99 protein-coding genes and 1 pseudogene (2 of these 100 cut by a window edge) are annotated in these 115,082 nt (G+C 65.6%); 38 read left to right on the plus strand and 62 right to left on the minus strand.

Annotation, left to right across the window (positions count from 1 at the left end; all coding sequences use genetic code 11):
- The 5 genes from JOD97_RS04945 to JOD97_RS04965 form a co-directional block, all read right to left on the minus strand.
- Positions 1–1,177 carry the 5' portion of a serine hydrolase gene (locus tag JOD97_RS04945; protein WP_209713851.1) on the minus strand. Its footprint begins 812 nt before the window's first position, so the window shows 1,177 of its 1,989 coding nt (coding positions 1–1,177); the start codon lies at positions 1,175–1,177; its stop codon lies beyond the left edge, outside the window.
- A 20-nt stretch (positions 1,178–1,197) separates the two neighbouring features.
- Positions 1,198–3,165: a serine hydrolase gene (locus tag JOD97_RS04950; protein WP_209713853.1), complete on the minus strand. Its 1,968-nt coding sequence runs from the start codon at positions 3,163–3,165 to the stop codon at positions 1,198–1,200.
- Entirely contained in the window at positions 3,165–5,363 is a 2,199-nt protein-coding gene (locus tag JOD97_RS04955) for a TonB-dependent receptor (protein WP_209713855.1), read from the minus strand. Before JOD97_RS04955 ends, JOD97_RS04950 begins: the two co-directional genes overlap by 1 nt.
- Positions 5,364–5,618: 255 nt before the next feature.
- The gene (locus JOD97_RS04960) at positions 5,619–7,007 is read right to left on the minus strand and encodes a glycoside hydrolase family 43 protein (RefSeq protein ID WP_209713857.1); all 1,389 of its coding nucleotides are present in this window, start codon (positions 7,005–7,007) and stop codon (positions 5,619–5,621) included.
- A gap of 12 nt (positions 7,008–7,019) precedes the next feature.
- Positions 7,020–9,962 (minus strand): TonB-dependent siderophore receptor, encoded by a 2,943-nt coding sequence (locus JOD97_RS04965; protein WP_229264183.1) that lies wholly within the window; start codon positions 9,960–9,962, stop codon positions 7,020–7,022.
- Between the two features lie 362 nt (positions 9,963–10,324).
- Between JOD97_RS04965 and JOD97_RS04970 the strand changes: the two genes are divergently transcribed.
- Complete coding sequence (locus tag JOD97_RS04970; protein WP_229264184.1) at positions 10,325–11,341, plus strand: glycoside hydrolase family 43 protein; 1,017 nt, start codon at positions 10,325–10,327, stop codon at positions 11,339–11,341.
- Here JOD97_RS04970 and JOD97_RS04975 read toward each other — a convergent pair.
- From JOD97_RS04975 to JOD97_RS04985, 3 genes are all read right to left on the minus strand, one after another.
- Positions 11,338–12,033, minus strand: a complete 696-nt coding sequence (locus tag JOD97_RS04975) for a GntR family transcriptional regulator (RefSeq protein ID WP_209713859.1) — start codon at positions 12,031–12,033, stop codon at positions 11,338–11,340. The genes JOD97_RS04970 and JOD97_RS04975 overlap by 4 nt on opposite strands.
- A gap of 8 nt (positions 12,034–12,041) precedes the next feature.
- Complete coding sequence (locus JOD97_RS04980; RefSeq protein ID WP_209713861.1) at positions 12,042–12,986, minus strand: dihydrodipicolinate synthase family protein; 945 nt, start codon at positions 12,984–12,986, stop codon at positions 12,042–12,044.
- A gap of 267 nt (positions 12,987–13,253) precedes the next feature.
- A complete protein-coding gene (locus tag JOD97_RS04985) occupies positions 13,254–14,543 on the minus strand; it encodes a sugar MFS transporter (protein ID WP_373999786.1) in 1,290 nt (429 codons plus the stop codon).
- A gap of 220 nt (positions 14,544–14,763) precedes the next feature.
- Here JOD97_RS04985 and JOD97_RS04990 point away from each other — a divergent pair, with 220 nt between their 5' ends.
- The 4 genes from JOD97_RS04990 to JOD97_RS05005 all read left to right on the plus strand — a co-directional run bounded on the left by JOD97_RS04990 (position 14,764) and on the right by JOD97_RS05005 (position 19,331).
- Complete coding sequence (locus JOD97_RS04990) at positions 14,764–16,191, plus strand: sensor histidine kinase (protein WP_209713865.1); 1,428 nt, start codon at positions 14,764–14,766, stop codon at positions 16,189–16,191.
- Positions 16,188–17,492, plus strand: coding sequence for an ABC transporter substrate-binding protein (locus JOD97_RS04995; RefSeq protein WP_373999787.1), 1,305 nt, complete (start codon positions 16,188–16,190; stop codon positions 17,490–17,492). The genes JOD97_RS04990 and JOD97_RS04995 overlap by 4 nt, the downstream gene beginning before the upstream one ends.
- 98 nt (positions 17,493–17,590) lie before the next feature.
- On the plus strand, positions 17,591–18,157 hold the full coding sequence (locus JOD97_RS05000) for a carboxymuconolactone decarboxylase family protein (RefSeq protein ID WP_209713866.1): 567 nt from the start codon (positions 17,591–17,593) through the stop codon (positions 18,155–18,157).
- On the plus strand, positions 18,150–19,331 hold the full coding sequence (locus JOD97_RS05005) for a patatin-like phospholipase family protein (protein ID WP_209713868.1): 1,182 nt from the start codon (positions 18,150–18,152) through the stop codon (positions 19,329–19,331). Before JOD97_RS05000 ends, JOD97_RS05005 begins: the two co-directional genes overlap by 8 nt.
- Here JOD97_RS05005 and JOD97_RS05010 read toward each other — a convergent pair.
- Positions 19,324–20,439: an NADH:flavin oxidoreductase gene (locus JOD97_RS05010; protein WP_209713870.1), complete on the minus strand. Its 1,116-nt coding sequence runs from the start codon at positions 20,437–20,439 to the stop codon at positions 19,324–19,326. The two genes, JOD97_RS05005 and JOD97_RS05010, sit on opposite strands and share 8 nt — an antisense overlap.
- Positions 20,440–20,540: 101 nt before the next feature.
- Here JOD97_RS05010 and JOD97_RS05015 point away from each other — a divergent pair, with 101 nt between their 5' ends.
- Positions 20,541–20,939: a helix-turn-helix domain-containing protein gene (locus JOD97_RS05015; RefSeq protein ID WP_209713872.1), complete on the plus strand. Its 399-nt coding sequence runs from the start codon at positions 20,541–20,543 to the stop codon at positions 20,937–20,939.
- On the opposite strand, the gene JOD97_RS05020 is transcribed toward JOD97_RS05015, so the two are convergent.
- The 4 genes from JOD97_RS05020 to JOD97_RS05035 all read right to left on the minus strand — a co-directional run bounded on the left by JOD97_RS05020 (position 20,926) and on the right by JOD97_RS05035 (position 26,098).
- Positions 20,926–23,028, minus strand: coding sequence for a putative Ig domain-containing protein (locus JOD97_RS05020; RefSeq protein ID WP_209713874.1), 2,103 nt, complete (start codon positions 23,026–23,028; stop codon positions 20,926–20,928). The genes JOD97_RS05015 and JOD97_RS05020 overlap by 14 nt on opposite strands.
- Positions 23,029–23,187: 159 nt before the next feature.
- A complete protein-coding gene (locus JOD97_RS05025; protein WP_209713876.1) occupies positions 23,188–24,093 on the minus strand; it encodes a LysR family transcriptional regulator in 906 nt (301 codons plus the stop codon).
- A 73-nt stretch (positions 24,094–24,166) separates the two neighbouring features.
- Positions 24,167–25,513 carry an alpha-L-fucosidase gene (locus JOD97_RS05030; RefSeq protein WP_209713878.1) on the minus strand — a complete coding sequence of 449 codons (1,347 nt, stop codon included), beginning with the start codon at positions 25,511–25,513 and terminating at the stop codon, positions 24,167–24,169.
- A gap of 84 nt (positions 25,514–25,597) precedes the next feature.
- Positions 25,598–26,098 carry a MarR family winged helix-turn-helix transcriptional regulator gene (locus JOD97_RS05035; RefSeq protein WP_209713880.1) on the minus strand — a complete coding sequence of 167 codons (501 nt, stop codon included), beginning with the start codon at positions 26,096–26,098 and terminating at the stop codon, positions 25,598–25,600.
- 120 nt (positions 26,099–26,218) lie between these two features.
- Here JOD97_RS05035 and JOD97_RS05040 point away from each other — a divergent pair, with 120 nt between their 5' ends.
- From JOD97_RS05040 to JOD97_RS05055, 4 genes are all read left to right on the plus strand, one after another.
- Entirely contained in the window at positions 26,219–27,574 is a 1,356-nt protein-coding gene (locus JOD97_RS05040; RefSeq protein ID WP_209713883.1) for a chloride channel protein, read from the plus strand.
- Between the two features lie 292 nt (positions 27,575–27,866).
- Positions 27,867–28,973, plus strand: coding sequence for an efflux RND transporter periplasmic adaptor subunit (locus tag JOD97_RS05045; protein ID WP_209713885.1), 1,107 nt, complete (start codon positions 27,867–27,869; stop codon positions 28,971–28,973).
- The gene (locus JOD97_RS05050; protein WP_209713887.1) at positions 28,970–32,038 is read left to right on the plus strand and encodes an efflux RND transporter permease subunit; all 3,069 of its coding nucleotides are present in this window, start codon (positions 28,970–28,972) and stop codon (positions 32,036–32,038) included. Before JOD97_RS05045 ends, JOD97_RS05050 begins: the two co-directional genes overlap by 4 nt.
- Positions 32,039–32,071: 33 nt before the next feature.
- Positions 32,072–32,878 carry an oxidoreductase gene (locus tag JOD97_RS05055; protein ID WP_209713889.1) on the plus strand — a complete coding sequence of 269 codons (807 nt, stop codon included), beginning with the start codon at positions 32,072–32,074 and terminating at the stop codon, positions 32,876–32,878.
- A gap of 25 nt (positions 32,879–32,903) precedes the next feature.
- On the opposite strand, the gene JOD97_RS05060 is transcribed toward JOD97_RS05055, so the two are convergent.
- From JOD97_RS05060 to JOD97_RS05070, 3 genes are all read right to left on the minus strand, one after another.
- Positions 32,904–34,409, minus strand: coding sequence for a pilus assembly protein TadG-related protein (locus JOD97_RS05060; protein WP_229264185.1), 1,506 nt, complete (start codon positions 34,407–34,409; stop codon positions 32,904–32,906).
- 148 nt (positions 34,410–34,557) lie between these two features.
- The gene (locus tag JOD97_RS05065; RefSeq protein WP_209713891.1) at positions 34,558–35,199 is read right to left on the minus strand and encodes an NrsF family protein; all 642 of its coding nucleotides are present in this window, start codon (positions 35,197–35,199) and stop codon (positions 34,558–34,560) included.
- Positions 35,196–35,780, minus strand: a complete 585-nt coding sequence (locus JOD97_RS05070) for a sigma-70 family RNA polymerase sigma factor (RefSeq protein WP_209713893.1) — start codon at positions 35,778–35,780, stop codon at positions 35,196–35,198. The genes JOD97_RS05065 and JOD97_RS05070 overlap by 4 nt, the downstream gene beginning before the upstream one ends.
- 116 nt (positions 35,781–35,896) lie before the next feature.
- Between JOD97_RS05070 and JOD97_RS05075 the strand changes: the two genes are divergently transcribed.
- From JOD97_RS05075 to JOD97_RS05085, 3 genes are all read left to right on the plus strand, one after another.
- The gene (locus tag JOD97_RS05075) at positions 35,897–36,496 is read left to right on the plus strand and encodes a cytochrome b/b6 domain-containing protein (protein WP_209713895.1); all 600 of its coding nucleotides are present in this window, start codon (positions 35,897–35,899) and stop codon (positions 36,494–36,496) included.
- A gap of 72 nt (positions 36,497–36,568) precedes the next feature.
- Positions 36,569–37,300: a molybdopterin-dependent oxidoreductase gene (locus JOD97_RS05080; protein ID WP_229264342.1), complete on the plus strand. Its 732-nt coding sequence runs from the start codon at positions 36,569–36,571 to the stop codon at positions 37,298–37,300.
- A 51-nt stretch (positions 37,301–37,351) separates the two neighbouring features.
- Positions 37,352–37,627: a pentapeptide MXKDX repeat protein gene (locus JOD97_RS05085; protein WP_209713899.1), complete on the plus strand. Its 276-nt coding sequence runs from the start codon at positions 37,352–37,354 to the stop codon at positions 37,625–37,627.
- Positions 37,628–37,653: 26 nt separating this feature from the next.
- On the opposite strand, the gene JOD97_RS05090 is transcribed toward JOD97_RS05085, so the two are convergent.
- Together JOD97_RS05090 and JOD97_RS05095 are read right to left on the minus strand one after the other, a co-directional pair.
- Positions 37,654–38,184 carry a cytochrome b gene (locus JOD97_RS05090; protein ID WP_209713901.1) on the minus strand — a complete coding sequence of 177 codons (531 nt, stop codon included), beginning with the start codon at positions 38,182–38,184 and terminating at the stop codon, positions 37,654–37,656.
- Complete coding sequence (locus tag JOD97_RS05095; protein ID WP_209713903.1) at positions 38,181–39,260, minus strand: catalase family peroxidase; 1,080 nt, start codon at positions 39,258–39,260, stop codon at positions 38,181–38,183. Before JOD97_RS05095 ends, JOD97_RS05090 begins: the two co-directional genes overlap by 4 nt.
- A 223-nt stretch (positions 39,261–39,483) precedes the next feature.
- Between JOD97_RS05095 and JOD97_RS05100 the strand changes: the two genes are divergently transcribed.
- The 3 genes from JOD97_RS05100 to JOD97_RS05110 are packed head-to-tail and all read left to right on the plus strand — an operon-like array spanning position 39,484 to position 42,952.
- The gene (locus JOD97_RS05100; RefSeq protein WP_209713905.1) at positions 39,484–39,873 is read left to right on the plus strand and encodes a phosphonate transporter; all 390 of its coding nucleotides are present in this window, start codon (positions 39,484–39,486) and stop codon (positions 39,871–39,873) included.
- Positions 39,870–41,207 carry a sensor domain-containing diguanylate cyclase gene (locus tag JOD97_RS05105; RefSeq protein ID WP_209713907.1) on the plus strand — a complete coding sequence of 446 codons (1,338 nt, stop codon included), beginning with the start codon at positions 39,870–39,872 and terminating at the stop codon, positions 41,205–41,207. Before JOD97_RS05100 ends, JOD97_RS05105 begins: the two co-directional genes overlap by 4 nt.
- On the plus strand, positions 41,204–42,952 hold the full coding sequence (locus JOD97_RS05110; RefSeq protein ID WP_209713909.1) for a bifunctional diguanylate cyclase/phosphodiesterase: 1,749 nt from the start codon (positions 41,204–41,206) through the stop codon (positions 42,950–42,952). The genes JOD97_RS05105 and JOD97_RS05110 overlap by 4 nt, the downstream gene beginning before the upstream one ends.
- Before the next feature lie 477 nt (positions 42,953–43,429).
- On the opposite strand, the gene JOD97_RS05115 is transcribed toward JOD97_RS05110, so the two are convergent.
- Positions 43,430–44,065, minus strand: coding sequence for a hypothetical protein (locus JOD97_RS05115; protein ID WP_209713911.1), 636 nt, complete (start codon positions 44,063–44,065; stop codon positions 43,430–43,432).
- Between the two features lie 265 nt (positions 44,066–44,330).
- Between JOD97_RS05115 and JOD97_RS05120 the strand changes: the two genes are divergently transcribed.
- Positions 44,331–46,787: a discoidin domain-containing protein gene (locus JOD97_RS05120; protein ID WP_209713913.1), complete on the plus strand. Its 2,457-nt coding sequence runs from the start codon at positions 44,331–44,333 to the stop codon at positions 46,785–46,787.
- A gap of 181 nt (positions 46,788–46,968) precedes the next feature.
- Here the strand turns inward: JOD97_RS05120 and JOD97_RS05125 are convergent, their stop codons facing one another.
- Both JOD97_RS05125 and JOD97_RS05130 read right to left on the minus strand, forming a co-directional pair.
- Positions 46,969–47,754: an SDR family oxidoreductase gene (locus JOD97_RS05125; RefSeq protein ID WP_209713915.1), complete on the minus strand. Its 786-nt coding sequence runs from the start codon at positions 47,752–47,754 to the stop codon at positions 46,969–46,971.
- A 212-nt stretch (positions 47,755–47,966) separates the two neighbouring features.
- Entirely contained in the window at positions 47,967–48,857 is an 891-nt protein-coding gene (locus JOD97_RS05130) for a PhzF family phenazine biosynthesis protein (RefSeq protein ID WP_209713917.1), read from the minus strand.
- A gap of 101 nt (positions 48,858–48,958) precedes the next feature.
- Here JOD97_RS05130 and JOD97_RS05135 point away from each other — a divergent pair, with 101 nt between their 5' ends.
- The gene (locus tag JOD97_RS05135; RefSeq protein WP_209713919.1) at positions 48,959–50,302 is read left to right on the plus strand and encodes a PLP-dependent aminotransferase family protein; all 1,344 of its coding nucleotides are present in this window, start codon (positions 48,959–48,961) and stop codon (positions 50,300–50,302) included.
- A 21-nt stretch (positions 50,303–50,323) separates the two neighbouring features.
- Here the strand turns inward: JOD97_RS05135 and JOD97_RS05140 are convergent, their stop codons facing one another.
- From JOD97_RS05140 to JOD97_RS05170, 7 genes and pseudogenes are all read right to left on the minus strand, one after another.
- Positions 50,324–50,761 carry a hypothetical protein gene (locus JOD97_RS05140; RefSeq protein WP_209713921.1) on the minus strand — a complete coding sequence of 146 codons (438 nt, stop codon included), beginning with the start codon at positions 50,759–50,761 and terminating at the stop codon, positions 50,324–50,326.
- A gap of 36 nt (positions 50,762–50,797) precedes the next feature.
- Positions 50,798–51,145: pseudogene (locus JOD97_RS05145) on the minus strand (FAD-dependent oxidoreductase); the annotation flags it as partial.
- Complete coding sequence (locus tag JOD97_RS05150; RefSeq protein ID WP_209713926.1) at positions 51,142–52,167, minus strand: alcohol dehydrogenase; 1,026 nt, start codon at positions 52,165–52,167, stop codon at positions 51,142–51,144. The gene JOD97_RS05150 and the pseudogene JOD97_RS05145, both read right to left, overlap by 4 nt.
- A gap of 34 nt (positions 52,168–52,201) precedes the next feature.
- On the minus strand, positions 52,202–53,332 hold the full coding sequence (locus tag JOD97_RS05155) for an FAD-dependent oxidoreductase (RefSeq protein WP_209713928.1): 1,131 nt from the start codon (positions 53,330–53,332) through the stop codon (positions 52,202–52,204).
- 2 nt (positions 53,333–53,334) lie between these two features.
- Positions 53,335–54,003 carry a cupin domain-containing protein gene (locus JOD97_RS05160; protein ID WP_209713930.1) on the minus strand — a complete coding sequence of 223 codons (669 nt, stop codon included), beginning with the start codon at positions 54,001–54,003 and terminating at the stop codon, positions 53,335–53,337.
- Between the two features lie 81 nt (positions 54,004–54,084).
- The gene (locus JOD97_RS05165; protein ID WP_209713932.1) at positions 54,085–54,429 is read right to left on the minus strand and encodes a carboxymuconolactone decarboxylase family protein; all 345 of its coding nucleotides are present in this window, start codon (positions 54,427–54,429) and stop codon (positions 54,085–54,087) included.
- Positions 54,430–54,499: 70 nt separating this feature from the next.
- The gene (locus JOD97_RS05170) at positions 54,500–55,273 is read right to left on the minus strand and encodes an SDR family NAD(P)-dependent oxidoreductase (protein ID WP_209713934.1); all 774 of its coding nucleotides are present in this window, start codon (positions 55,271–55,273) and stop codon (positions 54,500–54,502) included.
- Positions 55,274–55,479: 206 nt separating this feature from the next.
- On the opposite strand from JOD97_RS05170, the gene gcvA reads away from it, so the two are divergent.
- A complete protein-coding gene (gcvA, locus tag JOD97_RS05175; RefSeq protein WP_209713936.1) occupies positions 55,480–56,391 on the plus strand; it encodes a transcriptional regulator GcvA in 912 nt (303 codons plus the stop codon).
- A 40-nt stretch (positions 56,392–56,431) separates the two neighbouring features.
- Here gcvA and JOD97_RS05180 read toward each other — a convergent pair whose 3' ends face one another.
- The 4 genes from JOD97_RS05180 to JOD97_RS05190 all read right to left on the minus strand — a co-directional run bounded on the left by JOD97_RS05180 (position 56,432) and on the right by JOD97_RS05190 (position 60,633).
- Positions 56,432–57,022, minus strand: a complete 591-nt coding sequence (locus tag JOD97_RS05180; RefSeq protein WP_209713938.1) for a PEP-CTERM sorting domain-containing protein — start codon at positions 57,020–57,022, stop codon at positions 56,432–56,434.
- A 67-nt stretch (positions 57,023–57,089) separates the two neighbouring features.
- Positions 57,090–59,333, minus strand: coding sequence for a phosphocholine-specific phospholipase C (locus tag JOD97_RS05185; RefSeq protein ID WP_209713940.1), 2,244 nt, complete (start codon positions 59,331–59,333; stop codon positions 57,090–57,092).
- 271 nt (positions 59,334–59,604) lie between these two features.
- Positions 59,605–59,727, minus strand: a complete 123-nt coding sequence (locus tag JOD97_RS32975; RefSeq protein ID WP_255585095.1) for a hypothetical protein — start codon at positions 59,725–59,727, stop codon at positions 59,605–59,607.
- Positions 59,728–59,739: 12 nt separating this feature from the next.
- Positions 59,740–60,633, minus strand: a complete 894-nt coding sequence (locus JOD97_RS05190) for an NAD(P)/FAD-dependent oxidoreductase (RefSeq protein WP_209713942.1) — start codon at positions 60,631–60,633, stop codon at positions 59,740–59,742.
- A 134-nt stretch (positions 60,634–60,767) separates the two neighbouring features.
- On the opposite strand from JOD97_RS05190, the gene JOD97_RS05195 reads away from it, so the two are divergent.
- Positions 60,768–61,415 carry a TetR/AcrR family transcriptional regulator gene (locus JOD97_RS05195; RefSeq protein ID WP_209713944.1) on the plus strand — a complete coding sequence of 216 codons (648 nt, stop codon included), beginning with the start codon at positions 60,768–60,770 and terminating at the stop codon, positions 61,413–61,415.
- A 136-nt stretch (positions 61,416–61,551) separates the two neighbouring features.
- Here JOD97_RS05195 and JOD97_RS05200 read toward each other — a convergent pair whose 3' ends face one another.
- The 5 genes from JOD97_RS05200 to JOD97_RS05220 form a co-directional block, all read right to left on the minus strand.
- Complete coding sequence (locus JOD97_RS05200) at positions 61,552–63,234, minus strand: glycoside hydrolase family 43 protein (RefSeq protein WP_209713946.1); 1,683 nt, start codon at positions 63,232–63,234, stop codon at positions 61,552–61,554.
- 73 nt (positions 63,235–63,307) lie between these two features.
- Positions 63,308–65,626 carry a dockerin gene (locus JOD97_RS05205; RefSeq protein ID WP_209713947.1) on the minus strand — a complete coding sequence of 773 codons (2,319 nt, stop codon included), beginning with the start codon at positions 65,624–65,626 and terminating at the stop codon, positions 63,308–63,310.
- A gap of 438 nt (positions 65,627–66,064) precedes the next feature.
- Positions 66,065–67,279 carry an AraC family transcriptional regulator gene (locus JOD97_RS05210; RefSeq protein ID WP_209713949.1) on the minus strand — a complete coding sequence of 405 codons (1,215 nt, stop codon included), beginning with the start codon at positions 67,277–67,279 and terminating at the stop codon, positions 66,065–66,067.
- Between the two features lie 75 nt (positions 67,280–67,354).
- Positions 67,355–68,794: a polysaccharide deacetylase family protein gene (locus tag JOD97_RS05215; protein ID WP_209713951.1), complete on the minus strand. Its 1,440-nt coding sequence runs from the start codon at positions 68,792–68,794 to the stop codon at positions 67,355–67,357.
- Between the two features lie 103 nt (positions 68,795–68,897).
- Entirely contained in the window at positions 68,898–70,133 is a 1,236-nt protein-coding gene (locus JOD97_RS05220) for an AraC family transcriptional regulator (RefSeq protein WP_209713953.1), read from the minus strand.
- A gap of 901 nt (positions 70,134–71,034) precedes the next feature.
- Here JOD97_RS05220 and JOD97_RS05225 point away from each other — a divergent pair.
- Positions 71,035–71,667: a hypothetical protein gene (locus JOD97_RS05225; protein WP_209713955.1), complete on the plus strand. Its 633-nt coding sequence runs from the start codon at positions 71,035–71,037 to the stop codon at positions 71,665–71,667.
- 226 nt (positions 71,668–71,893) lie between these two features.
- Here JOD97_RS05225 and JOD97_RS05230 read toward each other — a convergent pair whose 3' ends face one another.
- From JOD97_RS05230 to guaB, 4 genes are all read right to left on the minus strand, one after another.
- Positions 71,894–72,235 (minus strand): type II toxin-antitoxin system HicB family antitoxin, encoded by a 342-nt coding sequence (locus tag JOD97_RS05230; RefSeq protein ID WP_209713957.1) that lies wholly within the window; start codon positions 72,233–72,235, stop codon positions 71,894–71,896.
- Entirely contained in the window at positions 72,232–72,486 is a 255-nt protein-coding gene (locus JOD97_RS05235) for a type II toxin-antitoxin system HicA family toxin (RefSeq protein ID WP_209713959.1), read from the minus strand. Before JOD97_RS05235 ends, JOD97_RS05230 begins: the two co-directional genes overlap by 4 nt.
- A gap of 212 nt (positions 72,487–72,698) precedes the next feature.
- Positions 72,699–74,309 carry a glutamine-hydrolyzing GMP synthase gene (gene guaA, locus JOD97_RS05240; RefSeq protein ID WP_209713961.1) on the minus strand — a complete coding sequence of 537 codons (1,611 nt, stop codon included), beginning with the start codon at positions 74,307–74,309 and terminating at the stop codon, positions 72,699–72,701.
- A 66-nt stretch (positions 74,310–74,375) separates the two neighbouring features.
- On the minus strand, positions 74,376–75,848 hold the full coding sequence (gene guaB / locus JOD97_RS05245) for an IMP dehydrogenase (RefSeq protein ID WP_209713964.1): 1,473 nt from the start codon (positions 75,846–75,848) through the stop codon (positions 74,376–74,378).
- A gap of 245 nt (positions 75,849–76,093) precedes the next feature.
- Between guaB and JOD97_RS05250 the strand changes: the two genes are divergently transcribed.
- The 7 genes from JOD97_RS05250 to JOD97_RS05280 all read left to right on the plus strand — a co-directional run bounded on the left by JOD97_RS05250 (position 76,094) and on the right by JOD97_RS05280 (position 85,566).
- On the plus strand, positions 76,094–76,810 hold the full coding sequence (locus JOD97_RS05250; protein WP_209713966.1) for a hypothetical protein: 717 nt from the start codon (positions 76,094–76,096) through the stop codon (positions 76,808–76,810).
- Positions 76,811–76,942: 132 nt separating this feature from the next.
- Positions 76,943–77,515 carry a DUF4124 domain-containing protein gene (locus tag JOD97_RS05255; protein WP_229264186.1) on the plus strand — a complete coding sequence of 191 codons (573 nt, stop codon included), beginning with the start codon at positions 76,943–76,945 and terminating at the stop codon, positions 77,513–77,515.
- A 73-nt stretch (positions 77,516–77,588) separates the two neighbouring features.
- Positions 77,589–78,617 carry a LacI family DNA-binding transcriptional regulator gene (locus JOD97_RS05260; protein WP_209713968.1) on the plus strand — a complete coding sequence of 343 codons (1,029 nt, stop codon included), beginning with the start codon at positions 77,589–77,591 and terminating at the stop codon, positions 78,615–78,617.
- A 116-nt stretch (positions 78,618–78,733) separates the two neighbouring features.
- Entirely contained in the window at positions 78,734–79,270 is a 537-nt protein-coding gene (locus JOD97_RS05265; protein WP_229264187.1) for a gluconokinase, read from the plus strand.
- A gap of 238 nt (positions 79,271–79,508) precedes the next feature.
- Positions 79,509–80,852 carry an MFS transporter gene (locus JOD97_RS05270; RefSeq protein ID WP_209713970.1) on the plus strand — a complete coding sequence of 448 codons (1,344 nt, stop codon included), beginning with the start codon at positions 79,509–79,511 and terminating at the stop codon, positions 80,850–80,852.
- Positions 80,853–80,886: 34 nt separating this feature from the next.
- Positions 80,887–83,274, plus strand: coding sequence for a GH36-type glycosyl hydrolase domain-containing protein (locus tag JOD97_RS05275; RefSeq protein WP_209713972.1), 2,388 nt, complete (start codon positions 80,887–80,889; stop codon positions 83,272–83,274).
- A gap of 72 nt (positions 83,275–83,346) precedes the next feature.
- The gene (locus JOD97_RS05280) at positions 83,347–85,566 is read left to right on the plus strand and encodes a glycoside hydrolase family 3 C-terminal domain-containing protein (protein WP_229264188.1); all 2,220 of its coding nucleotides are present in this window, start codon (positions 83,347–83,349) and stop codon (positions 85,564–85,566) included.
- Between the two features lie 43 nt (positions 85,567–85,609).
- Here JOD97_RS05280 and JOD97_RS05285 read toward each other — a convergent pair whose 3' ends face one another.
- The 5 genes from JOD97_RS05285 to JOD97_RS05305 form a co-directional block, all read right to left on the minus strand.
- On the minus strand, positions 85,610–86,278 hold the full coding sequence (locus tag JOD97_RS05285; RefSeq protein WP_209713976.1) for a hypothetical protein: 669 nt from the start codon (positions 86,276–86,278) through the stop codon (positions 85,610–85,612).
- Positions 86,279–86,383: 105 nt separating this feature from the next.
- Entirely contained in the window at positions 86,384–86,713 is a 330-nt protein-coding gene (locus JOD97_RS05290; RefSeq protein WP_209713979.1) for a DNA-binding transcriptional regulator, read from the minus strand.
- A 38-nt stretch (positions 86,714–86,751) separates the two neighbouring features.
- Positions 86,752–87,141 carry a hypothetical protein gene (locus JOD97_RS05295; RefSeq protein ID WP_209713981.1) on the minus strand — a complete coding sequence of 130 codons (390 nt, stop codon included), beginning with the start codon at positions 87,139–87,141 and terminating at the stop codon, positions 86,752–86,754.
- A gap of 85 nt (positions 87,142–87,226) precedes the next feature.
- Positions 87,227–87,514 (minus strand): RnfH family protein, encoded by a 288-nt coding sequence (locus JOD97_RS05300; protein ID WP_209713983.1) that lies wholly within the window; start codon positions 87,512–87,514, stop codon positions 87,227–87,229.
- Positions 87,504–87,938: a type II toxin-antitoxin system RatA family toxin gene (locus tag JOD97_RS05305; RefSeq protein ID WP_209713985.1), complete on the minus strand. Its 435-nt coding sequence runs from the start codon at positions 87,936–87,938 to the stop codon at positions 87,504–87,506. Before JOD97_RS05305 ends, JOD97_RS05300 begins: the two co-directional genes overlap by 11 nt.
- Positions 87,939–88,036: 98 nt before the next feature.
- Between JOD97_RS05305 and smpB the strand changes: the two genes are divergently transcribed.
- From smpB to JOD97_RS05320, 3 genes are all read left to right on the plus strand, one after another.
- Entirely contained in the window at positions 88,037–88,486 is a 450-nt protein-coding gene (gene smpB / locus JOD97_RS05310) for an SsrA-binding protein SmpB (RefSeq protein WP_209713987.1), read from the plus strand.
- Positions 88,487–88,676: 190 nt separating this feature from the next.
- The gene (locus JOD97_RS05315; protein ID WP_229264189.1) at positions 88,677–89,348 is read left to right on the plus strand and encodes a hypothetical protein; all 672 of its coding nucleotides are present in this window, start codon (positions 88,677–88,679) and stop codon (positions 89,346–89,348) included.
- Positions 89,349–89,903 (plus strand): FlgO family outer membrane protein, encoded by a 555-nt coding sequence (locus tag JOD97_RS05320; protein ID WP_209713992.1) that lies wholly within the window; start codon positions 89,349–89,351, stop codon positions 89,901–89,903.
- A gap of 99 nt (positions 89,904–90,002) precedes the next feature.
- Here JOD97_RS05320 and JOD97_RS05325 read toward each other — a convergent pair whose 3' ends face one another.
- A complete protein-coding gene (locus JOD97_RS05325) occupies positions 90,003–90,830 on the minus strand; it encodes an NAD-dependent protein deacetylase (protein ID WP_209713994.1) in 828 nt (275 codons plus the stop codon).
- Positions 90,831–90,965: 135 nt separating this feature from the next.
- Here JOD97_RS05325 and JOD97_RS05330 point away from each other — a divergent pair, with 135 nt between their 5' ends.
- Genes JOD97_RS05330 through JOD97_RS05345 form a run of 4 tightly spaced genes read left to right on the plus strand, consistent with a single transcriptional unit; the run spans position 90,966 to position 94,418 of the window.
- A complete protein-coding gene (locus JOD97_RS05330; protein WP_209713996.1) occupies positions 90,966–91,550 on the plus strand; it encodes an RNA polymerase sigma factor in 585 nt (194 codons plus the stop codon).
- On the plus strand, positions 91,547–92,290 hold the full coding sequence (locus tag JOD97_RS05335; protein WP_209713998.1) for a zf-HC2 domain-containing protein: 744 nt from the start codon (positions 91,547–91,549) through the stop codon (positions 92,288–92,290). The genes JOD97_RS05330 and JOD97_RS05335 overlap by 4 nt, the downstream gene beginning before the upstream one ends.
- Positions 92,287–93,720 carry a S8 family serine peptidase gene (locus JOD97_RS05340; RefSeq protein ID WP_373999788.1) on the plus strand — a complete coding sequence of 478 codons (1,434 nt, stop codon included), beginning with the start codon at positions 92,287–92,289 and terminating at the stop codon, positions 93,718–93,720. The genes JOD97_RS05335 and JOD97_RS05340 overlap by 4 nt, the downstream gene beginning before the upstream one ends.
- Positions 93,717–94,418 carry a TorF family putative porin gene (locus JOD97_RS05345; RefSeq protein WP_373999789.1) on the plus strand — a complete coding sequence of 234 codons (702 nt, stop codon included), beginning with the start codon at positions 93,717–93,719 and terminating at the stop codon, positions 94,416–94,418. The genes JOD97_RS05340 and JOD97_RS05345 overlap by 4 nt, the downstream gene beginning before the upstream one ends.
- Here JOD97_RS05345 and JOD97_RS05350 read toward each other — a convergent pair.
- From JOD97_RS05350 to ppsA, 4 genes are all read right to left on the minus strand, one after another.
- Positions 94,415–94,837, minus strand: a complete 423-nt coding sequence (locus JOD97_RS05350) for a DUF4259 domain-containing protein (protein ID WP_209714002.1) — start codon at positions 94,835–94,837, stop codon at positions 94,415–94,417. The genes JOD97_RS05345 and JOD97_RS05350 overlap by 4 nt on opposite strands.
- Before the next feature lie 10 nt (positions 94,838–94,847).
- Positions 94,848–95,798, minus strand: coding sequence for an SPFH domain-containing protein (locus tag JOD97_RS05355; protein ID WP_209714004.1), 951 nt, complete (start codon positions 95,796–95,798; stop codon positions 94,848–94,850).
- A gap of 23 nt (positions 95,799–95,821) precedes the next feature.
- Positions 95,822–96,253, minus strand: a complete 432-nt coding sequence (locus tag JOD97_RS05360; protein ID WP_209714006.1) for an NfeD family protein — start codon at positions 96,251–96,253, stop codon at positions 95,822–95,824.
- 163 nt (positions 96,254–96,416) lie between these two features.
- Positions 96,417–98,846 (minus strand): phosphoenolpyruvate synthase, encoded by a 2,430-nt coding sequence (gene ppsA / locus JOD97_RS05365; protein WP_209714008.1) that lies wholly within the window; start codon positions 98,844–98,846, stop codon positions 96,417–96,419.
- A 159-nt stretch (positions 98,847–99,005) separates the two neighbouring features.
- On the opposite strand from ppsA, the gene JOD97_RS05370 reads away from it, so the two are divergent.
- From JOD97_RS05370 to JOD97_RS05380, 3 genes are all read left to right on the plus strand, one after another.
- Entirely contained in the window at positions 99,006–99,854 is an 849-nt protein-coding gene (locus JOD97_RS05370; RefSeq protein WP_209714010.1) for a pyruvate, water dikinase regulatory protein, read from the plus strand.
- A gap of 1 nt (position 99,855) precedes the next feature.
- On the plus strand, positions 99,856–100,917 hold the full coding sequence (locus JOD97_RS05375) for an endo-1,4-beta-xylanase (RefSeq protein WP_209714012.1): 1,062 nt from the start codon (positions 99,856–99,858) through the stop codon (positions 100,915–100,917).
- 123 nt (positions 100,918–101,040) lie between these two features.
- Positions 101,041–104,019, plus strand: coding sequence for a diguanylate cyclase (locus JOD97_RS05380; protein WP_209714014.1), 2,979 nt, complete (start codon positions 101,041–101,043; stop codon positions 104,017–104,019).
- 11 nt (positions 104,020–104,030) lie between these two features.
- Here the strand turns inward: JOD97_RS05380 and JOD97_RS05385 are convergent, their stop codons facing one another.
- The 11 genes in view from JOD97_RS05385 to ispC are tightly spaced (at most 55 nt apart) and all read right to left on the minus strand, a layout consistent with a single transcriptional unit that may run on beyond the window.
- Entirely contained in the window at positions 104,031–105,230 is a 1,200-nt protein-coding gene (locus tag JOD97_RS05385; protein ID WP_209714016.1) for an EAL domain-containing protein, read from the minus strand.
- A 20-nt stretch (positions 105,231–105,250) separates the two neighbouring features.
- Entirely contained in the window at positions 105,251–106,036 is a 786-nt protein-coding gene (locus JOD97_RS05390; RefSeq protein ID WP_209714017.1) for an RNA methyltransferase, read from the minus strand.
- On the minus strand, positions 106,033–106,755 hold the full coding sequence (gene rnhB / locus JOD97_RS05395; RefSeq protein WP_209714019.1) for a ribonuclease HII: 723 nt from the start codon (positions 106,753–106,755) through the stop codon (positions 106,033–106,035). Before rnhB ends, JOD97_RS05390 begins: the two co-directional genes overlap by 4 nt.
- Before the next feature lie 9 nt (positions 106,756–106,764).
- Entirely contained in the window at positions 106,765–107,943 is a 1,179-nt protein-coding gene (gene lpxB / locus JOD97_RS05400; protein ID WP_373999790.1) for a lipid-A-disaccharide synthase, read from the minus strand.
- A complete protein-coding gene (gene lpxA / locus JOD97_RS05405) occupies positions 107,927–108,715 on the minus strand; it encodes an acyl-ACP--UDP-N-acetylglucosamine O-acyltransferase (RefSeq protein ID WP_209714020.1) in 789 nt (262 codons plus the stop codon). The genes lpxB and lpxA overlap by 17 nt, the downstream gene beginning before the upstream one ends.
- 2 nt (positions 108,716–108,717) lie before the next feature.
- A complete protein-coding gene (gene fabZ, locus JOD97_RS05410; RefSeq protein ID WP_209714021.1) occupies positions 108,718–109,227 on the minus strand; it encodes a 3-hydroxyacyl-ACP dehydratase FabZ in 510 nt (169 codons plus the stop codon).
- Positions 109,228–109,230: 3 nt separating this feature from the next.
- Positions 109,231–110,286 carry a UDP-3-O-(3-hydroxymyristoyl)glucosamine N-acyltransferase gene (gene lpxD / locus JOD97_RS05415; RefSeq protein ID WP_209714023.1) on the minus strand — a complete coding sequence of 352 codons (1,056 nt, stop codon included), beginning with the start codon at positions 110,284–110,286 and terminating at the stop codon, positions 109,231–109,233.
- A 23-nt stretch (positions 110,287–110,309) separates the two neighbouring features.
- Positions 110,310–110,834 (minus strand): OmpH family outer membrane protein, encoded by a 525-nt coding sequence (locus JOD97_RS05420; protein ID WP_090313863.1) that lies wholly within the window; start codon positions 110,832–110,834, stop codon positions 110,310–110,312.
- A 55-nt stretch (positions 110,835–110,889) separates the two neighbouring features.
- The gene (bamA, locus tag JOD97_RS05425) at positions 110,890–113,226 is read right to left on the minus strand and encodes an outer membrane protein assembly factor BamA (RefSeq protein WP_209714025.1); all 2,337 of its coding nucleotides are present in this window, start codon (positions 113,224–113,226) and stop codon (positions 110,890–110,892) included.
- Positions 113,227–113,260: 34 nt separating this feature from the next.
- Complete coding sequence (gene rseP / locus JOD97_RS05430; RefSeq protein WP_209714027.1) at positions 113,261–114,700, minus strand: RIP metalloprotease RseP; 1,440 nt, start codon at positions 114,698–114,700, stop codon at positions 113,261–113,263.
- Positions 114,697–115,082, minus strand: partial view of a 1-deoxy-D-xylulose-5-phosphate reductoisomerase gene (gene ispC, locus JOD97_RS05435; RefSeq protein WP_209714029.1) — the 3' portion only. It continues 796 nt past the right edge of the window; 386 of the gene's 1,182 nt are visible here — the last part of the coding sequence; its start codon lies off the right edge, out of view — the gene reads right to left on this strand; the stop codon is at positions 114,697–114,699. The genes rseP and ispC overlap by 4 nt, the downstream gene beginning before the upstream one ends.

Genomic DNA, 115,082 nt, shown 5'->3' on the forward strand with positions numbered 1-115,082 from the left:
CGAACAGTTCCTTGCGCGCGCCGTAGACGGCGCCGTCCTTGCCGCGGCTGTTGAAGGAGAAGAAGATGCCCACGCCCTCGCCCGGCAACAGGTCCAGCTCGGTGTGGTGGACGATGGTGTCGCCGCCGTGGCCGATCACCTCGCGGCCGTTTTGCGTGGCGCGGAAGAACCCATGGGCCATGACGCCGAACCCCGGCCGCGCCGGTTCGCTGGGGCTGTGCATGCGGGCGACGGTGGCCGCGTCGAGTATCCGGTTGCCGTCCAGCCCGCCCTGCTGCAGGTGCGCGAGCATGAAGCGGCCCATGTCGGCGGCGGTCGTCGTCAGCGCGCCGGCCGGCGCCGTGATCACCAGCTCGAAGGCCGACGGCGGCTCGCCCGTGGTGCGGTAGCCCTTGGACAGTTGGCCCGGAAAATCCTTGGGCAGCGGTTGCACGAACGTCGAGTGCGACATGCCCAGCGGACGGAAAATGTGGCGCTCGACATAGTTCTCGAACGACTCGCCCGAGACGCGCTGCACGATGTAGCCGGCCAGCGCGACGCCGTAGTTCGAATAGGCCGGCACGGCGCCGGGGGCGAACAGCATCGGGCGCGGATGCTCCTTCAGGTAGCGTTCGGTGGTCTGCGCCTGCGCCGGATCGTAGCCGAGCAAATCCTTGATGCCCTCCTCGAAACCGGCGCGGTGGTTCATCAGGTGGCGCATCGTCACCGGCTCGTACGATTCGTCGATCTTGAAGTCCAGGTAGTCGTTGACGCTGCGGTCGAGGTCGATCTTACCCTGCTGCACCAGTTGCATGACCGCCGTCCACGTGAACAGCTTGGACGTCGAGCCGGGGCGCACCAGCGAGTTGGCCGGGTCCATCGGGATCGCGGCCTCGACGTCGGCCATGCCGTAGCCCTTCTGCAGCAATACTTTGCCGTCCTTGACCACGCTGATCACCAGGCCGGCGATCTCGCCGCTCTTGAGCGCGTACGGCACCCGGCCGTCGAGCCAGGCGGCGAGATCGGCGGCGTCCAGCGCGTGGACCGCGCCCACGGCCGCGCCGTCGTCGCCGGCCGGCAGCGGCGCCGGCGGCACTTGCGGATCGATGGGCGGTTGCGGAGCCGGCGCGCCGAGCGACGGCGCCGCCAACGCCAGCCAGAGCATGGCGGCCGCGAGGAAAACACTGGGTTGTTTCATCGGATAGTCCTTCGCGCGTATCAATAGTTGGGATTAAAGCTCAACAGGTGGTGAGAGAAGCCGACCACCACCAGCACCGCGAACGACAGCACCCACACGCCGGCCAGCGCCCGCGCGCCGTTGCCGCCGGCGCCGGCGCCGGTCCGGCCCAGGCCGCGCGCATGCCACAGCGCCGCCAGCAAACCGCCGACGAAGGCCAGCCAGGTGGTCGCCTGCGCCAAAGTCAGCATCAGGGCGGGATCGGTTTCCTCGGTCATGGCGACGGTGGCGAACCACAACGCCACGCTCAGCAGCACCAGGCAGCTCGCCACCCGCACCCACATCGCCGGGCGCGCCGGCGCGGCCACGCCGTGGCGCCGGCGCAGCAGCGCCGCCACCGGCCACACCAGCACCGTCAGCGCCGCCACGCCTAGCGCGGCCAGCAGCAGCACCAGCACCGTGGTGCCGGCCATGAACGGCACCGGCTCGAACACGAAGGCGAACACGTACGGCTCCAGCCCCCAGCGCGCGACCTTGCCGTTCTCGACGATCGCCTGCAGGCGCCGCTTGCCGTGCTCCTCCTGCCACAGGAACGGGCGCACCTCGCGGAATACGCTACGGGTGCCGCCGATGGTGATCGCCACGCGGCCGTCCTCGATGGCGTGCACACGCAACGGGCTTAGCAGCTGCAACAACGACAGGAAGGTCGAATCCTCGCGCCGCGTGTTGCGGTAGGCGCCGGCCAGCAGGCGCGCGTGCGCCTCGGCCGTGGCGCGGCCGACACCCGGGCCGGGGGCCGGCCGCGCGTCCGGCAGGTAGCGGTCGGCGAAACCCCGGTACAGATGGTCGCGCAGCCATTTGCCCTGGTCGTGGCGGCCGGGTGAGTTGACCGACACATACAGCCCGATGCCGTCGTCGGGCAGCAGGATCAGGTCGGAGTGGAACATATTGGTGTCGCCGCCGTGGCCGACGGCGCGGTGGCCGTTCATATCCTGCTGATAAAAACCCAGCCCGATGCCGTTCAGGTCCGGCATGCCGCGCGTGATGTGGGTGTGCATCAGCTCGACGGTCTCCGGGCGCAGGATGCGCTTGCCGTCGAGCTCACCCCGCCCCAGGTAGGCCAGCATGAAGCGCCCCATGTCGGCGCCGGTCGCCGCCAGGCTGCCGGCCGGCGGCAGGCTGACGATCTCGTAGCCTTGCGGCGCCTCGTCCGCGCTGGGATAGCCGAGCGACATGGCGCCCCGCAGCGCCTCGGGCAGCGGCTGGCGGAAGGTCGAATGGCGCATGCCGAGCGGCGCGAAGACGTGCCGCTCGATGTAGTCGTCGAAGGTCTGGCCGCTGACGCGCGCGACGATGTAGCCGGCCAGCGCCGTCGCCCAGTTCGAATAGCCCTGCGTGGTGCCGGGATCGTACAGATACGGTGGCATGTAGCCCTTGAGCACCTGGCCGTTGTCGGGCGTCGACGCGCCGTAGACGATCAGCCCGCGTCCCGTCTCCTCCAGGCCGGTGGTGTGCGTCATCACATGGCGCAAGGTGAGCGCCTTGCCGTTGCGTCCGGGCACCTGGAAGTCGAGGTAGCGGTTGAGGTCGGCGTCCAGATCGAGCTTGCCTTGCTCGACCAGCTGCATCACTGCCGTCCAGGTGAACAGCTTGGAGATCGAGCCGGGCCGGAACAAGGTGGCGCCGGGATCGACCGCCACCGAGCGGTCGCGGTCGGCGTAGCCATAGCCTTTTTGCAGCAGCGGCTTGCCATCCTTGACCAGCACCACCACCGCGCCGGGCACGCCGGCGATGCGCAGCGCGCTGGGCATCATGCCGTCCAGCCAGGTTTCCGCGTCGGCCGCCGTCAATATCGGCGCGGGGGTCTTGGTCGAAGCCGGCGCCGGGGCGCCGACTGTCGACAGCGGCGGCGTCAGGGGCGGCGCCGGGACTGTTTGCGCTTGCGCCGCCGCCCAGCAAACGCCGAGCGCTATCGCGGCCAGCCACGTGGCAATCGTCGGGCGGCCCATCAGAAGGCCCGCGCCAGGTTCATGCCGAAGGTGCGCGGCTGCACCGGCGTGACGCGCAGCGGGCCGCCGAACGCGGTCAAGGCCGTGTCGGCGCCGCTGAGCGCGCGTTTGTCGGCCAGGTTGCGCACGTAGGCGCCAAGCTCCCAGCCGTTGATATCGACGCCCGCCTGCAGGTCGACCAGCGTGTAGCCCGGCATGCGGAAGTTCGGGATCGACGTCGTCGGCGAATCGAAGCCGGCGTTGCGCGCCCCCACCTGCCGCACCGTCACGCCGAGGTAGGCCGGCTTGCCGGCCAGCTCGTAGCTGTAGCGCCCGCCCAGCATCGTCGACAGCCTGGCCGAATTCGGCAGCCGCGCGCCCGACGCGCCGAGCGCCGGGGCATCCTCCTTGAGCTTGGCGTCGGTGTAGGCCAGGCTGCCGTCAAGGCTAAAATGGTCGTCCAGCTGGTAGCGCAGCGCCAGCTCCGCGCCGCGCGAACCGGCCTTGCCGGCGTTGCCGGTCAGCGTGGTGGCACCGACGGCGATCGGCTGCTGCAGCTTGTCCCAGCGGATGTCGAACAGCGCCAGTTCGACGAACAGGCGCTTGTCGAGCAGGTCGGCCTTGTAACCGACCTCGTAGCTCCACAAGGTGTCGGCCGCGAACGACAGCGGCGCGCCCGGCACCACGTTGCCGTTCTGGTCGAGCGCCGGCGGATTCGGGCCGCCGGGACGGTAACCGCTGGCGGCGCGCAGGTACACGCTGCTGAATTTATCGAGCGAATAGCGCGCGGTCGCCAGATAGGTCTTGGAACTGTCCTTGCCGGGCGACTCGAAGTCCTTGACGCCGTTGGTCACCGTGCCGTACACCTGGCGGTTGCGCGCGGCGCGCGCGCCGACCGTGAACGACCAGGCCCGGGCCGGGTTCCAGGTCAGGTCGCCGTAGACGGCGTTCTCGGTAAAGCTCGACGGCTGTCCGGAGGTCACCAGCGTCGACTCCGACAGGTCGGACAGCTGCGCCCACAGGCGCTGCTCGCGGTTGCCCTTCTCCTTGTTGTGAAAGTAGCCGAGCAGCCATTCGAGCGGGCCGCGTGCCGACGTCAGGCGCACTTCGGCGGTGCGCTTGCGCAGCGCGATGACGTTGTCGAGCGCCACGAAGTTCATGCCCTCGCCGCCGAAGATCTCGGTCGCGTCCAGCGCGGTGTCGCCATCGAAGCGCTGGTGCGACCCGATCACGTTGAGCCGGGCCCAGCCGAGGTCGTACTCGATGTCGCCGGAGAGCAGCCCGGTCTTGATGGTGTACGGTTCGGCGCGGTAGAGCTTGTGGGTCAGGTCGCCGTACAGCGGCTGGCCGGTGGCGGCGTCGTACTGGACGATGCTGGTGCCGTCGCGCTCGATATTCTGGCGGGTGGCGGTCAGCCGCACGCGCAGCTTGCGGCTCGGATCGAACAGCACCGACACGCGGGCGCCGCGCGTGTCGCCGTCGTTGACGTGCTTGCCCGACACGGCGCCGGCGGCGTCGATGTAGCCGCCGTCGCGCTGGTTGAAGGCGGCCACGCGCATCGCCGCCACGCCCCCGCCCAATGGAATGTTGAGCACAGCGTTCTCGGTGTGGCCCAGGCCGCCGCCCTTGCTTTCGCGCAGCGCCAGGCCGGCCTTGCCGGAAAAGCCGGTGGCGTCGGGCTCGTTGGTCACGTACTTGAGCAGGCCGCCCATGGCGCCGGCGCCGTACAGCGTGCCCTGGGGACCGCGCAGCAATTCGACATGGTGCAGGTCCAGCAGCGACAGGTCCAGCGCCGACACCGCCTCGCCGACGAAACTGGTGCTCGATCCGAAGGCGACCTCGTCGACATAAATGCCGACGGTCGGCGCGCTCATGCTGCCCACCGAGACGCCGCGGATGTTGACCTGCCCCCGTCCGGGACCGCCGTCGCTGGCGACGTGCACGCCGGGCAGCGAGCCCACATAGTCGGTCAGCGAGGCGGCGCCCGAACGCTCGAGCGCCTCGGTGGCGAGCGTCTCGACGCGCAGCGGCACATCGCGGACCGGCTCGCGGCGGCGGGTGGCGGTGACGGTGACGACATCCATCCTGGCGCTGCCGGCCGGCGCGGCCTGGACGGTGTCCCCTGTTGCGTCGGCCGGCGCGGCCTGCGAGGAATCGGTGGCGCCGGCCTGGGCGCCCGCTTGCGCGCACGCCAGCGAAAAGACCGAGGCCAGCGCCATGGAGAGCGCCCTTCGTCGCGGCGGACAATCAACGGCGGATTGCCCTTGCGCAACGTCATGTGGGATGAACTGGGCCTGCTTCGATACGCGTCGGTACATGATGCACTCCTGGTGAGGGGACCTCGGGCAATCCGTTTTCCAAATATACATTATTTTCCACAAATTGAACAAATGGAAAATAATATAAAATATTTTCTGTGTTGGAAAACTTGTACACGGTCCCCGCACCAGCGGCTTGAGTCGGCCTTCGCCGTTCTAACGCGCCTGGAACTGCCAATAGTCGAAGTTGAACAGCGGCGCCCGCCCCTTCCCTTTGAAAACGAAGAACAGATCGTGCACGCCGGTGGCGGCGCCGACCGGCGTGTCGATGGTGCGCCAGCTCTGCCAGCCGCCGGTGTCCGGCACCGCCAGGGTCCCCAGCAGCGGGCCTTGCACGTTGCCGAGCCGGATCTCGATTTGCCCGCCCTTGGCGCCGCTGGCCACGCTGGCGGCAAAGCGCGACGGCCCGCCCGCGCCGAAATCGACGCCGGCCACCTTGATGTAGGTGCGATCGACGATGTCGGCCACGTGCATGCCGGCGCCCGGCCCCCTGGCGGTGTGCACGCCCGGGGCCCAGTCGAACGGACGATCCCAATCGTGCTTGATGCGCGAGGTCCAGGCGATGGTCTCCGCCTCCACCCGGCGATACGGGTCGAGGTGGCCGAGCTGCTCGACGCCGATGCCGTCCCACCATGGCAGCGTTGGAATGGAGCCGTCGGCGTTGTAGTCGAACCTGGCCACGGTGACCGAGCGCCGCTCGCGGTGCACCGGCGTCTGCGCGAAATTCAGCTGGTAGTTGAATCCGAAGACGTAGGAGTGCCCCTTGTAATCGATGATGCCGGGATGGTTGCCGCTCGACGCCGCATTCGACTCCATGATTTGTCCCTTGTACCGCCACGGCCCCAGCGGCGATTCGCTCATCGCGTAGCCGATGCCTTCCGGGCAGCAGGTGGACGCGTAGGCCATGTAGTAATGCCGGCCGCGCTTGTAGAACCACGGGCCTTCCTGGTAGTTGGCCGGCTTGCTGTCGCTTTTCACGATGGGGCCCGAGTACGACACCATGTCCTCGTTGAGCTTGACGTACCAGAGGTTGGGATTGCCCCAATACAGATAGGCCTGGCCGTCGTCGTCGATGGCGACGGTGGGATCGATGTAGCCCTCCGCCTTGTCGATCAACGGCTTGCCCAGCGCATCCTTGAACGGGCCGGCGGGATGGTCGGCCACCGCCACGCCGATGACGTTCTTGGGCCAGCCGGCCACGCTGACCGGCGCGTACAGATAGAACTTGCCGTTACGCGCGACCACCTGCGGCGCCCAGGCATCGTTGCTCTGCACCGCCCACGGGAACGTGGCCAGCGAGGCGACCACGCCGTGGTCGGTCCAGTTGACCATGTCGGTGGACGAGTACAACATCCAGTCGAGCATTTTGAAGTCGGCGGCGTCGTCCTCGTCGTGGCTGGTGTACAGGTAGACCACACCGTCCTGCACCAGCGGCGCCGGATCGGCGGTGAATTTGGTCTGGACGATCGGGTTGGCGGCGATGGCCGGCGCCACCGTCAGCGCCGCCACCACGACCGCCAGCGGTACGGAAAACAGATTCCACACGGCTGGCTCCTTTTAGAACGTCATGCGCAGGCCGGCGCGGTAGGTGCGCCCCACCACGTCGTAGATGCTCGGGTTGATGCCCATGCTCAGGTTGGTCTGCGGCAGCAGCACCGGCGCGCGGTCGGCCAGGTTGTCGACCTTGGCGTAGCCGGTGATCTGGGGCGTGAACTTGTAGGTCGCGCCCAGATCGAAGTAGGTCGCGCCCGCGATCTGGTTGTCGTAGATGGTCGGATGCGCCGCCGTCGGCAACGGGCAATTGGTCTGGCACTCGATGTACTCGTTGTTGTACACGCCGGCGCTGATCCAGCGCTCCGACAAGGTCACGCCGAGCTTGCCGTAATCCCACGATTGCGACAACAGCGCCTTCCATTTCGGGGTGGTGCCGAACATATTGCCGGCACCCTCGCTCGGCGTCGTGCCCGGCAGGCCGGGGTCGGAGATCGAGTGGATCATGCGGCTGGCCAGCCCGCGCAGGGTGACGACGCCGGGCACGCCGTAGTCGTTCAGGTTGGCGCGGTAGGCGGCCTCGATGTCGACGCCGCGCGTGTGCAGCGACGCGAAGTTGAAGCTTTGCGCCTGCACGAAGTTGGTGCCGGCCGGCCCGTTGATCGAGACCGCCGCGCACACCTGCTGGAAGCCGGCGTAGCACAGGTCGACCTCCTGCTGCGCGCCCAGCGAGTTGATGACGTTCTTGACCTTGATGTCGTAGTAGTCGACCGACAGGTTGAAGTTGCGCGCCCAGCTCGGCTGGCTCAACACCACGCCGAACGAGTTGTTGCGGGCGCTCTCCGGCTTCAGGTCGGGGTTGCCGACGTTGCGCTGCTGGATCTGGATCGACGAGCCCTGGGAATTGTTGACCGCCTGGTTGGTGACCGTGGTGGCGGCGAACAGTTCGCTCAGGTTGGGCGCGCGCACGTCGGCCGAACTGACCGCCCGCAGGCGCAGGCCGTCGACCGGGGTTTGCCAGGTGGCGCCCAGCTTCCAGGCGCGCGCCTTGCCGGCCGTGCTGTACTTCTCCTCGCGGTCGGCGACGTTGAGGTTGGCTTCGCCCCAGGTGGCCGACTTCAGGAACGGGATGTTGAGCTCGACATAGGCTTCCTTGACGTTGAACGCGCCCTGGCCGTTGTGGTAGTTGCCGGCGAACCAGTTGTCGCCGGTGGCCGACAAGGTCGGGTCCTGCGGATAGCTGGCGTCGTACGGCGACTGGTAGGCCACGCCGGCGCCGTACGGGTCGCCGTAGACCGCATATTTCTCGCGCCGCCACTCGGCGCCGAACGCCACCGAGATCGGACCGGCCCAGCCCTCGGTCAGCGTGCCGTTGATGTTAGCGCTAACAACATTTTGACTAGAATCGGTATGCTGCCGTGGACCGTTGCCCGGGGCGACGTAGTTCCAGGTGGCCGGGTCGACCGCGTTGTTGCCGAAGATGTTCATCGGCAGACAGCCGGCCGCCCGCGCCGCCGCGCTGCGGCAAACGATCTGGCCGCTGGCCGGGTCGCGGACCGCGTCGATGGCGAAGTTGTAGCGCGGATTGAGCGTGATGTCATGCACTTGCAGCACGGTGGTGTTCTCGCCGTGCTCGGCGTACGCGTCGTACGACCACTCCTTGCCGAACAGGCCGAACTTGCCGTTGGCGCCGACCACGAAGCGGCGCTGGGTGCGGGTCGGGTGCACGTTGATCAGCTCGGGGAACTGGGCATTGGCGGTGCCGACCGGCATCGTGCCGCCCGGGTAGCCGGAGGTGCAACCTGCCGCCACCGATGCCGGCAGGAAGGCGTTGTCGCACTTGATGGCCAGGTTGCCCTGCTTGGCCGCGCCCGGGCTCGGCGAGAATACCGACGTTACCTGCGCCCAGTTGCCGGTGACATAGATTTCGTTGTCGGCGTCGAGGTCCCACGACACGCGGCTGTAGGCCACCTCGCGCTTGAAGTTCATCGCCAGGTTGGTGCCGGCGCCGACGCTGCCGGACAAATCGCCGCCGACGCAGAAGTTGCCGACGCAATTGCTGCCGTACTGGAAAGGATAAGGCGAGCCGTCCGGGGCGAACGCCGTGCCCTTCAACGCGCCGCCGGTGATCAGGCCGTATTTGGCGTACTGCACGTGCTGGGCGTGCAGGATGCTGGTGTAGCGCGGCAGGCCGGCGGCCTGCATGGCCTTGGTCGATTCCTGCAGCGCCGGGTTTTTATACCAGTCGCGCCCGTTCGAGCCGACCTCGCCGAAGCCAGGCGAATCGACGCCGCCCTGCTTGGTGAACTCGCCGCTGACGGTCACGTGCAGGCGGTCGTCGGCGAAGCCCTTGCCCCACGCGGCCTGCAGGGTGCCGCTCTTGTCGTCGCCATAGGTGGTCATGCCGCCGCCGACGTGGGCCTTGAAGCCGGTGAATTTCTTGTCGGTGATGAAGTTGACCACGCCGCCGACCGCGTCCGAACCGTAGGACGCCGAGGCGCCGCCGGTGACCACGTCGACCCGCTTGACCAGCAGTTGCGGGAACTGGCTGACGTCGGTCACGCCGGTGACGTTGGCGCCGACCACGCGCTGGCCGTCGAGCAAGGTCAGCGTGCGGTTCGGGCCGAGGCCGCGCAGCGACAACGAAGACAGGCCCTGCAGGCCGCTCGAGGTGCTGAAGGTGTTGACCGTGCGGCCGGTGCTGCCCTGCAGAGCCGGCAATTCGGTCAGCGTTTCGAAGATGTTCGGTTTGGCCGCCTTGTCGAGGTCGGCGGTGGTCAGGCTGGTGGTCGGCGTCGGCTGGCTGAAACCGCGCGCGGCGATGCGGGAACCGGACACGACCACGGTATTTTCCGGGGTGGCCGTGGGCGCGGCTGGGGCGTCGGCCGGTTGGGCGGCGGCCTGGGAATCGGCCTGAACGTCGGCCTGGGCCTGGGCCGGCGTGGACAACATGCCGTAGGCGCCGGCCAGCGCAAGGCACATCAATCGTTGTTGAAGTGGGGTTTTCATATGGTCTCCTTCTTTTTTAATGTGTGCCGCCGTCCGTTTGCGGCTTATGCTGTGATGTTTAGTAAAACGATCGAACTAACCCAATGTAGCCATGGCATTGTCGAAGAACCAATAACATTTTTTATCGTAGCGATATCGGAATGAATATCGGTCGGCGCGCCGCCAGAGGGCGGCGGCAACCAAATGACAGCGGTACCATCGAGCTGCGCATCGCGCGCCGGGAGTGGGTTGTGGCTAAAAAGCCACCATCGCCAGCCGGATTCCGGGTCCAAAAACCATTGGACATCCTCGGGACCAACCGTTAGCATCGGGGCCGCGATGTTTGCGCATATCATTTGATGGCTAAAAAAACGGAGACGGCTATGCGGCACGAGCTTACGATGCGCCTGCAAAAAATGCGGGCATGGATGGCGCTTTGCGTCCTGACGATGGCATTGCCGGCGGCGGCACAGGGCGCGCCCGGTTCCAATCCCATCATCCGCGACAAATTCACGGCCGATCCCGCCCCGCTAGTGGTCGGCGATACCTTGTACTTGTACGTCGGCCATGACGAGGCGCAGCGCGACGAGATGTTCAATATGCGCGAATGGCTGGTCTACTCCACCAAGGACATGCGCACCTGGACCAGCCATGCGCCGATCATGAACGTGAAGGATTTCAAGTGGGCCAAGGCCGACGCGTGGGCGTCGCAGACGATCGAAAAGAACGGCAAGTTCTATTTCTACGCGGCGGTCGAGCACGACGCCACCCATCCGGGCAAGGCGATCGGGGTGGCCGTGTCCGACAAACCGACCGGCCCCTTCGTCGACGCGCGCGGCTCGGCGCTGGTCACCAACCAGATGACGCCCAAGGGCACGCACAGTTGGGAGGACATCGATCCGACCGTCCTCACCGACGACGACGGCACCAGCTGGCTGGCATGGGGCAACCGCCAATGCTATATCGCCAAGCTGAAGCCCAATATGACGGAGCTCGACGGCCCGATCCAGGAGATCACGCCGCCGCACTTCGAGGAAGGCCCGTGGCTGCACAAGCGCGGCAAGCTGTATTACCTGACCTACGCGTCGCTCGACCGCAGCACGCAGCGCGACGAGCACGTGTCGTATGCGACGGCGCCGGCCATCACCGGCCCGTGGACCTATCGCGGACTGCTGACCGGTTCGGGCAAATACAGTTTCACCATCCACCCCGGCATCGTGCAGTTCAAGGACAACTGGTATTTGTTCCTGCATAACGCCACGCTGGCGATCGGCGACATGAACGGCGCCATCGGACGGCGCGCGGTCACGGTCGAACATCTGCAATACAACGCCGACGGCACCATGCGGCCGGTGGAGCAGACGGCGGCCGGTGTCAGCGTGCCGCCAACGTCTAACTAAGGACGGCGGCGCGACAGGATGAAGCGCTCCAGCTCGGCGGCCGCGTGTTCGATATGCCGCTTGAGCAGGCCCGCCGCCGCCCGCACCTCGCCGGTTTTGCACAGGCGCACCAGCTCCTCGTGCTCGTCCTCGGCGCGCCGGCAACTATCGGCGCTCAAGGACAACTGCAGGCGCGTGTAGCGGTCGGTCTGTTGCAGCAGGCCGGCGACGATGGCCAAGGTGCGCGGCTGTTCGGCGCGCGACATCAGCACGTCGTGCAGCCGCGTATTGAGTTCGCCCCAACGGGTCGGGTCCTGCGTGTGCAACTCCTCCCGGTACTCGGCCAGGATGGCGTCGATTTCCGCGAAGTCGGCCGCGGTCAGCCTGGGCGCCGACTTTTTCAGCAGCAGCGGCTCGAGCAAGCCGCGCAGCATGAACAACTCGTTGATCTCGGCGACCGACAATTCGGACACCACCGCGCCCTTGTGGGGCACGATCCTGACCAGGCCCTCGCCTTCCAGCTGCACCAGCGCCTCGCGCACCGGGATCCGGCTGATGCCGAATTCGGCCGCCAGCGCGTCCTGCCGCAGTTGATAGCCGTCCGGCAGGTCGCCGGCCATGATCTTGCGGCGCAACGCGTCCGCCGCCTGCTCGGCGACGGTCGTCACCGCGAAACGCGGCGCGGCGGCCTTGGTGCTGGCGGGAGGACTCATGGAGGGCTTTACGCCGCCACCTCTTTCGACCAGCCGGCGTACCAGGTGCGGAACAGGCCGTACTGGATCTCGGCATAGCGGCGCTGGCTGTCGCTGAGGACATCGGTTTCGTTGAAGTGCAGCGTGTATTCCTTGTCGCCGTTGAGCACCATCAGATATTTGTAGAACAGCACCAGGTCGGTGCCCTCGTCGAACGACGACAGCACGGCCAGCGCCGATTCCAGCTCGCGGGCCTGGCGGCGGGCGGTGACGTCGCCCTTGGCGGCCTTACGGCACAGGTCGACCAGTTGCAGCACTTCGCGCGGCAAGGCGTTGCCGATGCCGGTGATGGCGCCGGTGGCGCCGCAGTTGACGAAGCCGTGGAACACCTGCGTGTCGACGCCGGCCATCAGCGTGACGTCCTCGTCCTGGCTGGTGATGTGTTCGGCCGCGTAGCGCAGATCGACCGCGCCGCCGAACTCCTTGAAGCCGATCAGGTTCGGATGCTTGGCGCGCAGTTCGAAGAACAGGTCGGCACGGGTGGCGAAGCCGTAGTACGGGCTGTTGTAAATCACGCTAGGCAGCTTGGGCGCCGCCTCGAGCACGGCGGAGAAATGCGCCTTTTGCGCCGCTGGCGAAGCGCCGCGCGACAGCACCCGTGGAATCACCATCAGGCCGCTCGCGCCCACTTTGGCCGCGTGCGCGGCGTGCGACACCGCCTCCTTCGAGTTGACCGCGCCGGTGCCGACGATGGTCGGCACGCCGGCCGCGACCAGGCGCGCCACGCCTTCCTGGCGCTGCGCTTCGGTCAGCAGCGGCCAGTCGCCCATCGAGCCGCAATACACCACCGCGCTCATGCCGAGGTCGACCAGTTCGCGGCCCTTCTTCACCAGCGCGTCGAAATCGGGGGCGCGCTCGGGGGTGCAGGGGGTCATGAGGGCCGGAATAGTGCCGGTGAAGATATTGTCGCTCATGGTGCTTCCTTCAATATATGTTGGGTGGTTTGGGGAGGTGAACGCGAGGGCATCACCGTCCCTGAATCATAATCCCTTTGGATATTTTATACAATCCTGAAAATAAAAAATGCCGATCACGTCGGCAAGTCGTTGATTTGTATGGGGATAGTAGCTGTTGCGCCGGCGGTCTGGCGCGGCGTTTTGCGAAAAACCGGCCGGGACCGGCGCCGAATCGAGCCGCGCGTTGGCGGTATCGGCGTGTCCCGGCGCGGCCGGAGTGCGGCTTTAAGCCGGCTTGTCCGACACGTACATGCCGGCGTATTTCAGACCATAGAACAGCACGTACAGGTAGCACAGGATCGGCAGCAGGAACGACCATTGCACGCCGACCGTGTCGGCCAGCAGGCCTTGGCCGAACGGCACGATGGCGCCGCCGACGATGGCCATGCACAGCAGGCCGGAGCCCTGGCCCGTGGCCGGACCGAGCTTATGCAGCGCCATGCTGAAGATGGTCGGGAACATGATCGAGTTGCACAGGCCGACCATCAGCAACGCCCACATCGCGAGCTTACCGCTGGCAAACACCGCCACCAGGATCAGCAGCACCGAGCCGGCCGCCGTCGCGCCCAGCGCCTTGCCGGGGCTGACCTTGCGCATCACGCCGAAGCCGATGAAGCGCCCCACCATCGCCCCGCCCCAGTAATAGCTGACGTAAGGCGCGGCGTCGGCCGCCGTCATGCCGGCGACGTTGGGCTCGCCGAGGAAGTTGATCAACAGGCTGCCGATCGACACTTCGCCGCCGACGTACAGGAAGATCGCCAGCGCGCCCAGCACCAGGTGGCGGTGCGACAGCAGCGACACCTTGGCCGCCTCGTCGCCGGCGCGCTGCACGATGCGCGGCAGGCGCGCCAGCGCGAAGAACAGCGCCAGTCCCAGCAGCACGGCGCCCAGCGCCAGATACGGTCCCTGCACGGCGGCCGCCTCATGCGCCTTGTAGGCCGCCTGGCCCGCCGCCGGCAGTTGCGCGTATTCCTGCGCCGACAGCACGGCGCCGGACAGGATCAGCATGCCGCCCAGCGTCGGGGCGACGGTGGTGCCCAGCGCGTTGAAGGCCTGCGTCAACGTCAGGCGGCTGGACGCGGTCGCGGCCGGCCCCAGGTTGGTGACGTAGGGATTGGCGGCCACTTGCAGGATGGTGATGCCGCTGGCGAGCACGAACAGCGCGCCCAGGAACAGGCCGTAGCCACCCAGCGAGGCCGGGTAGAACAGGCCGCAGCCGATGGCCGCGACCACCAGCCCGGTGACGACGCCGCCCTGGTAGCCGATGCGCCGTATCAGCGCGCCGGCCGGCACCGACACCAGGAAGTAGGCGCCGAAGAAGCAGAATTGCACCAGCATCGCCTGCACGTAGGTCAGCGTGTAGACCGCCTTCAGATGGGGAATGAGCACGTCGTTCAGCGAGGTCAGCAGACCCCACATGAAGAACAACATGATGATGACGAACAGCGCGCCTTGATTGGTCTTGGTCGCGCCTGACGCGACGCCGCCATCGACGGTGGGGGAAAGATTTGCCACGTTAATCCTTTTTTTATCTTGTAATGGAGCAACGGCGCCTTGCGGTGCCGCTACGTCTCCTGCCAGTATGACCTTAAAGATCATTAATAAATGATAGCACCGCATTAATGATACGTAAATAATCTTCGTGCCGTGCTCGGCGCTTTCTGGCAAATGAATTCATTTATTGTTAAACTCCCCGCATGCCTACCCTCCCCGCCGACGGCGCCAGCTGAGCACGATGGTCTCCCTGCACCGCAAGTTGCTGCTTTGGCTGCTGCTGCCGCAATTGATCCTGTGGGTCGCCGGCGGCGTGGCCACCTACCGGCTTGCGGCCGGCTATGCCAACCGCGCCATCGACGCCAGCCTGGCGCAGACCTCGCGCGCGCTGCTGCGCCAGGTCAAACCCATCGAGCAGGGCTTGCTGATCGATTTTCCGCGCGCGGCGCAGGACGTGCTGGAGGCCGATCCCAAGGACCGCCTGATGTATACCGTCAGCACGCCGCCGGGCCGCTTCATCCTCGGCAACAACAACCTGCCGGCGCCGCCCCCGGCCGCCAGCCACGCGCTCGACACCCCCTATTTCTATGACGGCGAGGTGGCGCCGCAACCGGGAACCGGCGGCCCGCCCAAGAAAATGCGCATCGCCGCGCTGTACGTCGGCTTCGGCGACCTGAGCGCGCCCAACCAGACCATGCTGGTCCAGGTGGCGCGCAGCAGCGCCAACCGGGAGGAGCTGGCGCGCGCCATCCTCGGCGACACGCTGCTGCCGCTGTCGGTGCTGGTGGCGGCGATGAGCCTGATCGTCTGGGCCGGCGTGCGCGCCGGGCTGGCGCCGCTGGCGCGGCTGCGGCGCGAGGTCGAGAGCCGCGCGCCCGACGACCTGACGCCGCTCAAGCTGGACCTGGCGCCGGTCGAATTGCGCTCGCTGGCCGGCGCGCTGAACCACCTGCTCGAATCGGTGCGCGGCCAGGTCGGCGCGCAGCAGCGCTTCATCGGCGACGCCGCGCACCAGTTGCGCACGCCGCTGGCGGGCCTGAAAAGCCAGACCCGGCTGGCCCTGGATGCGGCCACCGACGAGGCCCAGCGCAGCCGCCTGGCGCTGGTGCACCAGAGCGCCACGCGCAGCGCCCACCTGGTGGCGCAGTTGCTGACGCTGGCGCGCGCCGAGCCGGGATCGGCGGCCGCGCTCGAGCGCACCCAGTTCGACCTGCAGCGCCTGGTGCAGGACTTGGTGGCGCAGCTGGTGCCGCGCGCGCTGCGGGCCGGCGCCGACCTCGGCGTGGGCAGCGACGACGGCGCGGTGGCCGTGTATGCCAACGCGCCGCTGTTGCGCGAGGCGCTCACCAACCTGATCGACAACGCCATCCACTACGCCGGGCGCGGCGCCGAGATCACCGTCAGCGCCCGCGCCGAGGGTGGGTGGGCGGTCGTCACCGTCGAGGACAACGGCCCCGGCATCGCACCGGCCGACCGCGCGCGCGTGTTCGAGCGCTTCGTGCGCGCCACCGACCTGGGCGACGGCTGCGGCCTGGGACTGGCCATCGTCAAGGAGATCGTCGAGCGCCATCATGGCGGCGTCGAACTGTCGGACGCCGCGCCGCGCGGCTTGCGCGTCACGCTGCGCCTGCCCGCCGCGCGGGAAGCGGCGCCGGAGGACGCGGCGTGAGGCGCCCCGCCTGCCCCGTCCCGCGCCGCGCCGCGCTGGCCGCCGCTATCGCCACCTTGGCCGCGCTGGCCGGGTTCGCGTTCGCCGCCGGCCCGCAGGCGCCGCCGCGCGCCGTCGACGAGGTCGAAGTGCTGCATTTCTGGACCAGCGGCGGCGAGGCGGCGGCGCTGGCCAAGCTCAAGGCCACCTTGCGCGCCGAGGGCCACAACTGGAAGGACTTCACGGTGGCCGACGGCGGCGGCGGCCTGGCGATGATGATGCTCAACTCGCGCGTCGTCTCCGGCAACCCGCCGACCGCCGCACAGATCAAGGGCGCGGCGATCCAGGAATGGGCGCGCAACGACCGCCTGGCCAGCATCGACGAGGTGGCGCGCGCCGACCAGTGGAACACGCTGCTGCCGGCCACCGTCAGCGACACGATGAAGTACCACGGCCGCTACATCGCCGCGCCGCTCAACGTGCATCGGGTCAACTGGCTGTGGATCAACCCGGCCGCGCTCAAGAAGGCCAACGCCAAGCCGCCCGCCACCTGGGACGAGTTCTTCGCCGTCGCCGACGCGATGAAGAAGGCCGGCCTGGTGCCGGTCGCCCACAGCGGCCAGTCGTGGCTCGACATGGGCGCCTTCGAGAGCGTGGCGATCGGCGTCGGCGGCGTCGAGTTCTACAAGCGCGCGTTCCTGCGGCTCGAGCCGTCCGCGCTGGTCAGCCCGGAGATGGAAAAGACGCTGGCCACCTACAAGCGCCTGAAGAGCTACACGGCCAACACCGGCGCCGGCCACGACTGGGTGGCGGCGACCGCCATGCTCACCAGCGGCCAGGCCGGCATGCTGATGATGGGCGACTGGGCCAAGGCCGAGATGCGGGCGGCCGGCAAGCGCCCCGGGGTCGACGTGCTGTGCGTGCCGATGCCGGACACGGCCGGCGCCTTCACGTTCGACATCGACGCGCTGGCCATGTTCCAGGTCAACGGCCGCGACAAGCAGGCCCAGCAGGATCTGGCGCGGGCCGTGATGGACAAGGATTTCCAGCAGGAGTTCAACCTGGCCAAGGGCTCGATCCCGGTCCGGCTCGACGTCAAGCTGGACAAGTTCGACGACTGCGCCAAGCGCTCGGGCGCCGACTTCAAAAGCAGCGCCCGCCGCGGCACCCTGCTGCCCAGCCTGGCCCACGGCATGGCGCAGCCGTCGCACACGGTGGCGCGGATGTGGGACGTCATCAGCCAGTTCTGGGCCCAGGACAAGATGAGCGCGCGCGAGGCGATGGCCAGGCTGGCCGAGGCCGCGCGCGCCGACGCCCGCTGACGCCCACGCACGATACAAACCGACACACTCGCACGGCAGCGGCCGGCATATAGTATCTCCAAGTAATCCCAACCCGATCACACCTGGAGAGTAACGATATGCGTCTGCCCCTGATCGCCCCGGCCGAATTGAGCGCCGAACAAAAACCGCTGTACGACGATATGCGCAAGGGTATCGCCAGCAATTTCAACGCGTTCAAGAGCGAACGGGAGGACGGCGCCCTGATGGGGCCGTGGAATCCATGGCTGCACCAGCCGGCGATCGGCAAGGCGATCTGGGACCTGACCCTGGCGATGACGGCCGGCGCCGTGCTGCCCGACAATGTGCGCCAGATCGTGATCCTGGTGGTGGGCGCGCGCTACGGCGCCGCCTACGAGCTGTACGCCCATGTGGCCGTCGCCGAGCACGAGGGCATGGCGCCGGCGCGCCTGGGTGCGCTGGTGGCCGGCCTCAAGCCGACCGACCTGTCGACGAACGAGAACATCGGCTTCGACTTCTCGTACGCGCTCAGCCGGGGCGGCGTGCTGCCCGAGCCGCTGTACCGGCAGGCGGTGGAGGCGTTCGGCCAGACCGGCACCAACGAGCTGATCTATTTAGTCGGGCTGTACGCGCTGGTCTCGACCACGCTCAACGGCTTCAACGTGCCGGTGCCCGAGCGTGAATAAGCGCGACCCCAGCCAGCCGCGCGGCCCGCGGCCGATCACCGGCAGCGCCCGGCGCGGCCGCGTCGAGTTCGAGAACGTCGCGCTGGTGCTGCAGGGTGGCGGCGCGCTGGGCGCCTACCAGGCCGGCGTCTACGAAAAATTGCTGGAGATCGGCGTCGATCCGACCTGGCTGGCCGGCATCTCGATCGGCGCCATCAACAGCGCCATCATCGCCGGCAACGCCCGCGAACACCGGGTCGCGCGCCTGCGTGAATTCTGGGACCAGGTCAGCGCGCCGGGCGGCGGCTTCCCCGGCGGCCCGTTCGACGCCTGGGCGCTGCCGGACGTCCAGCGCGGCTGGCTCAACCAGTTCGCCGCCGGCAACGTCCTGATGCAGGGCGTGCCCGGCTTCTTCCGCCCGCGCGTGCCCTCGCCGCTGCTGTCATGGAACGGCGCCGGCACCAGCTACTACGACACCGAACCGCTGCGCGCCACGCTCGAGCGGCTGGTCGACTTCGACCGCATCAACGCCCGCGAGACCCGGCTCAGCGTGGGCGCGGTCAATGTCCGCACCGGCAACTTCGCCTACTTCGACAACGCCGTCGACAAAATCGGCCCGGAGCACATCATGGCCAGTTGCGCGCTGCCGCCCGGCTTCGATTCGGTCGAGATCGACGGCGAGCACTACTGGGACGGCGGCATGGTGTCGAACACCCCGCTCGACTGGGTGCTGTCGGCGTGCTCGTCGCTCGACACGCTGGTGCTGCAGGTGGACTTGTGGAGCGCGCGCGGCCAGTTGCCGACCGATATGGCCAGCGTGGCCACGCGCATGAAGGAGATCCAGTATTCGAGCCGCACCCGCAACGCCACCGACGCCTTCCGCCGCCTGGAGCAGTTGCGCACGCCATTCAAGCAATTGCTGGCGCTGATGCCGGCCGAGCTGGCGGCCTCGCCGCAGGCGCTGCTGCTGGTCGACGAGCTGGAGCCGGCGCTGTACAACATCGTCGAGCTGGTGTACCGCTCGGCGACCTACGAGGGCCAGTACAAGGACTTCGAGTTTTCGCGCCGGACCATGACCGAGCACTGGCAGGCCGGGCTGGCCGACGCCACCAGGACCTTCGCGCACCAGGAGATCTTCCGCCTGCCGCGCGCCGAGGACAGTCCGGCCCACTACGACTTCCTGACCGTTAAATGAGCTCCGCCAGCGCGGCGGCGTCGAAACCCTTCAGGCTTTCGTGCTCGCCGCGCTGGACCTTCGCGGTCCAGGCGGGGTCGCTGATCAAGGCGCGGCCGACGGCGATCAGATCGAACTCGTCGCGCTCCATGCGCTCGACCAGGCGGTTCAGACTCATGGTGCCCGAGCCCTTGCCCTGGAAGGCGTTCAGCACGTCGCCATCGAGGCCGACCGAACCCACGCTGATGGTGGTCGCGCCGGTCAGCTTCTTGGCCCAGCCGGCGGCGTTCAAGCCGTTCTCGCCATCGACTTCCGGGAACTCCGGTTCCCAGAAACGCCGCTGCGAGCAATGCAGCACGTCCACCCCGGCCTCGACCAGCGGCAACAGCCAGTCCGACATCGCCGCCGGCGTCTCGGCCAGGCGCACGGTCAAGTCCTGCTGCTTCCATTGGCTGACCCGCATGATGATCGGGAACTCGGCGCCGACCGCCTTGCGCACCTCCGCCACGATCTCCCTGGCGAAACGCGACCGCTCCTTGAGCGTCGCGCCGCCGTAGCGGTCGTCGCGCAGGTTGGTACCGGCCCAGAAGAATTGATCGATCAGATAGCCGTGCGCGCCGTGGATCTCCACCGTGTCGAAGCCCAGCCGCTTGGCGTCGGCCGCCGCCTTGCCGAAGGCGGCGATGGTGTCGGCGATGGCGCTGTCGCCCATGGCCTGGCCGCGCGCCGCGCCGGGGGCGTTCAGCCCGGACGGGCTTTCGACCGGCGCCTCGGGCTCCCACTCGCCGGAGCGGACCGCGCCGGTGTGCCACAGCTGCGGCCCCATGCGCCCGCCGGCGCCGTGCACGGCGTCGATCACGCCTTTCCAACCGGCCAGCGCCGCCTCGCCATGGAACATCGGAACGTTGGGCTCGTTGCGCGACGCGGGCCGGTCGACCACGGTGCCTTCGGACAGGATCAGTCCGACCTGCCCGGCCGCGCGGCGCTGGTAGTACGCGGCGTTGGCCTCGTTGGGCACGCCGTTGGGGGAGAAGTTGCGCGTCATCGGCGCCATGACGATGCGGTTTTTCAGCTCAAGCGACTTGATGGTGAGTGGGCGGAACAGCACGTTCGTATCGATGGAAGTCATAAGGTGGACTCAATTGTTGTTGGAGTCTGCATGGTATATGAAATATACTTGGAGTCAATTAGGCACCTTGTGGTGCCTAGGTATAGACAAGGAAACCACCGATGACCGATATTCCAGAACAATGCTTCTCCGCCGACTGTCCGGGCCGCGCGCTGTTCGACCAGATTTCCGATAAATGGTCGATGATGGTGCTGGTCGTGCTTGAAGAGGAGCCGGTTCGCTTCAACGCCATCAAACGCCGCCTGGGAGGCGTGACTCAAAAGGCGCTGACCCAATGCCTGCGCAGGCTAGAGCGGAATGGGCAGGTCTCGCGCCGTGTGATTCCGGTGTCGCCGATCGCGGTGGAATACGAGATCACGCCGCTCGGGCGCACCCTGCTGCTACCGTTAAAGGCGATGCACGAGTGGACGATGACCAGGCTGCCCGAGGTGGAACAAGCCCGGCAGGCCTTCGACCGGCGCAACCCGGCCCAGGACCCGCCGACGCTCAGCGCGCCGTGATCGTCACCGGGATGGTAACGGTGGAACTGACGCCACTGCCATTGGTCGCGACCACTTTCAGCTGATAACCGCCGGTGACAGGCGCCGCCCACAGCATCGAGATCGTGCCGCCGCTGGCCGAGAACATCATGCCCAGCGGCGCGCCGGAGATGGAAACCGACATCGATTTGCTGCCCGCATCGGTAACGCTGAAACTCCCGCTCAACACCCGCCCCGCCACCCCGGTCAAGGCGGTGGCCTTGATCACTGGTCCGCCGGTGCCGGCGCTGGCGGTGGTCGTGGCGGTGCCGGCGGGCGCGACCACCACCGTGTAGACGCCGGAACCGCTCAAGCCGTTCACGCCGTCCTTGGCGGTGACGGTGACGCCGTAGGTACCCGCCACCGGCGCCGCCCAGCCGACCACGCCGGCGCCGCTGATGGTCATGCCGGCGGGGGCGCCCGACAGCGAATAGGTCACCGCGTTGGTGGACGTGACCGAGGCTGTGAACGTCAGCGCCGTGCCGGCCTTGCCGTTGATGGTCGCCGCCGTCACCACCGGCGCCGTTTGCACGGTCAGGCCGGACAAGGTGCCCAGCAGGGAGCTGGCCTTCGGCGTGCCCAGGCCGGACGGCGCGTCGTAGCCGGTCTTGGCGGCGCAGGTGGTGCAAGTGCCGTGGCTGCCGGCGGTGACGTCGGCGAACACGCCGGCATAGCTGCCCGGCACGCTGGCGATTTGCGTGTACAGCGCGGCGTGCGGCGCGCCCAGCGCAGCCTTGGCGTTCTGGGCCCGCAGCGCGTTGGCGACGGCGATCAGGCCGGCCCATTGCGGCGTCGCCAGGCTGGTGCCGCCGACGCTGGTCCATTTGACGGTGGTGGTGCCGGAGGCGATCAGCGCGACGTACTGGCCGCTGTTGGGGTCGGCGTTGAAGGCGACGTCGGCGACCGTGCGGCGGCTCGTGCCGTCCATGCCCGGCACGGCGGCGCTCTGGTAGGCCGGCTTTGCCACGTAGGCGCTGGTGCCGCCGCCGGTGCCGGACCACACCACTTCGGAGCGCGCGGCGCCGCTATAGGTGAGCGTGGTACCGCCGACCGCCAGCACCTTGGCCGACACCGAGGGCCACGCCACGCCGGCGCCGGAGTCGCCGGTGGCGGCCAGGTAGCTCATGCCGGCCGCCGAGAAGGTAGCGTCCGCCGAACCGGTGCCGGCGCTCTCGGCGCCGCCAAAGCTCATCGACACGACGCCCGGGCCCATGTTGTTGGCCAGCTTCACGCCGCCCAGCAGATTATCGTAGCTGGGGCTGTTCGCCTCGATCAGCACGATGCGCGCCAGCGGCGCGGTGGCGTGCGCCCATTGCACATCGAGCGCGATCTCGGTGGCCCAACCGGCATCGTACGGCGGCACGGTGGCGGTCATCGCGCCGGCGGCCGTGCTGTACACCACGGAAAATTCGCAGGCGGTGCGCGAGGCGGCCGGCAGCGGCAGGCTGGCGCCGGCGGCGATGGCCTTGGTGGCGCAGGCCGGCAGACCGAACTTGCTGTTGAAGGCGGCCAGTTCCGCCGCGACGTTGGGATCGTGCCGGGCGTCGACGATATAGATGGTCTGGCCGGCGCCGAGCTGCGCGGCCTGGGTGGCGGTCAGGTTGGTAAAACTGGCCGGCAGTGTCGGCAGGCCGTAGGCGGCGCGGATCTGCGCCGGGGTGTAGGTGGCGACGGTGCCGCCGGTCGCCGCCGGCAAGGCCGTGCCGTCGGTCGACGAGGCGGCGCGGGCGGCCAGGCGCCGGGGCAATTCCTGCATCGTCAAGCGGCGCGTATCGACGTTGCGGTATTCATAAGGCACGGTTTGCCGATGGACCGCGACGGGCACGGGCGCGCCGGCCTCGACGCTCTCCGGCGTGTCCAGCACCACCGGCGCCATATGGAAGGAAGGCAGCGCCAGCAGTTGAGCGTCCTCGGCGGACAGGTCGCCGTTCTCCAGCACCAGCACCGTGGACGCGGTCGCCAAGGGGCTGGCTTGCAGCGGCCCCGTGTTGGCATTGGTGTCGGTGTTGCCGCCCCCGCAGGCGCTGAGCAAGGCGGCGACGCAGGTGATCGGAAGCAGGTAATGGCGCATGGCGGTCTCTCGGAGGTGGTATCCGGCCTGGATGATCGCCGGATTCATGCCTATGCTACCATTAAATTTCCACGTGGAAATAATTGATGATGTAAAAGCGTGTTAAATATGCGACCCGTCAACGGGCCGGGTTGGCGGCCCGATGATCGAACCCGCGCTTCAGCGATCCCACGGCGGGACGCCGGCGAACTCCTGCGCCAGGAAATCGATCATCACGCGCACCTTGGCGCTCAGGTGGCGCCGGCTCGGATAGACCGCCAGCACGTCGATGTCGGGCAAGTCGTATTCCGGCAACACGCGCACCAGGCGCCCCGCCCGCAAGTCGGCGCCGATCAGAAAGGTCGGCTGCCAGATGACGCCGCCGCCGGCGACGGCCACCGCGCGGGCGGTGTCGCCATTGTTGGTGTGCATCGCGCAGTTGACCTTGACCACGTCCGGCTTGCCCGAGCGCTGGCTGAAATGCCACTCGTCGGCCGTGGCCGCGTAGCGATAACCGATGCAGCGGTGCGCGGCCAGGTCCTGGGGTACCTTGGGGACGCCGTGTTTTTCAAGATACGCGGGCGCGGCGCAGCAGATGTTTTGCGACGTCGCCAGCTTGCGCGCCGCGTGCGAGGCCGAGCCGGCGCGGGAGATGCGGATCGCCATGTCGTAGCCCTCCTCCACGATGTCGACCACGCGGTCGATCAGCGCCACCTCCAGCTCGATGCCGGGATGCAGGTCCATGAACTTGCCCCACAACGGCGCCAGCTGCAGCACGCCGAAACTGAGCGGCGCGTTCAGCCGCAGCACGCCGCGCGGCGTGCCCGACGTGGACGAGGCGATCGCTTCGACCTCGGCCATGTCCTCGACGATGGTTTTGGCCCGTTCGTAGAGCGCGTCGCCGCTTTCGGTCAGCGACATCTTGCGCGAACTGCGGTTGAGCAGCCGGGTGCCGAGGTGGCTCTCCAGATCGGCGATGATGCGCGTGACGTTGGCCGGCGATGTGTCGAGCGCGTCCGCCGCCCGCGCGAAGCCGTTCTTGCGCACCACCTCGACAAACACTTCCATCGCCCGCAACCTATCCATGCCCGCCCCGGTCATTCACAAAAGCTGAATATACCACCGTTGGCCACGGCCGGCACCGCATGCCGGCCCTAAGTTAAAGCGCGGCGGCGGGATCGGAAGTGGTTTCCAGTTTGATGACGGTATCGACCGGATCGCGCGCGGCGGCATCGACGCTGACGACGATGCCGTCGCCGGACTGGCTGAATCGCACCGGCGCGCCCGCCAGGGTGCTGGCCGAGACGATCTTCCCGGGCAGCGCGGGCAGCCTCAGGCTGTCCGCAGGCCACGACAACACGTGGACATAGATGTTTTTGCCGCGCGTCGTCGCGCCGTACACGCCGTCAACCGGCTGGAAAGGACCCGGCCGCGTGGCATAGATGCCTTCGCCGTTGACGCGCATCCATGCCCCGACGGCCTGCAGCGTCTGGACTTGCGTCTGCGGGATATCGCCGTCCGCGTCCGGGCTCATATTGACCAGGGCATTGCCGTTCCGAACCACGGCGTCGACCACCAGGCGGATCACCTTCTCCGGTTTCATCGCATCGCCGGGCACGTAGCCCCATCCAGCGCCGATCGAGAATGTTTTCTCCCAGGGTTTCTGCCGTATCGGTCCGGCGATCGCCTGGTCGCCCTCCTCGGTGGCGAAGTCGCCTTGCCAGCCGGAGCGTGGATTGATCGCGATCTTCGGCTGCAGCTTCCTGACTTGTGCGTTGAGGATCTCCGGCTGCCAAAACCAGGCGGCGTCGGCGTCGGTTCCGCGATGCGCCAGCCAGCCGCCGTCGTACCACAGAATATCGATCTTGCCGTAATTGGACATCAATTCGCGGACCTGCCCGTAACCTTGCGCCTTCATCAGCGCCGCGTTCTCCGGCAAGCCCTTGGGATCGAAATAGCCCGGAAAGCGCCAGTCCATCGGCGAGTAATAGATGCCGACCCGCATACCTTGGCGGCGCACGGCCGCCACGTAATCCGCGATGAAGTCCTTGTGCGCCGCCGAATGCACGGAGTCGAAATTCCGATAACTGGATTTGCTGTCGAACATGGCGAAACCATCGTGATGCCGCGCCGTCATCACCATGTACTGCGCGCCCGCGTCCTTGGCCAATTTTGCCCAGCCATTCGCATCGAAATGCCTGGGCTTGAAGCGCGCGGCCAGTTTCGCGTACTCCGCGGCATCGACCTTGTCATTGGACATGTGCCACTCCCCTTTGGCCGGGATGGCGTACAGCCCCCAATGGATGAAGATGCCCAACTTCGCATCCCGCCACCAGCGCATGTCCTCGGCGGAGAGCAGCAACTCCGGCGCCAGGTTTCCCGCATCCGATTTCGACTTCAACGCCGAACGCTGTTCATCGGTGATAGCCGCCGGCGCCTGCTCGGCCGAACTTTGAGCGCACTGTAACGACAGCAAACATGCGGTGGCCAACAAAATGTTCTTCATACGTCTCCATTAAGTAACTGTTTGCAATATATACTATACATCGATACTCAGTAATGCAATCTTGACGAGCGTACATATGGCGGCCTACAGGTCGGACAATGGCGTATTGGCCCCGGCGTCGCCCGCCTCGAGCACTAAAATCAAGGCGTTCAGGTCATGCTCCAAGCGTGCCAGGGTGGCGGGGTCCATGGACGCTAGCGCGTCCGGCAACACCCCGGCGAACGGCATGGGCGCGGAGCGAAGGCGGCTCTCTCCAGCGGCGGTAAGCGTCATGGTGACCACGCGGCGATCGCTGCTGCTTTTCGCTTGCTCGATCAGCCCCTGGGTCATCAGCGACTTGACCAGGTTGCTGGCGGTGGTCTGATGGATGTCCAGCTTACCCGCCAGGCCGTTGACGCCTATTCCCGGGTGTTGCTGAATAACGCTTAGCGCCCACAGCTGGGCGCCGCCCATGCCGGCGACTTTCTCCACGCTGCGGAAATGTGTTTTGACCGCATTGAACACGATTCGGAACTGCCGCAGCACTCTGGCTGCGGGCACTGCGTCCGCGACGGCTTCCACGGAGGACGGTTGATTATCTTGCATGGCCGAATAATAACTGAAAGGACTTCATGTTTGCTTAATTGACAGATCAGCTTGATGCAAAGTATATTTGTGCAAATATACTTTCAGCTTGGCGAATTCCCGTCCGATCCGCCCTCCCCCATGAAAACCAAGCACGACACCGCCGCATCCTTCAACCGCGAATTCCGGGATTGGCGCATCTGGGCCACCCGGGGCATCGTCGTCGCCGCCGCCGGCATCGCGGGGCTGACCGTCGTCGCTTTTACCTGGTTAGGGGAGGAGGCGCTGGGCTTATTCATGACTGCTTTCCATGTCCATCCGTGGATCGCCCTGTGCTGGACGCCACTGTGCGCGGCGGCGATCGTCTGGATCACCCGGCGCTACTTTGCCGCCGCCGCGGGATCGGGCATCCCGCAAGTGATGGCCGCCCTCGACCCGCTGGCGTCGGCGCCGATCCAGGGAAGACTGGTGTCGTTCAAACTCAGCATGGCGAAAATCGCCTTGACGACGTGGGGTTTGCTGGCCGGACTTTCGCTGGGCCGCGAGGGGCCGTCGGTGCAGGTGGCCGCCGGCATCATGCTGACGGCGCAACGCTGGCTGCCCGAGCGCTCGGCCGTGACCACGCACGGCTTGCTGGTCGCCGGCGGCGCCGCCGGCATCGCGGCGGCTTTTAATACGCCGCTGGCCGGCATCATGTTCGCCATCGAGGAGTTGTCGCGCACGCCCGAGCAACGCAGCAGCGGCTTGTTGATGTCGGCGATCGTGCTGGCGGGTTTGATGGCGGTCTCCGTCTACGGCAACGCCACCTATTTCGGGATCATCCACGCCAGCGGCATCGATCTTTCGCTGTTGCCCGCCGGGCTGCTGGTGGCCTTGGTCAGCGGTGGACTCGGCGGCGTGTTCTCCCGGCTGCTGCAAGCCTCCCTCGGCGGCAAGGGGCGCGACTGGATGTCGCGCCTGCGCAAGGCGCGGCCCGTGCTGTTCGCGGCCGTCTGTGGATTGCTGGTGGGGCTGATCGGGTTTGTCTCGGGCGGCGCCACGTTCGGCAGCGGTTATAACCATACACGCGACATGCTGGCCGGACTGGAGACGCTGCCCGCGCTGTTTTTGCTGTTGAAGTTCGTGGCCACCTGGCTGACCACGTGGTCGGGTGTGCCGGCGGGCATCTTCGCGCCGTCGCTGGCCATCGGCGCCGCTATCGGCAACGATATCGCGCTGTTGCTGCACTCGCCTAATGCGACCGCGCTCATCGCCCTGGGGATGGTGGGCTTTTTGGCGGCGGCCACGCAGGCCCCGCTGACCTCGTTCATCATCGTGATGGAAATGGTGGATGGCCATTCCATGGTGTTGAGTTTGATGGCGTGCGCGATGGTCGCGCGTACCGTCTCCCGCGTGATCGGCGCGCCGCTGTATGGGGTTCTGGCGCAACAGCAACTGGTCAATGCGATTGACGCGGTGGGTCCGGCGGACGTCGCCGGCGATGTGAAAAAGGCGTAACCGGCCTCCCTGGCCCTCTCCTCCACGGTATCGACCGTTTGGTCGATGGCGTCGTCCAACTTCAATCGCCGCAATCCGCCGCCATGGGTGCGCCGTCGGCGGCTCAAAAATGGCGGATTACGGCGTTCCGCCTAATCCGCCCTACGTGGAACAACACAAATCCCGCCCGCAGGCCCCTGAAAACGGTCGAAAACCGGCTTGGCCGGGGTCTTTTAAACCTTTTGGTGACTATTGACTTAATTGGTCACTAGTATCAGAATAGGCGTCCTGTCTAGCTCTTTTTGGGATTCCCATGTTCCGCCGCCTCGTTTTCGCTGCCGCCCTATCCCCCCTGCCGTTCGCTTTGGTCGCCTGTGGCGACAAGCCGCCAGCCGATCCCCGCACCGCGGCGCCACTGGTGCGCGTGGCCACCATCCGCGACGCGGCGGACGCTTCGCGCGTGTTCACCGGCACCGTCGCCGCACGCGTGCAAAGCGATCTCGGCTTCCGTGTCTCCGGCAAGGTGTCGCAGCGGCTGGTGGACGCGGGCCAAACCGTCAAGCGCGGGCAGCCGCTCATGCGCATCGATCCCGTCGACCTGAAACTGGCCGCCCACGCCCAGCAGGAGGCGGTCGCCGCCGCCCGGGCGCGGGCGCGCCAGACCGCCGACGAGGAAGCCCGCTACCGCGACCTGCGCGGCACCGGCGCGATCTCGTCGTCCGCCTACGACCAGGTCAAGGCGGCGGCCGACACCGCCAAGGCCCAGCTGAACGCGGCCGAGGCGCAGGCCGAAGTCGCCGGCAACGCCAGCCGCTACACCGAGCTGGTGGCCGATTCCGATGGCGTCGTCATGGAAACGCTGGTCGAACCCGGCCAGGTCGTCAACGCCGGCCAGGTCGTGGTGCGGGTCGCCCACGCCGGGCGCCGCGAGGCCGTGATCCAGTTGCCCGAGACCTTGCGCCCGGCCGTCGGCTCGGTCGGCCAGGCCGCGCTGTTCGGCAAGGAGGGCACGACCGCTCCCACCAAACTCAGGCAACTGTCCGACAGCGCCGACCGGCAGACGCGCACCTTCGAGGCGCGCTATGTGCTGGAGGGCGAGCTGGCCGACGCGCCGCTGGGCACCACCGTCACCATCCAGATCCCGGAGGCGCATCCGGCCGCGCCGGGCGGCTTGTGGGTACCGCTCGGCGCCCTGTTCGACGCCGGCAAGGGGCCGGGGGTGTGGGTCATCGATGGAAAACCCGCGAAGGTTTCCTGGCGGGCGGTCGCGGTCCAGCGCCTGGACGACGACGGCGCGCGCATCAGCGGTCAGCTCAAGTCCGGCGAGCGCATCGTCGCCCTCGGCGCCCACCTGCTGCGTGAAGGCGAACAGGTCCGCGTGGCCGACCAGGCCACCGCCGCCTCGGGAGCGCGTCCATGAGCGCAGGCCGCTTCAACCTGTCGGCGCTGGCCGTGCGCGAGCGCGCCATCACCTTGTTCCTGATCTGCCTGATCTCGCTGGCCGGCATCCTGGCGTTCTTCAAACTCGGCCGGGCGGAAGACCCGGCGTTCACGGTCAAGGTGATGACCATCGTCACCGCCTGGCCGGGCGCCACCGCGCAGGAAATGCAGGACCAGGTCGCCGAGAAGCTGGAAAAACGGCTGCAGGAACTGCGCTGGTACGACCGCAGCGAAACCTACACCCGGCCCGGCCTGGCCTTCACCACCCTGACCCTGCTCGACAGCACGCCGCCGTCCGAGGTGCAGGAACAGTTCTACCAGGCCCGCAAGAAGGTCGGCGACGAGGCCGGCAACCTGCCGCCAGGCGTCATCGGGCCGATGGTCAACGACGAATACGCGGACGTCACCTTCGCCCTGTTCGCGCTCAAGGCCAAGGGCGAGCCGCAGCGCCTGCTGGTGCGCGACGCCGAGACCTTGCGCCAGCGCTTGCTGCACGTGCCGGGCGTCAAGAAGGTCAACATCGTCGGCGAGCAGTCCGAGCGCATCTACGTCGAGCTGTCGCACGACCGCCTGGCGACCCTGGGCGTCAGTCCGCAGGAGGTGTTCGCCGCGCTCAACGGGCAGAACGCGCTGACCCCGGCCGGCTCCGTCGAAACCCGGGGCCCGCAGGTGTTCATCCGCCTCGACGGCGCGTTCGACGAGTTGCAAAAGATCCGCGACACCCCGGTGGTGGCCCAGGGCCGCACCTTGAAACTCTCGGACATCGCCACCGTCAAGCGCGGCTACGAGGACCCGGCGACCTTCATGATCCGCAACGGCGGCGAGCCGGCCCTGCTGCTGGGCATCATCATGCGCGACGGCTGGAACGGCCTCGACCTGGGCAAGGCGCTCGACAAGGAAGTCGGCGCGATCAACGCCGACATGCCGCTGGGCATGGGCTTGACCAAGGTCACCGACCAGGCGGTCAACATCAGTTCGTCCGTCGACGAATTCATGGTCAAGTTCTTCGTCGCGCTGCTGGTGGTGATGGTGGTGTGCTTCGTCAGCATGGGCTGGCGCGTGGGCATCGTGGTGGCGGCGGCCGTGCCGCTGACGCTGGCGGTGGTGTTCATCATCATGGCCGCGACCGGCAAGAACTTCGACCGCATCACGCTCGGCTCGCTGATCCTGGGCCTGGGCCTGCTGGTCGACGACGCCATCATCGCCATCGAAATGATGGTGGTCAAAATGGAGGAAGGCTACGACCGCATCGCCGCCTCGGCCTACGCCTGGAGCCACACGGCTGCGCCCATGCTCTCGGGCACGCTGGTGACGGCGGTCGGCTTCATGCCCAACGGCTTTGCCCGCTCCACCGCCGGCGAATACACCAGCAATATGTTCTGGATCGTCGGCATCGCACTGATCGCCTCGTGGGTGGTGGCGGTGGTGTTCACGCCCTACCTCGGCGTCAAGCTGCTGCCCGAGCTCAAACAGGTCGAGGGCGGCCACGACGCGCTCTACGACACCCCGCGCTACAACCGCTTCCGCCGGGTGCTGGCGCGCGTCATCGGCCGCAAGTGGCTGGTGGCCGGCGCGGTGGTCGGCCTGTTCGTGCTGTCGGTGCTGGGCATGGCGGTGGTCAAGAAGCAATTCTTCCCGATCTCCGACCGTCCCGAAGTGCTGGTCGAGGTACAAATGCCGTACGGCACCTCGATCGCGCAAACCAGCGCCGCCGCGGCCAGGGTCGAGGCCTGGCTGTCCAAGCAGCCGGAAGCGAAGATCGTCACCGCCTATGTCGGCCAGGGCGCGCCGCGCTTCTTCCTGGCGATGGGCCCCGAGTTGCCGGACCCGTCGTTCGCCAAGATCGTGATCCGCACCGACAGCCAGGACCAGCGCGACGCGCTCAAACTGCGGCTGCGCCAGGCCATCGCCGGGGGCCTCGCCCCCGAGGCGCGCGTGCGCGTGACCCAGCTGGTGTTCGGCCCGTATTCACCGTATCCGGTCGCCTACCGGATCTCCGGCCCGGACCAGGACCGGCTGCGCGCCATCGCCGCCGACGTGCGGCAAGTCATGGACGCCAGTCCGATGATGCGCACCGTCAACGTCGACTGGGGCACGCGCACGCCCGTGCTACACTTCACCCTGCAGCAGGACCGCTTGCAGGCCGTGGGGCTGAGCTCCAGCGCGGTGGCGCAGCAATTGCAATTCCTGCTCAGCGGCGTGCCCGTCACCACCGTCCGCGAGGACATCCGCACGGTGCAGGTAACGGCCCGCTCGGCCGGCGACAGCAGGCTGGACCCGGCGAAGATCGCCGACTTCACGCTGGCCGGCGCCAACGGCCAACGCATTCCGCTGTCGCAGGTGGGCAGCGTCGACGTGCGCATGGAGGAACCCATCATGCGCCGCCGCGACCGCATGCCGACGATCACCGTGCGGGGCGACATCGCCGACGGCTTGCAGCCGCCGGACGTGTCGGCCGCCGTCGGCGCGCAACTGGAAACGATCATCGCCAAGCTGCCGGACGGCTACCGCATCGACCAGGCCGGCGCGATCGAGGAGTCGGGCAAGGCGACCACGGCGATGCTGCCGCTGTTCCCGATCATGCTGGCGGCCACTTTGCTGATCATCATCTTCCAGGTGCGCTCGATCTCGGCGATGGCCATGGTCTTCCTGACCAGTCCGCTCGGGTTGATCGGCGTGGTGCCCACCCTGCTGCTGTTCCAGCAGCCGTTCGGCATCAACGCGCTGGTGGGCCTGATCGCGCTGTCGGGCATCCTGATGCGCAACACGCTGATCCTGATCGGCCAGATCCACCACAACGAGCAGGCCGGGCTGGCGCCGTTCGACGCCGTGGTCGAGGCCACCGTGCAGCGCTCGCGCCCCGTGATCCTGACGGCGCTGGCGGCGATCCTGGCCTTCATCCCGCTGACCCATTCGGTGTTCTGGGGCACCCTCGCCTACACGCTGATCGGCGGCACGCTGGCGGGCACGATACTGACCCTGGTGTTCCTGCCGGCGATGTATTCGATCTGGTTCAAGATCCGGCCGGCCCGTCGGCAAAACTGAGACATCCCATTCATCCTATAAGAAAGAACCACCATGTCAGAGCCTAAAGTTGTCGTTATCACCGGCGTGTCGTCGGGCATCGGGCGCGCCGCCGCGGTCAAGTTTGCCGAGCGGGGTTGCCGCGTGTTCGGCACCGTGCGCAGCCTGGCCAGGGCGCAGCCGGTGCCCGGCGTCGTGCTGGTCGAGATGGATGTCCGCGACGAAGCGTCGGTGCAACAGGGCATCGACGCCATCGTCGCGCAGGCCGGGCGCATCGACGTGCTGGTCAACAGCGCCGGTGTCAGCCTGCTCGGCGCGACGGAGGAAACCTCGGTCGCCGAGGCGCAATCGCTGTTCGACACCAACGTGTTTGGCATCCTGCGCACGACCAAAGCGGCGCTGCCCCACATGCGCGGGCAAGCTGCGGGCAGGATCGTCAACATCAGCTCGGTGGTGGGTTTCCTGCCGGCGCCGTACATGGGGCTGTATTCGGCCTCCAAGCATGCCGTCGAGGGCCTGTCCGAATCGCTGGATCACGAAGTGCGCAACTTCGGCATCCGCGTGGTGCTGGTCGAGCCCTCGTTCACCAAGACGGGACTGGACGTCAACGCGCCGCACGCGGCCGTCAAGCTTTCCGCCTATAACGGCGAACGCGACAAGGCGTTCCGCACGATCGAAAGCGCCATCAATGGCGCGCCCGCGCCCGATGGCGTCGCCGGCACGGTCGTCGAAGCCGCGCTGGGCGCCTGGAAAATGCGGCGCACGCCGAAGGGCGAAGCATCGCTGCTGAGCAAATTGCGCCGCTTCATGCCCGCCGGCCCGGTCGATGCAGGCCTGCGGAAAACCTTCGGACTGGTCTGAGATCGCCGGTGGTCAACGCCGACTCTCACGGATAGAGTTCCACGGCCCCGTCCAGGGTCTGTTCGGCCGCCAGGCCGCCGAACTCGGCGTACAGGCTCGTGGCCGTCGCCGGCACGGTCATTAAAAACTTGCCGACGCCGAGCACGGTGGCCGCGCTCAGCGCGCCGCCCGCCACCGGGCAGGACAGCAAGGCCACGTTCAGCACGCGGCGGTTGGCGATGCCCTTGTGGGCGGCGGCCGGCGCCAGGAAATTGACGCCGTTGGTGGCCTTGTACGGCGTCGACGACCCGGCCGGATAAGAGGCCGCCGCCGTCGGCCCCGCGGGCCCGTAAAGCGTGCTCCAGGCGCTGGTGGCGAACGCCACGTAGCCGGCGGTGGGCTCGACGGAGCCGGGCACGTAGGAACTGTACGGAACGGCCCGGGCGTACGTCCACAGCGGGCCATACATGGGCGCGGTGGTGCCAACGGGCTTGGTCAACGGGTCGGCCACGGTGCGCAGTTGGCTCCCGGTCGTCGTCGACGCTGCCGATTGGCTGGTGGGCGCGACGGCCATCCACGGGGTCGCGGCGCCGAACGCGAAGGAGCGGATATTCGTGTCCGGCGGCGCGGTCACGTTCGAGCACAGCGACCCGGTGTATTGGTCGAACCTGGAGTTGAGCTGGTTGAACAGCGACGCCAGCGGGAACGGCCGGCCGACGGTGATCGTGCCGCCGAACACGCGCGGCATCGCCAGCTGCCCCGTACATACATACGGGCCGACAAAGGCCGTCGCCAGGTTGGCGATCGTGCCGGCGGTGCCGGGGGGCGAAAACGGGTCGATGATGAAATTCTGGGCCGCGGTGCCGTTCGGATTGAGCTGCATCAGGTCATACGCGACACCGCGCCGGAAGCCGTACTGCACCAATTCGACGTTCGCCGGCGGCCCCGGGTTGGCGCGCGTCGCCGCCTCGACGTTGGACAGCGCGCACACCGCCAGCGGCACGACATCGATCGTCGAGCGCCCCGCCACCGCTGTCACCTCGACGTCGGCAGTTCGCAGGGCGTCGGACATCACACGCAGAAAAAACAGTTCGATGACGCCGATGTCCAGATTGCCGGTGGCCGCGCGGGCGTAGGTCAGGCCGCTGGGAGCGCTGCGGGCCGAGGCATGGTCAAGCCAGGCGCCGTTGGGCGAGTTACTGAACGACAGCGCGGCGTCGTTCCAGCTGATGCCCTCGCGATCGTATTTATATTTGAGCGCGCTCATCGCGACGGCGGCCTGCGCCAGCGCATTGTCGATCCCGGTCGAGGTGCCGTTGAGCGAGCGCGCCGCCGCCATCGCCGCCACGTTGGCGATCGTCCGCAGTTCGGCGCGGCGGTTGTAGACGCGCGCCAGGTCGAGCGCCAGGCCGATAAAGCCGATCAGTATGGCCACCATCAAGGTGAAGAGGATGGCGATGGCGCCGCGTTGCCGCGGGCGCCGGGCCGATGTCCCCCGCGACGGCCGGCCGCCGGCGGGGCGCGGCACCATGATATTGACGCGCTGTTTCATAGACGCTCCTCTCGTGGACAAACGATTGTAGCGGTGCGGCAACGCGTAACAATTGACTAGGGACAACAAAATGGCGTGAGCAAGAACCGGCCTTCGACGCCCCGGCCCGCATGACCATGCGGCGCGGCGGGACCCACGGCCCGCCGCGCTACCAGGCCAGCGCGCGCGGCCCCAACGCCGCCCCCAGCGCCGTGGGGATCAGCATGCCCAGCAAATACCAGGAGCCGACGAACACCGGGCTCATCTCCGGACAATGCAGGCAGTACACCGCCGCCGCCGCCGCGCCGGCGGCGAAGCCGGCTGCCGCGCCCGCCAATCGGAGGCGGGTCGGCGCGCGCCCGCGCAGGATGTGCAGCGCGGCGGCCAGCAACGGCAGCGACAATATCGAAATCAGCAGCGGGCAATAGCGCCACGTGCGGCCCCAGAACAAATCCGGACGCACCTCGGGCGCCGCCAGCCACAGCGCCACCGCCGCCATTACCCACAGCACCACCACCGGCCCGGCGACGAACAGCGGCAACAGGCGCACGCTGGCGCCGGGCGCGGCCAGCCGCTTGACCGCCAGCCCGCCGGCGCCGGCCAGCGCCAGCGAAAACCCCAGCTTCAGCCAGAACGCCGGCAACGCCAGCGCCAGGCCCAGGTCCGGGCGCATGCCCAGTATCGCCAGCATCAGCGCGGCGCTGGCGAGCAGGCCGCCGAGCAGCGGCAGCGCCGTGGCGCGCACCGGCCGCGCGGGCGGCGCCACATCGGGCCCGCTGGACAGCATTTGTATCAAATCATCCGTTTTCATGGCGAACCTCTCAAGATAGCGGCCAATGTTTTCATTCCACGATGCACCGACACCTTGACGGCGGCCTCCGACATGTGCAGCAGGTCGGCCGCTTCGCGCATCGACAATCCATCGAGTTTGGTATGGACGATGGCGTCGCGCTGCTTGTCCGGCAACAAGCCGAGCAGCTTGGCGAGGTCGCGCCGCGCCTCTCCGGCGGCTTCGTCGGTGGTGGAGAACAGCGCGTGCTCGCCCTCGTCGACATCGTCGAGCGCATCGTGCAGGCTGTCGCGCCGCGCGTGCCGCCGCAGCCAGTCGATCAGCTTGTACTTGGCGATCGTGTAGACCCACGCCGTCAGCGGCACGGCGGTGTCGTAAGTCAGGCGCTGGTTATGGATCGCCAGCAGCGCCTCCTGCACCAGGTCCTCCACCTCGTCCGGCCAGCGGCTCAGGCGCCGCCGCAGAAACGCGCGCAAATGCGTCGCCGTCGCCGTTAAAAAACGGCGATAGGCCAAGGCATCGCCATCCATGCCCTGTAAAAACAAGGCGTGGAGGCGTAATTCGGTCGAGCGTAGGTGGTCCACCTCTTCTATTCGTCGCATGGCGCCCTTTGGTTACATCGCCCAAACAAAAAATTTTTTAAGAATATTTTCCCCACCGTGTAACCAATCCACCGGCGGCCACGAACTCACTGGTACCGTCATCGAGAACACCGACCATGAAATCCTCCGACAGTCCCATTATCCATCCGGCATGGCTGCGCCTGACACATTGGCTCAACGCCATCGCCGTGATCGTCCTGCTGACCAGCGGCTGGCGCATCTACAACGCCACCCGCTTCCTCGGCTTCACCATCCCGTCCGGCTACACGCTGGGCGGCTGGCTCGGCGGCGCCTTGCAGTGGCACTTCGCCGCGATGTGGCTGCTGGCCGCCAACGGCGTGCTGTACCTGGCGATCAACCTCGCCTCCGGCCGGTTGCGGCGCCAGTTCTTCCCGATCAGTTTGCGCCAACTGCTGCGCGACATCGGCCAGGCGCTGCGCGGCAGGCTGTCGCACGCCGACCCGCGCCACTATAACAGCGTGCAACGACTGGCCTACCTGTTCGTGATGGTCGACGCGATCGTTCTCGTGCTGTCCGGGCTGGTGCTGTGGAAGTCCGTGCAGTTTCCGCTGTTGCGCGAGCTGATGGGCGGCTACGAAGCCGCGCGGTACGTGCACTTTATCGCGATGGCCGGCCTGTCCGCCTTCATCGTCATCCATGTGGTGATGGTGGCGCTGGTGCCACGCACGTTGCTTGCCATGTTGCGCGGCCGCTAAGCCGCATCGGGACCGACCATGATAAAACTATTCAAGAAACGCGAGATCGTCATCCCGGCCGAAGGCGCCGCCATGCTGGCCGACGCCATCGCCCGCGTGGCCGAACCGTCGCGCCGCGCCTTCCTGCAACGCTCGGTCACCCTCGGCGGGCTGACCTTGCTGACCGGCTGCTCCCTCAGCAGCGAGGAGAGCATCGAGGCGGCGCTGACCCGGGTGTCGCGCTTCAACGACCGGGTCCAGGGCCTGCTGTTCGATCCGGCGCGCCTGGCGCCGACCTACCCGGAATCGATGCTCACGCAGCCGTTCCCGTTCAACGCCTACTACGGCGAGGACGAGATCCGCGACATCGACGGCGGCGACTGGCGCCTGGAGCTGTCCGGCCTGGTGGCCGACCGCAAGCCGTGGACGCTGGCGGCGCTGCGCGCCCTGCCGCAGCAGGCGCACGTGACGCGCCACATCTGCGTCGAAGGCTGGAGCGCGATCGGCAAATGGGGCGGCGTGCCGTTCTCGCACTTCCTGCGCCACGTCGGCGCCGACCTGAGCGCGAAATACGTCGGCTTCAAATGCGGCGACGACTACCACACCAGCATCGACATGGCCACCGCGCTGCATCCGCAGACGCTGATGGCGCTGAGCTTCAACGACCAGCCGCTGCCGCCGCGCTACGGCTTCCCGATGAAGCTGCGCATGCCGACCAAGCTGGGCTATAAGAATCCCAAGCACGTACAAGCCATTTTTGTCACGAATACCCACCCTGGCGGCTATTGGGAAGACCAGGGGTATAACTGGTTCGGCGGCAGCTGACCGGTACCTACGTTGTTAAAACCCGTTGTTAAACCTACTAAAGGAATCACCATGAACAAACTGACCACCACCCTGCTCGCCGCATGCCTGATGCTGTCCGGCGCCGCCTACGCCCAGGACGCGATGAAGAAGGACGACATGTCCAAGGACGCCATGGCCAAGGACGGCATGAAAAAGGATGCGATGAAAAAGCCGATGCATCACGACAAAATGGCCAAGGACGGCATGAAGAAGGACGACATGGCCAAGGACGGCATGAAAAAAGACGAGATGAAGAAAGACGACATGAAAAAGGACGACATGGGCAAGGACGCGATGAAGAAATAAAGTGAAGGCCGCCGGAGCGGCCTTTTTTATTCGCCCCTGGCCATCTGGCCGAACACCTCGTCGCGCCGCACCCAGGCGTGATACAGCGCCGCGCCGAGGTGGCCGAGGATGGTCAGGAACAGCAGGTATGCCAATGCCCCGTGCAGCGGGCGCAGGAAACCGTACACCTCGGGGCTGTGCGGCAGGATGGCCGGCAGGTGCACGCCGCCGAACATCGGTATCGGATAGCCGCCGGCCGACAGCATGGCCCAGCCGATCAGCGGCATGGCCAGCATCAGCCCATACAACAGCCAATGCGACGCGTGCGCGGCGGTTTTCTGGATAGTCGGCAGGTCGGCCGGCAGCGCCGGCGTCGGCCGCGTCAGGCGATTGGCCAGGCGCACGACGGCCAGCAGCAGGATGGCGATCCCCAGCGGGCGGTGCATGGCCAGCAACTGGTCGCGGTACCGCAGCGACACGACCATGCCGGCGCCGACGAACAGCATGGCGAAAATGGCGACGGCCATGGCCCAGTGCAGAACCCGGGCGAGCAAATTGAAGTGGCGTGGGCGGTTCATCGGGCGCTCCCGTTCTGGCTGGTTGGATAGGCGCTCTTGCCTGCGCTGATTTCGCGTTCGCGCCGGTTGAACGACACCGAGTACGCCGCCGAGCGCGCATGCAGGATCGGATCGTCGCTGCCGGCGATGCCGTCCGGTAGTATCAGCGGATCGAAGTTGATGTCGCGGCATGGACCGGTGGCCTGCGCTTCCGCGTGTACCACGGTCAGGGTGCCGATGGTGGCCTCCGGACGGCTATCCGGCCAGGCCTTCGAGGGATCGGTGATCGGGTCGCCGGGCGCGGCGATTTGCACCACCATGTCCCACACCAGCGGGCCGGCGGCCAGGCGCCGCTCCAGGTCCTCGCCCAGAAAATTGGCATCGGCCGACTTCAGCTGCTCGGGCGTCATCGCCGCGAACGGTGCCCGCGGCCGCATCGACCAGCGCACCATGCGGTCGACGCCCTGCGCGTCCGTCAGGCGGAACGCGTTGACGCCGTTGAAGCGGGTGTTACCCAGGCTGTCCGACCTGGGCGCCGTTTTAGCCCAGGCCTGGAAAGCGGCGATCTCCGGATGCGCGGCCAGCACGGCCTTCATCTTGTCCGGGTCCGGCTTGCCGGTGGCCGGATCGGGCTGGCCGGCCTCGTTCATCGCCTGGAATCCCTGCGCCGTCGCGGCGGCAAAGAAGGGGAAGCTGTTCATCGCGATGCGCCAGTCCTGGCCGTCGTCGGTTTTCAGCTGCACGGCCATGCCGCGCACCGGCGACGCGCCATCGGGCGCGTACGGGTTGTTGGAGGACGCGGAAAAGCGGCCGATGACGGCGATCGACGGCTGCGAGAAGGCGCGCGCGGTCGACAGTTTCGCCGCCGCCGGCGTCGGCGCGAACGTGCCGTCAAAGCAGACGCCCTTGCTGTGCGCGCGCCGGAAACCCGGCTGTTGTTTGCCCGACGCCTGGGCGGTGTCCATCATTTTTTGCGGCGTCAGGTCGCGGTTGCCGATCCAGCCGCCGACCCACGCGAACAGCGCGGCGACGACGGCCAGTATCAGGAAAATAGGCAGCAGTAGCAGCATCGGGCCGCGCGGGGTGGGGGTGGGCATGTCTGTCTTGGCTTTCGTTGGTGGGTTGGATGGCTGGCGACGGCGGATTGTCGCATTGAAAGCGAACACAACGCGTCCGGGAGACCTGCGCGATGCGGGCAACGGGGTCGTGCGTTTCCACAAACAAGTGCTAGATAACGCACATACGCCATGCATCAGCGCTGGCGAATTGCCGTGGGTCAATGCTATCCTTCTTCTTGCCCGCCTCTGAAGGAACCCCAACATGACATTGCCTGCCGAAATACGATTCGACCAGCCCGATCTGGCCAAATTGCTGGACCATAGCGACGCCGTCGCGCTGGACGCCCTGGGTTTCGGTGCGATCGGTTTTGACCACGACGGTCGCGTCGCCCGTTACAACACGTTCGAATCGCAAGCGGCCGGGCTGCGGGCGGAGCGGGTGCTGGGCCAGGACCTGTTCCTGGCCGTCGCGCCGTGCATGAACAACTTCATGGTGGCGCAGCGCTTTATCGACGCCCGCGCCGATGGCGCGCCGCTCGACGACATCATCAACTACGTGCTGACCTTGCGCATGCGCCCCACCAAGGTCAAGCTGCGGCTGTTGTACCAGCCCGGCGCCGCGCTCGCGTACGTGCTGGTCCAGCGGCTATGAGCGCCGCCGGCGAACCTCCCGACGCGCAGGAATACGAGGCGCTGTTGCAGTTCCTGTACATGGCGCCGGTGGGCCTGGTGCAACTGGCCGCCGACGGCGCCATCCAGATGCTCAACCCGCTGTCGGCGCAACTGCTGATGCCGCTCAGCCGCGACGGCGGACTCACCAACCTGTTCGAGGCGCTGGCGCCGGTGGCGCCCGACCTGCGCTCGCGCTGCGCCAGCTACGCCGAACCGCACGGACAGATATGCGATGCCATCCGCCTGTATCTGCACGCCGGCGAACAGGCCGGCGGTCCGCAGGTCATGTCGCTCAGCATGTTGAAGCTGGGCGCCGACCGCTTGATGGCGGTGCTCACCGACGTCACGCTGCAAGACCGGCGCGAGCGCCAACTGCGCAAGACCGACGCCTGGCTCAATGCCATCATGACCAACATCGCCGACTACGCGCTGATCAGCCTCGACCGGCAGGGACGGGTCGAGTCGTGGAACGAAAGCATCCAGCGCGTGACCGGCTATGACGCGGCGGCCATCACCGGTCAACCCTACGCCCGCTTCTATCCCGACGGCGCCACCACCGAGGCGCAGCAACTGGAGCGCCTGCGCGAGGCCGACGACAACGGCTGGACGCTGGACGAGGGCCTGCGCCTGCGCGCCGACGGCAGCGAGTTCTGGGGCAGCGCCATGATCTCGCCGCTGCCGCCGCCAGGCGACGAGGCCGCTTCCGCCCTCGCCCCGGCCGCCGACGACGAGGCGGCCTATTGCATGATCATCCGCGACATTTCCGACAAGCGCGACGTCAGCGACAACCTGCGCAAGGCCACCTACAGCGACCACCTGACGGGTTTATCGAACCGGCGCGCGTTCGTCGAGGCGGCCGACCTGGAGCTAAAACGCCGCAAGAAAGCCGCCCGCCCCGTCTCGCTGATCATGATCGACGCCGACCACTTCAAGGCCATCAACGACCGCCATGGCCACCCGGCCGGCGACGCGGTGCTGAGCCAGCTGGCGCAGACCATGCGCGGCGTGTGCCGCCAGGTGGACGTGCTCGCGCGCATCGGCGGCGAGGAATTCGCCATCATCCTGCCGTCCGTCGGCCTCGACGCGGCGCTGGCCATCGCCGAGCGCCTGCGCGCCGAGGTCGACAAGACGCCCGCCATTTACGAGCAACGGCCGATCGCCTACTCGATCAGCGCCGGCGTGGCCGTGATGGACGACACGCTCGACGGCTTCGACGGCCTGATCAAGCGCGCCGACGAAGCCTTGTACCTGGCCAAGCGGCGCGGACGCAACCAGGTGGCGGCCTGGGAAGCGCCGGCCACGGAGCAACCATGAGCGGTGACGGCGAGCTGGCCTACGAAGCGCTGATCCAGTTCCTGTATCGGGCGCCGGTGGCGTTGATCCAGCTGCAAAAAGACGGCGCCATCGAAATCCTCAACCCGATGGCGTCTCGGCTGCTGATGCCGCTCGCGCCGGACGGCGACATGGAAAACTTTTTCCACGTGCTGCGCCGGCACGCGCCCGATTTGCCGCGGCTGTGCGCGGACTTTTCGGCGCCGCAAGGCGTCATTTGCGAAGGCCGCCGCATCGGCGTGGAAACGACCCACGGCCACGCCGATGGCCCCGCCGTGCTCTCGCTCGGCCTGCTCAAACTCGACGACAACCGCCTGATGGCGGTGCTGCTGGACGCCACCCACGAGGTGGTGCGCGAGCAGCGCATGCTGGCCAACGCGGCGCAGGTGGACGCCCTCACGCAATTGCCCAACCGGGCCGGCACGCTGGCGTTGTTGCGCAAGATGGGCGCGCGCGCACGCGCCGCCAGCGGCGACCACTGCGCGCTGCTGTTGGTCAACCTGGACCGCTTCAAGCGAGTCAACGATACGCTGGGCAACGCGGTGGGCAACCAGGTGATCGCGCTGGTCGCCGAACGCCTGCGCACGACGGTGCGTTCCGGCGGGCGCGCCGCCGGCGGCGGCCTTGCCGTGGAAACCCCCACCCACGTGGGCGGCGACGAATTTGCCGTGCTGCTCGACGGCTTGCCGGAACGGGCGATTGTCGAACGCATCGCCGGCCGCCTGCTCGAGCGCCTGGGCAAGCCCTACCGCGTCGGCGAGCAGGAGCTGGCCCTGACCTTCAGCCTCGGCATGGTGGTCCTGGGCGCCGGCGCGCAGGATGCCGACGACCTGCTGCGTGACGCGGCGATCGCGATGACCGTGGCCAAGTCGCAGGGCGGCAACCGCATGGTCGGGTTCCAGCAGGAGATGCGCGACCAGGCATTGCTGCGCAGCGGCCTGGAGGCGGATTTGCGCACGGCGATCGAGCGCGCCGAATTGTTCAATGTGTACCAGCCGGTGGTGGGCCTGATGGCCCACGGCCGGATGGACCCGGGTGCCGGCGTCGAGGCGCTGGTGCGCTGGCGCCATCCGGTGCGCGGCCTGGTAGGGCCGGTGGAATTCATCGGCGTGGCCGAATCGACCGGCATGATCCACGCGATCGGCGAGCAGGTGCTGGCCACGGCCTGCCGCGATTTCGTGGCCTGGCAGCGGCAACTGGGCGCGGGCGCGCCGCGCCTGCTGGCGGTCAACCTGTCGCGCGCGCAGCTGACCAAAACCGACCTGTGCGACAAGGTGGCGGCGATCCTCGCCGCCAGCGGCATGCCGGCGGCGCAGCTGCAGCTGGAAATCACCGAGAGCCTGGCGGCGCAAGGCGCCGACATCCAGCAGCAGCTGCTCGGCCTCAAGCAACTGGGGGTGAAGCTGGCGCTCGACGATTTCGGCACCGGCTATTCGTCGCTGTCGAGCCTGCACCTGCTGCCCGTCGACACCGTCAAGATCGACCGCTCGTTTGTCAGCCTCGCGGCCAGCAGCGCGCACCACAAGGTGCTGATCGAGGCCACCGTGCTGGTCGCGCGCAGCCTCGGCATGACCACGGTGGCTGAAGGGATCGAGACCGTGGAACAGGCCGAGGTTGCCCATGCGCAGGGCTGCGACAAGGGCCAGGGGTATCTGTACAGCCGGCCGCTCGAGAGCGCCGCGCTGCTGCAATGGCTGGCCACGCAGCAAGCGCCAGCGGCGGGTTAAGCGAAATCATTCCCGCTCGAGCGATCTACAGCGCCAACCCGCAACCGAGTTCATCAAGAAGACCGAATACGACATCCCGATACGCCTCGACGGGCCTTGGGGCTTGGGAAACAGAGATATCGTCGATTTCACGCGGTCGCCAAACAACATCACCACCATCGACTGATTGTCGCGCACCGACATCCAACACAGACCTTGCACCTCTGGCAGGCTTTGCCAAATCGTCAGTGCCCGGCGCCGAGTTGCCGGATAGGCCGATGCAGCAGAATCTCCGCGATGGCGCCTCTGGGTTGACTGACCGCGTACATCGTCGGGATGACCGAGTTAGTTGCCGGGTCAAACAAAGGACTAAACCGCGCGTTGCCCTTCCCGCTGTCGTTAAATACCGTAGGACCAAACCGCCCGGTGGATACATCAAAGCTGTGCACTCGATACCAAGTCCCCGCCGGCCTGTTCAGTGTCCGGTAAGGCAACGAATCAGCCATGAACCGGTCCTGCGATGTGTTCCCGCGCGGCCAGGACGACGGCAGTTGGATCGGCCTCCAGCACCTCACGGGGACGACGGCCATTCAACGCCACACTGGACGACTCAAACCAACTGGCTACCCGCAAAGGGCTCGCCTTGCCAAATAGCTGAAGCACGTCACGTATTGCAGGATATGGATTCCCCAATGGATCAAAAGCGTAACGTGGATAACGCTTTTTTCCGCCGTGTTCGATCGCAAATACCTTTCCCTCACTCAGCAGTCGATTGGCTCGAGCATGGGAGTTAATACGTTTGCCGCTCCCGGGCACCAGCGCATCCACCTCGGTGGAGGTCAGCCATTCGGTCCCGTTCAATATAGCAGTCGCCGCACGCTGTCGCAGTCGCTCTTGCACTGGATCATAGGGGCGGATCGGCGTCCGCTCCACGATTTGAGCCACGGAAGAAGTCAACTGGCGCGCAAGCGTTTCGCCCTCGCGAATTAGAGTCAGCACTTTTTGAAGTTCCTCGAAAGCGTGCCGCTCTTGAATCTCCGCCCTGCCTACCCGAAGCGCGCCAGCAACGGCTGAAACTCTCGCGTTGCCAGAATAAAACCGCTTGAAACGCGACGTAGCGATTAATTTACTCATGATGTCGCCCCCTGCTGCGAAATGAGATACGTGAGAAATTCTACCACATCGCGAATCTCACGAACGTACATTGGCCCCCAGCACATCCACACCCGGCCTCGCGCCAGGCCGCCTCCATAAAACACTCAACGCCACTTATTATTTTTCTCAGCCAGTCGGTAATTTATTGACGCTCAGCAACTATGCAACATAGACTACATTTCCGTTTTGCATATTGCCTCACCCCGACCGGCCGCGCCGCATCGGGACTTCTGGAGAGTGATCGATGAACAACCGAAATCCCCTGGCACATCACCGAACAACCAAACTTGCCGCCGCGCTCTTCCTGTTGAGCTCGGCCGTGCTCCCGGCCTGTGGCAACGCCGCCGAAGCCCGTACCTTCACCCACCCCGGCACGCCGCTGACCGTCTCGGACCTCAATACGCTCAAGACCTATGTCGACCAGGGCAGGCAGCCATGGAAATCCGGCTACGACCAGTTGGCCAACGATGGCAAGGCCAAGCTCACCTACGTCATGGCGGGGCCGTATGCGACGGTGGGCCGAGCCCCCAACGTCAACCTCTGGGCATGGCGCAACGACATGGTCGCGATCTGGAATCTGTCGCGGATGTGGCATTTCACCGGCAATGCCGAATACGCGAAGAAGGCACGCACCATCCTCAGGGAATGGGCCACCACCCAGGTCGAGTTCACGGGCCGCGAGTCGATGCTCGACCTGGGCGACTACGCCTACATGTTCGTGGGCGGCGCCGACATCCTGCGCGGCACCTGGTCCGGCTGGACCGCAGACGACACGGCCGTGGTGAAGAAGTACTTCAAGGATGTGCTGATGCCGGCGTCGAACCCCTATGGCGAAAACCAGTTCGGGGCCGCCAACAAGGGCGCGCTGGCGCTCGTCGCGCTGGGGTTGATGGCCATCTTCAACGACGACGCGGAGGCGTTGGACAAGGTCGTGTACCAGACCCGCACGCTGGCCCACATCGGATTGCGCAGTTCCAACGACATCGGCATGCTGGGCGACTCCCTGCGCGACCAGGGGCACGCCCACGGGCAGCTCAAGTCGCTGTCCATGCTTGCCGAGGCACTGTGGAAGCAAGGCATCGACGTCTATTCCGATTTTGACGACCGCCTGCTGGCGGCGGGCGAGTATTTCGCCAGGGTGAACGAGCTCGCGCCCACGCCCTTCCTTCCGTTTGGCACGACCGACGCCTACTACACCGCCGACAACACCAATCGCGGCTGGGGCGGCGGCAACATCACGCTCAATCAGATTTATGGCGCCTACGCCCTGCGCAAGGGCATGCAGGCGCCGTTTATCGCTCAACGGCGCGGCTGGATGCCGGTCGACAGCGGCAGCTTCATGTTCCTGACCGACGCCGCTTCCGCAACCACCGCGCCGGCACCCGCGCCGCAGCTGCCCATTCCCTCGACCACCTCGGTCACCTCGGGATTGAGCAGTATTGAAATCGGCGGCGCCACCCCGGCCGGCTCGGCCACCTACGCCGACGGCAAATGGAGCGTGTCGGGCGCGGGCGCCGAGATCTGGGGCGCGAACGACAGCTGCCACTTCAGCTACAAGGCCATCACCGGCGACGGCGCCATCATCGCGAAAGTCGACGCGGTCCAGAACACCAGCCTGTCCGCGAAGGCCGGCGTGATGATGCGCACCAGCCTGGATCAAGGCGCTCCGCGCGCGTGGATGGCCATCACCAACCGGCTCCAGGCCGAACAGAATATCCAAAACCTCGCCGTGTACGGCGGCAACAACTACGGCAACAAGGCCCTCGCCATCGCCAACACCGCGCCCTCGTACTGGTTGAAGCTCGAGCGCATCGGCAACGTCATCACCGGCTACCTTTCCCCCGACGGCACCAACTGGGCCGCCACGGACGTCGGCCGTCTCAACGGCCCGCTGCCCGAGACGATCTATGTCGGGCTGATGGTGTCGTCGGTTGCCAACGGCACGCTGAATCGCTCCAGCTTCAGCAACGTCCAGATCACCGGCGGCGACGGCGGCGCGCCGAGCGTCATCCCCGCCGCGCCGGCCGCGCTGCTGGCCGCCCCGGGCGATGACGCCGTCCCGCTGCGCTGGCAGCAATCCTTCGGCGCCACCAGCTACACGGTCATGCGCGCCACCTCCAAAGGCGGCCCGTACTCGACCATCGCGATGGACGTCGCCGGCGGCAGCTACACGGACACGTCGGTGACCAACGGCGCGACATACTACTACACCGTCGCGGCGGCCAACTCCGCCGGCACGGGCGCCAGCTCCCCCGAGGACAGCGCCACGCCGGTACGGCCGATGGTCAACGTCGCCGCGGGCGGCAGCGCCCTCGACAGTGCGAACAACCCGGCCAACGCCAGCCGCGCTTTCGACCAGAACTCGGCGACGCAATGGTTCTACACGGGCGTGACGGGCTGGCTGAGGTATGACCTCGGCCACACCGAGACGGTGCGGCGCTACACGGTCATCAGCTCCGGCGATCAGGTCCCGCGCGATCCGAAGGATTGGCAGTTCCAGGGATCGAACGACGGCGCCGCCTGGACCACGCTCGACACGCAAAGCGATCAGGCGTTCAGCCGGCGGCTTGAGCTGAAAGGTTACACGGTCGCAAGTCCGGCCGCCTATCGCTACTACCGGCTTAACATCACAGCCAATAACGGCGATGCCACCTTTACGGATCTCGCCGAGTTCGGACTGTTCGCTGACAAGCCGCGGTAACTGCGGGCCTGTCGTTTTCCGTAGGGCGGATTAGGTGGGACGCCGTAATCCGCCATGAGCCGTCGACGGCGCTTGGCGGATTACGCTGCGCTAATCCGCCCTACGTGATTCCGATGTCCGCTTGCCTTGGCGGCCTTCGGGTCAATCGCGCACTTTCATATTCCAGTCGGGTTGAGGCGGCTTACTCGCTATAGAGCTGGGATCTGCCGCCGTCGATCAGGATGTCGGCGGCGTTGATGAAGCGGGCCTCGTCGCTGGCGAGGAACAGCGCCGTGTAGGCCACCTCCAGCGGCTCGCCGATGCGCCGCACCGGCAGCAGGTTCACCTGGCGCGCGCGCTCGGCGGCAGGGTCCGGACACGATGCCAACCACGCCTCGGCGCTTTCGGTCAGGATCAGTCCCGGCGAGATGGAGTTGACGCGGATGCCGCGCGCCGCGTACTCGATGCCGAGCGACTTGGTCAGCCCGATCAGCGCGTGCTTGGCGACCGGATACGGAAAGCATCCCGGAATGATCTTGTGGCCGTGGACCGAGGCGATATTGACGATGTTGCCGTAGCCGCGTTCGAGCATCGACGGCAGCGCGGCGCGGATCACGTTCCACGCGCCTTCGAGATCGACCGCGAAGCAGCGCGCCCAGTCCTCGCCCGTCATCGCTAGCGGATCGGTGAAGACGTTGACGCCGGCGTTGTTGACGAGCGCGTCGATGCGCCCGTAGCGGGCCAGGATCGCCGCCACCATCGCCTCCACCTCGCCGCGCCGGGAGATGTCGGCGCGCAGGTACAGCGCCCGTCCGGCGGCCACCTCGCCCGCCAGCGCGTCCATGACGGCGGCCGCGTCGGCGTCGTCGCGGTGGCTATTGAGCACCACCGTGGCGCCCTCGGCCAAAAACAGCATGGCCACCGCCTTGCCGATGCCTAAGGTCGAGCCGGTCACCAGCACCACTTTGTCCTTCAGCCTGTCCACCATCGCACCGCTCCTTGACCGAACCACGCCATAAAATAAGGTATTGCGCCGGCGGTGCGCACCAGGGACGCGTCCGAGCCGGCATCCATCATCGTAATGGACTTGGCGGACAGCAGGGTATGCAGAAAGACAACGCTGCTATGCCCGATTTGTATGCTTCAGGCTGAAGTTGCCACCTGCGCGGCCCGGAACCACACAAGTGTCGATCCGCCGCGTCACGGCAGCAATTGGCCCGCGGCGGACACCGCCGCTTCGCCGCCGATGCGTACGCTCAGCGTTCCCGCCTCGCCACGCTCCCACGACGCCTGGACTTCGCCATCGCGGCCGATCTCGATGCCCTGCTCCGCCACGTAGCCGCCGGTCATTTCGCCGGGATGCTTGTGGCGCGCGATAAACGCCGCCACCGACCCGTTGCCGGAGCCGCAGACCGGATCCTCCGGCACGCCCTCGCCAGGGGCGAAGGTGCGCACCCGGAGGCGCGCCGGGCCGGCATCGCCGCGTTCGACAAACACGGTCACGCCGACCGCCCCCGCCTTTTTGCACACGCGCGCGATCAGGCCCTGGTCGGGATTGAGGGCCGATATCGCCGCGAACCGCGACAACTCGACAATCAACCATGGCACGCCGGTCGACACAACTTCGAAGGGAAGCGGCGCCAGGTCGGCTGCGTCGCATCCCAGCATCTCGGCCACCACGGCGCGCGCCAGGCCGGCGTCCCGATACGACGGCGCCGCCTGCGTCATGGTCAGCAGCTTGCCGCGTGGCGTGGGCGTCACCGCCACCGGCACGATGCCGATGCCGCACTCCTGCCGCAGCAGCGTGGCGTCGGCCTTGTCCGGATAGCGCGCCAGCACCGCATGGGCCGCGGCGACCGTCGGGTGGCCGGCGAACGGCAACTCGCTCATCGGCGTGAAGATGCGCACGCGGTAGTCGGCGGCGGCGCTGGTCGGCTTCAGGAGGAACACGGTCTCGGACAAGTTCATCTCGCGCGCGATTTTTTGCATGATTTCAGCGGGCAGATCGTCGGCGTCGAACACGACGGCGGCCGGATTGCCGTATAGCGGGCGCGTGGTGAAGGCATCTACCTGAACAAAATCGAATGGCATGGCGAACTCCGTTGAGGGGGTAAAATGCCATCATAGAAGTTGAGACACTTCGCGTAAACATATAAAGTGTCTCATGACACTATTTCTGAGGAAACCCGATCATGCGCCTGGCCTCGCCCTGGACGCCGCACCTGATGCCGATCGCGGCACCGCCGTCCGAACGCCTGGTGGCCGCGCTGGCCCACGATATTCTCGAAGGCAAGCTTGAGAGCGGAGACCGCTTGCCCCCGCACCGCGACCTGGCCGACACGCTCGCCATCGGCGTGGGCACGGTGACCAAGGCCTTCGCCATGCTCGAGCGCCGTGGCCTGGTGCGCTCGGTGAAGGGGCGCGGCACCTTCGTGGCGCTGGTTCAAACACGCAAAGGCGTACAGATCGACCTGTCGCGCAACGCGCCGCCGGCCGTGATGACGGAGCGCCTGCTGGCGCGCACGCTGGCGTCTGTGGCCAGGAACATCGATTCCGGATTGTTCAACGACTATCCGCCGATCGCCGGCCACGAGGAACATCGCCGGCTGGTTGCGCGCTGGTTCGCCAGCGTGGGCATGGAGGCGGACCCGCGCCATCTCGTGCTCACCTGCGGCGCCCACCACGCGGTGGCCCTGGCCTTGAACGCCTGCCTCGGCCCCCATGGCACGCTGTTCACCGAGGCGCATACCTATCCGGGAATAATCACCCTCGCCCGCCACCACGCGCTGCCGCTGGTCGGCGTGGCGATGGACGAACAGGGCATGGTTCCGGACGCGTTGAAGCACGCGCTCGGGCGGGCGGCGGCCGGCCCGCGCGCGCTGTACGTCACGCCCACTATGCAGAATCCAACCACCGCCACCATGGGCCTGGCGCGCCGGGAAGCGATCGTCGCACTGTGCCGCGTGCATGACGTCTGGATCATCGAGGACGACGTCTACAGCCAGAGCGCCGTCCCCGACCTGCTGCCGCTGGCGATGCTGGCGCCGGAACGCACGTTCTACGCGAATAGCCTGTCCAAGACCCTCAATCCGACATTGCGCATCGGCGGCCTGGTGCCGCCGCCGGCGATGTACGCGCGCGTCATCGACGCGCTGCACACCTCGGCCATCATGGTATCGCCGCTAAGTTGCGCCTTCATGGCGCAGTGGCTGATGGACGGGACGGCGGACGCGGTGCGCCAGGCGATCCGCGCCGAATCCGTCAGCCGCGTGAACCTAGCGCGCCAGTTGCTGACCGGGCTGGCGTCGCAAGACACCGCCGGCTACCACGTCTGGTTGCCGATGCCCGCGCTGCAGGCGCAGCGTATCGCGACCGCCGCGCAAGCCATCGGCGTGACCGTCACCCCGCCGGCCTCGACCGCCACCGACGACAGCGCCACCGACAGCGGCCTGCGGCTGTGCCTGGGCACGCCCGGCATGGCGGAACTGGGCGCCGCGCTGGCCGCGATCGAGCGACTGCGGAGAGAGGCATCATGACCGCCGTCGGCCACCCGATCGTCAACGCGCGATCGCCGGCACCAAGCGGCCGCGCCATGCCAGGTGCGTGGTGCCCAGCATCAGCCCGCCGATGACCAGGCTGGCGCCGGCCAGCGTGAGCGGCGCCAGCACCGCCGTCAACCGGCCCGGCATGCGTTCATGCAGGCGCAGCGTCAGGTTGGCCAGCGCCGCCACGCCAAAGCTGAAGGACCAGTACGACGGGGCGAAAGGCTGCTGCCGTATCCATGGCAACAACCGCAGCGCAAGCGCGCTCTGGTACAAGCCATAGCCCAACAACATCTGCACAAAGAAATCGGAATACGACTGCTGGTCGGCCCGCGCCTGCGCCATGCTGGTCTTGCTCAGCCAGTACCGCGCATCGCGCTGGTCGGCGTACACAACGGCATTGGGGAAGACGCGGGTGCCCGCGCCCAGCCCGCCGATGTGGTCCGGATGCATGTGCGTGATATAGATTTCATCGACTTGCGCGGGCTAATAGAGGGCGAAGCCGGCGATTACGTCGATCTTGTTACGCTCGAGCTGGCCCTCATACGAGCCATGGATGCGGCCGATGTAGGCGTCGCGATTGCGCACCAGCGTGGCCCGGTCGAACACCGGCGGCGCGGCCGCAAAGCCGTAATCCGGGCCGTATCGGCGCATCGCTTCGGCGATGTGGGCGGCGTTCCACATGACCTTTCTGGGCACGCAGCCAACCTTGACGCAGGTGCCGCCGATGGCTCCGGCTTCGATCACCGCGCATTTCTTCCCGTGCAGGGCGGCGCGGTTGACCGAGGCGATGCCGCCGCTGCCGGCGCCGATCGCGATATAGTCGTCATGCTTCATCTCGTGCCCATGGTCAGCACCATGCGAAACTTGACGTCGCCGGACTTCATGCGCTGATAGGCTTCGGTCGCCTGTTCCAGCGGCATGGTTTCGATACGGGGGCGCACGCCGGCCAGCACGCTGAAACCGAGCGTCTTCTCGTTGTCGTAGGGTGTGCCGGTGATCGAGCCGAGCACGCCGCGTTCGCCCACCACCAGCCGCCCGGACGACACCAGCAGCGGATCCTTGTCCGCGCCCAGCATGACCAGCCGCCCGGTGGGCGCCAGACCGTCGATCAGGGCCGTCACAGCGGCGGCGTTGGAGACGGTGGTCACCACCGCTTGCGCGCCCCCATGGGCTTGCAGCACGGCGGCGGCGTCCTCGAGCCGGCTGTCGATGTAGACGTGCGCGCCCAGATCGAGCGCGTCCTGCGCGATGTCGCTGCCACGGCCGATCGCCACGACCTTGAAGCCCATGCGGCGCGCATACTGCAGGGCCATGTGCCCCAGCCCGCCGATGCCCAGGATGGCGACGGTGTCGCCCGCCTGCGCCCCGCTCTTCTTGAGCGCGTTGAAGGTGGCGATGCCGGCGCACAGGATCGGCGCGGCCTCCTCCGCGTCCAGCTGCTCGGGAATGGAGACCAGGCCGGTGGCGCGCGCCAGCATCATCTCGGCATAACCGCCATCGCGGCTGGCGCCGACGAACGGCTGGTTCTGGCACAGCTGGAAACGGCCCTGGCGGCACTGCGGACATTCGTTGCAATGCCCGCCCAGGCGGCCGACGCCGACCCGCTGGCCGACCTTCCAGATGCCCGGCGTGTGCTCGCCCAGCGCGACGATGCGCCCGACCACCTCATGGCCCGGCACGCGCGGCGGTTGCAGCGCCGGATCCGCCGCTTCGATGTCGCCGATGTCGGCGCCGCAGATGCCGCAGGCCTGGACCGCGATCAGGACTTCGCCGATCCCCGGCGCCGGCGTCGGCCGCTCGACCAGTTCCAGCACGCCGGGACGACTAACTTGCATCGCACGATAAGCTTGTTTCATCTTCATCACTCCTTCAAGTCGTTAAAAAACACAATCACCCACCGTTGGCGGTATGGTGTTGCCGTTGCCAGGCCCGCACCCCGAGCTCGGCCGCGTCGATGGCGCCGGCCACATAGCCGGGAAAACGTGGCGACCACTCGCTGGCGATGGCGCTCAGGCGCCCCTGCCAGGGACCGGACGCGGGCGCCGCCGCCCGGGCGTGGCCGTGATCGCCGCCGGCGTCGAGGTCGTCCGGGGTGGCGGTCAGCGCATCCTTCGACCAATCCTTGATGAATTCGGCGCGCGGCGCGTCCGCCCTCGGCCCGAACAAACGCGTCAACTGGGCCCGGCAATGCGTCAGCAACACATCGTCGGTGAGGCGCTGGCGCGTCCTTGCCGGCACGCCAAGGAAACCGAACAAGGCCGCGCTGCCGCCCGGCATCGAGGCGTCATGGATCTCGCCCAACGGCCCGCCGCCGCTGCGCGCCGAACCCGACAGGCCTTGCGCGCGCCAGAACGGTTCGTCGTAGATGGCGACGTACTTCGCATGGGGCGCCATCCAGGTGGCGGTCGAAGCCCACTCCCGCGCCAGCGGCGCCGGCAGCGCCGGCTCGTACACGATGCCGCCGGCGGCCAAGCGCGGCGGCAAGGCCAGCAGCACGTGCGCGGCGCGCCAGGTCGTGCTTGCGCCGGCCCCGTCCACGCTCTCCACTTCGACCTGGTCCGCCGTATTGCGCAGGCGCCGCACGGTCTGGCCGGTGACGATGCGCGTGCCGCGCAGCGTGTCGTGCAGCGCGTCGGTGAGCGCGTTCATGCCGCCGACCAGCCGCATCGATTGCGGCGCGCTGACATAGCCGCGCATGCGCACCGGCGCCTCGCCGGGCGCGCGCTCGTACAGCATGTCGCCCTCGTCGTACTGGGCGAAGCGTTGCAGCCCCAGTTCGTCGACCAGGCGGTGCAGCTCGCGCTGCTGCTCCGGCCAGAACCAGGTCGGGCCCAGATCGAAGCGGTCGAAGCCGGCGGCGCTTGCGTCGCCCGCCGGCGCTGCGGCGCTGGCGATACGGCCGCCGACCAGGTCGCGCGCCTCCAGCAGGACGACATCGGCGACGCCCAGCCGTTCCAGCAGGTGCGCGGCGTACAGGCCGCTCAGGCCGGCGCCGACGATCACTATGCTTGCTTGTTCCATGCTCAGCCTTTCAAAGTGGTGGCGGCCAGGTGCCGGGTCTTCAGGTAGACCGTCGCGCCGCGCGCGCCGGCAACGATGGCGGGCAAGGCGCCGGCGGGCAGCCGCATCCACGCGCAGCGCGCGCAGAATTGCTGCTGCGCGATCACGTCGCCCTCGAGCACCAGCAGTTCCAGGCCGCCGTCCGCGTCGGCCAGCAAGGCCTCGTGCGGCGCCAGCCGCTGCAGAGTGACCTGCTCGGCACCGTCGGCGAACAGCGGGCAGACCTCGCGTCCCTGCTCCACACGCCAGTTGGCGGGATCGCGGGTATCGATGCGCACGTGGCGCTGCTCGTGCGACGGCATTTGCCGCAACTTGACGAAGATCACCGCGCCCTCGCCGCTCGACGGTTGATGACTGGAGCCGGGCGGATTGCGTAGGTACCAGCCGGCGGGATAATCCACGCCGCCCTCGGAAAAGGTGCCGTCGAGGACCAGGATCTCTTCGCCGCGCGGATGCAGGTGCCGTGGGAAAACGGACGCCGGCGCATACCGCACGATGCTGGTCGCGCGGGCCTTCTCGGCGCCGATGCGATCGAGCATGATGCGCTCGACGCCGTTCTGGGGCGACGGCACCCATTGGTACTGATGAGGCGCCAGGATCACCGGGCGCGAGAAATCGGCATTGATAAGCATGACAAACTTCCAAAGTTGGACAAATGCGGCCATCGCCGGGCCGGGCTTGAAGCCCGCCCGGCGGCGACCGCCGATGACGGCTTACTTGTTCGGCAGTTGCTGATACGCTTCCATCACGCGCGCCGAGTACGTCAGGGCCGCGCCGGTGTTGAGCGCGATCGCCACGCCCAGCGCCTCGGAGATTTCCGCCAGCGTCGCGCCGGCTTCCACGGCTTTCTTGGTGTGCACCGAGATGCAACCGTCGCAACGGGTGGTGATGGCCACCGCCAGCGCGATCAGCTCGTGGATCTTCGGCGTCAGGTGGCCGGTTTTGGCGCCGGCGTTGTCGATCGCCATAATGCCGCGCATCACATCGGGGCTCTGCGCGGCGTAGTCGCCAACTTTTTCCAACAGGGAATCGCGGTAGGTGTTCCAGTCTTGCATCATGATTAATGCTCCATAAAGTAGATAAATGCGGGCGCCGGGGCGCCCGCATTTCCGGGCTTGCCTCTGGTATTTAGTTACGGCCGGCCATCACGCCGCCATCGACATCCCACACCGCGCCGGTGACCCAGGAGGCCTTGTCGGACAGCAGGAAAGCCACCACTTCCGCCACATCCTGCGGCGTACCGACCCGGCCGATCGGATGGAAACTGTTGAAGCCCTGCAGCGCGCTATGCACGTCCGCTTTCGGGATGAAACCCTCGTAGATCGGCGTCTGCACCACAGCCGGCGACACCGCGTTGACCCGGATTTGCTTGGACGCCAGTTCCATCGCCAGATGCTGCGTCAGCGAATGCAGGCCCGCCTTGGCCATCGAATAGGCCGACGATGGCGTGGCGGCGATCGCCTGCTTGGCCCACATCGAACCGATGTTGACGATCGCGCCCGGACGTCCGCCGGCCACCAGGTTGGCGGCGACCTTTTGCGTGATGAAGAACACCGCCTTGTTGAGCTTCATGTACTGGTCGTAATCGGCGGCGCCGTGCTCGAGGAACGGTTTAGGGAAGAACACGCCGGCCGAGTTCACCAGCAGATCGATGTCAGGATGCTGCTCGTCGATCGCCTTTAGCAGCGTGGCCAGGCCCTCGTCGCTGGACAGGTCGGCGGTCAAGGCCCATACCGTGCCCAGTGCCGACAATTCCTTGCGCGCCTCTTCGGCCTTGTCCGCGCGGTTGCCCACGATTACTGCGCTGCCGCCTTCCGCCAGGACCATGCGCGCGGTTTGCAGACCCATGCCGCTGGTGCCGCCGACGACCAACAGTTTCTTGCCTTCGAATTGCTTGCTCATATTCACTCCTTTGTATGCCCGGCCCCAAGGTCAGGCGCTGCTTAAGAAAAACTTCTGCGCAGTGAATTACTGCTGCGATGGAAAGAAGTTTGCGCCCATTGCAGGATTGAAACAAACCAGATTAAATGTCAGGCACTGAAAGAAAATCTTTAGCTGCCTGTACCGGTGGGCTAGAATGCGGAGGCCAAGCAAACAAACTCAACAACATGAAGACACCGATACATCTGAATGCCTTGCGGGCGTTCGAAGCGAGCGCCCGGCACCAGAGCTTTTCCGCCGCGGCGGCCGAACTTAACGTCACGCCGGCGGCGGTCGGCCAGTTGGTGCGCACGCTGGAAGACTGGCTGGGAGCGCCGCTGTTTCATCGCAACCCGGGCGGCAAGGCGCGCCTGGTGACCACCGAGGCCGCCGAGCGCGCACTGCCGGATTTGCGCGCCGGCTTCGACAAGCTCGTGCTCGGCCTTGAACGGCTCAAGGAAGGTTCGCTCAATGGCGTGCTGACGGTCACCGTCAGTCCGGCCTTCGCCGCCAAGTGGCTGCTGCCACGGATCGATCGGTTTCAGTCGGTCTGCCCGGAAACCGATGTGCGGCTCGATACCAATCTGAAGGCGGTCGATTTCGTCTCGCAACGCATCGATATCGGTGTGCGCTACGGCACCGGACACTGGCCCGGCCTGACGGCCGACAAATTGCTGGGTGAGGAAGTGTTTCCGGTGTGTTCGCCGGCCTTCCTGCAACAACACGCGCAGTTGCGGCAACCGGCGGACCTCGCGCGGCAAACGCTGATACACGACCTGTCGATGGACGGCCATGCGGATTTCCCGACGTGGCAGGCATGGTTGGCCAAGGCGGGCGTGCGCGATGCCCCGACCTCGCGCGGCATGAAGATCAACAACTCGGCCGCGGTGCTGCAGGCGGCGGTCGAAGGCCATGGCGTGGCGATGGCGCGCAGCGTGATGGCGCACGACGACATCGCCTCGGGGCGGCTGGTGCGCCTGTGCGGCGATATCACGTTCGAGTCGCCGCTGGCCTATTACATCGTGTACCGCCCCGAGTCCGCGGGCCTGCCACGGTTGGCGACATTTCGGGGCTGGCTGCTGGAGGAAGCCGCGAGGTAGCGGCACCGATCCAGTTCAACCCAGCGGGATGAGGACGCGATCAGGACTCGGCCCTGGACCGGCGCAGCAGTATCGAACCGGCCAGTCCCAGCCCCGCCAGCAGCTGTGCCAACGCGCCTGGTTCCGGTACCGGGGCGGCGCTTACAAAACTCATATCGTCCATCACGTAAGAGGCTTGAAAGCCGCTGGACACCACGACCGCGTCGATCGCGCCACCCCAGCTGGCGTTCAGGAAAGCCGGAGTATCCGACAGTTGTAGCGATGCCGAAGTGGCCACCAGCTTGCCGGCGAAGTACAGATCAAAGCGCACGCTGCTGTCGCTGTAACCGGAGAACCACGCGCCCTGGAAGATCGTCGGCGCCAAAAAGCGGACCGTGCTGGCGATTGGCCCGCCGTCGGTCCAATCGGTGGTCACCCTGCCCTGGCCGGAATGGGCCACGAATGGCGCCTGCTCGCTGGTGAAGACGGAAAAGCCGGAGTTCGACCAGTCGAGCCCACCATAGTTGCCCGGTACGGACGCGAAACCGTCGGGACCGACGATGTCGTCGAACGTCAGCACGGTCGCCGAGGCGAAAGGTGCGCACAGCGCGATGACCGAGGCCAGGATAAAGTCGCGGAGAATGGAATGCATGGGTATCCTATTGGGTAGGTGATGAGAAGGTGCCGCAGCCGGCGGCTTGCCGGCTTGGGACGCATGATCAAAGTTGGCCGAGCGCCGGGTCGCTCACTGTGTGTCGACCGGTCTCGATACGTCCGGCGAAACGTCTCAGATAGTCGGGCTGGCCCGACACCGTGGCGCTGAAGTCGTACCAGTAGCCATTGTTCGCCACCGCAAGCCGCACGACGAGTTCAGCGCGTGGAGCAACGGTGTGGAGCTGCCGCAGCTGCGCATAGGCGTTGGCGGTCAGGCTGAAGGTGCACGCTGCCGCGCCGTTGTTGACCAGGCGCAGCACCAACTCGCCGCTGACGGCGTCGCATCGCACCTGAACGTCGGGGCGCGGCTGGCCCGCCGCGACAGCGCGCAGCGCACTACCCGTGAAGTGACGGTGGTAGCCGTTCGGCCCGAGCACCCACAAGTCGTACGCTCCGCCGACAGCGGGCGCCCAGGTATCGGCCAGCGATTTTCCCGCCTCGACGGTGTAGCGGCGTGGCACCGCCGCCAGATCCTTGCGGTCATACACATGGAACACGGCGGCTTGGCGGCCGGTGTTGATGAAGTTCAGCGCCACGCGCACGGCAGCCATGGTGGCGCCGGGCTGCACTTCACAGGTGGTCGCAAGTTCATAGGGCAGCGCACGCGACGGTCGTGTGCCCGCAGCCTGCAGAGGCTGTTGCGGCATGGTCGGCGGCGCGATTTGCGATAGACGCTGCTGTGCGGCGCGCAGGGCGTCGGCCTGGCCGCGGTCCCGCCTGCCCTTCAGCACCGGCAGCTCGCCGGCATTGGGCGTCGCGAAGTTAAACGCGCTCGTCAGGTCGCCGCAGACCGCGCGGCGGAATGGGCTGATGTTCGGCTCCCGCACACCGAAGCGCGCCTCGAGGAAGCGCAGCACCGACGTGTGGTCGAACACTTGCGAGTTGACCCAGCCGCCCCGGCTCCAGGGCGAGATCACATACATGGGGACGCGCGGGCCGGGGCCGTAGACGCGGCCGTCGGCGGGCGGCTGCTTGGTGCTGCCGAGCGGCCGGCCGTGCGAGTAGTATTCCGGCGCCAAATCCGCCTGCGGCAGCGTGGTCTTTCCGGCGTAACCACCGTTGCCGTCGGGCGAAGGCGCGGATGGCGAAGGGACATGGTCGAAGTAGCCGTCGTTCTCGTCGTAGGTAACGATCAACACCGTCTTGCTCCAGACGTCGGGGTTGGCCGTCAAGGCGTCCAACACCTCCTGGACGAACCAGGCGCCCTGCACGGGGCTCGATGGCCCGGGGTGCTCGCAGTAGATCGACGGTGCGTTAAGCCACGACACCTGCGGCAGCCTACCCTCGCGGATGTCGCGTTTGAACGCGTCCAGATATTGCTCGGGCTGGGTGCCCGGCAAGGTGTTGGCGATACCTTTATAGAGCGGGTTGTTCGGGTTGTCGCTGGCGGCATCGTAGGCGTGATATGGCAGCGCCTGGCCGGTGTTGCTGTACGGCCGTCCCGGCGACCCGCCGCTGGAAACCGGGTAGCCCGACGCGATGTTGGCGCGCTTGAACTGCCGGAACGCGCCGAGCATGTTGTCGCCCCATTCATCGGGCATGTTTTGGTAACTCATCCAGCGCACGCCGGCAGCCTCGAGGCGCTCGGCATACGTGGTCCACGTATAGCCGGTGTCGACGCCGCTGGCCAGGCCGTCGATGGCGTCCCATTCGTTGGTGACAAAGGCCGTGCCGGTGGGTACCGCGCCGTTGGTGCCCGTCAGGAAGAACGAGCGGTTCGCATCGGTGCCCGTGTGCATGGCGCAATGGTAGGCGTCGCACAGCGTGAACGCATTGGCCAGCGCGAACTGGAACGGCACTTCGGGCTCCTTGAAGTAGCCCATCGAAATGGCGTTTTTGTAGCGCGGCCACTGGTCCATGCGGCCGTTGTCCCAGGCCGCCTGGCTGTCATGCCAGTCGTGCGGCGTACCGTTGGCGCGCTGGGCGTTGCCCACGCTGCCGTCCAGGTGGAATGGCATCATGACGTTGCCGTTTGCCGTCCGTTGCTGCCACACGTTACGGCCTTCCGGCAGCGGGATGGGGAACCGGTCGCCAAAGCCGCGCACGCCGGCGAGCGTACCGAAATAGTGGTCGAACGCGCGGTTTTCCTGCATCAGGATCACAACGTGCTCGACGTCTTGAATGGTGCCGGTCGCGTTGTTGGCCGGGATGGCCAGCGCGCGCTGGATCGAAGGTGGAAAAGCGGCGAAGGCGGTGGCGGCGATACCCGCGCGGGCACTGCTGCGAAGGAAACTGCGTCGTGAGGTCATAGGGCCTATCCGAGGTTGAGGGACGAGGTATGCAACGCGGGTTGCTATATTGTTGTCATGGGGACAATGTTTTGGACGTCGCCAATATACGCCCCGTGAATGACGGCGCGATGACACCCGGCGATGCGGATGGGCGTTGTCTGCGTAGGGGTGAGGAATGCCGCGTCCGCCGCAGGGCGCGGAGGTCAGCACGTATGCAAGAGTGCGCCGATGCTGGACGCAAAAGAAAAAGCCCCTGAAAATCAGAGGCTTGGTCGGTACAGCTTGCCGGTCAATCCTTGCGTTGCAAACCCACCTTGCGCAACGCTTTGGTGCGCGGGCCTGGTTGGGCGGCCCAGCGCTCCCCGCTTTGACCGTTCCATCCGGCGACCTGATCGGCATTTTGCGCTGTCATGCCATCCCCTGCTTAAACCAGCATCGACTGCTGGGCGGAGATACCCGCCGTCGCGCCGTGCGCTATTGCCGTGGTGACCGAGGGCATGAGGGGGTTTGCGAGGTCGCCCGCGGCGTAGATGCCGGGGATGCTGGTTTCGCGGCGCTCGTCGACCTTGAGGGCGATGCCGAGCGGCGTCTCGACGGTGGCCAGGCCCAGTGATTCATGCAGGCTGGCGGACGGCTTGTTGCGCGGATGCGCGAACAGGATGTCGACCGCGACATCGGCGCCCGTATCGAGCTTGACGGTGGCATGATGGCTGCCGTGTCGGGCGATTTCCGCGATCCGGCCATCGACGACAGATGTGTTGCGGCGCGCCAGATCGGCCCGGATATCGGGCGCAATGTCGTGACCATCGGCAAAGACCGTCAACGTCCCGGTCCAATCCTGGTACAGCCTGACATAATTGTGCGACGGCGGGCCGGACCAGACGAGGCCCCAATGCTGGCCGGCGACTTCAAAGCCGTCGCAATACGGGCACGGCACGATGGAGGTGCCCCAGCCGTCGGCAAAGCCCGGCACATCAGGCATCTGGTCGGCGACGCCATAGCTCAGGATCAAACGACGTGCCCTCAGGCTTTCGTTATCGTCCGTGACGACGCAGAAATCGTCGATTGCGCCGGAGATGCTGTCGGCGCGGGCATGGACCAGCCTGACCGTGGGATAGCGCGCCAACTGCTGCCGCGCCTCGGCCAGAATGTCCAGCGGTGGCTTGTGATCGTGGCCGAGCAGGCCATGCGAGTGGCCGGCGAAGCGGTTGCGTGGCCGGCAAGTGTCGAGCACCGTGACCTTGCGGCGGGCACGGCCGAGCTGCAGGGCGGCGGCGAGGCCGGCAAAGCTGCCGCCGATGATGATGACGTCATTCATGGTGATGGGCTCCGTGTTGTGGATGAAGGGTGGGCTGGACCTGGTGCGGACCCAGCCATTGGGTTTGCACCTTTAGGATACTTTGTGGTATCCTAATTAAAGAATTAGATACTGTCAAGTACTGGAATTTTTTTATGACCGAAAACAATCAGGGCCGGCGCGGCCGGCCCGCCAACGAGGCGCTAGGCCAGACGATCGCCGACGCCGCGTGCGAACTTTTTGTGGAACTTGGCTATCAGGCGACGACAATGGACAAGGTCGCCCAGCGGGCGAAGATATCCAAGCTCAGCATCTATCGGCACTTCGAGAACAAGGAGGCGCTGTTCAGCGCGGCCATCGCGGCCAGCTGCCATCGGTTTGCGCCCCAGGCCCTGTTTGACGGCGTCGACGGGTCGGCCGAGGATCAACTCATGGCGGTGGGGTCGTCCCTGCTTCGCACCTTCCTGAACCCGGACGTGCGTCGCGTCGAAGCCATGATCACGGCCGACAAGACCAATCAAAAGTCGCTCAGCAAGCTCCAATACGAAGCCGGCCCGGCCCATGTCATCGCCCAAATCGAGGCCCTGTTGCGTCGCTTGCATGCGAAGGCGGTGCTGAACGTGCCCGATCCTCTGCAGTCCGCCCGTTTGTTTGCCGCGCTTTTCAAAGGATCCGATCTTCTGATCATCGCGCGCTTCGACGAGGAGAAAGCAGAGGACGACAACGAAATCGCATCCTATTGCCGGTCGGCCGTCGCCATGTTCGTCGCCGCGCACGGTGACGACGACCACGCGGGCGGATAAGCATTTGATTGCTCCGGGCAGCTCTTAGAAACGGGGGGCTTGGCGATGTGAAAACTCGCCAGACAATGCTGTCATCAGTCGCCCTCCCCATGGCCACAATAAGGCGCCGCGACCGCTCCTAGCAGCGAATTGGTGGTCAGGGCTGGACCGCGTTGTACAGCCCGATTACCGTGCCGACAAATCCGCCGGCCTTCTTCGTGCTGAGGAAGCTGGCGTCCAGATCCTTTTTAAGCGACTTCCACCTGCCATCGTCGAGCGCATACATAGCGGACACGCGCCCCGCATCGAACGCAAGCCGCAGGCGAACTGGTTGCACGAGCGTGCCGGGCAACTTTCGAGACGCCAGCACCCGGCCACTGCGAGGAGCCCGCTCCCCATCGCGTTCGGCCAATACCAGCATCGGGCTGCCGCCTATTCGCTGGATGCCGAAGAACAACCACGACTGGTCGCTTTGCACGGCAGCGAGGCCAGCCCGTTCGCCATCCGCTGCCGGCGTAAAACGCATCGCCGTGCTGGCTTCGGCCTGCGCATGGGCCTGCTTTCTCCCGACGAACGATGGCACGGCCGACGGGTCGCCGAGCGGTGTAGACGGACGGAGCACAAGGTCACCGTTCTGCAAAGTGTAACGCGGAGTGCCGTCGCTCCGGATACTCATCCAGCCAAATTTGAGCGCAGGACCATTGAATTCGTCGGTGTAGCCATAGTCGCCATTGAGCGGCATCGCCGGCCTGGCTGCATGCGGCAGTTCGGGGCGTTCAACCACCAGCGGCAGTGCCCGGCCCGCCGGCAGGATGGTCGGCCAGTCGTCTTTCCACGTGACCGGCAACAGGAAGGTCTCCCGCCCCGTGTTATACAACTGTGGCGCGTAGGGACGGGCTGCGAGGAACGCGGCCCACCAGCCGCCGTTTGGGGTCTGCACGAATTTCGCATGGCCCGCGCTTTCAACAGGATGCTCGCGGTCCGTAGGTAGGTCAAGCTGGGAAAGAATCGGATTGCCGGCATAGGCTTCATACGGCCCTTTCAAGTTGCGGCTGCGGAACACCAGTTCGGAATGGCGCTCATGCGGCTTGGTTCCACCAGCGGCGGCGAGCAGATAGTAATAGCCGTTACGCTTGAAAAGATGCGGCCCCTCGGCCCAGAAAATGGATGGAGGGTGTTCGCCCCCGCCCACCAGCGGCACGCGCTCGCCCACCATCGTATGAGTTTCCGGGTCGAATTCCTGCAGCCAGATCACGCGGTGGCCCGGATAGTGGGGCGCTCCCTCAGGAGGACCGTTGTTGACGATATATGCCTTGCCGTCTTCGCTGTTCCAGAAAATCGATGGGTCGATGCCTTCGACATCGAGCCAGTAGGGATCGGACCAGGGCCCCGCAGGATTGGATGCGGTGATGACGAAGTTCCTGCGGAAAGTCGAGACAATGTAGTAAATGCCGTCGCGGTACGAAATGTCCGGCGCCATCATGCCGTCCGAAACCTGCAGGCCGCGAAAGTCCAGTTGTGCCGGTCGATCGATGGCATTGCCGACCTGCGACCAGTTGACGAGATCGGTCGAGTGATAGATCGGGAGCCCGGGGAAATGCGCGAAACTGGACGTGACGAGATAATAGTCCTTGCCAACCTGAGTAAGGCTGGGGTCTGGTGCATAGCCGGCGACGATCGGATTGACGAAATGCTTCGCATCCGGCATCCCCCCATCGAGGCTGCGTCCCTCATAGCGGAACCAGGAAAAGTGCGCGTCGACGCCTCCCGCTGTTTGTGCGTTGCCGATGCAGGACGCGGCCATGAGAGCGGCCAGCAAGGGGAGACGAAACAAGGACATAGCCTTCCTAAACTTGTTGTTGGGGTGTGGAGGTGGCCGGGGAGGTTCGGGGCAACTTTGACGGTCGCGCAGGTCAGTTGGTGTAGACGATGCCGCGGCCGGGGGCGGAGACGTAGATTCGCCCATAGCTATTCCAGTCCCCGGCGATCGTGCGGATGCCGCCGTACTGGTGAGCGTCATCGTTGAAGCGCGCCCAGCTTGCGCCACCATCGTCGGAGTGGTACACGCCCCACACGCCGTTGACCGTGCCCACAACGTAGACCGCGGCCGCGTATGGGGAGCCGGTCGCCGCCTTGCCCAGTGCCACCGCCGAGGCGCCCTGGAAGTCGGGCCACGCGTTGGCGCCCCAGACCGACGCGAAGTTGCCGACCTTCGTCCAGGTCGTCCCCGAATTGAGCGAGTGGTACACGGCGTTACCGTCGGACAACCAGATGTCTCCTTCGACGTTGGGGTTAACCGCGATCGAGGTCAGCTTGAAGAAGTTGGGGGCCAGCTTGGCCGACACCGCGCCTTGGCTCAGCGCGAAAGTGTGGCCGCCGTCCGTCGAGACGTAGACCTTGCCCGTCGTGCCGCTCCAGAATGCGCCGCCCGAATCGTAGGCGTAGACCTTGTTCGGGTTCCGGCGGTCCGCGACGAGGTGGTAGGCGCGATTGTTGCCGTTGATGGCGGACAGCGACGGCAGGTTGGTCGCCACCCAGCTCGCGCCATTGTTCGTCGTGTACGACGGCGTCGCATTCGCCGGCGCCCAGACCGCATTGTTGCGCGCGGTGACCGCGATGCTCTGTTCGAAGGCGTTCTCAACCGCAGCGCCGGGAGCAAGGCTGGCGAACTGGTTCCAGGTGTTGCCGCTGTCGCCGGACCAGAAGCCCGCCTGGGTCTTGGTGACGTTGAACTGGCCGCTGGCAACGATGTAGGAGGAATCGGACCACGCCATGTCGGCTGCGTAGCCATGGCTCCAGTCCGGGGTCGGCCCCTTGGCCGGATGCGCCGCGAGGTCGGTCTGGAGCCAGGTGCCGATGTCGCCCGCACTGTTGACGAACTTGTACGACGCGCCGGCCGGCGCCGCGATGAGGGCCTCCGTGCCGGTCTCCTCGAGGTTATTGAGCGGAGCGTCCCAGCTCGGCGTGAGCGACGACGCGTTCCAGGTCTCCCAGATGCCGCCGCCGACGATGTGCATGACGTGGTCGCGGTTGGTCGGATCGATCTCGATGTCGTCCACCCAGCCCCAGAACTGCTGCCCCCAGTGCTGCGTGCCGCCCTCGGCTTCGTGCCAGGTGGCGCCGCCGTTGTCGGACAACTGGACGACCTGGGAGGCGCTGTTCCAGGTACTGGTCACGGCCAGCGCAATGCGGGCCGTCGAGCCGGTGCCGTAGACGGACACGCCGCCATAGCCGCCCTGCGTGCTGCTGGCGAGCGGTTGTGGGGACCACGTATCGCCATTGGTCGTGCCGCCGAACTTGTAGAGGTAGCCGGGACCGGCGCCGGCCGGGCCGGCGTTCTTGTTGAACGCCACATAGTAGTTCCCGTCGCTGGTGCGCACCATGTGCGGGACGTAGAAGCCGGCCACGGTGGCCGGGACCGCCACCGGCGTCCACGAGAAGCCGCCGTCGACGGACTTGTACATGGTCGAGGTCAAGCCCGCCGCCTGGGCGTAGTCCGGTGCGACGGCGGCATACATGATCCAGGTCGTCCCGCCGCCACCCACGTTCGAGTTGTCGAACATGATCTGCTCGACGCCCACCGAGCCGCCCATGCTGCTGATCTGTGCATCCGTCAGAACGAGGGACGACAGCGAGGTCTGGGTCCAGGTCTGCCCCGAGTTCGTGCTCTTCCACAGGCCGGCCGTGCGCGAGGCGTAGAACATCGTCGACGGATTGGTCGGATCGAGCTTCAGGCGTTCGCCGACGGCACGGCCTTTCTCGTTGCCGCCCACCGGGAACGGCAGGTCGTAGTGGGTCCAGCTGTTGCCGCGGTCGCTGGAAGCGTAGATGCGGCCGTTGCCTTCTTTGGTGCTCTTGCCGGTGACCATGTAGACGCGCTGGTCGTTGCCTGGATCGAGGGCGACACTTTCGACGCCGAGGAACTTGTTCTCGGCGGCACCGAGGCTGTCGATAAGGGGTGTCCACGACCCGTTTGCATTCCAGCGGTAGACGCCGCCGATGTCGGTGCGGGCGTACAGGACACCCGCGCTGGTCGGGTGGTAGATGAGGCCGCTGACATAACCTCCGCCGCCCCACTTCACGCTGGTCCAGGTGGTAGCCGAACCGGTGGTGACGGTGGCAAGGAGCTTGGAAGCGCCGGCCGGCGCAATGCCGTCCGCGCCTCCGCCCGAGCAGGCGGCCAGCAGACTGGCCAACAGGGCCGGGATGACGATGTTCAACTTCCGATTCATAATTGTCTCCTCAAAAGGATGGTTATTTTTCGTTTTGCCGGCTTTGTCAAACAACGCCATCGCGCCTGGCAGGCTGCTGCACGCGACAATGATGTTGCAACGGGGTGCCGACGCCTCCCGGTCGATTCAGTTTCCACGCATATAATTGCGCCCTGCGCAAGGGTGCGCTAATACTTTTCGCCGAAATTTCGAGCGTGTGCAGATATTGCTAACGGCTTCCGCCGATTTTTTTAGTGGTCGGGAGCGGGATGGGGCAAGACCGCTGTCCGGATCGCCCTGGCAAATGAATGCCTGGCTCGGAACACCTTTGGGGAGCATGGGTACGGTCATTCGAGCCCGCTTGATGCGCGCTCAGGAAGAAGCCGATTTTGCGCAAGTCGAAGCGACCTGGCCCGCCGCGCAAGCAATGCCTCGTGCGTTCACGCGCGCGCTGGCGATTCAAGCTTCGTCGTACAGTGGGTTCGACGGTCCCGCCAGATCGTGTTCGGGAGTCGCCTTCGCTTGGGTTGCGAGGCGCCGGAAGGCCCCGGGCGTGCAGTCGTATTCTTCCTTGAACAGCTTGTTGAAATACGACACATTGCCATAACCGACCGAGTATGCGATGTCGGCGATGGGCATGCCCTCGTTGTCCTTCAGCACCCGCGCAGCTTCCGTCAACCTCAATTTGTTGACGTAGCCGGTAAAAGTCATGCCGAGCTCCATTTTCAGGATCTCGTTGATTTTCTCGCGGTCCGCGCCTATCCGTGTCGTCACGGTGGACATATTCAGTTCGGGGTCAGCGTAATTGTCGCCGATGAATTGCAGGATGGCCGCCTTTTCCTTGTCCTTGAACGGTTCCAGGGTCAGTTCGCGGTACGCGACGAAAGGCAGGTCATTGCTCAGCTGCGAATCCAGGCTCGCGGCGAGAGCGCGCGAGTGCCCCCGTAAAAACCAGACGGCGAACGCGCCCGAGCCGATCGCCAGGATGACCGCCAGGGCGACGAGGTAGCGATCGTCGCGGCCATGCAAGGTGAACTCGCTGATCGCGACACGGGAATCGACTTCACGCGGACTATGATGGTTGATCCCGAACACGAATTTGGCAACCTGGTCCAGCCTGTAGGACTGGTGCGACGGGTCGACCTTGTACACGTCGAACCACCACGCCGGAATGACGAGACGGGTCAGGTCCAGCGACACCGGCGTTCCGCTCTCGCTGCACGAGAAGTGGGTGGCCGGCGACGGGTAAGCCCAGAATTCGCCCGGCTTCGCGACGCTGGCGTCGAATATCGGCATGGCGAACACCAGTGAATTGGCGGGCGCGCATTGGGCGACGAAGGTGACGGTGGCGTACCTCGACAAGTCCGCCGGCACTGTATGGCCCTGCCCGTCTTCGAACAGCATTTCCGCCGCAACATAGGGATGAGCCGTGGCGCGCGTGATCCTGAAGTCGAAGCGGAACGATTGCCGTCCGGGATCCAGAATGCGCATGGTCGACGTGCCGCCCAGCACGGCGTCCTCCGTGGTGACAGCACGCCACCGCACGCCTCCACCCGCCCTCGGAACCAGCGCAGCGGAAAGATAGCTTTGATCGATGCAAAACCAGGCTGCAAGCGCAAACGCGATCAGAAGGAGAATGAGCGCGATCAACGCCTTCCTGAAAAATTCTTGCATAACACTCAGCCTGATTCATTCCTTACATTATCGGTTCTGCGCGTCCGGGCATGCCCGCCCCGCAGGAACTGGGGGTTACCGTGTCCAGCGCAGCGATTGCGCATCCAGCGACACCTCGTAGTAGCCGTGCCTATCCCAGCTCAGGGGCGTGCCGTTCTGCTCCAGCGCGCCGCCGTCCACCACGACACGCAGCTTGCGGCCCGCCGGGAAGTTGGCCGGCAGCGTCCAGCGCCACGTCGTCACGCCGCCGCTGGTGCTGGGCGTTGCCGCTTGCAGCAACTGCTGGCCGCGCCAGTAGGCGCCAATGTTGACGACGCTGTCGATCCACATCGTGCCGAACGATTTAGCGTACACCATATTACCCGTGATCACGCCGATGTCCTCGCCGCCGCCCCAGTTCTGCGTGGGAGCGGGCAGCACCGTGTGGAACAGATAGATCATCCAACGGCCCCGCCCCAAGGCCTTGTCCACGGCGGTGTTGAAGGTGGACACGGGATCGCCGCCCGGCGTGGACGGATCGCCGGGGAAGCCGGTGATCGGCAGGTTCAGCGCGTCGCTCGCGGTGCCGGGCGCCGTCATACCCGGCCACACGCCCCGCGCGACGAGGAAGCGGGACGCGGCCGCCTTGTAGTCCGTGTCGCCGAACGGGTAGGCCATGGTCCAGACCGCTGACTGTCCGATGTTCGTGCGGATGTAGTTGTCGGTGTCGTCGAACTCGGCCCCTGCACTGCCCAGGCCTGCAGGGCAGGTGTTGGAATCGTTGTCGGTCAGTTCCGCCGCCCTGCAGTGGTGCGTGGTGTGGTTGCCGATCTCCGAACCCTGGGCCACGGCGTCCTTCCAGGTGGCGTCGTAGTTGGGATAGCGGTTGCCCGCGGGGTTGATGTAGTAGGTGACGCGGACGCGCTGCGCCTTGAGCTCCGGGTAGTGTTCGATCTGGGACGGTTGCGAATCGTCGAAGGTGTAGGACACGGCGGCCTTGAAGCCGGCCCAGTCGAGCACGCGCAGCCCCGGCCGTCCCGTGGTGCCGGCTGGGCGCGCCACCTCGCGCGCCACGAGCGGCAGCGGCAAGCCGGCCGCGCCGCCGTCGTTCCATGGCAGCACCAGCACCTTCAGCGGCGCCTGCGTGCCGCGCTGGCCGTCGCTGGCCTTCACGACGAGGTCATAGCCGTTGTGGGCGTCGGCATCGGCGGGGCGCGCGGTGTCGGGCGCCTGGCGGAACGACAAGGCGCCGGTCGCCGCATCGATCTTGAAGCGCGCCGCATCGGTGCCGGAAATGGACCACGTGGCGCTGCGTCCGGCAGCCAGCGTGGCCGACGGCATAAGGAAAGTCGCGGTCACGCCTTCCTGGACCTTCACGCTTGCCGGCAATGCGAGCACGGGCGCGGCTGCCGGCGTGCCGACTGCGCCGGCCAGGACGCCGGGATCGTGGACCGCACCGCCCCCCGCGCTGCAGCCTGCGAGCAGAACCGCCAGCAGCGCCGGGACGGCGAAATTGACCTTGCACTTCCTATTCAAGATGGACTCCTCCAAGCATACTGATTATTCTGAATTTCCGGAATGACAAGCAGCGTGGCCACGCCAGACCGGTCGGCGGAAGGGTATGCGCTCCTCGCGCGCGCTAACGTTTATCGCCGAAATTCTCTTGCGTGCAGAAATTGACAGGAATATCCGTAGATTGTTTTAGTGTGGTCCGCGGCTGGCTGAGTTGGCGCCTCGTTCTGAACTGCGTGGGGGAGCAGCCGTACTCTTCCTTGAAGACCTTGTTGAAATAAGAGCAGTTGGCATAGCCAACCGAACGGGCGATTTCCGCCACGGTCGCGGCGGCTTTATCGGTCAGCAATCTGGCCGCTTCTGTCAACCTCAGCTTCTTCAGATAGCCGGTGAATGTCATGCCGAGGACCGTTTTCAGCACGTCATTGATCCTGTTACGGTTTGCGCCCGTTCCGGCGCTAACACGTTCCAGATCCAGTTCGGAATCCGGGTAATGGGTCGCGATGAAGCGCAAGATGGCGGCCTGGTCCTCGTCCCCGACAGGCGAAACGGTCAATTGTCGGTATGCCACGAAAGACAGGTCTTTTTTGAGGCGGGCGTCCACCGTCGCAATGAGGGCGCGCGACTGGGCCCGGAAGAACCAGATCCCGTAGGCACACCAGCCGGCAAGCAGAACCGCCGCCAGCGCGGCGAGGTAGCGGTCATCGCGGCCATGCAGCGCGAGATCGGCGATCTCGACATGGGAGTCGGCCTCGCGCGGGCTGAACGGGCTGGCACCGAATTCCAGTTTCGTCACATGGTCCAGCTCGTAAGACCTGCGCGAAATGTCGACATGTTCGGCCTCGTACCACCAGTCCGGAATGGTCAGGCGCGTGAGATCCAGCGAGACCGGCATGCCTTGCTCGTTGCAGGAAAAATAGGTCATGACGGGCAGGTAGACCGGCTTGCCGCCTGGCTTCGTGACACGCCCATCGACGAGGGTGAGGATGAGGAGCAACGAATTGGCGGGTACGCATTTGGCAAGGAAAGTAACTGTCGAGTACTTCGACAGATCTTCCGCAACGGTTTTCCCGTCCGCGCCCCCGATCCGCAATGCCGCCGACGCCCATGGATTCGCGATGGCCCCGGAGAGCCTGAAGTCAAAGCTGAGCGAGCGCTGCGGGGCATCCCGGATGTGAACCGTCGATGCGCCGCCGTAGAGGCTATCCGTGATGGCCGCGACCCGCCATCGCGCCGCCCCCTTTTCCTGCGGGGCGACCGACGAAGACGGATGGCTTCGATAGATGCAGAAACACGCAATCAGTGCGTCGGCAAGCAAAAGGACAACGAGCGCGACAAGCGCCTTCCTGTTGAAATATTGCATGTTTATAAACTACGGTGGAATCATTGCGCACGTCGGCACCCGGGCGGGCCATGAGCATCATAACAGCGCGCGACCGCGTCGGGTCATGATCCTTTCGAAGCGATCACGCCGCCGATGCAACGGCTTAGCGGCACAGTGCGCTCACCGGGTTGTCAGTTTGCGAACTTCCGCCTTCCCGACATGCGTGTGCCGCCATCGGACGCGGGCTCGCAATATGCGGCGGCCAGTGTCGTCGGCCCCGTTGTTTTCAGTTCAGGGCGACGGTCGAGATGGCTTGGTTGTATTTGATATATAAAAAACCAGAAGAAGTATAGATGATCCGTCGGTCCGCCGCAACACATTTAGCGCGTCAGCAAGACATGCCGCCTTTTCAGGGCGCGCTCGTGGAAGATCCGTTCAGTTGCTACTTCGTCGGGCAGTCCGGACGGCGCAAGGAAGACGCTTATGGCATGAGCCTGCCAAGACTAGCGACAAAAAAAGAAAAAGCCCCTGATCGTCAGAGGCTCAGTCTCATCCGTTTGCCAGGCAGCGACTGCCGGCTACGGCATCACTCCCACTCCATGATGAATAGGTCCAGAAATCATCGCTAAATCAAATAGTTAGAGCAGCCTGTCACCGTTAATACCATGAAAAATACCATGCTAGTTCGCGTCATGGAGTTGCCTGGAATAGCCCGGTCAATTATCTGCTACCGCCCCACAGCCGCCCCTCGTCCCTTACGCAGGAGCGGGAACTCCATCGCGCTCACCCTGGGAGTATGCACATGGGTGGGCAGTCCAACTCCTTGTAGCAAAAGCCCGATTTTCCGCCCTGTTTTTCCCTATTTTTCCCGGAATTGAACTATCGCCGCGCTTCTCGGTCTAAATATGACAAAGCAGAACAAAATAGGGGAGAAAATCGAATGAATACGACAGTGACCGTGCAGCTGCCCACCGACACCCTGCTCCAACTGATAGAAAAGCTGCGCCGCTGTGGCGGCCCGCAAGACATTTCGGAAGCCCTGACGAAGGCCGTCGAATGCTGGCTGGAAGACCCGGCCAGATTCGCGCCGGGCGCGGACCCTGAGGACATGCACGGCTATCAATGGAAATCGCTGTTCCTTCCCGAAGGCACCGTGTTGAAATCGTGGAGCTACGGCGAAAACAACTACGCGCGCGTTGAAGGCGATCAGATCATCCACAATGGCCGCGCGGTGTCGCCAAACCAGTTCGCGCAATCGTTCGCGCGCTCGACGCGCAATGCGTGGCAGGACTTGTTCATCCGCCGTCCCGGCGACCAGACCTTCAAACTAGCATGCCGACTGCGCGATGAACTGATCGCGGCGGCGAAGCCGACTGCCCCAACGCCGGCCGCTACGATCCTGACTGGCTCCACCGCGGTGCCGCCGCTGGCGGTCGGATCAACGGCAACCTTGCCCGTGCCGCAGGCCCCGTCGCCAGCTGGCCAGCCACCGCGCAACACCGATCGCGAGCCCGGATGGGACTTGCCGGAGCGCAGAAAATTCCGCTATCGGCTGGAAGAAGTCGCCTATTGATTCAGCAAAAATCCGAATGCAATGATCAAGCAAAGTCGGCTATTGGCCGAGGCTGTGTAAAAACGCAAAAACACGAAATTTTCATCGGTAGGGTGACCATTCCCTATGCCGAGAAAATCGCGTAGCGGCCGTTCTAAGAGGTCGTTTTTTTCGCGCGACGAATTTTTCTGCGTTTTTACACAGCCTGGGCCGCAAGGGGACACTTGGAATTGGCCCTCTTCAATTCCTAAGCGAGGGCCGCTTGGCGGAGTACTTCCTCAGCCCACTGGTTGAGACTCTTTCCGCTCGCAGCAGCAGCAATCGCGGCTGCTTGGTGGATCGAGGGATCAACGCGCAGTGAAAACTTGCCCGAGAAGCTCTTACGCGGTTCCACGCCGTCTTCAGCACATGCATCAAGAAAGACCTGAAGCGAAATCTTCCCCTCTCGCTGTAAGCCCCTCACATCTTTCGCGTAAAAGTCCGCACCACCATTCAGTTCAAGAAACTCCCCCCGAAACATTTGGATTTCAGGATCAAATGTGATGACGGCCCGGTGGCCATCAATTGTCATCGTGTTCTGCGTATTCATGGCTTCACTCCGTGATCTTCAAACCACTTGCGAATAGAGGCAAGTGCTCCCTTGTCCGTCGTCGGCTCGGGATGTGGTCGGTGGAACACCCTCCGCTCGCCAAACAAGCGAACCAAGATGCGCGAGCCTTCGCGTTCTTCGACGCTACCACCCAACTCGACAAACAAGGCTTCAATGTCCGCCCAACGAACATTCGCAGATGCAGGTCGGGTAAAGACCAGTTCCAACGTGCGATGGTGCTTGCGCCTCATCTCTCAATGGTATCAGAAAATGGTATCATCGGAAGTACTGCGACGTATCTAGCCCGCGATGCAATGACATCAGCTTCTCAGCGAACATGGCCTAGTCGCCCCGCTCCGTTGGGCATTCGCGCCGTGCCATGAAAAATGCCATTGACGATGCAGGTGCATTCATCAATGGCATCCATTTAACTCAATGTAATCAAAGAGTTAGAAAAACCACCTCACTCCCACTCGATGGTCGCAGGCGGTTTGCCCGAGATGTCGTACACCACCCGGTTAATCCCGCGCACCTCGTTGATGATGCGGTTCGACACCTTGCCCAGCAGCGCGTGCGGCAGGTGCGCCCAGTGCGCCGTCATGAAGTCCTGCGTCTGCACCGCGCGCAAGGCCACCACGTACTCGTAGGTGCGGCCGTCGCCCATCACGCCCACCGATTTGACCGGCAGGAACACGGCAAACGCCTGCGACGTCGCCTCGTACCAGTTCTTCGGCAGGTTGTCCGGGTCGACCGCCTGGCCGGCGATGAATTCGTACGGCGTGTTGCGCAGCTCTTCGATGAAGATGGCGTCGGCGCGGCGCAGCAGGTCGGCGAACTCCTTCTTCACCTCGCCCAGGATGCGCACCCCAAGGCCCGGGCCCGGGAACGGATGGCGGTAGACCATGTCGTGCGGCAGGCCCAGCGCCACGCCCAGCTTGCGCACCTCGTCCTTGAACAGTTCGCGCAGCGGCTCGAGCAGCGACAGCTTCATGTGCTCCGGCAGGCCGCCGACGTTGTGGTGGCTCTTGATGGTCTGGCCCTTCTTGCCCTTGCCGGCCGATTCGATCACGTCCGGGTAGATGGTGCCCTGCGCCAGCCATTTGGCATTGACCAGCTTGCCCGACTCGGCGTTGAACACCTCGACGAACTCGCGGCCGATGATCTTGCGCTTTTGCTCCGGGTCGGCGACGCCGGCCAGGTGGCCCATGAACTGGTCCTCGGCGTCGATGCGGATCACCTTGACGCCCAGGTTCTTGGCGAACATGTCCATGACCATCTTGCCTTCGTCGAGGCGCAGCAGGCCGTGGTCGACGAACACGCAGGTCAGCTGGTCGCCGATGGCGCGGTGGATCAGCGCGGCGGCCACGGACGAGTCGACGCCGCCGGACAAGCCGAGGATGACCTCGTCGGTGCCGACCTGGGCGCGGATCTTCTCGACCGCTTCCGAGATGTAGTCCGGCATGTTCCAGTCCGATTTGCAGCCGCAGATCTCGTGCACGAAGCGGCCCAGCATGGCCTTGCCCTGCACCGTGTGCGTCACTTCCGGGTGCCACTGCACGCCGTAGAAGTGTTTCTCTTCATTGGCCATGGCGGCGATCGGGCAGCTTGGCGTATTGCCCATCAGGACGAAGCCGGGCGGCATTTCCAGCACCTTGTCGCCGTGGCTCATCCACACCTTGAGCATGCCGTGGCCCTCGTCGGTGACGAAGTCGTTGATGCCGTCGAGCAGTTTGGTGTGGCCGCGCGCGCGCACCTCGGCGTAACCGAATTCGCGCACCAGGCCGTTCTCGACCTTGCCGCCCAGCTGCGCGGCCATCGTTTGCATGCCGTAGCAGATGCCCAGCACCGGCACGCCCAGTTCGAACACGGCGTCCGGCGCGCGCGGGGCGTCGCCTTCCAGGGTCGAGCTGTGGCTGCCCGACAGGATCACGCCGGCGGCGCCGTAGTTGCGCACGAACTCGTCGCTGACGTCGTACGGGAACACTTCGGAGAACACGCCGGAGTCGCGCACGCGGCGGGCGATCAGCTGGGTGACTTGGGAGCCGAAATCGAGAATGAGGATTTTAGAATGCATGGATATCTACAGGAGAGGTCTGGAATGGAAAAACGCCGGCTGTCTAGCCGGCGTCGCAAGGACTAATTAATCGCCGGAACGGTAGTTCGGCGCTTCCTTGGTGATTTGCACGTCGTGCACATGCGATTCGCGCATGCCGGCCGAGGTGATCTCGACGAACTCGGCTTTATTGCGCAGCTCGTCGATGGTGGCGCAGCCGCAGTAGCCCATCGATTGACGCACGCCGCCGACCAACTGGAAGATGATCGCCAGCACGCTGCCCTTGTAGGCCACGCGCCCCTCGATACCTTCCGGCACGAATTTGTCGGCCTTCATCGTGGCGTCCTGGAAGTAGCGGTCGGCCGAGCCGTCGCTCATCGCGCCGAGCGAACCCATGCCGCGATACGATTTGTACGAGCGGCCCTGGTACAGGATCACCTCGCCCGGCGCCTCTTCGGTGCCGGCGAACATCGAGCCCATCATCACGGTCGACGCGCCGGCGGCCAGCGCCTTGGAGATGTCGCCCGAGAAGCGGATGCCGCCGTCGGCGATGCACGGCACGCCGGTGCCTTCGAGCGCCTCGGCGACGTTGCTGATGGCGGTGATCTGCGGCACGCCGACGCCGGCGACGATGCGGGTGGTGCAGATCGAGCCGGGGCCGATGCCGACCTTGACCGCGTCAGCGCCGTATTCGACCAGCGCCTTGGCGGCGGCGGCGGTGGCGATGTTGCCGCCGATGACGTCCACGTGCGGGAACTTGCTCTTGATCCATTTTACGCGGTCGAGGATGCCTTGCGAGTGGCCGTGGGCGGTGTCGACCACCAGCACGTCGACGCCGGCGGCGACCAGCAGCTCGATGCGTTCCTCATCCTTGGCGCCGACGCCGACGGCGGCGCCGACCAGCAGCTTGCCCTGCGAATCCTTGGACGCCAGCGGGTGCTCGGTCGACTTCTGGATATCCTTGACGGTGATCAGGCCGCGCAACTCGAAGGCGTCGTTGACGACCAGCACGCGCTCGAGGCGGTGCTTGTTCATCAGGCGCTTGGCTTCGTCGCGGTCGGCGCCCTCGGCGCTTTCCTTGATGAACACCAGCTTTTCGCGCGGGGTCATCTTGGCGCGCGCCTCGGCGTCGAGTTCCTGTTCAAACCGCAGGTCGCGGTTGGTGATGATGCCGACCACTTCCTTGCCCTCGACCACCGGGAAGCCGGAGATGCCGTATTGCTCGGTGAGCTTGATGACGTCGCGGATTTTCATCGTCGGCGGGATCGTGATCGGGTCGCGCAGCACGCCGGCCTCGAACCGCTTGACCTTGGCCACTTCGCGCGCCTGATCCTTCGGATTCAGGTTCTTGTGGATGATGCCGATGCCGCCCTCTTGCGCCATGGCGATTGCCAGACGGCCTTCGGTCACGGTATCCATCGCCGCCGACAGCAGCGGAATGTTCAACGTGATATTGCGGGTCAGGCGAGTTTTGAGGGACGTATCGGCAGGCAGAACATTCGAGTACGCTGGTACGAGAAGCACGTCATCGAACGTGAGTGCTTTTTGGAGAAGACGCATAGCAATTCCTATAGGCGCAAAAGCAGATTATACAGAGTTTGAGCCGTTCTGTCTGGAACTTGTTTACGGCCCACGGGCTTGCGCATGCCGCAAGGCCCCAATCTGAAATTGAATTTAATTCAACATTGTGAGATTTGGTTAGATTACCCGAGTAACATTCTGTGTATAGTGCCGGCGCCTCTTGGTTTTTTAATATCAACCACCGAGTGATTTGGGCCCTTTTCAACAACCACACAGGAGTAAAAGTGAACAATACGATTTTGAAGTTGCTGTCCGCCGCAGCGCTGGTCGCCGCCATGGCCGCGCCGGCCTTCGCCGATACCGTCCACGGCAGCGATGTCGACGTAACGGTCTCCGGTTTTACGCCGGTTTCAAGCACAGGCAACTCCTTCACCTTTTCCGGTGGCTCGTACGTCGGGGACGGCTTTCCCAACAGTATGCTGTATAAGACCTTGTTCATCGTCGATGCGCACGCGGGCAAGGCGCTGACGGGCAAGATGAGCTTCACGATGGACGTGCAATACCAATTCGCCGCGCCACCGGCCCCGCAACCCGCTGGAGACTATTTCGCTTACGCCTCCGGTAGTGTCGACGTGCTGGCGCCCCGCTGCGACAGATGCGGGCCCTTCGATTCCGATCTGCTCGGCAATGTACGGGGCAGCGGGAACGCGACCGCCACCACGCCGACCAGCGGTACCATCTCCTTCGTTTCCGCTGCATCCGACGCCACCGGCCGCTACGACAACCTGCTGGCCTACTTGTTCTACGGCTTGACGCTGGATCCGGCCTACGGCTCGATGAGCATCACGTCGCTCACCATGTCCTTCGACACGGTGACTGCGGCAAGCCCGGTGCCGGAACTGCCGCCGTTGGCCATGATGGGCGCAGGCTTGGCCGCGCTTGGCTTGTGCGCGCGGGTTAAAGGCCGTAAGAAACCAGCCAAAGTGGCACTGGAAGCATAAGCGGCACGATGATTGCGGCGCCGTCACGCGCTGGCGCGGCCAATCCCCCGGCCCGGCCTCGCCGCGCACAACGCCGGTTGACACCCGGGCCGAATCATGGCGAAATCAGCTCCATCGTTACCGGAGCGCACCATGGATCACCTTCACAGCACGCGCCGAGCGCGCTTCCCGCTTGCCCCGCTCGCCAAATCGTCCGCCCTCTTCCTTGTGCTGCTGGCGCTGGGTCTGCCGCGCGCGGCGTTGGCGCAGTACATCTGGATCGATGACAAGGGCATCAAACAATTGTCGGACCGCCCGCCGCCGCCCTCGGTGCCGGCCAAGCGCATCCTGAAAGCCCCCGGCAAGACGGCGTTCAACCCCAACGCCAGCCCAGCGGAAGCCGACACGGGCGGCCCAGCGGCCGACGGCGCCGAACGGGCCGCCGCAGCCGTCCCCAAAGCCCCGCCCACCGTGGCCGAGCGCGAGGCCGCCTTCAACCAGCGCCGCGCCGAACGCGCCGCCGCCGAGCGCAAGGCCGCCGAGGACGCGCAGCAAAAAGCCGACGTCGCCGCCAACTGCGACGCCGCCCGGCAAAACCAGCGGGCGCTGGACCAGGGCATGCGGCTGGCCAACATCGACAAAAACGGCGAGCGCGCCATCATGAGCGACCAGGAGCGCGCCGAATTGGCCAAAAAGAATCAAAAAGTGTTGGCTGGCTGCCAATAAGCACTTTCCCCCTCTCCCTTTAGTGGCAAGCTGCCGTATGATATCGCTATCAATACCACTATAAGTATTACCGATGACGAAATCACAAGCGGGCAGGAGCCGGGCCAGCGGCCGCATTACCCTGGCGATGGTGGCGAAACACGCCGGCGTGGCGACGATGACCGCCTCGCGCGCGATCACCCAGCCGGACATGGTGTCGCAGGCGCTGCGCGACCGCGTCGACAAGGCGGTGATCGACCTGGGCTACGTGCCCAACCGCGCCGCCCGCGCGCTGGCCTCGTCGCAATCGAAGGTGATCGCGGTGCTGGTGCCGTCGCTGTCGAACGCCGTGTTCACCGAGGTGCTCGCCGGCATCCAGGACGCGCTCGACGCCGACGACTACCAGATCCTGATCGGCAACACCCGCTATTCGGACCAGGAGGAGGAAAAGCTGATCGGCACCTACCTGCAGTCGAACCCGGACGGCATGCTGCTGTCGGGCCTGACGCACAGCGAGCGCGTGCAGCAAATCCTGACCAACTCGCGCGTGCCGGTGGTGTCGATGATGGACATGTCGACCGACCCGTCGCAGCTGACGGTGGGCTTTTCCCAGTTCCAGGCCGGCCAGGCGATGACCCGCTATCTGCTCGACAAGGGCCACAAGCGCATCGGCTTCATCGGCGCCCAGCTCGACGAGCGCACCTTGCGCCGCGCCGAGGGCTACCGCCAAGCCATGCACGAGGCCGGCCTGGCCGACACCCGGCTCGAGGTGATGGTGGCCGAGCCGTCGACCATCGCGCTGGGCGCCGAGCTGCTGGGGCGCATGCTGGCGCAGGCGCCCGACTGCGACGCCATCTTCTGCTGCAACGACGACTTGGCGCACGGGGCCATCTACCAGTGCCAGCGGCGCGGCATCGCGGTGCCGGCGCAGCTGGCGATCTGCGGCTTCAACGACCTGCCCGCGTCGGCGTGGATGAACCCGTCGCTGACGACCATCGGCACGCCGCGCTACCGCATCGGCTTCGAGGCGGCGACCCTGCTGCGCGCGGTCATCAAGGGCGAGGCGCCGCCCAACCGCCAAATCGACCTCGGCTTCACGCTGATGGCGCGCGAAAGCGCCTGAGCCCGGCCGCCAGGGCGACCCGCCTTGATGCGGCGCAGCATAGATTGTTGTTTACAAATGGCGCCAAAAGCTTACACTGGAAACAATTCTGTTAGCGCTATCATCCACTTATCTCCATGAGCAATCAAACAACGCAAGTCCGCTGGGTCGTCATGGGCGTGAGCGGCTGCGGCAAAAGCTCGGTCGGGCTGCAACTGGCCACCGCGCTGGGCGCGCCCTTCCTGGAAGGCGACAGCTATCACTCGTACGCCAACGTCGCCAAGATGTCGGCCGGGATGGCGCTGACCGACGCCGACCGCGCCGACTGGCTGCGGGCGCTGCACGCCGAGATCGACGAGGCGCGCCAGCGCGGCAGCGGCCTGGTGTTGTCGTGCTCGGCACTGAAGCGCCGCTACCGCGACCTGCTGCGCGACGCCGACCCGCTACTGCGCTTCGCCCACCTGGACGGCCCGCGCGAACTGATCGCCTCGCGCATGGCGGCGCGCGCCGGCCACTACATGCCGCCGTCGCTGCTGGCGAGCCAGCTGGCGTCGCTGGAACCGCTGCAGGCCGACGAGGCCGGCATCGTGCTCGACATCGTCAAAGACCCGACCGCGCTGGTGCGCGACATCTTGCGCACCACCGACCATCATCCCAAGCAGGAGACAACATGACATCGACCAACCACGCCGCCACCCGATCCGCGCCGCCAGGGCCCGCCTGACGGCCGCACACCGAGCTCTCCCCGGGGTGGCGTCTCCCGCCGCGCCGCACCGGGCACCCGTCGCGAGCGGGTGTCCGGTACGGCGTTCCGCCCCGTTCGGGCAGTGGAGTTCCGGCTCCGCTGCCTGCTTTTACATCCGCGTTAACACCGACCGTAAATCGTGTCCTCGTATCCAAGACAAGGCGACTGTGAACAAAGCACTGACCTGGCGTGAAAAAATCAGCTACGGCATCGCCGATATGGGCTTCAATTTTTATTGGACCAATATCGCCACCTTCCTGCTGATCTACTACACCGACGTCTTCGGCATCTCGGCCGGCGCGGCGGCGTCGATGATGTTTACGATCAAAATCATCAACGCCTTCACCGACCCGATGATCGGCGCCGCCGCCGACCGCACCACCACCCGCTTCGGCAAATTCCGCCCCTACCTGATCTGGGTGCCGGTGCCGCTGGCCTGCGCCGCCATCCTCACCTACACCACGCCGGACCTGGGCCACGACGGCAAGCTGGTGTGGGCCTACGGCACCTACCTGCTGATGATGGTCTGCTACACCTGCATTAACATCCCGTACAACGCCTTGTCCGGCGTGCTGTCGGCCGACCCGCAGGAACGCTCCACCGTCAACGGCCTGCGCTTCATCTTCGCCTTCGCCGGCGGCACGCTGGTCACCGCCGCCACGCCGGCGATGGTGTCGTGGCTCGGCGCCGGCGACGATAAACTGGGCTGGCAGCTGACGATGCTGGCGTGGAGCGTGTTCGCCTCCGCCCTGTTCGTGCTGACGTTCCTGAACACGCGCGAGCGCATCGCCCCGGCGCCGACGCAAAAATCCAACGTCGCCCAGGATATCCGCGACCTGTCGCGCAACCGGCCGTGGGTGGCGCTGTTCTTCCTGGCGCTGATCATCATGATCACCATCACCTTGCGCACCACCAGCGCGGCCTACTACTTCAAATACGTGGTCGGGCGCCCGGAGCTGATGCAGGGCTTCGTGCCGGCCTATATGATCTCGGCCGCCATCGGCGCCTCGATCACGCCGTTCCTGACGCGCTTCATCGACAAGAAAAAGCTGATGATGATCCTCATGACCGTGACCGCCATACTGTCGTCGGCCTTCTTCTTCGTGCCGAAGGACCAGGTCACGCTGATGTTCGCGCTGCAGATCGGCATGGGCCTGGCGCTGGGACCGAAGTCGCCGCTGGCCTTCTCGATGTACGCCGACACCGCCGACTACAACGAGTGGCGCACCGGCCGCCGCGCCACCGCGATGACCTTCGCCGCCGCCACGTTCTCGCAAAAGCTCGGCACCGCGATCGCGGTGGCCGTCATCGGCTCGCTGTTCACCAAGCTTGGCTATGTCGCCAACGCCGCGCAGTCGGTCGGCTCGCAGGCCGGCATCGTCTGGCTGATGTCCTTCATCCCGGCGGCGTTCGCGGTGCTGGCGGTGGCCGTCATGTTCTTCTATAACCTCGACAACGCCAAGCTGGTACAGATCCAGGCGGATCTGGAACAGCGCAAGTCGACATCGTAACAACCTCACGCCCACTATTTACGGAGACCGTTTCATGCTACGCCCAACCCACAATGGCGACCGCTTCGAACTGACCAGCGCCACCGCGATGCCGCGAGCCGCCGGCTTCCTGTGGAACCAGAAGATGATGATACAGGTGACCTGCCGCGGCTACGCCGTCGCCCAGTACATGCAGCCGGAGCCCGCCAAGTACGCCTACGCGCCGAACCTGGAGGCCAAGACCTTCATGCAACCGGAGCAGAACTACTACGCCCACCACCCGGGCCGCTTCTTCTACATCAAGGACGAGGAAACGGGCGAGCTGTTCTCGGCACCGTATGAGCCGGTGCGCACGCCGGTCGACAGCTTCATTTTCTCGGTCGGCAAAAGCGACATCGAGTGGACCATCGGGCACCTGGGCCTGAGGATCGAGCTGACCTTGAGCATTCCGACCACCGACGTGGTCGAATTGTGGTCGCTGCGCGTGACCAACCTGTCCGGCCGCGCGCGCAAGCTGAGTGTCTATCCGTACTTCCCGATCGGTTACATGTCGTGGATGAACCAGTCGGGCGAATACCGCGCTGACCTGGGCGGCGTGGTGGCCAGCAGCGTGACGCCGTATCAAAAGGTCACCGACTACTTCAAGCAGAAGGATTTCAAGGACAAGACCTACTTCCTGTGCGAGCAGGCGCCGCTGGCGTGGGAGGTGCAGCAGCAGGCCTTCGAGGGCGAAGGCGGCCTGCATTATCCAAGCGCGATCCAGCAGCCGCTGCTGGCCAACGGCGACGCCCGTTATGAAACGCCGGCCGCCGTGGTGCAGTACCGCCTGGCGCTGGAGGATGGACAGGCGCAAGACTACCGCTTCATCTTCGGCCCCGCCTTCGACGACGCGGAAATTATCGCCATGCGCGAAAAATACCTGGGCGCCGCCGCTTTCGACAACGCCCGCAAGGACTACGCGGAGTACATCGCCGGCGGGCGCGGATGCCTGCGCATCGAGACGCCCGACAAGGAACTCGATAACTTCGTCAACAACTGGCTGCCGCGCCAGGTGTTCTACCACGGCGACGTCAATCGCCTCAGCACCGATCCGCAGACCCGCAACTACCTGCAGGACAATATGAGCATGAGCTTCATCAAGCCCGGCGTGATGCGGGCGGCCTTCCTGCACGCGTTGTCGCAGCAGGAGGCCAGCGGCGCCATGCCGGACGGCATATTGCTGGCCGAGGGCGCGGAACTCAAATACATCAACCAGGTGCCGCACACCGACCACTGCGTGTGGCTGCCGGTGGCGCTCAAGGTCTATCTGGACGAAACCGGCGACTACGACATCCTCAACGAGGACGTGGTGGGCCACGAGAGCGGGGTCGCCATCACCGTCTCCGAGCGCATGAGCAGCGCGATGGACTGGCTGCTGCAATCGCGCGACCAGCGCGGCTTGAGCTACATCGCCCAGGGCGACTGGTGCGATCCGATGAACATGGTCGGCTACAAGGGACGCGGCGTGTCGGGCTGGCTGACGGTGGCCACCGCCTACGCGTTGAACCTGTGGGCGGAGATCTGCGAAAGCAGTAGCAACGGTGGCGCCAGCGCCTCGCTGGCGGAAAGCGCCAAACATTTCCGCGCCGGCGCGGTGGCGGTCAACCGCGCGGCCAACGAACACCTGTGGGACGGCGACTGGTACGCGCGCGGCATCACCGACGACAACGTCACCTTCGGCATCAGCAAGGACAAGGAAGGCCGCATCTATCTGAACCCGCAGGCGTGGGCGATCCTGGGCGGCGCCGCCGACGCCGGCCAGCGGGCCGCGATGATGGCGCAGGTGGAGCTGCAGCTCGATACGCCGTACGGCGTGGCGATGTTCGCGCCGCCGTACAGCGCCATGCGCGACGACGTCGGCCGCGTGACGCAAAAACATCCCGGCTCGGCGGAAAACGGCGCGGTCTACAACCACGCCTCGATCTTCTACATCTACAGCCTGTACACCATCGGCGAAGGCGACCGCGCCTACAAGCTGCTGCGCCAGATGATCCCCGGCCCGAGCGAGGCCGATTACCTGCAGCGCGGCCAGCTGCCGGTGTTCATCCCCAACTACTATCGCGGCGCCTATCACCAGTATCCGCGCACGGCGGGCCGCTCGAGCCAGTTGTTCAACACGGGCACCGTGTCGTGGGCCTACCGCTGCTTCATCGAAGGGCTGTGTGGCTTGAAAGGTGATAGCGACGGCTTGCTGGTCAACCCGCAGTTGCCGAAGCACTGGGATGGCATCAACGTCACGCGCCAGTTCCGCTACGCGACCTTCGAGGTGGCGATCCGCCGCGCCGACGTGGCCGAAATTCAGGTGACGATGGACGGAAAACGATTGCCTGAACCGCGCGTGACCGGTATCGTTGCGGGTGGCGTGCACGCGCTGGAGGTTCTGATTCCGCGCGCCGACCAATAAATCAAACTATAAGGACAAAGCAATCGTATGAAGAAGCGTCTCTGGCTGTCACTGGCACTGGTTTATCCCCTCATGCTGTCTTCCACACTCACCGGCGCGGCCCATGCCGCCGACGACAAGCGTCCCTGGCTCGATAGCGCCCTGACGCCGGACGCGCGCGCCGAGCAGCTGGTCAAGGCCATGACGCTGGACGAGAAGATCCAGACCGTCTTCGGCTACTTCTCCACCGATTTCGAGTCCAAGAAATATACCTCGCCGAAGGAAGGCCGCAAGGATTCGGCCGGCTTCGTGCCGGGCATCGAGCGTCTGGGCCTGCCGCCGCAATGGCAGGCCGACGCCGGCGTCGGCGTGGCCACGCAGGCGGCGTCGAAAAAACCATACCAGCGCACCTCCCTGCCCTCCGGCCTGGCCACCACGGCCACCTGGAATCCCGAGCTGGCCTTTGCCGGCGGCGCGATGATCGGCGGCGAGGCGCGCAAGACCGGCTTTAACATCATGCTGGCCGGCGGCGTCAATCTGATGCGCGAGCCGCGCAACGGCCGTAACTTCGAATACGGCGGCGAGGATCCGCTGCTGGCCGGCGTCATGGTCGGCGAGCAGATTCGCGGCATCCAGTCCAACCACATGGTCTCGACGCTCAAGCACTTCGCCTTCAACGACCAGGAAACCAACCGCAATCACGTCAACGTCAAGATCGACGACAAGGCCGGCCGCATGTCAGACCTGCTGGCCTTGCAGATCGCCATGGAGCGCGGCGATCCGGGTTCCGTGATGTGCGCGTACAACCGCGTCAACGGCGCCTACGCCTGCGAAAACGACTACCTGCTGAACCAGGTGCTGAAACAGGATTGGGGCTTCAAGGGCTACGTCATGTCCGACTGGGGCGCGACCCACTCCACCGTTCCCGCCGCGATCAACGGCCTGGATCAGCAATCGGGCCATCCGTTCGACAAATCGGCCTACTTCAACGAAGCGCTGAAGGAAGCGGTGGTCAACGGCCACGTGCCGCAGGCGCGCCTGGACGACATGGTCAAGCGCATCACCCGCACCATGTTCGCCCACGGCCTGGTCGAGCATCCGGTGGCGACGCCGACCTCCGACGACGCCGGCATCGACTTCGGCGCCAACGGCAAGATCTCGCAGGCCGACGCCGAGGAAGCCATCGTGCTGCTCAAGAACAGCAACGACTTGCTACCGCTGGGCGCCAACGTGCGCACCATCGCCATCATCGGCGGCCACTCGAACGTGGGCGTGATGTCCGGCGGCGGTTCGGCCCAGGTTTATCCGATCGGCCTGTCGCCGGTCGCCAACGAAGGCCCGGCATTCTTCCCCGGACCGATGGTCTATCACCGCTCGTCGCCGATGCAGGAACTGACCGCGCGCACCAAGGCCAAGGTGGTCTACCACGACGGCAAGGATGCCGCCTCCGCCGCCAAACTGGCGGCGTCCAGCGACGTCGCCATCGTGTTCGGCAACCAGTGGATGGCCGAATCCATCGACGCGCCGGATCTGAACCTGCCGAACAAACAGGATGCGCTGATCGCCGCCGTGGCCAAGGCCAACGCCAAGACCATCGTGGTGCTGCAGACCGGCGGCCCGGTCGTCATGCCATGGTTGAACAACGTCGGCGCGGTGGTCGAGGCCTGGTACCCGGGCACCAATGGCGGCGCCGCCATCGCCCGCGTGCTGACCGGCGAAGTCAATCCGTCGGGACGCCTGCCGGCCACCTTCCCAGCCTCGGTGGCGCAGCTGCCACGGCCGGTGATCGACGGCGACGCGGTGACCAAGGATGAAAACATCATCGAAAAAGTCGCCACCGACTACAACATCGAAGGCGCGGCGGTCGGCTACAAGTGGTTCGACCTGAAGGGCCACAAGCCGCTGTTCCCGTTCGGTTACGGCCTGTCGTACACCAGCTTCGCCTATGCGGACCTGAGCGCGAACAAGTCGGCCGACGGCGCCGGCATCGACGTCAGCTTCAGTGTGAAGAACACCGGCAAGCGCGATGGCAAGGCGGTTGGACAAGTGTATGTGTCGCCGGCGGCCGGCGGCTGGGAGGCGCCGAAGCGCCTGGGCGGCTGGGACAAGGTGGCGGTGAAGGCCGGCGCCAGCGGCAACGCCAAGGTGAAGATCGATCCGCGCCTGCTGGCCATGTACGACAGCGCCAGCAAGACCTGGAAGATCGCCGGCGGCGAATACATCGTCACCCTGGCCGAATCGGCCGGCGCCAAGCCGGCGGCCACCGTCAAGGTGAAGCTGGACGCGCGCACGCTCAATATCAGCGGACGCTAAGCCCTATCGGATGCGGCATCGCGGTTCACGCGGTGCCGCATTTTCATTTCTCTTTCCAAAACACGTCGACGGTGTCGACGCCGCCCTGATTCCACGCTTTCACCTTGGCCTCGACGAAAGTGCCCTCCATATCCTCGCGCGGGGTCAAACCGGTTACGTGATAGCGGAACTGCGCGCCGTGCTTTTCGCGCGCCAGCTGTTCCGCCTTGCGGCTCAAATCGCCGTTCTGCGCCAGTTGCTTGCCCGTCAGCGCCAGCATCGACAGCACCACGCCGATCGTCAGCGCCACATTGATGGCGGGTTTGCGGCCACGCATCGCCTGGATGGCCGCCTGTACCGGCTGGCGGCCTAGCTGCTGCAGCAGCCAGTACAGCAGGCCGCAAAACAGCACCAGCGGCAGCGCCGCGCCGAAATGGGCCGCAGGGGCCAGGCGCAGTTCGGTCAAGGTCAAATCGAGCGGCTGCATCAGCGACATGACGCCGCTGGCGACGGCGATCGGCAGCAGAATGGCGGCGATCCAGATCAGCACGAAGGCGGCCCTCAGGCTGCCGCGCATCAGCAGCACGCCGGCGATCACGGCGGGGATGGTCATGCTGTAGGAATAGCTGGCGCCGGTCGACAGGCACCAGATCATGTAGGCGATATCGACCGCCCCGACAGCCAGCAATACGACGCCGGCCCGGTGCAGGATGTGTGGTGCTGTTTCAGTCAAATTGGCTCCGCAATGTTTTCGATTGGCCAATATTGTAGCTTGTTACACGATAAGCGCGATGGGCGGCCAAAGCGGAATCATGAGACGAGACGCCCTCCTCACGGACTAAGCAGGACGACTCTTCGGCTTATACAGCGGTTGCGTGCGGCGATACTCCTCGAACTCCTGCGCAACATATTGAGGATTTTGCAGGATATTCCACAGCAAAGTCTCTTCATACCAATTCGGAACAGCCGCACCGGATTCCCAACGCTGAAGACTGTCCAACCGGATGCCAAAACGACTGGAGAATTCCGCTTGCGACAAGCCCAGTGACTCGCGCAGATCACCAACATTAACGGGCGACGGAATGATTTCCACAGTCTCCAGTTGCACTTCTCCCCGGATGTGACGCCCCACTTCCTCGATAGCCCTGATCATCGCTTGCACGTCCATGGCTTCCTCCTATCTCAAGGTGACGCTTCTTAGATCAACTAGTGCCCAATTAAATCCCACAACCATTTCAACCCGCCGCGGACGGCGATCACGACCACGCCTTTGGTCGCTAGAGAAAGAGCTGCCCGTAGCAACCTTTTCTCTCTCGCAGCGGGAGATCGCGCGTCCCAATCCACCCTTTCGATTCGTATTAGATACACGGTTCCATGGTCCGGTGGAAGCAAATAATGAATAATAGTCCCGGCATAATCGAGTCCGCGCAGTCCTGGTAAATCTCCGACCGGTTCGCCAAGTTTGGATTCTTCGCCCAGCAACAGAAAAAGCGCGCGGTACTCGGCGGGGTTGAGATACGTGCTCGCGTTTTGGCTAAACTCGCTTGAGCAGACGATCCGCACAGGCGGCTTGGATGGGGGAGTTGATTTTGTCATGGCGCCGCCGTGCGGTAGCAAGACCCATTGTCTTCCTACTACCGGCATGGCGCATGAGCTGCCTCAATCGGACCCTGTCGGGCCGTCAGGCGACGACCGCCTTGCGGCGGCGGCGCGCGTTCTTGGGATCGGCGATCAAGGGGCGGTAGATTTCCACGCGGTCGTGTTCGCGCAGCACCGTGTCGAGCGGCTTCTTCTTGGCGTAGATGCCGACCTGCATCGTGGCCAGGTCGATGCCGGGCACTTCGGACAGCACGCCACTGGCGGCGATGGCCTGCTCCAAGGTGGTGCCCAGCGGCACCCGCAACGCGCGCAGGAATTGCACCGCGTCGCTGGCGTAGCACACTTGTACGTTGATGAGCTCAGCCGCCATACACGGTTTCCGCCCGCTTGCAGAAGGAATCGACCATGCTGTTGGCGATCATGCCGAACACAGGCCCGACCAGCTTGTCGAGCAGGGTGCCGGAAAATTCATAGCGCATATCCAGTTCGATTTTACAGGCATCGTCGCGCAGCGCCTTGAACGTCCACACCCCGTCGAGGCACTTGAAAGGACCGTCGACCAGCTTCATCTTGATGGTGGTCGGCGCCGTGTTCTCGTTGGAGGTGGTAAAGCTCTGCTTGACGCCGTGGTAGTTGATGCCGATGCTGGCCACCACCACGTTGCCGCCGCGCTCGCGGATCTCGACGCCGCTGCACCACGGCAGAAACTTGGGATAGTCTTCGATGTTGGCGACCAGGTCGAACATCTGCTGGGCGCTGTAACCGAGGAAAACTGATTTGTGCACTACTGCCATTGGCTAACCATTTGCTATGATGTTGAATTAGTCGCGTTTTTTGACGCGAAGCAGTAGTTTAACCGACCCGCACGGGTTTACAGCTGATTTACGACTCCATGACCATAGCCGATAACAAAAAAGCCTTCTTTGACTACTTCATCGAGGACCGCTACGAAGCGGGCATCGTGCTCGAGGGCTGGGAAGTGAAGGCGATCCGCGACGCCCGCGTGCAGATCAAGGAGGCCTACGTCACCATCCGTGGCGACGAGCTGTTCCTGTTCGGCGCCCACATCAGCGCCCTGCCGACCGCGTCCACCCACATCAGCCCGGAGGCGGTGCGCACCCGCAAGCTGCTGCTGCACCGCCAGCAGATGGACAAGCTGATCAGCAAGGTCGAGCGCTCCGGCTACACGCTGGTGCCGCTCAACCTGCATTACAAGGGCGGCCGCGTCAAATGTGAAATCGGCCTGGCCAAGGGTAAAAAGATGCACGACAAGCGCGCCACCGAGAAGGATCGCGACGGTAAACGCGAAGTGGCCGCCGCGATGAAGACCAACCGGCGCTAAACTGTTGCGCGCTCCGTACACAACCCGGCCCCGAACCGGGTTTTTTATCGCCTTCAGAATTTCCAATCGGAAACATCCATGCTAAACTGGGCGCTGGATGATTTCACATTCACGGCCGGCCGGTGCGGCTTCCGGCCAGCGATACGGTTAGACTTTTGACGATGAGGCAACAATGGCGCTGAAAACTGCAATGGCTCTGGCAGCCGGACTGGTCCTGTCAGGATGTGCGGCGCGCTACACGCCCACGCCGCTGGCCGCCAACTTCCCCTCCACCAAGCAGGCCAAGCTGCAAGCCGCCTACCACTGGGGCGTGGTGTCCAACCACATCGAAAAGCGGCTGGTGGCCGAGCTCAAGAAAAGCCCGCCCCGCCCGGTCTACATCAACGAGCCCCGCGACCCGAACGCCTTCCAGCGCGCGCTGGTGGCGCAGTTGACGACCTCGCTCGTCAACGACGGCTACGTGGTCTCGCGTGCGCCGGCCGGTTCGCTCAAGATCGACCTGGACGTGCAGACCGTCACGTTCGGCGCCGGCCGTCCGCAATACCGCCCCATCGGCGAGCGCGCCGCGCTGCCCGGCGGCGTCTCGATGGCCGAGCTCGAACCGGCCCCGCTGGGCCGCTGGCGCGCCATCGGCACCGGCTGGGACCCGTTCGACAGCACCAACGCCCAGTTCGCCCCCGGCGAGACGCCGAAAACCGAGATCATCGTCACGCTGTCGGTCTCCGACCAGTACCGCTATCTGGCGCGCAGCACATCGGCCTATTACGTGGCCGATTCCGACCGCGAGCTGTACGGCATCGTCGATCCGGAGCCGGAAACCACTAAACTGACCCGTACCTTCAAAGTACGCGGAGACATGTAAATGCCGATGACATCCCTGGCCCGCGCCGCCGCGCTGGCGTTGCCGCTGCTGCTGGCGGCCTGCTCCTCCACCACGACCAAGGAGGAAGGCAATTATTCGACGATCTCGTCCAACCAGTTCATCGACGCCAACTACAAGGCCGCCGACGCGCTGATGCACCAGCTGAACGGCAAGCTGACTGCCGACAAGCCGCTGATCATGGCCACCATCGTCAACATCGACGCGCTCGAGCAAACCACGACCCTGGGCCGGCTGGTGTCGGAGCAGCTGTCGACCCGCCTCGCGCAAGGCGGCCTGAGCATGATTGAAATGAAACTGCGCAACAACGTCTATCTGAAGCGCAATCAGGGCGAGCTGATGCTCACCCGCGAGATCGGCGAAGTGGCCACCGCGCACAACGCCCAGGCGATCGTGGTCGGCTCGTACGCGGAGACCAGCGACATGGTGTTCATCAACGTCAAGGTGATCCAGCCGAACACCAACTTCGTGCTGGCCGGACAGGACTATGTGCTGGCCAAGGAAGCCATCGTCCGCTCGATGCTGCAGCGGAACTAAGGCTGGCCAACCCGCCCCCCCACGCGGGGTCGTACCCGACGGGTACGACCCCTAAGCCATAAGGCAGGCGTATCGCTCAGGCGGGCGGGTTGGAAACGCTCACAACAGGCGCGGCAGCACGTCGGCCGCCGCCGCCTCCACCTTCAGGCCGATCAGGTCGTCGGCCCGGGTCTTGCCCAGGTTGATCGCCGCGATCGGCTTGCCCGCCGCCGCCGCCAGTTTGCAGAAGCGGTAGCCCGAAAACACCATCAGCGACGAGCCCACGACCAGCAAGGCGTCGGCGCGCTCCATCATGGCCAGTGCGTCGGCGGTGCGCTGCGCCGGGATATTGTCGCCAAAGAAGATCACATCGGGCTGCAGGGTCCCGCCGCAATGCGCGCACACCGGCACGTGGAAGCGCTGCAACGCCTCGAGCTCGACCTCGGCGTCGCCGTCGGGACGCACCTCGGCGCCGACGGCGAACAGGCCGGGGTTGGCGGCCAATAATTCGTCCTGGATCGCGGCGCGCGCGCTGACGCGGCGGCACGCCAGGCAGACGACGCCGTGGATGTTGCCGTGCAATTCGATCAGCTCGCGGCTGCCGGCGCGCTGGTGCAGGCCGTCGACGTTTTGCGTGATCAGGCCGTCGATGCGTCCGGCCTGCTCCAGCGCGGCCAGCGCCCGGTGGCCGACATTCGGCGCCGCCCGCGCCAAGGTCGGCCAGCCGACCATGCTGCGCGCCCAGTAACGGCGGCGCACGCCCTCGTCGCGGCGGAAATCCGGTCCCTGGATCGGCGTGCGGCCGCGCCGCACGCCCTCCTTGTCGCGATAGTCGGGAATGCCGGAATGGGTGCTGAGGCCGGCTCCGGTCAGCACCAGCACGCGCCGGTGCCGGTGCAGGAAGGTTTGCAAATGGTCGATGTGGGCATTCAGGTTCATGAATGCCATGGTAGCCGAATCCCGGTGGTAGCATGCGTCATGGACAGGTTTTGACCCGGCGTGCATGTTTCGGCTTTTATTTCCTGTTTAGTAGAACCCCTTGCGCCTGGAAAGGCATCAACGGGAAACAATGGAGGATGGTGGATGCAGCAAACACAGGGCCTGAGCAAGGACTCGACCCCGGATGCGGACGAGGCGCGCCTGCTGGCCAGGGTCGCGGGCGGGGACCGGAGCGCCTTCGAACAGCTGTACAGGACTTATTTTTCGCGCCTGTCGCGCTTTATCGGCCGCATGACCCGCAACGCCCCGCTGATCGAGGAGGTTGTCAACGACACCATGTTGGTGGTCTGGCAAAAAGCGGCCAGCTTCGACGGCAGCTGCAAGCCATCGACGTGGATTTTCGCCATCGCCTACCGCAAGACGCTAAAGGGCTTGCGCGGCGGCGACGATCCGGTCGAGTCCGATGCCTCGCTGTACGAGGACGAAAGCGGCAACCAGCCGGAGCAGACACTGGACCGGCTGCAGCTGCAAGCGACCGTCGCCGGGGCGCTGGACCAGCTGCCGGCGGCGCAGCGCGCGGTGATGGTGCTAACCTACTATCATGAGATGGCCTATAGCGATATCGCTGAAGTGGTCGATTGCCCGGTGAACACGGTCAAAACCCGCATGTTTCATGCGCGGCACAGATTGAAGGATTTGTTGTGGAACGAAAGAGAGAACAGTCGATGAACGGGCGTGTCTTCAGGATGGATGTCCCGGCCCACCAGGCGGTGCAGGAATTGCTGCCCTGGTATGCGTCATCGCAACTGCCGGCCGACGACGCCCAACGCGTGGAGCAGCATCTGCACGTCTGCGAACAGTGCCGCCAGGACCTGCAATGGGAGCGCGAACTGCGCGCCGCGACGCAAGCCGACGCCGGGCGCGACGCGCTGGCCTTGCCGGAAGGCGTGGACATGGAACGGGCCTGGGCACGAATGATGCCGGCGCTGGGCGCGCAGGACCCGATCGACCAAGCCCACGTCCAGGCCCCGCCTCCCGAGCCGGTGCCCACCGGCGCGGCGACGCCGCCGGCGGCCCCGCCCTTGTCGCCGCAACGCTGGTGGCGCACCGGCGCCGCCAACCAGCCGGCCTGGCTGCGCTGGGCGGTGGCGGCGCAATGGGTGTTGATCGTCGGCCTGGTCGCCCTGCTGGCGCGTCCGGACCCGGCGCCCGCCGCCTACCACGTGCTGGGCAACGGCGTGGGCAGCGCGACCGGCAATCTGGTGGTCATGTTCCAACCCAACACCACCGAACGGGAACTGCGGCGCATCCTGCAAGCGCAGGGCGCGCGCGTGGTCGACGGCCCGACCGTCACCGACGCCTACCTGCTTAGCGTGCCGGACGAGAACCGCGACCGCGCGCTGCAAGCGCTGCGCGCCAACCCGGCCGTCAAGCTGGCCGAGGCGCTCGACGAAGGCGGTGCGCCGTGACGGCGCGCGGCATCGGCCTGGCCGCCATGCTGGCGTTGACGGCCTGCCTGTGCGGCCCGGCATCGGCCCGCGCCCAGCAACCGCAAGCGCCGCAGGATGCCACGCCGGCCCGGGTGGCCACCGGCGCGGCGCCGCCGGCCGGCGACGAACAGGTGCTGCCGCCCGCCGACGACCCGGCCCACGATCCCGGCGCCCACCAGCTGCTGGTGATGCTGCGCCTGCCCGCCACGCACTACCGGCCCGACGCCACCTACGGCGGCCGCTACATCGACGACAGCGGCAGCGCCGGACGCCGGCGCCGCGCCGAGGCGCTGGCGCAGCAGCACGGGCTGACGGTGGTCGAGGGCTGGGCCATGTCGCTGCTCGGCATCGACTGCTACGTGATGCGCTACCAGGACAACGCCGACGCCGCCCGCATCATCGAGCAGCTGTCGCGCGATCCGCAGGTGGAGTGGGCGCAGCCGGTGGCCCGCTTCGAGGGCATGGGCGGGCAAGCGCCGGCGGCGGCGGCCGGCGCCGGCGCGGCCGACGCGCTGTACCCGGTGCAGCCGGCGGCCCGCTACTGGCACGTGGCGGACCTGCACCGCTACGCCACCGGCCGCGAAGTCCGCGTCGCGGTGATCGACAGCGGCATCGACGCCAACCATCCGGACCTGGCGGGGCAATTGGACGTCAACGCCAACTTCGTCGACAACGGCGGGCCGCCACCGGAAATCCACGGCACCGCCGTCGCCGGCATCATCGCCGCGCGCAGCGGCAACGGCGGCATCGTCGGCGTCGCGCCCCAGGCCAGGCTGATGGGCCTGCGGGCCTGCTGGCAACTGCCCAACCTGAGTACCCGATGTAACAGCTTCACGCTGAGCAAAGCGCTCAACTACGCCATCCTCAACGGCGCCAAAGTCATCAACCTGAGCCTGTCCGGTCCGCCCGACAGGCTTTTGGACCGTTTACTGGACGTCGCGCTCGAGCGCGGCATCGGCGTGGTCGGCGCCATCGACGCCCAGGCCAGCGCGCCGGGCTTCCCGGCCAGCCATCGCGGCGTGCTGGCCGTGGCCTCGCAACCGAACGTCAAGGTGACGGGCAATTTCGCGCCGGTGAGCGCCGCCGCGCTGATGCTCAAGGCGTCCGCCGCGGCCGGTCTGGAGCGCCCGCTGTTCGCCCCCGGCAACGACGTGCCGACCACGGCGCCGGGCGCGCGCTGGTCGTTCGTCAGCGGCAGCTCGTACGCGGCGGCCCACGTATCGGGCATGCTGGCCTTGCTGGGCGAATTGCAGCCAGGCGCCACGCCGGCACAGTTGCGGCGCATGTTGCAGCCGCCGGAAGTGTTGAACGCTGTTAATATTGACGCATGCGCCACTATTTCCCATCTCATCAGCCATTGCAGCTGCGGCTGCGCCGTCAAAACCAGCCAGCGCGGCGCCAATCCGTGAGGTCGACGGGCGGCGCGCTGGCCCTGGCCTGCCTGGGCGTACTGCCGTTGCCGCCGGCCGCCGCGCAGGTCGACATCAGCGGCAGCGTCGCGCTGCAATCGGAATACCGCTACCGCGGCCAGAACCCGGGCAAGGGCAACGCCGTGCCGCAGGTCACCGTCAATATCGACGGCGTGGCAGGCTGGTATCTGGGCGGCTTCGCCAGCGAAATGACCATCGGCGACGACGACGGCTACAAGCTGCAGGGCTACGCCGGCTACGCGCGGCGGATGGCGTCGGGCGCCAGCTGGGAGGCCGGATGCAGCCGCATCACCTACACGCAGGCGCACGCGAACGACTTTTCCGAGTGCTACGCGGGCCTGAGCTTCGCGCGTGGCAGCACGCGGATCTACTATTCGCCCAAATATCTGGGTTTTCCGGTGAAGACGGTGTACGCGGAAGTCAGCGCGTTCTACCCGGTGCATCCGCGCTTCAATCTGGTCGCCCATGCGGGCGTGCTGCATAACATCAGCGGGGGCTACTGGCCGGGCATCCCGACCTCGTCGCGCATCGACGCGCGCCTCGGCGTCGGCGTCCCGTTCGGCAATTGGACCGTGCAAGTGGCCCGCGAATATGTGCAGGACGACGGCCGGCGCTACGCATGGTACCCGGTGCATCCGCCCAAATCGTGGAGCTTGGGATTGACCTACGCGTTTTAAACGGCGGCGACCAGGCGTCCGCGCAACTCCTCCACCGACGCGCGCCACGCCTCGTAATGCTCGCTCTCGGCCCACAGCTCGCGCAACTCCGATTGCTCCGACAGGATGCGCGCGATGACCTGCAAGGCCTTGTCCTCCAGATCGGCGCGCTGGCGCGCCTTGGGCTTGCGCGCGGCGACCCACGCGTCGACCGCCGCGCTGTCCTCGCCGGCGGCGCCGCCCTTGCCCTGCAAGCGCGCCAGCACCTCGATGGCCACCAGCGCCTCCGCCGCGAACGGCGCCTCCAGCTCGCCGGCGCTGGTGTCGAGCGCCGTGTCGAGCGTGTCCTCGACGGCGTCCAGATTGCTGGTCTGGGCCAGATCCTCGGCCCAGTCCTGCGCGTAGTCGTTGCCGAAAGCGTCCACCGCCCATGTACCCATATTCCGCTCCCTATGCTTTGGCGGGTTTGATCAGCGACGCGTCCTTCTGCGTTTTTACCACTTGCATCGCGGTCGCGATCAAGCCGCTCATCTCACCCAGGTTGGCCGGGATGATAATCGAATTATTGGTTTTTGCAAGCTGGCCGAAAGCACCGACATACTGCTCCGCCACCTTCAGGTTGACCGCGTCCTCGCCACCGGGCTCGCGGATCGCCGCGCCCACCTGGCGCAGCGCCGAGGCGTTGGCCTCCGCCAGCGCGACGATGGCCGCCGCCTGGCCCTCGGCGCGGTTGATGGCCGCCTGCTTGTCGCCTTCCGAGCGGGCGATCTGCGCTTCGCGTTCGCCGTTGGCGATGTTGATCTGTTCCTGCTTGCGGCCTTCGGAGGCGGCGATTAGCGCCCGCTTTTCGCGCTCGGCGGTGATCTGCGCCTGCATCGCGTGCAGGATCTCCTTCGGCGGCGTCAGGTCCTTGATCTCGTAACGCAGCACCTTCACGCCCCAGTTGGCGGCCGATTCATCGATCGCGTTGACCACGGTGGTGTTGATATGGTCGCGCTCCTCGAAAGTCTTGTCGAGCTCCATGCGGCCGATCACCGAGCGCAAGGTGGTCTGCGCCAGTTGCGTGATCGCGGCGATGTAGTTCGACGATCCGTACGACGCCCGCATGGCGTCGGTGATCTGGAAGTACAAGATGCCGTCGACCTGCAGCTGCGTGTTGTCCTTGGTGATGCACACCTGCGGCGGCACGTCCAGCGGGATCTCCTTGAGCACGTGCTTGTAGGCGATGCGGTCGACGAACGGGATCACGATGTTGAGGCCGGGCCCCAAGGTCGCGTGATATTTGCCGAGCCGCTCGACCACCCACGCGTGCTGCTGCGGCACCACGTTGATGGTCTTGAACACGAACACCAACGCCAGGACAAACAACACCAGGCTTACATTACCAAAACTGATATCCATCTACACTCTCCGGTTGATTAATCTTAGCCTGCCACGATCAGGCGGCTGCCGCGCACTTCGCATATCTTGTAGTGGCCCGGCGGAGGGTTCGCCCCCGGCGGGTTGCGATCGAGCTCCACGTCCCACAACGCGCCCCGGTACATCACGCGCGCCGCGCCGTCCTGCCAGGCCGGCACGTTGACCGTCTGGCCGATATCCATGTTGACGTTGGGATCGCGCTCGGCGCGCACGCCGCTTGCCAGCTTGCCGAAACGGCTGCGGCGCAGCGCGAAGGTGGCGCCCACGCCCACCAGTGCGGCCACCAGCGTCTGTAGCGCCGGCCCGAGGCCCAGCAGCGCGGCCAGCGCGCCGGCGCCAAGCCCGATGGCGATCATCAGCAGGTAGAAGGTGCCGATGAACAGTTCGACGATGACGAGCGCGCCGGCGGCGACCAGCCAGTAACTCCATTCAGCCATGATGTTCTCCCATTACGACGGTTGAAAAATGCAAAAACCCCCGCTTCCCGGACCGGGACACGAGGGTTTTTGCAGCAAGACAGATGGTATTGATAGAGTTTTTTGCAACTAAATTCGACAACTCCAGTCTATACCATTTTCAGCCAGGGTCAAACTTTATTATTTACTTCTGCAGCGCGGCCAGTTTCTGCCACGTGTCGATCACCGAGTCCGGGTTCAGCGACATCGACTCGATGCCCTGCTCCATCAGCCAGACCGCGAAGTCCGGATGGTCGGAAGGACCCTGGCCGCAGATGCCGATGTACTTGCCCTGCGCGCGGCACGCCTTGATCGCCAGCGACAGCAGCGCCTTGACGGCCGGATCGCGCTCGTCGAAGTCGGCCGCCAGCAGCGCCATGCCGGAGTCGCGGTCCAGGCCCAGGGTCAGTTGGGTCAGATCGTTGGAACCGATCGAGAAGCCGTCGAAGTGCTCCAGGAACTGATCGGCCAGGATCGCGTTCGACGGCACTTCGCACATCATGATCAGACGCAGTTCGTTCTCGCCGCGCACCAGGCCGTTCTTGGCCAGCAGGTTGACGACCTTCTCGGCCTGGCCCAGCGTGCGCACGAACGGCACCATGATCTCGACGTTGGTCAAGCCCATGTCGTTACGCACGCGCTTCATCGCCAGGCATTCCATTTCGAACGCGCCGGCGAAGTCCTCGGCCAGGTAGCGCGCCGCGCCGCGGAAGCCCAGCATCGGGTTTTCCTCGTCCGGCTCATAGCGCGAACCGCCGATCAGCTTTTTGTACTCGTTCGACTTGAAGTCGGACATGCGCACGATCACCGGCTTCGGCCAGAAGGCGGCGGCGATGGTGGCGATACCCTCGGCCAGCTTGTCGACGTAGAAGGCCTTCGGCGAGGCGTGGCCGCGCGCGACCGACTCCACCGCTTTTTTCAGGTCCGCGTCGATGTTCGGGTATTCCAGGATCGCCTTCGGATGGACGCCGATGTTGTTGTTGATGATGAATTCCAGCCGCGCCAGGCCGACGCCGGCATTCGGCACGGACTGGAAGTCGAACGCCAGCTGCGGATTGCCGACGTTGAGCATGATCTTGGTCGGCAGCTTAGGCAGCTCGCCGCGCGCCACTTCCGACACTTCCGTCTCCAGCAGGCCGTCGTAGATCTTGCCCTCGTCGCCTTCGGCGCAGGACACGGTGACGAAGGTGCCGTCCTTGAGCACTTCGGTGGCGTCGCCGCAGCCGACGACCGCCGGCACGCCCAGTTCGCGGGCGATGATCGCCGCGTGGCAGGTGCGGCCGCCGCGGTTGGTGACGATCGCCGAGGCGCGCTTCATGACCGGTTCCCAGTTAGGATCGGTCATGTCGGCCACCAGCACGTCGCCCGGCTGCACGCGTTCCATGTCGGCCGGGTCGTGGATCACGCGCACCGGACCGGCGCCGATCTTCTGGCCGATCGCGCGGCCGGAGGCCAGCACGGTGCCGCTCGATTTCAGTTTGAAGCGCTGCTGCACGTCGGTCGCCTTCTGCTGCGACTTGACGGTCTCGGGACGCGCCTGCAGGATGTACAGTTTGCCGTCGCGGCCATCCTTGCCCCACTCGATGTCCATCGGACGGCCGTAGTGGTTTTCGATGATGACGGCGTACTTGGCCAGTTCCACCACTTCGGTGTCGTTCAGCGAGTAGCGGTTGCGCATTTCCACCGGCACGTCGACGGTCTTGACCGAGCGGCCAGCCTTGGCTTCGCTGGTGAACTCCATCTTCAGCAGCTTGGAGCCGATGTTGCGGCGGATGACGGGCGATTTGCCTTTTTCCAGCATCGGTTTGTGGACGTAGAACTCGTCGGGATTGACCGCGCCCTGCACCACCGTCTCGCCCAGGCCATAGCTGGAGGTGACGAAGACCACGTCCTTGAAGCCGGACTCGGTGTCGATGGTGAACATCACACCGGCCGCGCCCAGGTCGGAGCGGACCATGCGCTGCACGCCGGCCGACAACGCGACTTCGGCGTGGGTGAAGCCTTTGTGGACGCGGTACGAGATGGCGCGGTCGTTGTACAGCGAGGCGAAGACGTGCTTCATCGCGTCGAGCACGTTTTCGATGCCGACGACGTTGAGGAAGGTCTCCTGCTGGCCGGCGAAGGAGGCGTCCGGCAAATCCTCGGCGGTGGCCGACGAGCGCACGGCGAACGACATTTCGGTGCTCGAATCGGCGACCAGTTTGTCGTAGAAGGTCTCGATCTCGGCCTGCAGGCGTGGCTGGAACGGGGTTTCGATGATCCATTGACGGATCTCGGCGCCCGCTTGCGCCAGCGAGCGCACGTCGTCGATGTTCAGATCGGCCAGGCGGTCGGCGATGCGTTCGGCCAGCGGCTTGCCGCCGCCGACGCTATACGACAGGAAGTCGCGGAACGCCTGCGCCGTGGTGGCGAAGCCGCCTGGCACGCGGACGCCGGCTTCGGCCAGTTGGCTGATCATTTCGCCCAGCGAGGCGTTCTTGCCGCCGACGGATTCGACATCCGTCATGCGCAAATTTTCGAACGACGCGACGTAAACCGCTTCGTTATTTTGCTCCTTCAATGCTGCGTTAGACATATTGACACCTTTTGATGATAGAAATCTTCCAGCGGTGCGCAGACGCTTTGTTTCATTCTTGTTATTCTGGTCGTCGTGCAGCACAATCTTACCTATGGCGTCCATTCTACAGCCTGCGGCTCAAATTGACGATTCACAATCCTGACAGGCTTACATCACATGACACAAGAACAACGTCCTCCCCTGCCGTCGGCGGCCCGCACGGTTTTCTTCGTCTCCGACGGCACCGGTATCACGGCTGAAACTTTTGGTCACTCCGTGCTGACCCAGTTCGAGCTGCGTTTCCGGCAGGTGCGTCTGCCTTTCATCGATACCCTGGACAAGGCGCACGACGCGGCGCGCAAGATCAACGAGGCTTTTGCAACCGACGGTCAACGTCCGATCATCTTTTCGACCTTGGTGCAGACCCAATTGTCGGACGTGATCCGGCAATGCAAGGGCATGTACATGGACTTGTTCCAGACATTTGTTGCTCCTTTGGAACAAGAATTAAATGTCAAATCGACACACACCATTGGTCGTTCGCACAACATTGTGGACAGCGAAGAATACAAAAACCGCATCGAAGCGATCAATTTCTCGCTGGCGCACGACGACGGCCAGTCGCACAAGAACCTGGCCTCGGCCGACGTGATCCTGGTCGGCGTTTCGCGCTCGGGAAAGACGCCAACCAGCCTGTATCTGGCGATGCAGTACGGGATCAAGGCGGCCAACTATCCGCTGATCCCGGACGATTTCGAGCGCGGCAAGCTGCCGTCGTCGCTGTACGATTTCAAGCCGAAGATCTTCGGCCTGACGATCACGCCGGAGCGCCTGGCCGAGATCCGCAACGAGCGCCGCGCCGGCAGCAAGTACGCGTCGCTCGAAAACTGCCGCTACGAGGTCAACGAGGCGGAAATGATGATGAAGCGCGAAGGCATCCGCTGGCTGTCGTCGACGACCAAATCGATCGAGGAGATTTCGACCACGATCCTGCAGGAGATCAAACCAAACCGGCGCGAGTACTGACATGATCCGGCGCGCCGCGTTGACGATGCTGCTGGGGGCCGCCGCGCTGCAGGCGGCCGCGCAGGACACCCCTTCCCTCGCGAAAGCGTACGAAGGCCGGCTGAAGATAGGAGCCGCCATCGAACCGTCGCAGTTGACGTCGGCCGAAGCGCCGCTGCTGGCGGCGCACTTCAATAGTATCGTCGCCGAAAACGTCATGAAGCCGGCCGACATCCAGCCGAAGGAAGGCGCGTACAATTTCGGCCCGGCGGACAAGCTGGTGGCGTACGCGCACGGCCAGGGCATGGCGATGCGCGGCCACACGCTGCTGTGGCACCTGCGCACGCCGGCGTGGATGTGGACCGACAGGGAGGGCAAGCCCGCCACGCGCGAGCTGGTGCTGGCCCGTCTGAAGTCGCATATCGACACGGTGGTGGGCAGGTACAAGGGCGCGGTGTACGCGTGGGACGTCGTTAATGAGGTCATCGACGACAAGCAGCCCAATTGTCTGCGCAAGGATAAATGGTTTGCCGCCGTCGGCGACGACTATATCGAGCAAGCCTTCCGCTACGCGCACGCGGCCGATCCGAAGGCGCGGCTGTACATCAACGACTATTCGACCGAGGAACCGGCCAAGCGCCAGTGCCTCGAGCGTGTCGTCAAGGGATTGATCGCGCGCGGCGTGCCGGTGCACGGCGTCGGACATCAGATGCATGTATCGGTGTTCGGGCCGTCGGCGGAGGCGATCGATGAATCGCTGTCCACGTTCGCGCGACTGGGGCTGGAGAACCAGGTCACCGAGCTTGACGTCAGCCTGTACCGGTATCAGGCCAAGTCGCTGTCGGACAGCGAGGACACGCTGCTGCGGCTGCAGGGCGAACGCTATGCGGCGCTGATGAAGGTATTCCTGGCCCATCCGGAACTGCGCGCCGTCACGTTGTGGGGCATCTCGGACAGCCACACATGGCTCAACCACGGCGAGTATGAAGGGCGCCACGATTCGCCGTTGCCGTTCGACAGGCGGCAGCAGCCCAAGCCGGCCTATACCGGCATGTTGAACGCGGCGAAAAACAACCTCAGATGAAAGCGCGCTGACCGCCCCCCTCCATCCATCGGCGTCAAACGAGGCCGTCATCTTTGTACCCTATACAACGCCTCCCATCGCCTGGCGGCGGTGTTAAATATAGAATTTCCTTGCGCCAACATCTTGGAATCCCATATCCTGATGGCTCGATCGACGACCGTTTGGATGGGCAAGAGGATGCGAATGATGGGGGTCCATAAGCCGACAGCAAAAATTAACCGGTTTGCGTCCTATTGCTGCGCGCTGCTGCTGGGATTGCTGTCGGCGCTGGCAAGCGCGCAGCAGCTATCGCTGCGCTACTACACGAACACAGACGGCTTGGGCAATCTGGCAGTCAACGCTCTGGCGCAGGAGCCCGGCGGGGCGCTGTGGATAGGCACGGAAAATGGCCTGTACCGCCACGACGGCGAGACCATTCGGTCTCCCGAGGGCGTGGCGAAGCAGGAAATCTACAGCACGGTTTTTGGTAGCGACGGCTCCTTGTGGGCCGCCAGTCAAGCCGGCGTCCTTCGCTACCACGGCGGCAGGATTGTCACGGTATCGACTGGTGACCCGACCTGGTCGGCGCTCGCGGGGCAGTCGCTGGCGCCACTGCCCGATGGCGGCGTGCTGGTCGTCGGCGGAGAGGGCAAACTGTGGCGGGTGGTCGCGACCGGCGACAGCGCGCGCATGGAACCGGCGCTGCCAGCCACGCTCGATCCATCGAAACCGGATGCGCGCGAAGCCCGCTCCATTCTGGTTGCCAAAGACGGCGCCTGGTGGTTCGGTTGCGGCAGCGCGTTGTGCCGATGGCACCAAAACCGACTCGAGCGCTGGGGCGCCGCCGACGGCCTGCCGCAGGGTGAATGGCTCGGCCTACTGCAGGCGCGCGACGGCGCCATCTGGGCGCGGAGCGACCGTCATGTCGTGCGCCGCGCCGCCGGCACCACCCAATTCACAGACGTCACGCCGCAGGGCTTGGGGCGTGGCGCCAATAGCCGCTGGTTGCCGATGAGCGAAGACAGCGCGGGACGCGTGTTGACGCCAGGTGACGCGGGGGTGTATCGCTGGCAGGCCGGGCAATGGCAGCACTTGGGGGACCGTAACGGTTTGACGGAGGATGGCCTGCGCGCCATGCTGCCCGACCACAACGGCGACGTGTGGCTGGGCACCACCGGGCACGGGCTGGCGCACTGGCGCGGCTATGAAAACTGGTCGTCGTGGACAACGCGCCAGGGCATGCCCTCCGACGTGGTGTGGTCCATCGCCGACGATGGCGCGGGGAGGGTTTGGATCGGCACCCAGCGTGGCGTCGTCTCCATCGATGCCGCGGGCCAGACGCTGGTGCGCGAGGCGCCCACGGTCACCGGCCAGATCGCCGGCATTGTGTCCGACGGTAGCGGCGGCATGTGGTTGTCCACCTTCGGCGGGGAGCTGCTCCACCGCCGGCGCGGGCAGCCGTGGCGCTCCATGACCGACGGCGGCCGGATACGCGGAGGACGTATGCTGGCCGCCGGTGGCGAACTGTGGGTCCTTGGCGGCGGCCGTGGGCTCTTTAGCATGCCGCTCGACGGCAGCGGGCCGGGACGGCGGCGCGACGAGCTCGATCGCCTGTTCAACGCCAGCGACCGGAGCGTCAACACCGCGTGCCGCGACAGGGGCAGCGGCGTCATTTGGGTGGGAACCGGTAGCGGGCTGCTGCAGTACGATCCGGCGCGCGGCTTCGTCCGGCCGCAGGTGGACGGGCTGGCGCCGAGCAGCGGCGTGTCCTATCTTGCCTGTGGCAACGGTCGTGTTTGGCTGCGCACGGCCGTCGGTCGGCAATTGATGCGCATCGACCTGAATCGCCCGGGCGTGCCGCGGGCCGAACCGGTGCAACCGGCCGTGCTCAAAGGGTTGCGCCTGCTGTCGCTGCTGGAAGACCACCGGGGCTGGCTGTGGGCCGGCACCGACGTGGGCGTGGTGCGCTGGAACGGCAAGGATTGGCGCCGTTTCGACGAAAGCAATGGCCTGGCCTGGAACGATTGCGACCAGAGCGCGCTGGCCGAGGATGCGCGCGGCGCCATCTGGGTCGGCACCAGCCGTGGCGTGACCCGCATCAGCGATCCGGAGCGGCTGGGCGGCGCGCAGCCGCTGGCGCTCAAACTCACCGAGGCGAAGCTGGGTAGCGTCAGTCTGACACCCGGCCGCAAAACGGCGATACCCTGGTCCACGCAGTTGCTGGAACTGCGCTGGGAAATTCCGATCTTTACCAACCGGCTGTCACAGCATGTGCGCTACCGCCTGCATGGAAGCGAGAACGGTTGGAGCGAGATCGCGGGCGGCGAGCTGCGTTATGCCGGTTTGGGTACGGGCGACTACAGCCTGGAGCTGGTCGCCGTCAACGACGACTTGGGACAACGCAGCGAGCCCGTGACGCTGAATTTTGAGATCATGCCGCCGTGGTGGCGACGTCCGCCGGTGGTCGCCGTCGCATTGGTTCTCGCCGCGTTGCTGATCTATGCCGGGCACCGCGTTCGCATACGGCGGCTGGTGCAGCATCGAAACGAGCTGGAGGCGCTGGTGCGCGAGCGCACGCGCGAACTGGCCGAATCGCACGAGCGCATGCGTGAGCTCGCGTTCACCGACAGCTTGACCGGCGCCATGAGCCGGCGCGCCATCTTCGAACTGGCGGCGCGCGAGCTGGCCCAGCGACGACGCCACGGCGGCGCCTTGACGCTGGTGCTGCTGGATCTGGACCACTTCAAGCGCGTCAACGACACCTATGGACATCCGGCCGGGGACGCGCTGTTGTGCGGGCTGGTGCGGCACCTGCGCATGCAGATCCGCGACGGCGACTGCATCGGGCGCTATGGCGGCGAGGAGTTCCTGCTGGTTCTGCCGGGACTATCGCTGGACGAGCCCGGCGCCGTCGAGCGCATCGACGCATGGCGGCGCTCCGTGGCCGGGCAGCCGTTCGACATCGGCGGCGCGACGCCGCTGACGGTGACCTGCAGCATGGGGGCGGCCAGCCTGGCGTCCGCCGAGGAGACGCTGGAATCGCTGATCGCGCGCATCGACGCCGCGCTGTACCGCGCGAAAGCCGCGGGGCGCAACCGGGTCGAAGTCGGCGTTGTCGAATAACCACTCCGGGGTCAGAAGAAATGCTGCCAGTCGGCCAGCCAGGCCGGGAATTCCTCGACCGGCATCGGTTTGGCGATGTAATAGCCCTGCGCGTAGGTGCAGCCCAGCCCTTGCAGGAAGTCCCAGTCCTGCTTGGTCTCGACGCCGACCGCCACCGAGCGCCGGTCGAGGCTGCGCGCCAGCCCCAGGCAGGAGCGCAGCACCGTGCCGATGGCCTGTTTCTTGGAGGCGCCGTCGACGAAGCTGCGGTCGATCTTCAGTTCCGAAAACGGTATCCGCGCCAGCAGCTGCAGGTTGCTGCGCCCCGTGCCGTAGTCGTCGATCGCCAGGCCGAAACCCTTCATCCGCAACCGCAGCAGGCGTTCGAGGAAGTGCGGGTCGGTCGTCAGCACCGCCGATTCGGTTATCTCGAAGGTGATGTAGTCGGGCAGGATGCTGTGCCGCGCCAGGCAGGCCGCGATCTGCTCCATGAACTGCGGGTGCGCCAGGGTGCTCTGGTCGACGTTGATCGAGAACGAGATCGGTATGCCCTGGTCGTGCAAGGTGCGGCACGCGGCGACCGATTTTTCGATCATGCTCCAGTCGAGGAAGTCGATGCGGCGGTTCTGTTCCAGCGCCGGCATGAACGACGCCGGCCCCAGTACCCCGTGCAGCGGGTGGCGCCAGCGCGCGAACATCTCCAGGCCCTTGACCTGCCCCGTCTCCAGTTCTATCTTGGGCTGGAAATGGGGATCGAATTCGCGCGCCTGCAGGCCCGCGCCCACTTCGGCGAACGACATCGGCTGGACCTTGACGCTGGCGGCGTGGGGTTCCGGCCGATGCAGATGATTGCCGACCAGCGCTTCCAGCCGGCTGCCGATGACCGGCTTGCCGACCGCGCCCAGCACGTTGACGCCGTAAGCGTCGGCCATGGTCTCCACCGAGAACAGCACCGCGTTGGTCTGCGCGCCGACGATGATGATGCCGGCCGTGCTTTTCGCTTCGCCCAGCCGGCGTATCAGCTCGAGCGCGTCCATGCCGGGCAAGGCCAAATCGAGGATGGCGATATCGACCGGGGGCGTGATGCCGGCGCTGAAGTGGCGCAGCGCCGTGTAGCCGTCGGGCGCTTGCGTGATCCGTCCAACGCCCAGGTGGACCAGGATATCGGCCAGCGCGTGTCGTTGTACCTGATCCCCTTCCGCTACCAGAAAGTGCAACTGCGCGATATCCATGACGGCTCCGATCAAACGTTCTAGGATTGATTCTGCCTGACTTGTTCGAAAAAGCATACCGCCGCGCAGGCGGCGACGTTCAGGGACTCCACTTGCCCCAGATGCGGAATCACCACCTGGTGGGTCGCCATCGATAGCAGATCGTCCGCCACGCCCTGCCCCTCGTGGCCGAACAGCCACGCGACCGGCTGCCGCAGATCGACATCGTACAGCCGTTGCGTGGCGTAGCCGCTGGTGGCCAGCGATGTCACCTTGGAGGCAGACACCAGCGCCGCCAGGTCGACATTCTCGAAAATATCGAGCACGAAGTGCGCGCCCATCGCCGCCCGCAGCACCTTGGGCGACCAGCAGAACGCGGTGCCGGCGCTGCAGTAGACTTGCTTGATGCCAGCCGCCGCCGCGCTGCGCAGGATCGAGCCGACGTTGCCGGGGTCCTGCACGTTATCGAGCAGCACCGCCGATACCGCCAGCGGCTCGCTGACGGCGCGCTCCGGCGTCTGCACCGAGAACATCACGCCGACGCCGTGCTCGACCTGGCTGACGGCGTTGTACAGCGCATCCGGCAGCGCCAGCACGTGCGCGTGCTGCGCCTCCAGCTGGCCGACGATGTCCATCACTTCGGGATTGTGCAGCGCGGTCTCGCTGACGATGCATTGCTCCGGCAGGCCGCGCAGCTGCAGGTAGGCCTGGCACAGGTGCACGCCGTCCAGCAGGGTGCGGCCGGACTTGCGGCGCGCCTGCGAGCTGCCGGCCAGCTTGACCAGTTCCTTGTATTGGGCGTTGTCGCGCGAGGTGATGGTCTTCATGCGAAACCTCCGGCGGCCAGCAAGTCCATGGTTTGCGCCGTTTGCGCCGTCTGCTCCACCTTCACCACCTTGACCGTCTCGACCACCACGCCGTTGCGCAGCGCGTGCAGTTCCAGCACCTCGCGCACCGGCGCGAACGAGCGGCGGTGCACCGGCGAGGCGCCGTGTTCGCGCAGGCGCTCCAGGTGCAGCGCGGTGCCGTAGCCCTTGTGCTGGTCGAAGCAGTAATGCGGATACTTCGCGTGCAGCGCCACCAGCGCGGCGTCGCGCGCGGTCTTGGCCAGGATCGACGCGGCCGAAATGGCGTCGACCTTGTCGTCGCCGCCGATGACGGCGATGCTCTGGATTTTCATGACCGGGCAGCGGTTGCCGTCGATGAGCGCGAGCGTGGGCACCGTCTTGAGCGCCTCCACCGCGCGCCGCATCGCCAGCATCGACGCCTGCAGGATATTGAGCTTGTCGATTTCCTCCTCCGACGCCTCGGCGATGGCCCAGGCCAGCGCCTGCGCCTTGATCAGCGGCGCCAGCAGGTCGCGCTTGGCTTCGGTCAGCTTCTTCGAGTCGCGCAGGCCGGCGATCGGGCGCGAGACGTCGAGGATGACGGCGGCGGCGAACACCGGTCCGGCCAGCGGGCCGCGGCCCGCTTCATCGACGCCGCAAATGATTTCGTCGGCCGACTCGGGCAGGTCGTCGAACAGGCCTGGATGTTGATTTTTCACGTTGATTCTCTATCTGGAAATTACCTTGAGCACGGCCGCCGCGCTCTCCACCGCGCTGTTGCGCAGCAGGCTGTGATGCATGTCGCTGAAGCGCTGCACCAGCTTCAGGCGGTGCGGCGCGTCGCTCAGCTGCTTCCACATGGCGTCGGCCAGGCCTTGCGGGCTGGCGGCGTCCTGCAGCATCTCCGGCACCAGGAACTCGCGCGCCAGGATGTTGGGCAATCCGATCCACGGCTGGTAGCCGAAGTGGCGCAGGATCTGGTATTCGGCCGCCATCATTTTATACGCGATCACCATCGGCTTCTTGAACAACGCCACCTCCAGCGACGCCGTTCCCGACGCCACCAGCACGGCGTCGGCCGCCGCGATGGCGGTGTGCGACTGGCCGTCGAGCAGCTGGATTTCCACGTCCCGCAGGCCGGCCCGCGCCACCAGTTCGAGGAAGTACTGGCGCTGGCGCTCGCCCGCCATCGGCGCGACGAAGCGCAGCGAGCGGTCGCGCTGCTTGAGCAGCCTGGCCGCGCCGATGAAGGCGGCCGTGTTGTACTTGATCTCCGACATGCGGCTGCCCGGCATGATCGCCACCACGTTGGCGTCCTCGGGCAAGCCCAGCGCGCGGCGCGCGCCCGCCACGTCCGGCACCATCGGTATCAGCTCGGCCAGCGGATGGCCGACATAGCTGACCGGCACCCTCGCCTGGCGGTAGATCTCCTCCTCGAACGGAAAGACCACCAGCATGTGCGAGACCGCCTTGATGATTTTCTTGATGCGGCCACCGCGCCAGGCCCAGATCTGCGGCCCGATGTAGTGGATGGTCGGGATGCCGGCGTCCTTGAGCTGCATCTCCAGCCCCAGGTTGAAGCCCGGGTAGTCGGCGCCGATGAAGGCGGCCGGCCGCTCGGCCAGCAGGCGGTCGCGCAGTTCGTTCTGGATGCGTTTGATTTCGGGGTAGCGCGGGATCACGGCCAGCAGGCCGCGCACGGTCAGCTTGTCCATCGGGTAGTGCGATTCGAAGCCCTGCGCGATCATATGCTCGCCGCCGATGCCGTGGAAGCGCGCGTGCGGCAGATGCGGACGCAGTCCCGATAACAGGCGCGCGGCCAGCACGTCGCCCGAGGGCTCGCCGGCGACGACCGCCAGCGACAGTGGCGGTCGTTCCGGCTGCGTCATGTCAGCGGACGATGCCACGGCTGGCGATGCCGAGGAATTCGCGCATCGAACGAATCTGCTCGGCGGCGGCCGGCGTGGCCTGCTCCTCGGCCAGCAGCGCGGCCTTGGCCTCTTCCAGGGTCAGGCCGGAGCGGTAAATCATCTTGTAGGCGGTGCGGATGCCGTTGATCTGCTCGCGCGTGAAACCGCGCCGCTTCAGGCCTTCGATATTGACGCCGTGCGCCTGCGCTGGGTTACCGTTCAACAGCACGAACGGCGGCACGTCCTGCGTCAGCGAGGTGCTCATGCCGACGAATGCGTGGGCGCCGATCTTGCAGAACTGGTGGACGTTGGCGAAGCCGCTCATGATCACCCAGTCGCCGATTTCGACGTGGCCGGCCAGCTGCGCGTTGTTCGAGAAGATCGTGTTGCTGCCGACCTGGCAGTCGTGCGCCAGGTGGACGTAGGCCGAGATCCAGTTGTCGTTGCCCAGCGTGGTGACGCCCTTGTCCTGCACCGTGCCGGTGTTGAAGGTGCAGAATTCGCGGATCGTGTTGCGGTCGCCGATGCTCAGGCGGGTCGGTTCGCCCGACCACTTCTTGTCCTGCGGCGCGGCGCCGATCGACGAGAACTGGAAGAACTTGTTGTCGCTGCCGATGGTCGTGTGGCCTTCGATGACCACGTGCGGTCCGACCACGGTGCCCGAGCCGATGCGCACGTTGGGGCCGATGACCGAATACGGCCCGACTTCGACGCTGCTGTCGAGTTCCGCCTTGGGGTCGACGATGGCGGTGGCGTGAATCTTCGACATGCTTACTTCCCCATCGGCTGGCTGGCGTCGCTGGCGCTGCGGATGGTGCACATCAGTTCCGCCTCGAGCGCCAGCTGGCCGTCGACCGTGCCGACCGCCTTGTACTTCCAGATGCCGCGCGCGTGGCGCAGGATCTCGACGTTCATCACCAGCTGGTCGCCCGGTTCGACCGGACGCTTGAAGCGCGCGTTGTCGATGCCGACGAAGTACACCACCGAGTTCTCGTCCGGCTTGACGCCGATCGACAGGAACGACAGGATGGCCGCCGTTTGCGCCATCGCCTCGATCATCAGCACGCCCGGCATGACCGGCTTGTGCGGAAAGTGGCCGTTGAAGAATTCCTCGTTGACGGTGACGTTCTTGATCGCCGTGATGCGTTGGTTGGCCTCCCAATCCAGCACGCGGTCGACCAGCAGCATCGGATAACGGTGCGGCAGGTATTGTTTGATCGCGTGAATATCCAGGCACTTCTTGGTGCAGGACGATTCGGTGGTTTCCGGAGTGGTGGTCATAATCTATTTCTCTTCTTGATTCGTCAGTGTTTTAATTGTTTTTTCCAGCGCCCGCACCTTGTCGCGCATGGCGGCCAGGTTGCGCACGATGACGGCCGACTTTTCCCATTCGGCCGGGCGCGACATCGGGTAGTAGCCGATATAGGTGCCCGGTTCCGTCAGCGAGCGCGGGATCATCGTCGACGGCCCGACGTTGACATGGTCGGCGATGGTGATGTGGCCGTTGATCATGGCCGCGCCGCCGAAGGTGCAGTACTTGCCCACCGTGGTGCTGCCGGCCATGCCGACGCAGCCGGCCATCGCCGTGTGCGCGCCGATATGGCAGTTGTGGGCGATCTGGATCAGGTTGTCGAGCTTGACGCCGTCCTCGATCACCGTGTCGGCCAGCGCGCCGCGGTCGACCGTGGTGTTGGCACCGATGTCGACGTCGTCGCCGATCATCACGCGCCCGGTCTGCGGGATCTTGATGTAGACGCCCTTCTCGTTGGCGAAGCCGAAACCGTCGGTGCCGATCACGGCGCCCGAGTGGATGATGCCGCGCGCGCCGATCTGGCAGTAGGCGTGGAAGGTGACGTTGGCGAAGAAGTGCGTGCCCTCGCCGATCACCGCCTCGCGGCCGATGTAGCAGCCGGCGTCGATGACGGCGTGCTCGCCGATCACCGCGCCCGCCTCCACCACCACCTTGGGCCCGATGTGGGCGGTGGCGGCGATCTGCGCGCCCTCGCCGATGAAGGCGGTCGGATGCACGCCGGCCGGCGGCACGATCGCCGTCAGCGAGTAGAAATACTGCGCCGCCTTGGCGAAGTAGACGTACGGGTTGGGGGTGACGATGCGCGCGCCGCTGTAGCCGGCGGCGATGAATTCGTCGTCGGCGGGCGAGACGATCAACGCCGCCGCCGCCGTCTGCAGCGCCTGGGCGCGCAGTTTGCTGTTGCTCAGAAAGCTGATGTGCGAAACGCCGGCGTCGGTCAATGGCGCGATCCCGGTCACTTCCAGGTTCGCGTCACCCATCAACTGCCCGCCGAAGCGTTCGACCAATTCTCCCAGTCGAGTGCCCATCGGGGTATCCAATCTTGTGTGATTTATTTGTCTTTATCGAGCGCCGCCAGCACCTTGTCGGTGATGTCGATGCGCGGGCTCGCCCATACCGCGTCCTGCAGCACGATGTCGAAGCCTTCGACATTGGCCATCTGGCGGATGATCTTGGTGGCGCGGTCCGAGATGGCCTGGCGCTCCTCGTTGGTGCGCTGGCTCAGGTCCTCGCGGAACTCGCGCTGGCGGCGCTGGTATTCCTTGTCAAGCTCGAACACGTCGCGCTGGCGCTTGACGCGGTCGGCCTCGGACAGCGCCGGCGCCTCCTTCTCCAGCTTGTCGGAGGCCGTCTTCAGGCGCCCGGCCATCTCCTGCATGGCCTTCTCGCGGCTCTTGAACTCCTCTTGCAGCTTCTCGCTGGCCAGCTTGGCCAGCTTCGACTCGTTGTAGATGCGCTCGGGGCTGAGCCAGGCGATGCGCGAGGCCGAGGTCTGGGCCTGCACCGGCGCCAATGCACTCCAGCCCAGCGCAAGCACGGCGAGATATTTGGTCAGATTAGCGGATGCAGTCTTCAACTTGTTTCTCCGAGGTAAATATTAATGCCGTACGCTGTTAAAACCGGCAGCCGCATCAGAAGCCGCTGCCCATCTGGAACTGGAAGCGCTCCAGGCGGTCGCCTTCCTTGGCGTTCAGGGGCTTAGCATAACTCAACTTGAGCGGGCCGACCGGCGAAATCCAGCTAATACCCAGGCCGGCCGAATAGCGCAGCTGCTGCAGGCGCATCTTCTCGCCTTCCTGGTACACCTGGCCGCCGTCGACGAAGCCGAACCAGCGCAGGCTGCGGTCCTGGCCCGAACCGGGGAACGGCAGCTGCAGCTCGGCGTTGCCGATCAGGCGCGAGGCGCCGCCCAGCGCGTCGCCGTAGCGCGGATCGACCGCGCCCAGCGAGGAGCTCAGGTAGCCGCGCACCGAACCGATGCCGCCGCCATAGAAGTTCTTGAACACCGGGTAGGAGCTGTCGCGCAAGCCGCGGCCGTAATCGACCTCGCCCTTCAACGCCAGGGTCACCTTCGAGAACAGCGGCTTGTACCACTGCTGCTCGTAGACCGCGCGGTAGTACTTCTGCTGGCCGATGATGTCGAGCTCCAGGTTGGCGCGCTGGTAGCGGCCCACCGTCGGCGTCAGCGCCGAATCGCGGCTGTCGCGCGCCCACGCCATCGTCAGCGGCACGGCGTTGGTCTTGGCGCTGCCGATGCCGCTCTGGATGCCGGTGATGTCGCGCACATACTGCTGGAAACGGGTCGGCGAGGTGGCGTCGGTGACGATGTTCGAGCGTTCCAGGCCGATGCCGAAGAACACCGTGTCGACTTCGGAGAACGGCACGCCGTAGCTCACGCGCCCGCCCTGCTGCTTGATCGTGTAGTACCCGGTGTTGAGCGCCGGCGGTTTCATCGTGCGCAGATAGATCTCGTACGAGCGCGAGACGCCGTCGTCGGTGTAATACGGGTCGGTCTGCGAGAACGAGATCGTGCGGCTGTACTTGGACGTGTTCAGTTCCATGCCGACGGTGGTGCCCGAGCCGGCGAAGTTGGCCTGCTGGATCGCCGCCTGGAAGGTGAACTTCTCGGACTGCGAGAACGCGCCGCCGATCTGGAAGTTACCGGTCGGCTTTTCGACCACGGTCAGGTTGACGTCGACCTGGTCGGAGGTGCCCTGCGCCTCCGGCGTGTCGACCGTGACGTCCTTGAAGTAGCCCAGGCGGTCGACGCGGTCGCGCGACAGCTTGATCTTGTTGGCGTCGTACCAGGACGACTCGAACTGGCGGAACTCGCGGCGGATCACCTCGTCGCGCGAGGTGGTGTTGCCGGCGATGTTCATGTGGCGCACGTAGGCGCGCTTGCCCGGATCGATGAAGAAGGTGAACGCCACCTCGCGCTTGTCGCGGTTGATGTCCGGATTGGCGTTGACGTTGGCGAAGGCGTAGCCGAAGGTGCCGAGGCGGTCGGAAATGAGCTTGTTGGTGGCGGTCAGGCGCGCGCCGGAATAGGTCTCGCCGTTCTTGAGCAGCACCAGCGAACGCAGCTCCTCCTCGCGGCCGAAGGTCTCGCCCTCGAACTTGATGCCGGAGACGGTGTACTTCTCGCCTTCGGTGATGTTGATCGTGATGTAGATGTCCTTCTTGTCCGGCGTGATCGACACCTGGGTCGAATCGATGTTCATCTCGATGTAGCCGCGGTCGAGGTAGTAGGACTTGAGCGACTCGATGTCGCCGGTCAGCTTGGTCTTGGAGTACTGGTCGGCCTTGGTGTACCAGCTGAACCAGCCGCCGGTGTTGAGGGCCAGCTGGTCCTTCAGTTCCTTGTCCGAGAAGACCTTGTTGCCGACGATGTTGATCTGCTTGATCTTGGCAATCTCGCCCTCGTCGACCGCGAACGTGATGTTGACGCGGTTACGCTCGATCGGCGTGACGGTGGTGACGATCTTGACGCCGTACAGGCCGTGCGACAGGTACTGGCGCTTCAACTCCTGCTCGGCGCGGTCGACCGAGGCCTTGTCGAAAATCTTGGTCTCGCCGACGCCGATGTCCTTCAACGCCTTGACCAGCGTGTCTTTTTCAAATTCCTTGGTGCCGGTGAACTCCACCTTGGAGATGGCCGGACGTTCCTCGACCAGCACCACCAGCACCTGGCCGTCGGCCTCGAGCCGCACGTCCTTGAAAAAACCGGTGGCGTACAGCGCCTTGATGGCGGTGACGCTCTTGTCGTCGTTGAAGGTCTCGCCCACCCGCACCGGCAGGTAGCTGAACACCGTACCGGCTTCCGTACGCTGTATCCCTTCGACGCGGATGTCCTTGATGACGAACGGTTCGATCGCCATGGCCCGGCCGGCGCACAGCGCCAGGACGGCGGCGCCGATCAAGCTGCGGCGTAGGGAAGGTGAAGTAATACGGTCAGAATATAATTTCATCGGGGTTATTCAATGGCTAAATCAACGAACTACTTTATAAGAGCCGGGCGACGTCGTTAAATACCGCCAACAGCATTAACGTCATCAGCAAACCGATGCCGACGCGCTGTGCGATCTCGTTAAAACGCTCCGGCACAGGACGCCCAGTTAAAACTTCCAGCGAATAATACAGCAAATGCCCCCCATCTAGAACCGGAATCGGTAGCAAATTCATTACCCCTAAACTGATGCTGATGAAGGCGATAAAGCTCAAATAACTGGCCACGCCCATGCGCGCGGTCTGGCCGGCGTAGTCGGCGATCGTGATCGGGCCGGTGACGTTCTTGAGCGAGACTTCGCCGACGATCATCTTGCCGATCATCTTCAGCGTCATCGTACAAGTGTCCCAGACCCGCGCCAGCGCCTTGCCCAGCGCCGCCGGCGGCGACGAGGGCACGGTGATCATATCCGGCTGCAAAGCGATGGAAGCGCCGATCTTACCGACTGTTACAGTTCCTTTGCCGCTTTTTGCCTGCTCGGCCTGGGGCGTCATCGCCAAGGTCACCGGCTGGCCGTCGCGCCGCACCGCCACGCTCACCGTCTTGCCGGCGGAGGCGCGGATCAGGTCGATGAAGGCGATGCCGTCTTCCACCGGCGTGCCGTCGACCGCCAGCAGCAGGTCGTCCTTGCGCAGGCCGGCGCGTTCGGCAGGGCCGCCGGCGATCACCTGCTGCACCACCGGCGCCGGACGGGCCACGCCCAGGCCGAGCTTGCCGACGATATCGCCGTCGAGGTCGAGCGCGGCCAGCACCTCGGCCGCCAGCACGACATGCATCCGGCCCTGGCCGGGACGTTCGACCGTGAGGCGCGCTTCCTTCTTGTCGATGGCCGACTGCATCAGGTTCCAGCGCAGCTCGGACCAGACGCTCACCGGCTGGTCGTTGATGGCGGTGACCAGGTCGCCGCTGCGCAGGCCGGCGCGCCAGGCGGGCGTGGCGATCGGCGTCGACGGCGCGGAGGACGACGCGGTTGGCGACGCGGTTGGCGACACGGCGCCGGCGGACAACTCGACCACCTCGCTGGCGCGCACACTCACCCGGCTGACCGGTTCCTCGACGCCGTGCATGTACAACCCGGCGAACAGCACGATCGCGATCAGGAAATTGGCCAGCGGGCCGGCGCCGACGATGGCGATGCGCTTCCAGACGTTCTGGCGCGTGAACTCGCGCTTCAGCTCTTCCGGCGGCAGGTGGGCCAGGTCGCCCTCGCGCGCGTCGAGCATCTTGACGTAGCCGCCCAGCGGCAACGCCGACACGGCCCATTCGGTCTGGTCGGGGCCGAAGCGGCGCGACCACACGATCTTGCCCATGCCGACCGAAAAGCGCAGCACCTTGACGCCGCACCAGCGTGCCACCAGGTAGTGGCCCAGCTCATGGAAGACGATCAGCGAGCCAAGGCAGACGACGAACGCCAGGACGGTTTGCAGGAAGTTCATTTTGCCAGTCCGGCGATGAAGTTTTCGGCGGCGCCGCGCGCCAGCGCGTCCTGCGACATGACGGCCTCGATGCTGTCGGCGGCGCCGTGCGGCAGCGCCTCCATCACCCGGGCGATGACGCGGTCGATCTGGCGGAAGCCGATCTTCAGGTCGAGGAAGGCTTGCACCGCCACCTCGTTGGCCGCGTTGAGCAGCGCCGGCGCCGTGCCGCCGGCGCGCAAGGCGTCGAAGGCCAGCGCCAGGCACGGGAAGCGGGCGAAGTCGGGACGCTCGAACTGCAACGTGGCGATCTGCGTCAGGTCCAACTGGGCGACGCCGGAATCGATGCGCTCCGGGTAGGCCAGCGCGTGGGCGATCGGCGTGCGCATGTCGGGGTTGCCCA

The sequence above is a fragment of the Duganella sp. 1411 genome (assembly GCF_017833525.1).
GTDB lineage: Bacteria > Pseudomonadota > Gammaproteobacteria > Burkholderiales > Burkholderiaceae_D > Rugamonas.

Bases quoted from the DNA above. Each gene is read 5' to 3' on its own strand.
- JOD97_RS04990 (WP_209713865.1), top strand. From the start codon at position 14,764: ATGGTCTCCCTGCACCGCAAGTTGCTGCTTTGGCTGCTGCTGCCGCAA.
- JOD97_RS05360 (WP_209714006.1), bottom strand. From the start codon at position 96,253: ATGGCTGAATGGAGTTACTGGCTGGTCGCCGCCGGCGCGCTCGTCATC.
- JOD97_RS05110 (WP_209713909.1), top strand. From the start codon at position 41,204: ATGAGCGGTGACGGCGAGCTGGCCTACGAAGCGCTGATCCAGTTCCTG.
- JOD97_RS05030 (WP_209713878.1), bottom strand. From the start codon at position 25,513: ATGAAGAACATTTTGTTGGCCACCGCATGTTTGCTGTCGTTACAGTGC.
- JOD97_RS05335 (WP_209713998.1), top strand. From the start codon at position 91,547: ATGAACGGGCGTGTCTTCAGGATGGATGTCCCGGCCCACCAGGCGGTG.
- JOD97_RS05180 (WP_209713938.1), bottom strand. From the start codon at position 57,022: ATGCATTCCATTCTCCGCGACTTTATCCTGGCCTCGGTCATCGCGCTG.
- JOD97_RS05040 (WP_209713883.1), top strand. From the start codon at position 26,219: ATGAAAACCAAGCACGACACCGCCGCATCCTTCAACCGCGAATTCCGG.
- JOD97_RS05210 (WP_209713949.1), bottom strand. From the start codon at position 67,279: ATGCAAGAATTTTTCAGGAAGGCGTTGATCGCGCTCATTCTCCTTCTG.
- ppsA (WP_209714008.1), bottom strand. From the start codon at position 98,846: ATGTCTAACGCAGCATTGAAGGAGCAAAATAACGAAGCGGTTTACGTC.
- JOD97_RS05220 (WP_209713953.1), bottom strand. From the start codon at position 70,133: ATGCAATATTTCAACAGGAAGGCGCTTGTCGCGCTCGTTGTCCTTTTG.
- JOD97_RS05225 (WP_209713955.1), top strand. From the start codon at position 71,035: ATGAATACGACAGTGACCGTGCAGCTGCCCACCGACACCCTGCTCCAA.
- smpB (WP_209713987.1), top strand. From the start codon at position 88,037: ATGACCATAGCCGATAACAAAAAAGCCTTCTTTGACTACTTCATCGAG.
- JOD97_RS05120 (WP_209713913.1), top strand. From the start codon at position 44,331: ATGAACAACCGAAATCCCCTGGCACATCACCGAACAACCAAACTTGCC.
- JOD97_RS05055 (WP_209713889.1), top strand. From the start codon at position 32,072: ATGTCAGAGCCTAAAGTTGTCGTTATCACCGGCGTGTCGTCGGGCATC.
- JOD97_RS05020 (WP_209713874.1), bottom strand. From the start codon at position 23,028: ATGCGCCATTACCTGCTTCCGATCACCTGCGTCGCCGCCTTGCTCAGC.
- JOD97_RS05090 (WP_209713901.1), bottom strand. From the start codon at position 38,184: ATGAACCGCCCACGCCACTTCAATTTGCTCGCCCGGGTTCTGCACTGG.
- bamA (WP_209714025.1), bottom strand. From the start codon at position 113,226: ATGAAATTATATTCTGACCGTATTACTTCACCTTCCCTACGCCGCAGC.
- JOD97_RS05075 (WP_209713895.1), top strand. From the start codon at position 35,897: ATGAAATCCTCCGACAGTCCCATTATCCATCCGGCATGGCTGCGCCTG.
- JOD97_RS05275 (WP_209713972.1), top strand. From the start codon at position 80,887: ATGCTACGCCCAACCCACAATGGCGACCGCTTCGAACTGACCAGCGCC.
- JOD97_RS05355 (WP_209714004.1), bottom strand. From the start codon at position 95,798: ATGGATATCAGTTTTGGTAATGTAAGCCTGGTGTTGTTTGTCCTGGCG.
- rseP (WP_209714027.1), bottom strand. From the start codon at position 114,700: ATGAACTTCCTGCAAACCGTCCTGGCGTTCGTCGTCTGCCTTGGCTCG.
- JOD97_RS05390 (WP_209714017.1), bottom strand. From the start codon at position 106,036: ATGAAGACCATCACCTCGCGCGACAACGCCCAATACAAGGAACTGGTC.
- JOD97_RS05135 (WP_209713919.1), top strand. From the start codon at position 48,959: ATGCGCCTGGCCTCGCCCTGGACGCCGCACCTGATGCCGATCGCGGCA.
- JOD97_RS05305 (WP_209713985.1), bottom strand. From the start codon at position 87,938: ATGGCAGTAGTGCACAAATCAGTTTTCCTCGGTTACAGCGCCCAGCAG.
- JOD97_RS05195 (WP_209713944.1), top strand. From the start codon at position 60,768: ATGACCGAAAACAATCAGGGCCGGCGCGGCCGGCCCGCCAACGAGGCG.
- JOD97_RS05235 (WP_209713959.1), bottom strand. From the start codon at position 72,486: ATGAGGCGCAAGCACCATCGCACGTTGGAACTGGTCTTTACCCGACCT.
- JOD97_RS05375 (WP_209714012.1), top strand. From the start codon at position 99,856: ATGATCCGGCGCGCCGCGTTGACGATGCTGCTGGGGGCCGCCGCGCTG.
- JOD97_RS05200 (WP_209713946.1), bottom strand. From the start codon at position 63,234: ATGTCCTTGTTTCGTCTCCCCTTGCTGGCCGCTCTCATGGCCGCGTCC.
- JOD97_RS05300 (WP_209713983.1), bottom strand. From the start codon at position 87,514: ATGGCGGCTGAGCTCATCAACGTACAAGTGTGCTACGCCAGCGACGCG.
- JOD97_RS05060 (WP_229264185.1), bottom strand. From the start codon at position 34,409: ATGAAACAGCGCGTCAATATCATGGTGCCGCGCCCCGCCGGCGGCCGG.
- JOD97_RS05165 (WP_209713932.1), bottom strand. From the start codon at position 54,429: ATGATGCAAGACTGGAACACCTACCGCGATTCCCTGTTGGAAAAAGTT.
- JOD97_RS05115 (WP_209713911.1), bottom strand. From the start codon at position 44,065: ATGAGTAAATTAATCGCTACGTCGCGTTTCAAGCGGTTTTATTCTGGC.
- guaA (WP_209713961.1), bottom strand. From the start codon at position 74,309: ATGCATTCTAAAATCCTCATTCTCGATTTCGGCTCCCAAGTCACCCAG.
- JOD97_RS05265 (WP_229264187.1), top strand. From the start codon at position 78,734: ATGAGCAATCAAACAACGCAAGTCCGCTGGGTCGTCATGGGCGTGAGC.
- JOD97_RS05325 (WP_209713994.1), bottom strand. From the start codon at position 90,830: ATGGCATTCATGAACCTGAATGCCCACATCGACCATTTGCAAACCTTC.
- JOD97_RS05350 (WP_209714002.1), bottom strand. From the start codon at position 94,837: ATGGGTACATGGGCGGTGGACGCTTTCGGCAACGACTACGCGCAGGAC.
- JOD97_RS05185 (WP_209713940.1), bottom strand. From the start codon at position 59,333: ATGACCTCACGACGCAGTTTCCTTCGCAGCAGTGCCCGCGCGGGTATC.
- JOD97_RS04965 (WP_229264183.1), bottom strand. From the start codon at position 9,962: ATGAAAACCCCACTTCAACAACGATTGATGTGCCTTGCGCTGGCCGGC.
- lpxD (WP_209714023.1), bottom strand. From the start codon at position 110,286: ATGGGCACTCGACTGGGAGAATTGGTCGAACGCTTCGGCGGGCAGTTG.
- JOD97_RS04970 (WP_229264184.1), top strand. From the start codon at position 10,325: ATGCGGCACGAGCTTACGATGCGCCTGCAAAAAATGCGGGCATGGATG.
- JOD97_RS04950 (WP_209713853.1), bottom strand. From the start codon at position 3,165: ATGGGCCGCCCGACGATTGCCACGTGGCTGGCCGCGATAGCGCTCGGC.
- JOD97_RS05050 (WP_209713887.1), top strand. From the start codon at position 28,970: ATGAGCGCAGGCCGCTTCAACCTGTCGGCGCTGGCCGTGCGCGAGCGC.
- JOD97_RS05160 (WP_209713930.1), bottom strand. From the start codon at position 54,003: ATGCTTATCAATGCCGATTTCTCGCGCCCGGTGATCCTGGCGCCTCAT.
- JOD97_RS05150 (WP_209713926.1), bottom strand. From the start codon at position 52,167: ATGAAACAAGCTTATCGTGCGATGCAAGTTAGTCGTCCCGGCGTGCTG.
- JOD97_RS05330 (WP_209713996.1), top strand. From the start codon at position 90,966: ATGCAGCAAACACAGGGCCTGAGCAAGGACTCGACCCCGGATGCGGAC.
- JOD97_RS05015 (WP_209713872.1), top strand. From the start codon at position 20,541: ATGACCGATATTCCAGAACAATGCTTCTCCGCCGACTGTCCGGGCCGC.
- JOD97_RS05070 (WP_209713893.1), bottom strand. From the start codon at position 35,780: ATGCGACGAATAGAAGAGGTGGACCACCTACGCTCGACCGAATTACGC.
- JOD97_RS05010 (WP_209713870.1), bottom strand. From the start codon at position 20,439: ATGACTTCCATCGATACGAACGTGCTGTTCCGCCCACTCACCATCAAG.
- JOD97_RS05295 (WP_209713981.1), bottom strand. From the start codon at position 87,141: ATGACAAAATCAACTCCCCCATCCAAGCCGCCTGTGCGGATCGTCTGC.
- gcvA (WP_209713936.1), top strand. From the start codon at position 55,480: ATGAAGACACCGATACATCTGAATGCCTTGCGGGCGTTCGAAGCGAGC.
- JOD97_RS05170 (WP_209713934.1), bottom strand. From the start codon at position 55,273: ATGAGCAAGCAATTCGAAGGCAAGAAACTGTTGGTCGTCGGCGGCACC.
- JOD97_RS05255 (WP_229264186.1), top strand. From the start codon at position 76,943: ATGGATCACCTTCACAGCACGCGCCGAGCGCGCTTCCCGCTTGCCCCG.
- JOD97_RS05260 (WP_209713968.1), top strand. From the start codon at position 77,589: ATGACGAAATCACAAGCGGGCAGGAGCCGGGCCAGCGGCCGCATTACC.
- JOD97_RS05140 (WP_209713921.1), bottom strand. From the start codon at position 50,761: ATGCATCCGGACCACATCGGCGGGCTGGGCGCGGGCACCCGCGTCTTC.
- JOD97_RS05035 (WP_209713880.1), bottom strand. From the start codon at position 26,098: ATGCAAGATAATCAACCGTCCTCCGTGGAAGCCGTCGCGGACGCAGTG.
- JOD97_RS05085 (WP_209713899.1), top strand. From the start codon at position 37,352: ATGAACAAACTGACCACCACCCTGCTCGCCGCATGCCTGATGCTGTCC.
- JOD97_RS04955 (WP_209713855.1), bottom strand. From the start codon at position 5,363: ATGGCGCTGGCCTCGGTCTTTTCGCTGGCGTGCGCGCAAGCGGGCGCC.
- JOD97_RS05205 (WP_209713947.1), bottom strand. From the start codon at position 65,626: ATGAATCGGAAGTTGAACATCGTCATCCCGGCCCTGTTGGCCAGTCTG.
- JOD97_RS04975 (WP_209713859.1), bottom strand. From the start codon at position 12,033: ATGAGTCCTCCCGCCAGCACCAAGGCCGCCGCGCCGCGTTTCGCGGTG.
- JOD97_RS05125 (WP_209713915.1), bottom strand. From the start codon at position 47,754: ATGGTGGACAGGCTGAAGGACAAAGTGGTGCTGGTGACCGGCTCGACC.
- JOD97_RS05290 (WP_209713979.1), bottom strand. From the start codon at position 86,713: ATGGACGTGCAAGCGATGATCAGGGCTATCGAGGAAGTGGGGCGTCAC.
- JOD97_RS05025 (WP_209713876.1), bottom strand. From the start codon at position 24,093: ATGGATAGGTTGCGGGCGATGGAAGTGTTTGTCGAGGTGGTGCGCAAG.
- fabZ (WP_209714021.1), bottom strand. From the start codon at position 109,227: ATGACCACCACTCCGGAAACCACCGAATCGTCCTGCACCAAGAAGTGC.
- JOD97_RS05315 (WP_229264189.1), top strand. From the start codon at position 88,677: ATGGCTCTGGCAGCCGGACTGGTCCTGTCAGGATGTGCGGCGCGCTAC.
- JOD97_RS05095 (WP_209713903.1), bottom strand. From the start codon at position 39,260: ATGCCCACCCCCACCCCGCGCGGCCCGATGCTGCTACTGCTGCCTATT.
- JOD97_RS05065 (WP_209713891.1), bottom strand. From the start codon at position 35,199: ATGAAAACGGATGATTTGATACAAATGCTGTCCAGCGGGCCCGATGTG.
- lpxA (WP_209714020.1), bottom strand. From the start codon at position 108,715: ATGTCGAAGATTCACGCCACCGCCATCGTCGACCCCAAGGCGGAACTC.
- JOD97_RS05045 (WP_209713885.1), top strand. From the start codon at position 27,867: ATGTTCCGCCGCCTCGTTTTCGCTGCCGCCCTATCCCCCCTGCCGTTC.
- JOD97_RS05190 (WP_209713942.1), bottom strand. From the start codon at position 60,633: ATGAATGACGTCATCATCATCGGCGGCAGCTTTGCCGGCCTCGCCGCC.
- JOD97_RS32975 (WP_255585095.1), bottom strand. From the start codon at position 59,727: ATGACAGCGCAAAATGCCGATCAGGTCGCCGGATGGAACGGTCAAAGC.
- JOD97_RS05000 (WP_209713866.1), top strand. From the start codon at position 17,591: ATGCGTCTGCCCCTGATCGCCCCGGCCGAATTGAGCGCCGAACAAAAA.
- JOD97_RS05080 (WP_229264342.1), top strand. From the start codon at position 36,569: ATGCTGGCCGACGCCATCGCCCGCGTGGCCGAACCGTCGCGCCGCGCC.
- JOD97_RS05155 (WP_209713928.1), bottom strand. From the start codon at position 53,332: ATGGAACAAGCAAGCATAGTGATCGTCGGCGCCGGCCTGAGCGGCCTG.
- JOD97_RS05370 (WP_209714010.1), top strand. From the start codon at position 99,006: ATGACACAAGAACAACGTCCTCCCCTGCCGTCGGCGGCCCGCACGGTT.
- JOD97_RS05105 (WP_209713907.1), top strand. From the start codon at position 39,870: ATGAGCGCCGCCGGCGAACCTCCCGACGCGCAGGAATACGAGGCGCTG.
- JOD97_RS05320 (WP_209713992.1), top strand. From the start codon at position 89,349: ATGCCGATGACATCCCTGGCCCGCGCCGCCGCGCTGGCGTTGCCGCTG.
- JOD97_RS05280 (WP_229264188.1), top strand. From the start codon at position 83,347: ATGCTGTCTTCCACACTCACCGGCGCGGCCCATGCCGCCGACGACAAG.
- JOD97_RS05130 (WP_209713917.1), bottom strand. From the start codon at position 48,857: ATGCCATTCGATTTTGTTCAGGTAGATGCCTTCACCACGCGCCCGCTA.
- guaB (WP_209713964.1), bottom strand. From the start codon at position 75,848: ATGCGTCTTCTCCAAAAAGCACTCACGTTCGATGACGTGCTTCTCGTA.
- JOD97_RS05100 (WP_209713905.1), top strand. From the start codon at position 39,484: ATGACATTGCCTGCCGAAATACGATTCGACCAGCCCGATCTGGCCAAA.
- JOD97_RS05385 (WP_209714016.1), bottom strand. From the start codon at position 105,230: ATGGATATCGCGCAGTTGCACTTTCTGGTAGCGGAAGGGGATCAGGTA.
- JOD97_RS04980 (WP_209713861.1), bottom strand. From the start codon at position 12,986: ATGAGCGACAATATCTTCACCGGCACTATTCCGGCCCTCATGACCCCC.
- JOD97_RS05230 (WP_209713957.1), bottom strand. From the start codon at position 72,235: ATGAATACGCAGAACACGATGACAATTGATGGCCACCGGGCCGTCATC.